The sequence below is a fragment of the Maledivibacter sp. genome (assembly GCA_025210375.1).
Taxonomy (GTDB): domain Bacteria; phylum Bacillota; class Clostridia; order Peptostreptococcales; family Caminicellaceae; genus JAOASB01.
In genome coordinates, this window is record JAOASB010000010.1 from 1 (window position 1) to 111,702 (window position 111,702).

General features: G+C 32.5%; 102 protein-coding genes, 1 pseudogene and 1 riboswitch. Of the genes and pseudogenes, 85 read left to right on the forward strand and 18 right to left on the reverse strand.

The window, feature by feature from the left end:
• The 38 genes and pseudogenes from N4A68_03200 to N4A68_03385 form a co-directional block, all read left to right on the forward strand.
• Window positions 1-438: group II intron reverse transcriptase/maturase (locus tag N4A68_03200; GenBank protein MCT4563322.1), on the forward strand; the 438-nt coding region annotated here is incomplete at its 5' end.
• 140 nt (window positions 439-578) lie between these two features.
• Window positions 579-1,961 (forward strand): hypothetical protein, encoded by a 1,383-nt coding sequence (locus N4A68_03205; GenBank protein MCT4563323.1) that lies wholly within the window; start codon window positions 579-581, stop codon window positions 1,959-1,961.
• Window positions 1,962-2,502: 541 nt separating this feature from the next.
• The gene (locus N4A68_03210) at window positions 2,503-3,108 is read left to right on the forward strand and encodes a hypothetical protein (protein MCT4563324.1); all 606 of its coding nucleotides are present in this window, start codon (window positions 2,503-2,505) and stop codon (window positions 3,106-3,108) included.
• 393 nt (window positions 3,109-3,501) lie between these two features.
• The gene (locus tag N4A68_03215; protein ID MCT4563325.1) at window positions 3,502-3,627 is read left to right on the forward strand and encodes a hypothetical protein; all 126 of its coding nucleotides are present in this window, start codon (window positions 3,502-3,504) and stop codon (window positions 3,625-3,627) included.
• A complete protein-coding gene (locus tag N4A68_03220) occupies window positions 3,599-4,375 on the forward strand; it encodes a hypothetical protein (GenBank protein MCT4563326.1) in 777 nt (258 codons plus the stop codon). The genes N4A68_03215 and N4A68_03220 overlap by 29 nt, the downstream gene beginning before the upstream one ends.
• A gap of 37 nt (window positions 4,376-4,412) precedes the next feature.
• Window positions 4,413-4,751 carry a hypothetical protein gene (locus tag N4A68_03225; protein MCT4563327.1) on the forward strand — a complete coding sequence of 113 codons (339 nt, stop codon included), beginning with the start codon at window positions 4,413-4,415 and terminating at the stop codon, window positions 4,749-4,751.
• A 395-nt stretch (window positions 4,752-5,146) separates the two neighbouring features.
• Entirely contained in the window at window positions 5,147-5,365 is a 219-nt protein-coding gene (locus N4A68_03230) for a DUF3791 domain-containing protein (GenBank protein MCT4563328.1), read from the forward strand.
• Complete coding sequence (locus N4A68_03235) at window positions 5,362-5,841, forward strand: DUF3990 domain-containing protein (protein ID MCT4563329.1); 480 nt, start codon at window positions 5,362-5,364, stop codon at window positions 5,839-5,841. Before N4A68_03230 ends, N4A68_03235 begins: the two co-directional genes overlap by 4 nt.
• 2 nt (window positions 5,842-5,843) lie before the next feature.
• Entirely contained in the window at window positions 5,844-6,086 is a 243-nt protein-coding gene (locus tag N4A68_03240; protein MCT4563330.1) for a hypothetical protein, read from the forward strand.
• Between the two features lie 982 nt (window positions 6,087-7,068).
• A complete protein-coding gene (locus N4A68_03245) occupies window positions 7,069-8,055 on the forward strand; it encodes a copper amine oxidase N-terminal domain-containing protein (protein MCT4563331.1) in 987 nt (328 codons plus the stop codon).
• Window positions 8,056-8,659: 604 nt separating this feature from the next.
• Window positions 8,660-9,757 (forward strand): ATP-binding protein, encoded by a 1,098-nt coding sequence (locus N4A68_03250; protein MCT4563332.1) that lies wholly within the window; start codon window positions 8,660-8,662, stop codon window positions 9,755-9,757.
• The gene (locus N4A68_03255) at window positions 9,750-10,484 is read left to right on the forward strand and encodes a hypothetical protein (protein MCT4563333.1); all 735 of its coding nucleotides are present in this window, start codon (window positions 9,750-9,752) and stop codon (window positions 10,482-10,484) included. Before N4A68_03250 ends, N4A68_03255 begins: the two co-directional genes overlap by 8 nt.
• 761 nt (window positions 10,485-11,245) lie before the next feature.
• A riboswitch (cobalamin riboswitch) is annotated at window positions 11,246-11,429 on the forward strand.
• A gap of 154 nt (window positions 11,430-11,583) precedes the next feature.
• A complete protein-coding gene (locus N4A68_03260; GenBank protein ID MCT4563334.1) occupies window positions 11,584-12,825 on the forward strand; it encodes a PocR ligand-binding domain-containing protein in 1,242 nt (413 codons plus the stop codon).
• 13 nt (window positions 12,826-12,838) lie between these two features.
• The gene (locus tag N4A68_03265; protein MCT4563335.1) at window positions 12,839-13,861 is read left to right on the forward strand and encodes a response regulator; all 1,023 of its coding nucleotides are present in this window, start codon (window positions 12,839-12,841) and stop codon (window positions 13,859-13,861) included.
• 300 nt (window positions 13,862-14,161) lie between these two features.
• Window positions 14,162-14,437: a BMC domain-containing protein gene (locus N4A68_03270; protein MCT4563336.1), complete on the forward strand. Its 276-nt coding sequence runs from the start codon at window positions 14,162-14,164 to the stop codon at window positions 14,435-14,437.
• 24 nt (window positions 14,438-14,461) lie between these two features.
• Window positions 14,462-15,292 carry a propanediol utilization microcompartment protein PduB gene (gene pduB, locus N4A68_03275; GenBank protein MCT4563337.1) on the forward strand — a complete coding sequence of 277 codons (831 nt, stop codon included), beginning with the start codon at window positions 14,462-14,464 and terminating at the stop codon, window positions 15,290-15,292.
• A gap of 50 nt (window positions 15,293-15,342) precedes the next feature.
• Complete coding sequence (locus N4A68_03280; protein ID MCT4563338.1) at window positions 15,343-17,880, forward strand: glycyl radical protein; 2,538 nt, start codon at window positions 15,343-15,345, stop codon at window positions 17,878-17,880.
• A 302-nt stretch (window positions 17,881-18,182) separates the two neighbouring features.
• Complete coding sequence (locus tag N4A68_03285) at window positions 18,183-19,067, forward strand: glycyl-radical enzyme activating protein (GenBank protein MCT4563339.1); 885 nt, start codon at window positions 18,183-18,185, stop codon at window positions 19,065-19,067.
• Window positions 19,068-19,139: 72 nt separating this feature from the next.
• Window positions 19,140-19,406: pseudogene (locus N4A68_03290) on the forward strand (BMC domain-containing protein).
• Window positions 19,407-19,847: 441 nt separating this feature from the next.
• A complete protein-coding gene (pduA, locus tag N4A68_03295) occupies window positions 19,848-20,129 on the forward strand; it encodes a propanediol utilization microcompartment protein PduA (GenBank protein MCT4563340.1) in 282 nt (93 codons plus the stop codon).
• Window positions 20,130-20,162: 33 nt separating this feature from the next.
• Entirely contained in the window at window positions 20,163-20,441 is a 279-nt protein-coding gene (gene pduA, locus N4A68_03300) for a propanediol utilization microcompartment protein PduA (protein MCT4563341.1), read from the forward strand.
• Window positions 20,442-20,456: 15 nt separating this feature from the next.
• Window positions 20,457-21,116 carry a phosphate propanoyltransferase gene (locus tag N4A68_03305; GenBank protein ID MCT4563342.1) on the forward strand — a complete coding sequence of 220 codons (660 nt, stop codon included), beginning with the start codon at window positions 20,457-20,459 and terminating at the stop codon, window positions 21,114-21,116.
• A gap of 89 nt (window positions 21,117-21,205) precedes the next feature.
• Window positions 21,206-21,979 carry a flavoprotein gene (locus N4A68_03310; protein ID MCT4563343.1) on the forward strand — a complete coding sequence of 258 codons (774 nt, stop codon included), beginning with the start codon at window positions 21,206-21,208 and terminating at the stop codon, window positions 21,977-21,979.
• A gap of 9 nt (window positions 21,980-21,988) precedes the next feature.
• Window positions 21,989-22,255, forward strand: a complete 267-nt coding sequence (locus tag N4A68_03315; protein ID MCT4563344.1) for a EutN/CcmL family microcompartment protein — start codon at window positions 21,989-21,991, stop codon at window positions 22,253-22,255.
• Window positions 22,256-22,288: 33 nt separating this feature from the next.
• The gene (locus tag N4A68_03320) at window positions 22,289-23,704 is read left to right on the forward strand and encodes an aldehyde dehydrogenase EutE (GenBank protein ID MCT4563345.1); all 1,416 of its coding nucleotides are present in this window, start codon (window positions 22,289-22,291) and stop codon (window positions 23,702-23,704) included.
• 16 nt (window positions 23,705-23,720) lie between these two features.
• Window positions 23,721-25,049: an SLBB domain-containing protein gene (locus tag N4A68_03325; protein ID MCT4563346.1), complete on the forward strand. Its 1,329-nt coding sequence runs from the start codon at window positions 23,721-23,723 to the stop codon at window positions 25,047-25,049.
• Window positions 25,050-25,131: 82 nt separating this feature from the next.
• Complete coding sequence (locus tag N4A68_03330; GenBank protein MCT4563347.1) at window positions 25,132-26,004, forward strand: hypothetical protein; 873 nt, start codon at window positions 25,132-25,134, stop codon at window positions 26,002-26,004.
• A 30-nt stretch (window positions 26,005-26,034) separates the two neighbouring features.
• Window positions 26,035-26,583, forward strand: a complete 549-nt coding sequence (locus tag N4A68_03335) for a BMC domain-containing protein (GenBank protein MCT4563348.1) — start codon at window positions 26,035-26,037, stop codon at window positions 26,581-26,583.
• Window positions 26,584-27,041: 458 nt separating this feature from the next.
• Window positions 27,042-28,073, forward strand: a complete 1,032-nt coding sequence (locus tag N4A68_03340; protein MCT4563349.1) for a PocR ligand-binding domain-containing protein — start codon at window positions 27,042-27,044, stop codon at window positions 28,071-28,073.
• 61 nt (window positions 28,074-28,134) lie between these two features.
• A complete protein-coding gene (locus tag N4A68_03345; GenBank protein MCT4563350.1) occupies window positions 28,135-28,698 on the forward strand; it encodes an iron-containing alcohol dehydrogenase in 564 nt (187 codons plus the stop codon).
• A gap of 121 nt (window positions 28,699-28,819) precedes the next feature.
• Window positions 28,820-29,395 (forward strand): GNAT family N-acetyltransferase, encoded by a 576-nt coding sequence (locus N4A68_03350; GenBank protein MCT4563351.1) that lies wholly within the window; start codon window positions 28,820-28,822, stop codon window positions 29,393-29,395.
• Window positions 29,396-29,634: 239 nt separating this feature from the next.
• Window positions 29,635-30,195: a TetR/AcrR family transcriptional regulator gene (locus N4A68_03355; protein ID MCT4563352.1), complete on the forward strand. Its 561-nt coding sequence runs from the start codon at window positions 29,635-29,637 to the stop codon at window positions 30,193-30,195.
• An 806-nt stretch (window positions 30,196-31,001) separates the two neighbouring features.
• Window positions 31,002-32,402: a glycine/sarcosine/betaine reductase component B subunit gene (locus tag N4A68_03360; GenBank protein MCT4563353.1), complete on the forward strand. Its 1,401-nt coding sequence runs from the start codon at window positions 31,002-31,004 to the stop codon at window positions 32,400-32,402.
• A 29-nt stretch (window positions 32,403-32,431) separates the two neighbouring features.
• Complete coding sequence (locus N4A68_03365; protein MCT4563354.1) at window positions 32,432-33,478, forward strand: glycine/betaine/sarcosine/D-proline family reductase selenoprotein B; 1,047 nt, start codon at window positions 32,432-32,434, stop codon at window positions 33,476-33,478.
• 24 nt (window positions 33,479-33,502) lie between these two features.
• Window positions 33,503-33,748, forward strand: coding sequence for a hypothetical protein (locus N4A68_03370; GenBank protein ID MCT4563355.1), 246 nt, complete (start codon window positions 33,503-33,505; stop codon window positions 33,746-33,748).
• Between the two features lie 219 nt (window positions 33,749-33,967).
• A complete protein-coding gene (locus tag N4A68_03375; protein MCT4563356.1) occupies window positions 33,968-34,117 on the forward strand; it encodes a hypothetical protein in 150 nt (49 codons plus the stop codon).
• A 289-nt stretch (window positions 34,118-34,406) separates the two neighbouring features.
• Window positions 34,407-34,529, forward strand: coding sequence for a hypothetical protein (locus N4A68_03380; protein MCT4563357.1), 123 nt, complete (start codon window positions 34,407-34,409; stop codon window positions 34,527-34,529).
• Between the two features lie 24 nt (window positions 34,530-34,553).
• On the forward strand, window positions 34,554-35,063 hold the full coding sequence (locus tag N4A68_03385) for a hypothetical protein (protein MCT4563358.1): 510 nt from the start codon (window positions 34,554-34,556) through the stop codon (window positions 35,061-35,063).
• Between the two features lie 394 nt (window positions 35,064-35,457).
• Here N4A68_03385 and N4A68_03390 read toward each other — a convergent pair whose 3' ends face one another.
• Window positions 35,458-36,165: a GntR family transcriptional regulator gene (locus N4A68_03390; protein MCT4563359.1), complete on the reverse strand. Its 708-nt coding sequence runs from the start codon at window positions 36,163-36,165 to the stop codon at window positions 35,458-35,460.
• 319 nt (window positions 36,166-36,484) lie between these two features.
• On the opposite strand from N4A68_03390, the gene N4A68_03395 reads away from it, so the two are divergent.
• From N4A68_03395 to N4A68_03425, 7 genes are all read left to right on the forward strand, one after another.
• Window positions 36,485-38,047: a BCCT family transporter gene (locus N4A68_03395; protein MCT4563360.1), complete on the forward strand. Its 1,563-nt coding sequence runs from the start codon at window positions 36,485-36,487 to the stop codon at window positions 38,045-38,047.
• Window positions 38,037-39,428 (forward strand): FAD-dependent oxidoreductase, encoded by a 1,392-nt coding sequence (locus N4A68_03400; protein ID MCT4563361.1) that lies wholly within the window; start codon window positions 38,037-38,039, stop codon window positions 39,426-39,428. The genes N4A68_03395 and N4A68_03400 overlap by 11 nt, the downstream gene beginning before the upstream one ends.
• A gap of 144 nt (window positions 39,429-39,572) precedes the next feature.
• Entirely contained in the window at window positions 39,573-40,730 is a 1,158-nt protein-coding gene (locus N4A68_03405; GenBank protein MCT4563362.1) for a mandelate racemase/muconate lactonizing enzyme family protein, read from the forward strand.
• Between the two features lie 247 nt (window positions 40,731-40,977).
• Window positions 40,978-41,412, forward strand: a complete 435-nt coding sequence (locus N4A68_03410) for an acyl-CoA thioesterase (protein MCT4563363.1) — start codon at window positions 40,978-40,980, stop codon at window positions 41,410-41,412.
• A 350-nt stretch (window positions 41,413-41,762) separates the two neighbouring features.
• Window positions 41,763-43,016: a hypothetical protein gene (locus tag N4A68_03415; protein ID MCT4563364.1), complete on the forward strand. Its 1,254-nt coding sequence runs from the start codon at window positions 41,763-41,765 to the stop codon at window positions 43,014-43,016.
• 142 nt (window positions 43,017-43,158) lie between these two features.
• Window positions 43,159-43,863: a response regulator transcription factor gene (locus N4A68_03420; protein ID MCT4563365.1), complete on the forward strand. Its 705-nt coding sequence runs from the start codon at window positions 43,159-43,161 to the stop codon at window positions 43,861-43,863.
• Window positions 43,853-45,307, forward strand: a complete 1,455-nt coding sequence (locus N4A68_03425; protein MCT4563366.1) for a HAMP domain-containing histidine kinase — start codon at window positions 43,853-43,855, stop codon at window positions 45,305-45,307. Before N4A68_03420 ends, N4A68_03425 begins: the two co-directional genes overlap by 11 nt.
• A 332-nt stretch (window positions 45,308-45,639) precedes the next feature.
• On the opposite strand, the gene N4A68_03430 is transcribed toward N4A68_03425, so the two are convergent.
• Complete coding sequence (locus tag N4A68_03430) at window positions 45,640-46,656, reverse strand: DUF4179 domain-containing protein (protein MCT4563367.1); 1,017 nt, start codon at window positions 46,654-46,656, stop codon at window positions 45,640-45,642.
• A gap of 3 nt (window positions 46,657-46,659) precedes the next feature.
• Entirely contained in the window at window positions 46,660-47,211 is a 552-nt protein-coding gene (locus N4A68_03435; GenBank protein ID MCT4563368.1) for a sigma-70 family RNA polymerase sigma factor, read from the reverse strand.
• Between the two features lie 345 nt (window positions 47,212-47,556).
• On the opposite strand from N4A68_03435, the gene N4A68_03440 reads away from it, so the two are divergent.
• From N4A68_03440 to N4A68_03450, 3 genes are all read left to right on the forward strand, one after another.
• On the forward strand, window positions 47,557-48,561 hold the full coding sequence (locus N4A68_03440; GenBank protein MCT4563369.1) for an AraC family transcriptional regulator: 1,005 nt from the start codon (window positions 47,557-47,559) through the stop codon (window positions 48,559-48,561).
• A gap of 174 nt (window positions 48,562-48,735) precedes the next feature.
• Window positions 48,736-49,617: an EFR1 family ferrodoxin gene (locus N4A68_03445; protein MCT4563370.1), complete on the forward strand. Its 882-nt coding sequence runs from the start codon at window positions 48,736-48,738 to the stop codon at window positions 49,615-49,617.
• A gap of 58 nt (window positions 49,618-49,675) precedes the next feature.
• Window positions 49,676-50,413 carry an MBL fold metallo-hydrolase gene (locus tag N4A68_03450; protein ID MCT4563371.1) on the forward strand — a complete coding sequence of 246 codons (738 nt, stop codon included), beginning with the start codon at window positions 49,676-49,678 and terminating at the stop codon, window positions 50,411-50,413.
• Between the two features lie 397 nt (window positions 50,414-50,810).
• On the opposite strand, the gene N4A68_03455 is transcribed toward N4A68_03450, so the two are convergent.
• Window positions 50,811-52,592, reverse strand: coding sequence for an FAD-dependent oxidoreductase (locus N4A68_03455; protein ID MCT4563372.1), 1,782 nt, complete (start codon window positions 52,590-52,592; stop codon window positions 50,811-50,813).
• 166 nt (window positions 52,593-52,758) lie between these two features.
• Window positions 52,759-53,856, reverse strand: coding sequence for a GNAT family N-acetyltransferase (locus N4A68_03460; GenBank protein MCT4563373.1), 1,098 nt, complete (start codon window positions 53,854-53,856; stop codon window positions 52,759-52,761).
• Between the two features lie 364 nt (window positions 53,857-54,220).
• Between N4A68_03460 and N4A68_03465 the strand changes: the two genes are divergently transcribed.
• From N4A68_03465 to N4A68_03485, 5 genes are all read left to right on the forward strand, one after another.
• A complete protein-coding gene (locus N4A68_03465; GenBank protein MCT4563374.1) occupies window positions 54,221-55,534 on the forward strand; it encodes an extracellular solute-binding protein in 1,314 nt (437 codons plus the stop codon).
• 67 nt (window positions 55,535-55,601) lie between these two features.
• Window positions 55,602-56,486: a sugar ABC transporter permease gene (locus tag N4A68_03470; GenBank protein ID MCT4563375.1), complete on the forward strand. Its 885-nt coding sequence runs from the start codon at window positions 55,602-55,604 to the stop codon at window positions 56,484-56,486.
• Window positions 56,483-57,349, forward strand: a complete 867-nt coding sequence (locus N4A68_03475) for a carbohydrate ABC transporter permease (GenBank protein ID MCT4563376.1) — start codon at window positions 56,483-56,485, stop codon at window positions 57,347-57,349. The genes N4A68_03470 and N4A68_03475 overlap by 4 nt, the downstream gene beginning before the upstream one ends.
• An 80-nt stretch (window positions 57,350-57,429) precedes the next feature.
• Window positions 57,430-58,680 carry a Gfo/Idh/MocA family oxidoreductase gene (locus N4A68_03480; protein ID MCT4563377.1) on the forward strand — a complete coding sequence of 417 codons (1,251 nt, stop codon included), beginning with the start codon at window positions 57,430-57,432 and terminating at the stop codon, window positions 58,678-58,680.
• Between the two features lie 183 nt (window positions 58,681-58,863).
• A complete protein-coding gene (locus N4A68_03485; GenBank protein ID MCT4563378.1) occupies window positions 58,864-59,406 on the forward strand; it encodes a hypothetical protein in 543 nt (180 codons plus the stop codon).
• A gap of 89 nt (window positions 59,407-59,495) precedes the next feature.
• Here N4A68_03485 and N4A68_03490 read toward each other — a convergent pair whose 3' ends face one another.
• The 3 genes from N4A68_03490 to N4A68_03500 all read right to left on the reverse strand — a co-directional run bounded on the left by N4A68_03490 (window position 59,496) and on the right by N4A68_03500 (window position 63,916).
• Window positions 59,496-60,887, reverse strand: a complete 1,392-nt coding sequence (locus N4A68_03490; GenBank protein ID MCT4563379.1) for a nicotinate phosphoribosyltransferase — start codon at window positions 60,885-60,887, stop codon at window positions 59,496-59,498.
• Window positions 60,888-60,996: 109 nt separating this feature from the next.
• Window positions 60,997-61,935, reverse strand: coding sequence for an NUDIX hydrolase (locus N4A68_03495; protein MCT4563380.1), 939 nt, complete (start codon window positions 61,933-61,935; stop codon window positions 60,997-60,999).
• Window positions 61,936-62,299: 364 nt separating this feature from the next.
• Window positions 62,300-63,916 carry a vanadium-dependent haloperoxidase gene (locus N4A68_03500; GenBank protein ID MCT4563381.1) on the reverse strand — a complete coding sequence of 539 codons (1,617 nt, stop codon included), beginning with the start codon at window positions 63,914-63,916 and terminating at the stop codon, window positions 62,300-62,302.
• Between the two features lie 284 nt (window positions 63,917-64,200).
• Here N4A68_03500 and N4A68_03505 point away from each other — a divergent pair, with 284 nt between their 5' ends.
• The 8 genes from N4A68_03505 to N4A68_03540 all read left to right on the forward strand — a co-directional run bounded on the left by N4A68_03505 (window position 64,201) and on the right by N4A68_03540 (window position 71,832).
• Window positions 64,201-64,890, forward strand: a complete 690-nt coding sequence (locus N4A68_03505) for a YjjG family noncanonical pyrimidine nucleotidase (protein MCT4563382.1) — start codon at window positions 64,201-64,203, stop codon at window positions 64,888-64,890.
• Window positions 64,891-64,913: 23 nt separating this feature from the next.
• Window positions 64,914-66,653, forward strand: a complete 1,740-nt coding sequence (locus N4A68_03510) for a S41 family peptidase (GenBank protein MCT4563383.1) — start codon at window positions 64,914-64,916, stop codon at window positions 66,651-66,653.
• Window positions 66,654-66,852: 199 nt separating this feature from the next.
• The gene (locus tag N4A68_03515; protein ID MCT4563384.1) at window positions 66,853-67,398 is read left to right on the forward strand and encodes a sigma-70 family RNA polymerase sigma factor; all 546 of its coding nucleotides are present in this window, start codon (window positions 66,853-66,855) and stop codon (window positions 67,396-67,398) included.
• Window positions 67,391-68,746, forward strand: a complete 1,356-nt coding sequence (locus N4A68_03520) for a hypothetical protein (protein ID MCT4563385.1) — start codon at window positions 67,391-67,393, stop codon at window positions 68,744-68,746. Before N4A68_03515 ends, N4A68_03520 begins: the two co-directional genes overlap by 8 nt.
• Window positions 68,747-69,083: 337 nt before the next feature.
• Window positions 69,084-69,425 carry a zinc ribbon domain-containing protein YjdM gene (locus N4A68_03525; protein ID MCT4563386.1) on the forward strand — a complete coding sequence of 114 codons (342 nt, stop codon included), beginning with the start codon at window positions 69,084-69,086 and terminating at the stop codon, window positions 69,423-69,425.
• Window positions 69,426-69,571: 146 nt separating this feature from the next.
• Window positions 69,572-69,727: a hypothetical protein gene (locus N4A68_03530; GenBank protein ID MCT4563387.1), complete on the forward strand. Its 156-nt coding sequence runs from the start codon at window positions 69,572-69,574 to the stop codon at window positions 69,725-69,727.
• Between the two features lie 78 nt (window positions 69,728-69,805).
• Window positions 69,806-70,009: a hypothetical protein gene (locus tag N4A68_03535; protein MCT4563388.1), complete on the forward strand. Its 204-nt coding sequence runs from the start codon at window positions 69,806-69,808 to the stop codon at window positions 70,007-70,009.
• A gap of 935 nt (window positions 70,010-70,944) precedes the next feature.
• The gene (locus tag N4A68_03540; GenBank protein MCT4563389.1) at window positions 70,945-71,832 is read left to right on the forward strand and encodes a DMT family transporter; all 888 of its coding nucleotides are present in this window, start codon (window positions 70,945-70,947) and stop codon (window positions 71,830-71,832) included.
• A gap of 229 nt (window positions 71,833-72,061) precedes the next feature.
• On the opposite strand, the gene N4A68_03545 is transcribed toward N4A68_03540, so the two are convergent.
• The 3 genes from N4A68_03545 to N4A68_03555 all read right to left on the reverse strand — a co-directional run bounded on the left by N4A68_03545 (window position 72,062) and on the right by N4A68_03555 (window position 74,681).
• Window positions 72,062-72,379, reverse strand: a complete 318-nt coding sequence (locus N4A68_03545; protein MCT4563390.1) for a hypothetical protein — start codon at window positions 72,377-72,379, stop codon at window positions 72,062-72,064.
• 480 nt (window positions 72,380-72,859) lie between these two features.
• A complete protein-coding gene (locus N4A68_03550) occupies window positions 72,860-73,822 on the reverse strand; it encodes a hypothetical protein (GenBank protein MCT4563391.1) in 963 nt (320 codons plus the stop codon).
• Between the two features lie 508 nt (window positions 73,823-74,330).
• Entirely contained in the window at window positions 74,331-74,681 is a 351-nt protein-coding gene (locus N4A68_03555) for a hypothetical protein (protein ID MCT4563392.1), read from the reverse strand.
• Between the two features lie 691 nt (window positions 74,682-75,372).
• Between N4A68_03555 and N4A68_03560 the strand changes: the two genes are divergently transcribed.
• From N4A68_03560 to sulP, 4 genes are all read left to right on the forward strand, one after another.
• Window positions 75,373-76,581 carry a class I SAM-dependent rRNA methyltransferase gene (locus N4A68_03560; GenBank protein MCT4563393.1) on the forward strand — a complete coding sequence of 403 codons (1,209 nt, stop codon included), beginning with the start codon at window positions 75,373-75,375 and terminating at the stop codon, window positions 76,579-76,581.
• Between the two features lie 201 nt (window positions 76,582-76,782).
• Entirely contained in the window at window positions 76,783-77,805 is a 1,023-nt protein-coding gene (namA, locus tag N4A68_03565; GenBank protein MCT4563394.1) for an NADPH dehydrogenase NamA, read from the forward strand.
• 100 nt (window positions 77,806-77,905) lie between these two features.
• Window positions 77,906-79,849 carry a TetM/TetW/TetO/TetS family tetracycline resistance ribosomal protection protein gene (locus tag N4A68_03570; GenBank protein ID MCT4563395.1) on the forward strand — a complete coding sequence of 648 codons (1,944 nt, stop codon included), beginning with the start codon at window positions 77,906-77,908 and terminating at the stop codon, window positions 79,847-79,849.
• Window positions 79,850-80,092: 243 nt separating this feature from the next.
• Window positions 80,093-81,736, forward strand: coding sequence for a sulfate permease (sulP, locus tag N4A68_03575; GenBank protein MCT4563396.1), 1,644 nt, complete (start codon window positions 80,093-80,095; stop codon window positions 81,734-81,736).
• Between the two features lie 72 nt (window positions 81,737-81,808).
• On the opposite strand, the gene N4A68_03580 is transcribed toward sulP, so the two are convergent.
• Both N4A68_03580 and N4A68_03585 read right to left on the reverse strand, forming a co-directional pair.
• Complete coding sequence (locus N4A68_03580; protein MCT4563397.1) at window positions 81,809-82,684, reverse strand: radical SAM protein; 876 nt, start codon at window positions 82,682-82,684, stop codon at window positions 81,809-81,811.
• Between the two features lie 297 nt (window positions 82,685-82,981).
• On the reverse strand, window positions 82,982-83,551 hold the full coding sequence (locus N4A68_03585) for an XRE family transcriptional regulator (protein MCT4563398.1): 570 nt from the start codon (window positions 83,549-83,551) through the stop codon (window positions 82,982-82,984).
• Window positions 83,552-84,041: 490 nt separating this feature from the next.
• Between N4A68_03585 and N4A68_03590 the strand changes: the two genes are divergently transcribed.
• Both N4A68_03590 and N4A68_03595 read left to right on the forward strand, forming a co-directional pair.
• A complete protein-coding gene (locus N4A68_03590) occupies window positions 84,042-84,656 on the forward strand; it encodes an acetate uptake transporter (GenBank protein MCT4563399.1) in 615 nt (204 codons plus the stop codon).
• 131 nt (window positions 84,657-84,787) lie between these two features.
• Window positions 84,788-85,483 carry an RluA family pseudouridine synthase gene (locus tag N4A68_03595; protein ID MCT4563400.1) on the forward strand — a complete coding sequence of 232 codons (696 nt, stop codon included), beginning with the start codon at window positions 84,788-84,790 and terminating at the stop codon, window positions 85,481-85,483.
• Between the two features lie 94 nt (window positions 85,484-85,577).
• On the opposite strand, the gene N4A68_03600 is transcribed toward N4A68_03595, so the two are convergent.
• Window positions 85,578-85,889 carry a hypothetical protein gene (locus N4A68_03600; GenBank protein MCT4563401.1) on the reverse strand — a complete coding sequence of 104 codons (312 nt, stop codon included), beginning with the start codon at window positions 85,887-85,889 and terminating at the stop codon, window positions 85,578-85,580.
• 411 nt (window positions 85,890-86,300) lie between these two features.
• Between N4A68_03600 and N4A68_03605 the strand changes: the two genes are divergently transcribed.
• The 8 genes from N4A68_03605 (at window position 86,301) to N4A68_03640 (ending at window position 99,438) form a co-directional block, all read left to right on the forward strand.
• A complete protein-coding gene (locus tag N4A68_03605) occupies window positions 86,301-88,019 on the forward strand; it encodes an EAL domain-containing protein (protein MCT4563402.1) in 1,719 nt (572 codons plus the stop codon).
• Window positions 88,020-88,252: 233 nt separating this feature from the next.
• On the forward strand, window positions 88,253-90,532 hold the full coding sequence (locus N4A68_03610) for an ATP-dependent Clp protease ATP-binding subunit (protein MCT4563403.1): 2,280 nt from the start codon (window positions 88,253-88,255) through the stop codon (window positions 90,530-90,532).
• A 145-nt stretch (window positions 90,533-90,677) separates the two neighbouring features.
• The gene (locus N4A68_03615; protein MCT4563404.1) at window positions 90,678-91,484 is read left to right on the forward strand and encodes a helix-turn-helix transcriptional regulator; all 807 of its coding nucleotides are present in this window, start codon (window positions 90,678-90,680) and stop codon (window positions 91,482-91,484) included.
• A 200-nt stretch (window positions 91,485-91,684) separates the two neighbouring features.
• A complete protein-coding gene (locus tag N4A68_03620; protein ID MCT4563405.1) occupies window positions 91,685-91,951 on the forward strand; it encodes a DUF3795 domain-containing protein in 267 nt (88 codons plus the stop codon).
• A gap of 37 nt (window positions 91,952-91,988) precedes the next feature.
• Window positions 91,989-92,477: a glyoxalase/bleomycin resistance/dioxygenase family protein gene (locus N4A68_03625; GenBank protein ID MCT4563406.1), complete on the forward strand. Its 489-nt coding sequence runs from the start codon at window positions 91,989-91,991 to the stop codon at window positions 92,475-92,477.
• Window positions 92,478-93,143: 666 nt separating this feature from the next.
• A complete protein-coding gene (locus N4A68_03630; protein ID MCT4563407.1) occupies window positions 93,144-95,429 on the forward strand; it encodes a glycoside hydrolase family 3 C-terminal domain-containing protein in 2,286 nt (761 codons plus the stop codon).
• Window positions 95,430-95,584: 155 nt separating this feature from the next.
• Window positions 95,585-97,030, forward strand: a complete 1,446-nt coding sequence (cls, locus tag N4A68_03635) for a cardiolipin synthase (protein ID MCT4563408.1) — start codon at window positions 95,585-95,587, stop codon at window positions 97,028-97,030.
• A 332-nt stretch (window positions 97,031-97,362) separates the two neighbouring features.
• A complete protein-coding gene (locus N4A68_03640) occupies window positions 97,363-99,438 on the forward strand; it encodes a methyl-accepting chemotaxis protein (GenBank protein MCT4563409.1) in 2,076 nt (691 codons plus the stop codon).
• Window positions 99,439-99,571: 133 nt separating this feature from the next.
• On the opposite strand, the gene N4A68_03645 is transcribed toward N4A68_03640, so the two are convergent.
• On the reverse strand, window positions 99,572-100,330 hold the full coding sequence (locus tag N4A68_03645; GenBank protein ID MCT4563410.1) for a DUF554 domain-containing protein: 759 nt from the start codon (window positions 100,328-100,330) through the stop codon (window positions 99,572-99,574).
• 250 nt (window positions 100,331-100,580) lie between these two features.
• Here N4A68_03645 and N4A68_03650 point away from each other — a divergent pair, with 250 nt between their 5' ends.
• The 4 genes from N4A68_03650 to N4A68_03665 all read left to right on the forward strand — a co-directional run bounded on the left by N4A68_03650 (window position 100,581) and on the right by N4A68_03665 (window position 104,216).
• A complete protein-coding gene (locus N4A68_03650; protein ID MCT4563411.1) occupies window positions 100,581-101,006 on the forward strand; it encodes a DMT family transporter in 426 nt (141 codons plus the stop codon).
• A 12-nt stretch (window positions 101,007-101,018) separates the two neighbouring features.
• Window positions 101,019-101,477, forward strand: coding sequence for a DMT family transporter (locus tag N4A68_03655; GenBank protein ID MCT4563412.1), 459 nt, complete (start codon window positions 101,019-101,021; stop codon window positions 101,475-101,477).
• Between the two features lie 283 nt (window positions 101,478-101,760).
• Window positions 101,761-103,149 carry an aldehyde dehydrogenase gene (locus tag N4A68_03660; protein ID MCT4563413.1) on the forward strand — a complete coding sequence of 463 codons (1,389 nt, stop codon included), beginning with the start codon at window positions 101,761-101,763 and terminating at the stop codon, window positions 103,147-103,149.
• Window positions 103,150-103,415: 266 nt separating this feature from the next.
• Window positions 103,416-104,216 carry a M55 family metallopeptidase gene (locus tag N4A68_03665; GenBank protein ID MCT4563414.1) on the forward strand — a complete coding sequence of 267 codons (801 nt, stop codon included), beginning with the start codon at window positions 103,416-103,418 and terminating at the stop codon, window positions 104,214-104,216.
• A gap of 118 nt (window positions 104,217-104,334) precedes the next feature.
• Here the strand turns inward: N4A68_03665 and N4A68_03670 are convergent, their stop codons facing one another.
• On the reverse strand, window positions 104,335-104,583 hold the full coding sequence (locus N4A68_03670) for a TIGR03905 family TSCPD domain-containing protein (protein MCT4563415.1): 249 nt from the start codon (window positions 104,581-104,583) through the stop codon (window positions 104,335-104,337).
• 98 nt (window positions 104,584-104,681) lie between these two features.
• Complete coding sequence (locus tag N4A68_03675; GenBank protein MCT4563416.1) at window positions 104,682-105,497, reverse strand: divergent polysaccharide deacetylase family protein; 816 nt, start codon at window positions 105,495-105,497, stop codon at window positions 104,682-104,684.
• A 236-nt stretch (window positions 105,498-105,733) separates the two neighbouring features.
• Here N4A68_03675 and N4A68_03680 point away from each other — a divergent pair, with 236 nt between their 5' ends.
• The 3 genes from N4A68_03680 (at window position 105,734) to N4A68_03690 (ending at window position 107,516) form a co-directional block, all read left to right on the forward strand.
• A complete protein-coding gene (locus tag N4A68_03680) occupies window positions 105,734-106,090 on the forward strand; it encodes a hypothetical protein (GenBank protein MCT4563417.1) in 357 nt (118 codons plus the stop codon).
• Window positions 106,091-106,238: 148 nt separating this feature from the next.
• A complete protein-coding gene (locus N4A68_03685; GenBank protein ID MCT4563418.1) occupies window positions 106,239-106,466 on the forward strand; it encodes a helix-turn-helix domain-containing protein in 228 nt (75 codons plus the stop codon).
• Window positions 106,467-106,790: 324 nt separating this feature from the next.
• A complete protein-coding gene (locus N4A68_03690) occupies window positions 106,791-107,516 on the forward strand; it encodes a 1-acyl-sn-glycerol-3-phosphate acyltransferase (GenBank protein MCT4563419.1) in 726 nt (241 codons plus the stop codon).
• Window positions 107,517-108,198: 682 nt separating this feature from the next.
• Here N4A68_03690 and N4A68_03695 read toward each other — a convergent pair.
• Window positions 108,199-108,873 (reverse strand): hypothetical protein, encoded by a 675-nt coding sequence (locus N4A68_03695; protein MCT4563420.1) that lies wholly within the window; start codon window positions 108,871-108,873, stop codon window positions 108,199-108,201.
• Between the two features lie 521 nt (window positions 108,874-109,394).
• On the opposite strand from N4A68_03695, the gene N4A68_03700 reads away from it, so the two are divergent.
• From N4A68_03700 to N4A68_03710, 3 genes are all read left to right on the forward strand, one after another.
• Entirely contained in the window at window positions 109,395-110,477 is a 1,083-nt protein-coding gene (locus tag N4A68_03700; GenBank protein MCT4563421.1) for an NADH:flavin oxidoreductase, read from the forward strand.
• Between the two features lie 233 nt (window positions 110,478-110,710).
• Window positions 110,711-111,268: a TetR/AcrR family transcriptional regulator gene (locus N4A68_03705; protein ID MCT4563422.1), complete on the forward strand. Its 558-nt coding sequence runs from the start codon at window positions 110,711-110,713 to the stop codon at window positions 111,266-111,268.
• Window positions 111,269-111,462: 194 nt separating this feature from the next.
• A partial coding sequence (locus N4A68_03710; protein ID MCT4563423.1) for a transposase occupies window positions 111,463-111,702 on the forward strand: 240 nt, incomplete at its 3' end.

Here is a 111,702-nt window from a genome sequence, read left to right on the forward strand (position 1 = left end):
ATAGATAAACAAACTGCAAAAGAATTTGAAGCGAATCTAGATAGTGAAATCAAGAAGCTAGGTTTTACCTATAGATGGGAGACATCAAGGAAGGGAAAAGATATAATAACCCATAAAACAAGCAGAAAGAAATTTATGAAGGCAGTGGAGAAAATAAAAGACTGGATAAAGGGACAAAGAAACTGTCGCCTAAGGAATATGATAAGTAATCTAAATGATAAATTAAGGGGCTACTATAATTACTATGGAGTCATAGGAAACTGGAAAAGAATAGAGCAGTTTCACAGCATAGTAATAAAGCTATTATATAAATGGCTTAATAGACGTAGTCAAAGAAGAAGTTTTAACTGGACACAATTCAGTGAAAAAATGAGATGGTACAATTTACAAAAACCATTCATTAAGAGAGAATATGAACAGTTAAGATTTAGTTGCTGAAATACGGAAGTAGAGATATACGAGCTGAAGAGCCCGGTGCGGGAAATCCGCACGCCGGGATCTGCGCCAGGGACGTTGGGTGACTGATGGCTCTATGGTGACTGCGTCATTATAATTCTAGATAAGAATGGAGGGATAGAATGAATATATTAGAAAACGGACTAGATTCATTTAAGAAAAGTGTGCTTTTAATGAAGAATTTGTCAGGAAGTAAAGGTAACAAAGAATATGAGTTTCTATTGAAAGATATTATTATTGGACTTCATCATTCAACTGAAACATTATTTAAATTTCTAGTAAGTAAAAAGGACGATAATTTAATATATAAAGACTTAAGAAGTCATTTTGAACACCGATTGAATTTGAAATTGTCATTTAAATCTAAATATAAGCCGAAAACAATTGATTTCATAGATGTAATAAACAGAGTGATAATTCTATATGACTTAGAAATCGAACCTAGTAATTATAGTAAACTAAAATTTTTAAATGAGATCAGAAATAGTATTACTCATTATGAATTTGAATTTGAGGAAGATATTACAGAGCATACAGTAGCAATGTTAATACCCACACTTTTCAGAATATACATAGACAAAATACCATCATTTAAAAATTATGCAGAAGAAAATAACCTTTACTCAGATATTCAAGAATCTGTTGTCGAAAATTTAATGTGGGATATTAAACAGTTACTTTATATCTCAACTAAAATTAATCGTGCAAAATCTGAAATTGAAAAGTTAGATGAAGAGCCTGATAGAAAGAAAGCAATACTTGAAAATAGGAATAAAAAAATTGAATACAAGAATTGTATTTATTGTGGAAAGAACAGCTTTAAGGTTGTTGGGAGTTTATTGATAGACACTGAAAATGCAGTTGAATTAGGGAAGTGTGATTATTGCAAGCTTGAAGTTGACAAGAAAATATCGCAATATCTTTATGTGAATTATGGAAGCTTATTTAATATTGAAACATGGATACGAATGGAGCTGAGTAAGGTTTTAAAGGAGTTCTTGAAGATTAAAGACATAGATATTACTTTTGGTAAAGACGTTATATCAATACAAAACCTATATAAAAAATATACTGACCTATTTGAAAAAAGAACAAAAATTATTGTGGGTTATTTTATTGAGGACATGATTAGTAGATTGTTGAAGAATAATTTTGAAAGTAGTTACTACTTCGAAAATGATACTATGGAGAATATTATTGAAAATGATGACTCCAAATTGTTGATTGATTTTAAAAGTTTACTTGAAGATAATAGTGATGATGAACGCTTGATAGAGGATAGTGAGTTATTAGGAATAATAGTTAAGAATTATAGCAAAATAACTGGAAATAGCGAAGAAGACTCATTTTATAAACTTGTTAGGGTTGAGTACGTTGAAGCATACGAAAATGGCATGTATATGTCTTGGAATGGGGTACAAATTGAATCAGAAATATCAATTAGAACTGATTTTAACGCCTATGAGTTGTGGTCATTACTGTATTGTGAAGATGATGAATTATAATAATACCTAACACAGTAGATTACTATATGATTTATTATCGGAAGTTGTAAAAATCATGCCGAAACTGAAAGAGCAAGAAGAGAGATAGTAGAGATGAGATTTAGGGATAGAAATGCTGTATATAGGACTTTTTTATTCAGCATAAATTGGATTATATAAAAAGAATGGTAGAACAATCAAAGAGACACCGATATTACGATGTCTCTTAAAAAGTTATCCCCTTAAATAACCAAGGTGAACCGTATCACAAATAGCAGAAATTTTCATTAAAACATGTAATTGTAATAGATATGGAAGTTTAGGATATAATGCGGTTGTTTACATAACTCATCTGTTTTCAATTGAAAAAATAGGTTCCTTGGTTTGATGTTATAGGTTTTCATAGTGAAAAATTATATATAATTATAATACCTTAATGTAGAGATATTATAATTATTATTTTTTATATTAAATCAAAAATAATATTCTCTTATTTAGTGTGATAAATATCTTTTTATTAGTATAGTGTATACAAATAGAAAATAAGGGGGTAAATCAAATTATGAAAATTAAACCAAGCATAGTTATTACTGATTTAGAGGAGCACTTAGAGTTGTATAATATTGTATTATCAGAAGAGGCAAGGCGAACTTTAATGGATGTAGAAGACTTTGCATATAGATGTGACAATCCAGTAAATTACAATCTATTCTTCAGTAAGGTAATAAGAAATTCAAAAATTGTGAAGGACATACTCGTTGATAAGGGTACTAATCCTAATTTAGTAGCATTAGTTTTAGAAAAGGACTATTATGATACAATAGATAAATTATCAAATTATGAGAAGGAAGCTTATAGTTATTCACAGGTATACATGAGAAGAAGTAATGGAAAAACAGCTATTATTGATAGAGCGCTAGAATATTGTGTTATCGAAAATAGAAGTTTGTTAGAAAATAGTGATATTCTTTTAGCTGCTATGGATGAATATGAAAGAATCTCAGATGAGGATAACGTACAATGGGTAGATAAAGAATTGAATAAATCCTATACAACTTTATCACATGTATGCGGTTACTATAATAAGAGTTTATGGATTAAATTTGATGACATAAGAGAGGTACTACTAAATGTTAATAAAATTTATAAGAATGCTAAAATTGCATAATATCAAAATACGAATGTTAGAGTCAAAAGATCAGTTCTTTTGACTCGTTTGTTTTATTTATATAAAAACTGGAGCTAGCGTCAAATGCTAAAATGTCCTATAAATAAGCATAAATAAAGTCAAAATATTCATGATATAATAGATGTATATTAGTAATGAGAAATAAAACCTTTATGAAAGAAGTTGTTGTTGTGATTAAAAAGATTCTTAAAATAATTAAGCATGGTGAAGTATTACAGATTGAATTTTGATAATTGCTGAACCCAAATTAGGAAACAAAGATGAGCGATTCAATTATTGCTAAAGGGCGTAGTAGAAATAGATACTATATATTAAAACCATTTAATTAGGACTAAATATTTGAATAGAGGCATGATATTGTGAGGTTTAATTATGAACTATAAAACATTACACAGTAAGTACATGAAAGCATTAGAGGAAAACAAGAAACTAAAAAAAGAAATTGCTGTTCTTAAAAATATTAAAGAATATGGAGATATGTCGATTTGTAGCAATTGACTTTGATAAATATGAATGGAAAGATGATATAAAAATTATAAGGAAAGTTTGTAATGAGTTTAATATTCCAGTTGCAATAGAACGATCAAGGTCTGGAAATGGTGCTTATGCAAGGATATTTTTCCAGGATGCAATAAGTGCTAGTTTAACTAGAAAATTAGGTACTGCAATTATTACCTATGGTATGTCCAAGAGACATGGAATTAAATTTAAGTCTTATGACCGTTTATCCCCTAATCAAGATACAATGCCCAAGGGTGGTTTTGGAAATCTAATAGCATTGCCACTTCAAAAAAAGGCTAAAAAGCACGGTAATATCGAATTTGTTGATGAGAATTTTCAATCATATCCTGATCAATGGGTTTATCTAAATAGCATAAGAAAAATGAATAAAGAAGAAGTAGAAAAAGCTATATTGAATTTATGTAATGGAAATGAATATGGTGATTTAAAAAGTGAAGAACTAGAGGAGAAACCATGGTTAAGAAATAAGAAAAGTGAGTATAAACTATCCAAAAAAGATTTCCCAAGGGAAGGTAGGATAGTATTAGCAAACATAATCTATATAAAAAAAGAAGGATTTTCTAATAAAGCATTAAACAGCATTAAACGACTCGCAGCATTTAAAAATCCAGATTTCTTTAAAACTCAAGCCATGAGGCTTCCAACCTTTAATAAACCTAGGATAATTGACTTATCTGAAGAAAACCACAATTATCTTTGCATTCCAAGTGCAAATAGAATATGACGATGAAAGATACAACTAAAGAGATGTAGTAAAAGCATTGTTAAATTATGATCAAGGCGAGTTATCTGCAACGACTGCATTTGGGAAAACAGCAATTGGGTATAAAACAAGGGGAGAAAAGACAGAAGACACTGTTAATGCTATTCATGATCAAAAAATATTCTTCTCAGTATTTAAACAAGATGTATGCAGTGCTACATCTGATGTACTGATTGTGAGTCCTTTTATAAGTAAAAGAAGGTTAACAACTATTCTAAAATTAATAACTGATGAAATAAATACTGGTGCCAATTTTGTAGTAGTAACTAGACCAAAATCAGATTTTAAGGAAAAAGATCAAACTTCTTTTACGAAAAATATTAATCTACTTATTTAATAATGGTGTAAAAGTTATCTTCAAGACAAATATTCATCAAAGATTTGCTATTATTGATCAAAAAATTGTCTGGTATGGAAGTATTAATTTATTGAGTTATGGTAAAGCAACAGAGGGTATTATGAGGTTATCTAGCTGAAATATTGCAAATCAATTATTAGCATCCATTCAACACATAAAAAATACAGATTGTATTGTAGAGTAATAGAGGTAAAAATGAAATAGTATAAAGGGTTTTGAGTAGAACAATAGAAATATATTTTGGGAATAAGAAATTTTATAAATACTTTCCAATAAGTCACACACTGCTTGACTAATTGAGTTAGATAGAAAAGTAATGGTATATTTCAATAGTAGAGTATAATATTAATAAGAATTCTATAGGAGGTGGTTTTATGGATGAAAATGTATTAGAATTTGCTATATTTTGCATTGAAAGTCTAGCAGAAGAATTAGAAATGAGTGCAAAAGATGTATATAAGCTAATTAGTATTGATACGAATATCTTAAAAAGTTACATTATTCCTTGTTATGAACCTTTGCATTCTCAAAGTAAACACTATATAGTAAAGGATTTAATAGAGGTACTTAAAGAGAGAGGTACATTAAAATGATAGTATATCATGGTTCATATTGTTTAGTTGATAATCCTCATGTATCTTTTTCAAGGGATGCTTTAGATTTTGGAAAAGGATTTTATGTAACAGCAATTGAAGAACAAGCAATTAATTGGACAAGTAAGTTTAAAAGAAGGGGTAAAAAAAGCTATTTAAATATATATTCATTACCAATAGAGAAAATTAAAGAGGGTTATAAAGTTAAAGAATTTTCAACTTATAATATTGAATGGTTAGATTTTATATTAAAGTGTAGAGTTGGAAGTAATATTTATTTAAAATATGATATGATTATAGGCGGTATAGCTGATGATAGAGTATATAATACAATAGAGCTTTATAAAGATAAGTTAATTAGTAAAGATGAAGCTCTTAGAAGATTACAGTATTATAAGCCTAATCATCAAATTTGTATTATCAATCAAGAAATTATAGATAAATATTTAAAATATGAAAAAAGTGAGGAAGTGTAAAAATGAAAGCAAATAAAATATTATTACAATCTTTATATAAAGATATAATACTTGAATTTTCAAAAGAAACTGGTAAGGGATTAGATGAAAGTATTGAGTATTTTTATACATCTGAAACTTATGAATTAATTAGCAAGGGAGTTGGGGACTTACATTGTAGAGGCTTTAAATATTTAGCACAGGAGCTAATGCTAGAGTACGGGATTATGAAGCATAAAAGTTATCCAAAGGATTTGGTGCATTAAATTATATAATTATTTATTAAACAATGGAGGTAAGAGAATGCAGAATGTTGGGGTTAGAGAATTAAGAAAATATTTAAACGAAAAGTAACTTATAGATGAGATAGTTCATATATTTAAAAACTTTAATAATGTAAAAGAATATTATAGTTCCATAATTAATCCAGAGTTTAATAAAATGCTGTTCATAACGGCTATTTCTAATTATGTTTGAAATAAAGCTTGATATCTACTACCTATTTCTTTATAAGCCCAATGAGTTTTTAATAAGCTTGCAGTTGTTTTTCCAAAAAAGAAATTGTTTTGTCTTGTCATAATGATCTTTAGTGTTTTTAAGGGCTTGATTATAAACAGACTTTGATAATATACACATTTTTTTTTATAATTCCTTTTCATCTTTACTAAGATATCTTAAATTAATTCTCCTAGTAGCATACAATATTGTTGCCTCCTCTCATTTGTTATGGATTATAAACTCAAATTAGCATGAGTTAATTTTTATAACTTAGTAAGCTTATTTCTTGATCTTCTCAATTTAAAAATAATATTTTCTGTATGTTTAATCATATGATCTTACGACTTTATGATAACTGAATGAGTGCTTTATGCTGTCTAAATATGCCTAACAAAAAGAGAAAACATAATAAGTTGATAAATACACAATTTGATGGTAGAATATGCTAAGTAATGTTTATTAAATAATTGTAAAAATACATATAAGACTTTGAAGAAGGGGGCAGGGGAAAGAGCTAGAATACATAAAAGCTGTAAATGGGATTGAGGAAAAATAAAAGAACAAAAGAAAAGAAGGCGATAAGCAATACTCTAACAAGTATTGCGACCATAGGATCGAAAGGTCGAGTTATTTTTAAAATTATATGTCCATATGATATAACAATACAAAATTTTAAACAGCATAAGAATTTTAACTGGTTGGACTGAGGATAAATTTTTTTAGGAGAATAATTTAAATAGGAGGAAAAAAATGAAAAAGAAAATAATTGGTTTTATAACATTATGTTTAATGTTAGTTGTATTTAGTGGTAATGCATTTGCGATGATCGAGAATAATATCGACATTTATATTGATAATTCAAAACTTTCAATTCCACAGGAGTATGGTAAGGCTTTTATTGATGATAAAAATAGAACGCAAATACCTTTAAGAATCGTTTCTGAATCTTTAGGTTACACAGTTGAATGGAATCAGGCTGATTGGTCTGCTACAATCAATGGTAATGTAGTTGTTAAGATTGGTGAAAAAGAAGTTCAAACTCCAAATGGAACAGTAGTTATGGATACTGAAGCAGTAACTATCAACGGTAGAACAATGGTCCCACTTCGTTTCGTAATGGAAGCATTAGGTTATGAGGGAGTATACAAGTATCAATCTGGAATTCATAGAATTGATATTTTATCTCCAGTAGTAGTTGATGGTGATGTTATCGTTATTGATATTTCTAACGCTAAAGTTGATCGTTATAAGGATAAAGAAGGTGGATTCAGATCTGATTTAGTAGGTTCTGTGGATAATTCTATGATGGGAACTTATAATGATTCTTCTTATGAAGATGATATTGCTTTATTTAACAAAGCATTAAAAGGAACTACTTGGAAATTATCTGAACAAGGAAGTCTTCAAGGGGAGGCCCAAAAGTATGACGATCCTAATGTTAATTTAAAAGTTAAAAGAGATAGTGATGGAAATCCTGTAATCAACCTTAGAAATTGGTCAATTAACCAAGGTGATGATTTACTTACGCCAATCATAATGACAAGAAATGTATTTATGGAGAGTTGTAAATATTACTCAGAAACTCCAAGTGACGGAGAAGCTATCTACTGTTATGTTGATCAGGCTTTAAAACAAAAAAAGAACATTGCAAGTGATAAAGTATTACAATTTGGTAAAACAAAAATTAAGATAAGTGATCCTGGCGTGTTCGGAATTGATGTTACTTTTGTAGATTAATAAAAGCAAATGCACCAAAAAAAGAGATTGATTATTAGTCTCAGGCCGTTGACAAAGTAATTTTTAGAGAGAATCCAAAAAAACAAAAAGGATTCTCTCTTTTTATGTAGAAATATATAATATAGGTATCAGTCGTTAAATCATCACTTAAGTTAGATCCCTATGAAAAGGCTCTATTTGTATTCTGTAATAGAAGTAGGAATCGACTTAAAATCCTTCACTATGATAATGGCTTTTGGCTTTACTATCACAGAAAAGATAATGGAAGATTCAAATGGCCAATGAACTATGATGAGTCTATGCTAATAGATAAAAATGAACTAGATTGGCTGTTAAAAGGCTTCGAAATCAGAAGAAATATACAAATCAAAGAACATGAAATAAAGAATTGTTTTTAGTCTAATAAAACCATGTACATATTGAAAAATACAGGGTTTTATGGTGTGATAAATATAGAAAACATTTGTTTATAATTATTCGTGTGTTTTAACTCATTTGAAATTAAAATCTGTATATTGAAACAATAAGTATATACCGTAAAAAAATTACGGCAACTGTTGTGAAAATATACTAAATTGGTTATAATGTATATGAGGTGGTATTTATGTTGAAGTTATTTGAGACAACTGGATTCAAGAATTTTGAAAAGACAGTAACTTTGGATTTTTCTGATGTACGTGATTATAAATTTAATAAGGAATGTGTAAGAAATAATTTATTAAATACAATTATTATTTATGGTAAGAACGCTATAGGTAAGTCTAACTTAGGACTTGCACTATTTGATATTGTAACGCATTTAACTAGTAAAAATATTACACCTGGGTTATATGATTATTATATAAATACTAATAATACAAGTAATTATGCAGAGTTTCGATATGTATTTCAATTTGGGATGGATGAAGTTGACTATAGATATAGAAAGAATGAAAATCAAATACTCACATATGAGTATTTAGCGTTGAACTCTAAAACATTATTGGAATATGATAACCTATCAAATTCCGGAAATGTTGAAGAACTGAAAGCATTTGCACCTACATTAAATTGGGTATTTCAAAGTGAAGACTCTATTTTAAAATATTTTTTGTATAATTCGGTTCTTGATGATAAGCACCCTCTTCGTCAAATGATGAAGTTTGTTTCAAACATGCTTTGGTTTAGAAGTTTAGATGAAAATAGATACATTGGATACAAATCAAAAAGTAATGATTATTACGATTTTATACTTGACTCTAATAATTTAGATGAGCTAAAAGATTTTTTTCATCGAGCTGGTATTGAAGAAAATCTTATCCTAAAAGAGGACAATGATGGTAAAACTAGGCTCTATTTCGATACAAAAACACCATTGCCATTTTTTAAGGTTGCATCAAGTGGAACGAAAGCATTATATACTTTTTTTTACTGGTATAAGACAGCTACAGATATTTCATTATTATATATTGATGAATTTGATTCATTTTATCACTATGAACTTTCTGAAAGTATAGTTATGATGTTGAAGAACATTAGTAGATTTCAAACAATTCTTACATCACATAATACAAATCTGCTTTCTAATAGAATTATGCGCCCGGATTGCTATTTAATTTTAACCCAAAATAAGCTTACTTCGCTAGCAAATGCAACTGACCGAGAACTACGCGAAGGGCATAATCTTGAAAAGTTATATATGAGTGGTGAATTTGATGAATAAGGATAAGAGAAAAATCCTTGTTCTTGTAGAAGGTGCAAAGACTGATGTGCGCTTAATTGGATATTTGATGAAGATTTATGAGATAGATGTAAAGTATGAGATTGTCTCTTATAATACAAATATTTATACTCTTTATAATGAAATGTTTCTAGAAGGAGACCCTGATGCAATGGATATCCTTCAAATTTTAAAAGAACGAGAGCAAAACCAAGAGATTAAGAAATTATTTGATGAAAAGTATACAGATATACTTCTAATTTTTGATTTTGATCCACATGATCCGCAATTTTCAGAAGAGAAGATTATTAGAATGATGGATTATTTTGTTGAGTCTTCAGATATGGGCAAACTTTATTTAAATTATCCTATGGTAGAGGCATTTTATCATATGAAGAGCATTCCTGACAAATCATTTAATAATTGCTGTGCAACGATATCAGAACTTAAAGCTGGTACATACAAGAAACGTGTTAATCATGAAAATCGTGATAAGGACTATAGAAAGTTTGCCAGAACTCGTGAAGAGTGCAATATTGTTATATTGCAAAACATTGCTAAAGCGTGGTCCATACTTAACAACATAAGTTACGTAGAAAATACTGTACCTAACTTTTCTGAAATATTAATGGCACAACTTGAAAAGCTTAATATTGATAAAGAAGTTTTTGTACTTTGTACATGTGTATTTTATATTATTGATTACAATCCTAAATTGGTAATAGATTAAATTTATATACAAAGGAATGGTTAAGATTGAATAGTACTATAAATTTTCTAGATACCTCGTATTGAATTAGTTTTTTAAGGATTTAATAGTTTCAGCTACAAATTAGTGGTGTATCTGAAGCCACGATGTTTAGCGTAAGCTAAACGAGTTCACTGGAGGCATTAGGGGACTGATTACTCTATGGTGATTAAGATATATGATATTGGATTAAGCATATTAAAATATATTGCAAAAAGTCATAGAAGTATAATCTATAATAAGAAGAGGAGATTGATAATTGAGTCAATCTCCTTAAAATATATTCTACATTAACCCAATTATCACAATGGGAGGATTGAAAATATTACCATATATTTCTATTGATGAGTGTAATCTTGAAACTACAGATGCACTTATTTTACCAGAAAGTAAACCTCAAGCGTGAAACTTCCGAAATTAGTAAAATATGTTATAATATTATTGACCCCTTTTTACAATTTTTCCACAAAAAAATAGTGACAATAGAAACTGCAATAAATCTTTTATATTTTAATTCCTTGAAAAGCCTTAAAGCTTTGGCTATTCAAAAAATCAAAATGTAAATTCATAGGTGCTTTCTATATAAGGTAATAGTTAATTGGAGAAATTGTATTATTCTAAAGTGACTAAGTTGCATAATCGATGGGGTATAGTTCTAGGGCATTTAGGACTATATGTAATAGTAAGTTTTTGAGGATTGTAATTATACAATTTGCTCAATTAATAAAAGTATTGCAAAAAATAAATAAAACACAAATTTAGGTTTTTCAAGATATCAATAGGGAAAGAGGTGCAGAGCCTCTGCAGCCCCCGCTACTGTAATGGCGGACGAAATCTAGTTTATACCACTGTGATTTATATCATGGGAAGGTTAGAGAGTAGGAAGAAGTCAGAGCCAGGAAACCTGCCTAAATTTAGTACAAGTAAGTCTTCGGTGGGAAGATATTGTTTAAACATTTGTGATTAAATTTATTACATTTGAAACAATAGACCTAGCTAAGATCAGCTGGGTTTTCTTATTGATAAAAATAATTTAAGTGTAAAGGGATATGGAGAAGTATTTTAAGAGGAGGTTATGAGGATGAGGGTTGATAGCAATTTCTACTTAGGCAATGTAATAGATGTACAAGTATTACAGGATGTACAGGATAAATTTGCAGAGCTTACAGGAATAGCATTTGTAACAGTGGATTTTAAAGGTAAACCCATAACAAAGCGTGCTAATTTTTGTGAATTTTGTAAAATGAGAAGGAAAATACCTCAATATAAAAAAATATGCTATCAATCAGATGCCTATGGTGGATTAGAAGCTGCTATTAGAGAAAGGCCATACATTATCTATAGATGTCCAACGGGACTAGTAGATTTTGCAATTCCCATTGTTGTGGAAGGACAGTATTTAGGAGCAGTTTTATGTGGACAGATTAGATCCAATATAAATGATTTACCAAATATCTCTAATTCGTTAAAAGATGATGAAGAATGGAAATTAGATAAACGTTTTATTGAAGCCTATAATAAGACTGTCTATTTAGATTTTGAAAAAATTGAAGTTATGGCGGAATTAGTTCATATAGTAGTGAACCAACTTGTGGAAAAATCAATGGTAAATTTAATACAAGAGGAGTTAAATACTAAGAGTATAAAATTGATGGAAGAACAAAAAGCACGTATTGAGTTAGAAAAGGAATTAAAAATTTCAGAATTAAAAGCACTTCAATCTCAGATCAACCCCCATTTCTTGTTCAATGTATTGAACTCAATAGGAAGATTAGCTTTAATTGAAGAAGCCCAAAGAACGGAAGAAATGGTTTATTCTTTAGCCGAATTATTGAGGCATGTATTAAAAAATACTAATGATAAAGTTACCATAAGAGAAGACATAAAGTACATAGAAAAATACCTGAAAATTCAATCCATGAGATTCGGCAATAGAGTAAATTATAAAATATGTATAGAAGAAGAAATAGAAGATATAAAGATACCTGTAATGATTTTACAACCCTTTATAGAGAATGCAATAAGCCACGGTCTAGAGCCAAGTCGAAAAAATGGAAAGATTAGTATAGAAGGATATTCACTAGAAAATGATATCATAATAAAAATTGTGGATAATGGTGTAGGTATTTCAAAAAATAAATTGGCACTTATACTAGAAGAAAATGATGGGGATAGCAATATAAGAAAAACGATGGGAATAGGTATACACAATACAAATAGACGACTTATAAATTATTTTGGAAAGGGCTATAAGATCAATATAAAAAGTAAAGAAAATATGGGAACCACAGTTAAAATAAAATTGCCTAAGGCCATTAAATAAAGGAGAATCACCTATGTATAAAATATTACTTGTTGATGATGAGGATCTAGAAAGAGAAGCCTTAAGGATTATTATAAGTAATAGAATAGACGAAGTGGAAATTGTCGGAGAAGCTAGTTTTGGAGAAGAGGCAATTGAAATGAGTGAGAGGTTTGATCCAGATATAATTTTAATGGATATTAAAATGCCCGGAATGGATGGTTTAAAGGCAACCGAAATAATTAAAAGTAAAGATGAAAATAAAGTAGTTATAATAATAAGTGCATATGATGATTTTAGATTTGCCCAAAAAGCTGTGAGGGTAAGGGCAGACGATTATTTATTAAAGCCTGTTAGACCAGATGATATAATAGGATTATTAAAGAAATATAAAAATAAGAAATATTCTATTGATAATAGCATACAAGAATTACTAACAAATATATATGAGTGTAATTATAAGAAATCAAAGGATATATTAAAGGAAATAATAGAGTATTTCCGTGAAATATATACCATTGATAACCTTGAATATATTAAAAAGCTTGGGAAAGATATAGCCAATAAAATGATAAATGTGCTAAAGCAAATGGGTTTAAATTACATGAATATATGTAAAAAATCAAATTATAATCAAAGGTTAAGCTATGCTATCAACATCTATGGCGTAGCAGAATGTCTACAGGATATTTTGGGTGAGGTTTTCGATGAGATAATTAAAAGTAAAACCTCGTATAAAAATAACGAGCTTAATTGTGCATTAAATTATATAGAAAAAAATTTAAAAGATAATATTACCTTACAGGATGTATCTAAATATGTGAATTTGAGTAACAGTTATCTAAGTAGATTGTTTAAAAAGGAATTAAATATTAATTTTGTAAGGTATATAGCCCTTAGAAGGATTGAAGAGTCAAAGTATATGTTGAAAAATACCAATATTTCAATAAATGATATTGCATTTGATATGGGATATAATGAGCCAAATTATTTTTGTAGAGTTTTTAAAAAGATAGAGGGATTAACACCTACCCAATATAGAGTAAATTCAAAGTGAAAATATGTATTTTAATGTGAACCCATGGGGTGTTTCAGAATGAATGAAGTTCTGAAGCACCCCATCATTTTTTTTTGCAAAATTATAGATATCAAAAAAGTATAGCTTTATGACAAAAAAGTATTGTTTGCATAAAAGAACACAACGGGGAATTGAGCAAATAATTATAGAAAAAGCATAAATTTGTATTAAAAATTTTGAATGGAAAACGATATCATAATCTTAAATAGAAAGGAATTTTAATTATTTTTTCTTACAATTTAGTATCTATACCAGAAAAATTCGAAGGGAGGTTTAAATATGACTAGAGATACCTTAGGAATGATAGAAACAAAGGGATTAGTCGGAGCTATTGAAGCTGCTGATGCCATGGTAAAGGCAGCAAATGTTCGTTTAGTAGGTTATGAGAAAATAGGCTCTGGACTTGTAACAGTAATGATCACAGGTGATGTAGGTGCAGTGAAAGCCGCCACAGATGCAGGAGCCGCTGCTGCTGAAAGAGTAGGCGAAATTGTATCCGTTCATGTAATACCAAGACCACATAGTGAAGTAGCATCAATATTACCTGTAGAATAATTGAATTTTATGGAGGTGTAAAATTTGGATAATCAATTAATGGAACAAATAATGGCCGAAGTGATGAAGAACATAGACAAACCTAGGGAAGCAGTGAAGGAAGTAGGGAACTGTGAAGCAATGGCAGAAACAAGTAAAGAAGCAAATAAGGTGTGTAACAAAAGCTATTGTAGTTTAACAGAATTCGTAGGTACAGCAATAGGGGATACAATAGGCTTTGTTATTGCCAATGTAGATTATGCATTACATGAAATGATGAAAATTGATAAAAAATATAGATCCATTGGTATTATCGGAGCCCGTACAGGGGCGGGCCCTCAAATTATGGCCGCCGATGAAGCAGTTAAGGCTACAAATACAGAGATTATTTCAGTTGAACTAGCTAGAGACACAAAGGGTGGAGCTGGTCATGGATCTTTGATTTTATTTGGAGCAGAGGATGTATCCGATGCAAGGAGAGCAGTAGAAGTGGCTTTAAAGGAATTAGACAGAACCTTTGGAGATGTTTATGGAAATGATGCTGGGCATTTAGAATTTCAATACACAGCTAGGGCGAGCTATGCTTGCAATAAAGCCTTTAATGCACCGGTAGGAAAAGCCTTTGGTTTAATTGTTGGGGCCCCTGCGGCAATAGGCGTTCTTATTGCAGATACCGCAGTCAAATCTGCGAATGTTGATATAATCGGATATGCTTCACCAGCAGATGGAACAAGCTACAGCAATGAGGTAATCGTAATGGTTAGCGGTGACTCTGGTGCAGTTAGGCAAGCAATTATTGCGGCGAGGGAAGTAGGAATACAAGCATTACAGGCCTTAGGAGATAAACCGACATCAACTACTACACCATATATCTAAACATAATGTTGAGTATAAGAAGGTAATAAAAGGAGGGTTTTAAAGTGAATATTTTGTCAAAGGGCTTTGAAGTTCCAACTCAAAGAATAGAGATATTAAAGGAACAAATATTGTCAGCAGTACCTTGTATCGAAGTTGAAAGGGCACTTTTAATCACAGAATCATTCAAAGAAACAGAGGGCAGTCCTGCTATTATACGTAGAGCAAAGGCTTTAGAAAAAATACTAACGGACATTCCTATAACTATTAGAAAATCAGAACTTATTGTAGGAAGTTTAACTAAACATCCCAGATCATCACAGGTGTTCCCAGAGTTTTCAAATAAATGGCTGAAGGATGAGTTTGACAGAATAGGAAAGAGAAATGGTGATTCTTTCCAAATAACAGAAGAGGACAAAAAACAACTAGAAGTAGTTTTCCAATATTGGGATGGAAAAACAACAAGTGAATTAGCTACATCATACATGTGTCAAGAGACTCTAGATGCCATGAATGCCAATATGTTCACCGTTGGTAACTATTATATGAATGGTGTAGGACATATTTGTGTAGATTATGGAAAGATATTGGCAAAGGGTTATAATGGAATAATTGCTGAAGTCGAGGAAGTAATGGCTAAAGCAGATAAGAGGGATCCAGGGTACATAAAGAAAAAGCAATTCTGGACATCTATAATTATTTCCTGTAAAGCTGCGATTGCTTATGCAAATAGATATGCAGAACTAGCAAGGGAGTTAGCAAATAAATCCTCAAATTCAAGCAGACGAGAAGAATTATTACAAATCGCTAAAAATTGTGAAAACGTACCGGCTAATGGAGCGACTTCGTTCTATGAAGCTTGCCAGTCCTTCTGGTTTGTACATGCAATTATAAATATTGAGTCTAATGGCCACTCTATATCGCCAACGCGTTTTGACCAATACATGTATCCCTATTTAAAAAAGGATTCAAATATCACAAAAGAGCAAGCTCAAGAACTTGTAGATTGTGTTTGGATTAAACTAAATGATATAAACAAAGTACGTGATGAGGTTTCCACAAAGGCCTTCGGTGGATACCCAATGTTTCAAAACCTAATTGTTGGTGGACAGACACCTGAAGGAAAGGATGCCACAAACCAATTATCATATATGGCTATGACAGCCACTGCACATGTTAAATTATCACAACCGTCTCTTTCTATAAGGGTATGGGATAAAACTCCTGATGAATTTTTATTAAGGGCCTGTGAGCTAAGCCGTTTAGGTTTAGGTATCCCTGCCTATTATAACGATGAAGTAATAATTCCTGCCCTAGTAAATAGAGGATTAACGTTACAAGATGCCAGGGACTATGGAATAATTGGATGCGTTGAGCCACAAAAGCCGGGAAAAACTGAAGGATGGCATGATTCGGCATTCTTTAATCTAGCAAGGGTATTAGAATTAATGGTTAACAACGGTATGGATAAAGGAAAACAGCTTGGACCTAAAACAGGAGATTTTACTAAATTTACTTGCTTTGACCAAGTTATAGGAGCCTACGCAAAGCAAATGGAGTACTTCGTACAGCATTTAGCTGCTGCCGATAACTGTGTGGATATAGCCCATGCTGAAAGGGCACCATTACCATTTTTATCCTGCATGGTAGAAGATTGTATAGGTAGAGGTAAATCCCTTCAAGAGGGTGGAGCGCATTATAACTTTACAGGACCACAAGGTGTTGGGGTTGCCAATGTAGGGGATTCCCTAGCTGCAATCAAAAAACTTGTATTTGATGAAAATAAAATATCATTAAGCCAGTTAAAACAAGCCCTTGACACCAATTTTGGTTCAATGGATGAAGTATGTTGCACGGATGGTTCAGAGGATGTAACATACAAGCTTGTTATGGCGGCGGTTAAGAGAGTACTATATGAAAACAATAAGATATCTGAAGATGAATTAAAGGAAGCATTAAATATTAATCTTAATGGCATTGGAAAATCATCCTGTGGTAATCTTGATATGGATAATATTAGACAAATGCTTATAAACAGGGCACCAAAGTTTGGTAATGATATAGAGGAAGTTGATGAATTAGCTCGTCAAGGTGCGCTGATTTACTGTAAAGAAGTTGAAAAATATACAAATCCCCGTGGAGGTAAATTCCAAGCGGGTCTATACCCAGCTTCTATCAATGTTCTATTTGGAACACTTGTTGGAGCTACGCCTGATGGAAGAAAAGCATATGAGCCCTTAGCAGATGGTGTATCACCAGTAAGGGGATCGGATTGTAGTGGACCAACTGCTGCAGCTAATTCTGTTGCAAAATTAGATCATTTTATTGCATCTAATGGTACTTTATTCAATCAAAAATTCCATCCGGCTGCTTTACAGGGAGACAGCGGATTAAGAAACCTAGCATCATTAGTACGTAGTTACTTTGATAATAAAGGTATGCATGTACAGTTCAATGTAATTGACAAGGAAACCCTTGTTAAGGCACAAAACAATCCTGACGAATACAGGGATTTAGTTGTTCGTGTTGCAGGTTACAGTGCGCAGTTTATATCCCTGGATAAAGCAATTCAAGACGACATAATCATGAGAACAGAGCATGATTTCTAAATAATAATATACTCACATTAAATATCAAGACTTAAAATTAAAATAAGTCTTGATATTTGAGGAAATTGCATAACTCTGACTTAGCTAAGCCTAATATGGGAATATCATCCTTAATTCAATTACTTAAGATATAAGCATATTTGATGGTATAGCTTTGTGGCTTTCAAAACCACATATAGTAGATGATTTCTGTAGAAAGTAATTATGCAATTTGCTCATTTAATAGTGCATATTCCTAAAGAGGAGTGAAAAACTTGCTAAACCCAGAAATAAACTATCAAGAGGCAGGAATTGTTTTTAATATGCAACGTTTTTCCATCCATGATGGACCAGGTATAAGAACTATAGCATTCTTGAAAGGTTGTCCACTAACCTGCCATTGGTGTAGTAATCCTGAATCCCATAAAAAAGAACCACAGGTCATGTTCAATATAAATAATTGTGTAGGATGTAGAAAATGTGAGAAGATTTGCTCATTAGGGGCCATTGACTTTAACCTTCCAAATAGAATTAATCAAAGCATATGCACAGGCTGTGGAAAATGTGTGGATGCCTGTTTACCAGGAGCATTAGTTATGTCGGGCTGCAAAAGAACCGTAGAGGATGTAGTTAACGAATTAAAAAAAGATGTTGCTCAATATAGAAGATCCGGGGGTGGTATTACACTTTCAGGTGGAGAACCTTTGTCCCAGCCCGATTATGCCTCAGAATTACTTAAAGCATGTAAATCATTAGGATGGCATACAGCAATGGAAACCACAGCATTTGCAAGTGAAGATGCTATAGAAAAGGTAATTCCTTGGGTTGATTTAGTTTTACTAGATATTAAAAGCATGGATACGGATAAGCATAAAAGATTTACAGGGGTAAATAACGAAATAATTTTAAAAAATGCTAAAAAAATTGCTCAATTAGGTACTGAGGTAGTTGTTAGGGTTCCTGTTATTCCATTATTTAATGCCGATGAAACCAGCATTAAGGATATTGCTGTTTTTGTAAAGAGTTTAATGTCGGTAAAGGAATTGCACTTACTACCTTACCATAAACTTGGGGTAAATAAATATGAATGTTTAGGTAAGCATTATCCAATAAACAAGGATATAACAACGCCTAACGAAGATATTATGATGAGACTTAAAAATGTCGTAGAAGCATATGGATTAAAATGTAATATTGGTGGACAGTGAAGAAACCATACACTGTGATGTAAAGAAAACCTTTAGTCCTTTTAGTTTAGAGGTGTTAAGGAGGTGAAGGGTTTGTCAAAATTTTCATTGGGGATGATAGAGACAATAGGTCTTGCAGCAGCAATAGAAGCTGCAGATACTGCGGTAAAAGCAGCAAATGTAAAGCTTTTGGGGTATGAACTTTCAAAGGGTAATGGGATGGTTACTATAAAGATTGAAGGGGATGTAGGAGCCGTCAATGCCGCCGTTAAAGCTGCATGTGTAGCTGCTGAGAAGGTGAATAAAGTTTGGAGCAAGACCATTATTCCTAGGCCTCATAGTGAAATCAATAAACTAATAGTAACTAAGGAAACCATAGGTAATACAGATGCAGGGGATGAAGATTTAAAAGAACAGAAATTAAATAGCATGAAGTATGAAGAAAAATATACTAATGATGTTCCAGATATAGCTTCTATAGAGAAAAAGAAGCAAGAAATAATTAAAGAAGAAAAACACAAAGAAGAACTACCTAAAGTAGAAGAGTTGACAATAATAGAAGCAACATCAATATTAGAAGAAATACCCGTTACAGAAGGAACAGGGCAGTCGGAAGTAGTAAAAATTGAAGAAGCTATAGAGTCAAAAAAACAAGATACATGCAAAAAAGAAAAAACAAATAAAAAAGCAAAAAAAACTTGCAATCTGTGTGGAGATCCAGAATGTAGCAGGAAAAAGGGAGAGGCTAGATCCTTGTGCATTCATTATGAAGAAATAAAAAAGTAAAGGGAGGAATATAGTATGCATAATGCATTAGGAATGATAGAAACAAAGGGATTAGTAGGAGCAATAGAGGCCGCGGATGCAATGGTAAAGAGTGCAAACGTAACTTTACTAGGATATGAAAAGATAGGATCAGGGTTAGTAACGGTTATGGTAAGAGGAGATGTAGGAGCAGTAAAGGCTGCCACAGATGCAGGAGCAGCAGCAGCGGATAAAGTAGGGGAATTAGTATCAATACATGTAATTCCAAGACCACATATGGATACAGAAAAGATTTTACCATCGGTAAAGGGTGAATAGCATTGTATCAATCATCAAAGGGAGGAATATAGTATGTACGGTGCATTAGGAATGATAGAAACAAAGGGATTGGTAGGAGCAATAGAGGCAGCAGATGCAATGGTAAAGAGTGCAAACGTAACTTTACTAGGATATGAAAAGATAGGATCAGGATTAGTAACGGTTATGGTAAGAGGAGATGTAGGAGCAGTAAAGGCTGCTACAGATGCCGGAGCGGCAGCGGCGGATAAAGTGGGAGAATTAGTATCAATACATGTAATTCCAAGACCACATATGGATACAGAAAAGATTTTACCATCGGTAAAAGAATAGAAAGGAGTATTATGTATGGCCCGAGTAGATTTAGAAATAATGATAAAAAACATTGTTGAAGAAGTTATGGATAAATTAAATGACAATATTAATGGGAGTCTTATACCTATAGGAGTTTCAAATAGACATATTCATATTAGCCGAAGAGATCTAGATATTCTATTTGGTAAAGAATATGAACTCACAAAGTTAAAGGATTTAAGACAACCAGGACAATATGCAGCTAAGGAAACGGTCACTGTAATCGGACCAAAAGGGTCCTTTGAAAAAGTAAGGATACTTGGGCCTGTAAGAAAAAATACTCAGATAGAGATATCCATGACAGATGGATTTGCATTGGGAATTAAGGCGCCCATAAGAGAATCTGGAAAGATTGAAGATACACCAGGAGTTATAATTAAAGGGCCTGATGGTTCTTTAAAGATTAATGAAGGGGTTATAGTAGCCTTAAGACATATTCATTTACCAGAGGATTATGCTGGTAGGCATGGATATAAGGATGGAGATATGGTTTCGGTGATGAGTAGTGGTCTTAGAAAAACAACATACCATAATGTTCTTCTCAGAGTTTCAGATAGGTATGAGCCAGAGATGCATATTGATATCGATGAAGCAAATGCATCGGGTATGAAAAATGGAGACAAGGTCGAAATTATAAAAAGCATAGATGATTAAAATATAAATTTATAATAATTGAATCTACAAGGCACCTTCAGTCACAATATTAGAGATTGTGCTTAATTGTACTAAATGAGGTGGTATATTTGGATTTTGATAAGATGATTCAACTAATTGCGCAAGAAGTATTAAAGAAACTCCAAAACATTCCTAAAAAAGGAATTGTTTTATTTACTGGAGGAAATATCGGATTTAAAGAAAGTATTTCTCAGATAGTAAAGCTCAAAGAAAGTGGATGGAACTTAAGGGCAGTGTTATCCAAGGAAGCGGTAAAATCCTTGGACGTTGAAAGTATTAAAGAAAATTTTGATGAAGATGATATCTTTATTGATGGTAAAAATTCCGATACAAAGGGACTATATTCAGAAATTGATGCACTGATTATAGCAAGCCTAACCATAAACTCCGCCGCTAAGATATCCACTGGTGTAGCAGATACATTACCCACACAACTTGCAGCACACTGTATCATGAATGGAACACGGATTATAGCGGCTAAAGATGCTTGTGATTTGAGAAATCCTTCAAGGCATCAATTGGGATATGATAAATTTCCTAATTCATATTTTCAAATGGTAAAAGGTCATCTTGATAAACTGGAATCATATGGTATTAAATTAATTAATGCACAAAATTTATATGACTATCTCTTGAATAGTAAAGATGTATTTTATAAAGAAAATGAAATAGAAGAACAAGTAATGGATATGGAATTTAAATTAGACAAAAGGATAATCTCAAGAGAGGATATTGTCAGTAATAGCATGAAAAAGAAAATAGTTGTTCCAATTAATGCCATGATAACTTCCCTTGCACAGGATATAGCTAGGGAAATAGGGGTTGAAATAATTAAAAGGTAGGTTTTAAGGATGTATATAGCTAAGATTGTCGGGGTGGTGGTTGCCACAACGAAAAAAGAAGGCCTAGTTGGAAAGAAGATGTTAATAGTTCAGCCCTTAGATACAGAAAATAGACCAATAGGAAATAGAGAGGTTGCTATAGATTCGGTGGGAGCAGGGGCTGGAGAGATTGTATTGGTTTCAATGGGAAGCTCAGCACGTCAGGCCTTTGAAGATCACGATAGTCCTATAGACAGGGCTATTGTAGCAATAGTAGACAGTATACAGGTGGATTGATATAGGAATAGTGTGAAAGGAGATAGTAATTAGATGTTAGAAACTTTAAATATAGATAAAGTTGTAGAAATTGTTATGAAAGAAATAAAAATGAATTCTATGATAAATGAAGATATAATATCTTCGAACTTTAAAAATAATTTAGGTGTATTTGAAGATATGAATATGGCCATTGATGCGGCATGGACAGCTCAAAAGGAATATGCTAAATGTAGTCTGGCTAGAAGGAATGAAATAATAGAGTCCATAAGAGCAGAATTAAGTAAAAGTGTTGAAATATTTGCTCAAATGGGAGTAGAAGAAACGGGAATGGGTAGATACGAAGATAAGGTTCTAAAGCATAAGCTTGCCATAGAAAAAAGCCCTGGAGTTGAAGATTTGAAATCCGATGCTAAAACAGGTGATGGAGGACTTACTTTGTACGAAATGTCTCCATTTGGAGTAATTGGTTCAATAGCACCTTCCACAAATCCTACTGAAACAATCATATGCAATTCCATAGGAATGTTAGCAGCAGGGAATTCCATTGTATTTGCTCCCCATCCCAGTGCGAAAAATGTTTCAATTTTAGCTATAGAAGTTATAAATAAAGCAATTGAGAAGGTAAATGGACCTAAAAACCTTGTTGTCACAATAAAGGAGCCCACAATTGATAGCACCAATGTAATGATCAAGCATGAAAAAGTTAATATGATATGTGCTACAGGTGGGCCCGGTATTGTAAAAATCGCATTATCCTGTGGAAAAAAAGCAATTGGTGCAGGGTCAGGAAATCCACCGGCGGTTGTTGATGAAACAGCAGATATTAGAAAAGCTGCCAAGGATATTATTGATGGATGTAGCTTCGATAATAATCTACCTTGTATAGCTGAAAAGGAAGTAATTGTGGTGGATAGTGTAGCTGATGAATTAATAGATTGTATGAGAAAATATGATACCCTTGAAATAAAGGATCAAGAAACTTTAGATAAATTGCAAAGACTCATTTTAACAGATAAAGGTACAATTAATAAAGAGTTTGTAGGAAAAAATGCAGACTACATTGCAAAGCAAATAGGGATTACTATTGACCCTAGTATAAAAGTTATTTTTGCCCAGGTAGATAGAAGCCATCCCTTCGTAGTAGAAGAACTAATGATGCCAGTACTTCCAATAGTAAGGGTAAAGGATATTGATGAAGCCATAGAACTTGCCGTTGAGGTAGAGCATGGAAATAGACATACCGCAATCATGCATTCAAAGAATATAGATAACCTAACTAGGATGGCTAGGGCAATCCAGACAACTATATTTGTTAAAAATGGGCCATCCTATGGGGGAATAGGATATGGGACAGAGGGACATACAACCTTTACAATAGCAGGCCCTACCGGTGAAGGTTTAACATCTGCAAGTACATTTACCAGAAAGAGAAGATGTGTTTTAGTTGAAGGATTCTCAATTAAATAGGGTTGAGGGTGACAATATGGAGAATAAATTACTAGAAGCTGTGAAAAGTGCAGGAATAGTTGGGGCTGGAGGAGCTGGATTTCCAACCCATGTAAAGCTGAATGCAAGGGCAGAGTATATTGTTGTAAATGGTGCAGAATGTGAGCCCCTGCTTAGGGTTGACCAACAGCTCATGGCCCTTAAAACAAAGGAAATATTAGAAGCATTAAATAGAATAGTTAAGGAGACAGGGGCTAAAAAGGGGATAATGGCCCTTAAGGGAAAATATAAGAGGGCCTTAGAAAGCCTAGATAAACATATTTCTGAGTATGGGAACCTGGAGATATTCAAGCTAGGGAATTTTTATCCTGCAGGAGATGAACAGGTTACAGTCTATGAAGTATTAAAGAGAATAGTACCCGAGGGGGGAATCCCCCTTGGTGTAGATGTAATCGTCATAAATGTTGAAACTCTATTAAATGTATATAATGCATTAAATGGTGGTGCAGTTACAGAGAAGTACCTAACTATAACTGGAGCAGTTAAGAATCCTATAACCGTAAAGGTCCCTATAGGAATAACCATAGCCCAGGCCATAGAATTAGCTGGTGGACCTTTGGTAAAAGAGTTTAAGGTCATCGACGGAGGCCCTATGATGGGTAAGATTATTGATGATATAGAGGGGCCGGTTACAAAAACAACTAAGGGATTAATACTTCTACCTAGTGATCATCCACTTCTTAGATCAAAGGATAAGAGCATAGAGAGTATGTTAAAGGAGGCAAGGACTGCCTGTTGTCATTGTTCATTGTGTACAGAGGTTTGTCCAAGGAATCTGTTAGGACATAATCTGTATCCCCATAAAATAATGAGGACAGCGGGTTATGGAAGCACCTGTGATATAAATACTTCTATAACAGAAGCCTTTCTATGCTGTGAATGTAGACTTTGTGAGCAAGCATGTATTATGGGTCTACAGCCTTGGAAACTGAATAGTCTTCTTAAAAGTCAGATGGGTCAAAGGGGTATTAAGAACGATAATAATAGAAAACCCATTGAAGCTAATCCCTTCAGGGAATACAGGAAGTTTCCAGTGAAAAAGTTAGTGGCCCGCTTAGGCCTTGAGAAGTATGATGTTGAGGCTCCACTTAAAGAAGAAATCACAAGGGAATTTAAAACTATTAAATTGAATAGAAGACAACATATAGGAGCAAGTTCTGAGCCGATTGTAAAGGTAGGAGATAGGGTTACCAAGGGGCAGATAATTTTAGAGGCTCCAGAAAATAAATTAGGAGCAAATATACATTCAAGTGTCGATGGTCGGATTGAAGAAATCCACGATGATTATATCTTGATTAGTAGTTAAAGATAAACAACCTCAAGGTTTAATATATTTTAAGTCTTAATGCTGTTTATCTATAGTATAATAAAACAGGGGGGATAGTGTAATGTTAACTATAGAGGCTTTATTAGCTGCATTTGGTGGTGGCGTATTTGGTGCCGCATTTGGAGCGTTACCCGCATTCATATTTACTGGTTTCGTAGGATTAGTTGGGGTTGCAATAATCGGTAGTGGAGGATCAGTAGATATATTAGGGCAAGTTGCATTTGGAACCTTGCTAGGGCCACATATAGCCTTTGCAGGGGGTGTGGCTGCAGCGGCCTATGCAGGAAATAAGAAAAAATCCCTAGGAGCAGGAACCGATATACTTTCACCACTAATGAAGACGAATGATGCTACGGTTTTAATCGTAGGTGGAGTATTCGGTACCCTAGGCTATGTAATCAACCACCTTTATTCAGGAGTATTAGCATTACAAACCGATACAGTTGCTATGACAGTTTTTACATCTGGACTTATAGCGAGACTTGTATTTGGATCAACGGGAATATTTGGGAAATATGAGGAAGATAAAACAGCAGGCGGGGCTGCAGGTGGATCGGTAGCAGCTAAGAGAAGATTTGTTCCCGACACTAAGTCCTTATCTACTACAATAGTATTATCATTGGGCCTTGGCCTTGCAATTTCCTATGTAGTGAATATAACACAAATAGGTACATTGGGTTTTTGTATTAGTGCAGCATCATTGATTTTTGCCCAAACAGGATTTGCCATTCCCACAACCCATCACATCACATTAATAGCTGGAATTGCTACAATGGCAACGGGTAATATTTTTATAGGAGCAATCTTTGCAGTAGTTTCCGGAGTATTACATGAAATCATTGGACTTACATTTAACAGTTATAATGATACCCATATCGATCCACCGGCAACATCAATATTTATAGTGGCCTTTATAATATTTATGTTTGCATAAACATGTCTTTTATGAAAAGAGGCGATAAAAATGAAGAATGCTATTGGACTAGTAGAATTTAAAAGTATAGCGAAGGGAATAGAGACAACGGATGCCATGATAAAATCAGCAAATGTAGAGCTAATAATTTCAACGCCTTTATGTCCTGGAAAATATATAACATTAATATGTGGAGATGTTGGAGCAGTAAAGAATGCGGTTAAGGTTGGAAAGAATGTAGGTGGCATATTTACAATTGATGACTATGTAATACCGAATGTACACAGGGATGTGTTTCCAGCACTGACGGCAACCACAGACATTGACAAAGTAACATCCCTAGGAGTTGTAGAAACGATGTCGGCGATAACGGCAGTTGTAGTAGGAGATATAGCAGTTAAAGCGGCCAATGTTCAATTACTGGAAATAAGGGTAGCACGGGGCTTAGGAGGAAAGGGTTTTGTGCTTGTTACAGGGGAGATTTCATCGGTTAAATCGGCGTTAAAGACCTGTTTAAATAGGTTACAGGATACAGGGGAGATTGTATGTACCTCCGTTATAGCTTCCCCTAGTAAAGAATTGATATCAAAAATTATTTAAATATAGAGAGTTCCAAGTAAATCTTAATTTATACATGTCAAAACATCCTATGTTTCTGGGAATTTCTGATATGTATAAATTAAAGTTTTGACTGGAATCTCTATAAAAAAAGCTTTTAATGTTTAGCTTTATCAAATGAGCAAATTGCATAATTACTTTCTATAAAATCCCTATACTACATGTAGTTTAAAAATCTTCAAAGCTATACCACCAAATATGCTATATCTTAAATATTCAAATTAAGGATGATATTCGCATATTAGGCTTAGCCAAGTAAGAGTTATGCAATTTCCTCAAATATTATGATTTATTGGTCTAGAGGGGCTGTCTCATAAAAAAATTTTATGAGACAGCCTTAGGGTGTTTTAGAATGAATGAGATTTCAAATAACTTAGAAGTTTATCATTTTAAGACATATATCACTGATAGGTTATATCAAAATTTTAAGGAGTATGGATATGGATAATGAAATACTAGATGTTAATTTTCACGATATAGAATTATCACAAGTTATAGATTTAGATTTTCTTCAAAGGCTTCAGGATAACTTTGCAGATGCCATAGGGGTGGCAAGTATTACCGTTGATATGGAGGGAAATCCTGTTACTAAGCCTAGTAATTTCACAAGGTTTTGTATGGACTTAACCAGAACTACGGATGAGGGATTGAAAAGGTGCATGAAATGTGACGCACAGGGTGGAAAGATGGCCTCTGAAAGTGGAAAGCCTACGCTATACGAATGTCATGCCGGTCTTGTGGATTTTGCAGCACCTATTATGCTTGAGGGAAGGCAGATAGGTTCTATTATTGGTGGACAGGTTCTAACAGAGGAGCCCAATGAAGAAAAATTTAGAAGTATAGCAAGAGAAATAGGTATAGACGAATATGAGTATTTAGATGCAATAAAGGAAATAGAACCAGTATCAAGGAAAAGAATTGAAAAAGCGGCGGATTTACTTTATATGGTAGCAAAAAATATTTCTGAGATGGGATACAGGAGATATAAAATAAATAGGGTTGTAGAAGTACTTAATGACAATCTAGATCAAATTGCATCTACCATGGAAGAATTAGCGGCTTCAGCCATAGAGGTTAGTGAAACACAGAATTTATTAACAAAGGAAATAGACAATGTAAATAATTTATCTGCAAGAATTAATCATTTCATAGGATTTATAAAAAATATAGCAGATGATACGGGACTTCTTGGATTAAATGCCTCAATAGAAGCCGCAAAGGCTAAGGAGGCAGGAAGAGGATTTAGTGTGGTTGCAAAACAAATAAGGAAGCTATCCGAGGACTCTAAGGAGACGGTACTGAAAATCAATAAGTTTACTACAAGTATTGAAGAGAGTGTTAAAAAAACAGTAGAAATTAGTGAGAATACCCTTACAACTAGTGAACAACAGGCTGATGCCGTTCAAGAGGTAGCTGCAAGTGTACAAGCACTAAGCGATGTGGCCCATCAGCTTTCAGATTTAGCAAAATAATCTTGGATAGTTCGTAATAAAAGAAGATATATAGTTTAAATGAAATGTTAAAATACCTTGGTTGTTTATATACATCAGAAAAAAAGCAATAAAAAATACATTTAATTATTTACTAAGGGCATACAAAGAAGGTTCAGATAAGGAAGCACGGAGAAAAATGCATGATGCCTCATGTATGGCAGGAATTGCCTTCACAAACTCATCATTAGGTATAAATCATAGCTTAGCCCATGCTGTGGGAGCAAAATTTAAGCTATCCCATGGAAAAAGCAATGCAATACTTCTTCCCTATGTTATAGGATATAATTCTGGACTTAGAAGTAATAGTATCGAAAAAGTAGAGGTTGCTGAGAGATATACACAGATTTCAAAGAGCTTAGGATTACCGTCATCAAATGTAATGGAAGGTGTAATAAGTCTAATGGAAGCCATAAAGGTTTTAAATAGGGAGATGAATATTCCAATTACAATTGAAAAGGCAGGCATTAGCAAGATTGAATTTGAAGACAGCTTAATAGATATGGTAGATGGTAGCCTTAAGGATATATGCACAGCTGGAAATCCTATAAAAACAAATAAAGATGATTTAATTAATTTGTTAAGATTGGCTTATAGGGGAGAATAATTATAATAAATTCCAAGGTTTGAATTAAGCCTTGGAATTTATTATAATTATTAAGAAGAGAAGTACAGTAAATAGATGAGATAGTTCATATATCTTAAAGCTTAATAGGAGGAATATATGAATGGATGGAATTCAAACATTTCATAGGACGGTAGAAATACCATATAAAAATGATTATATTATAGAACTGGGTACAATGAATAATATAGATGAATTAGAAAAGTTATATAATGATTTAAATGATTTTTTAGAATCAGGGACGAATTATGCAGGTTGGAAAAAAGGAGTATACCCTATTAGAGAAACTGCTGTTAGTGGTATTGAAAATAATAACTTGTTTGTATTAAAAGTAAATAATGAAATAGCAGGTTCAATTATATTAAATCATAAACAAGAATCTGCATACTCTCAAGTGAATTGGGGAATTGAAGCGGATCCGAAGGAAATTATTGTAATACATACCCTTGTTGTGAATCCAAAGTATATAAAAAATGGTATTGGGAAAAAATTAATGGATTTTGCAAAAAAATATGGTATTGAGCGAGGGATAAAAACAATTCGTTTAGATGTTTCCATCCATAATACGCCTGCAATCTCATTGTATGAAAAGTGTGGATATAAATATGTGGGAACTGTTGATTTAGGATTAAATATTCCAGAACTAGTTTGGTTTAGACTATATGAATTAGTTTTATAGGCAGAAAATATTTTAAACATATGGATTGTACAAGTGAGCAAATTGCATAATTACTTTCTATAAAATCCCTATAATATAGATTTCCCCATATTATGCCTAGCCAAGTAAGAGTTATGCAATTTTTGGTGATTAAATCAACCTATTAGAAATACTAGGTTTCAGTCGTTTGATTTTTCTATTTTATGTAAGTAGTTGCTTTATTTCTTGTAAAGTAGTGTAAACTAAATAAGGTGGTTTAAATGAGGAACGAAAATGATCCCAGAGTAATTAGGACAAAAAGAAATATAGCTGAGGTTTTATTGACTCATTTGAGACAAAAACCCTTTGAACAAATTAGTGTCAAATCCATATGTGCTAATGCAATGGTAAGGCGCTCTACCTTTTATGAGCATTTTAATGATAAGTATGATTTGTTATCTTATACTGCTAAACATGTATGTGAAAAATTTCCATCTCATATGTTTGTGGAAAATCTAGGTGAGAAAGAGCGATATAAAAGGTTGATGGTTGAGTTTTTAGATTTCTTTGAGGAAAACGAAGCTATAATAAAAAATCTTCGAAATAGTAAGGAGGAGACCCTTATAGAGGATATTTTTTTTGAAAGAATATCTCGGGATCTTTTGTTTACAATGAAAAGATATTTGGAAAAGAATGGTAAATCAGATATTCATCCTGAATTATATGTTAACTACATTAATAATGCAGTTTTTGGTGGTTATATATGGTGGCTGAAAGAAAGAAAGCCTATTTCAAAAGAAGATTTGATAGAACAGTTGTTTAAATTGGTCATGATAGATTAAAGTATCGCAAAAAGTAAAATATCTATATAGCCATGTTAGTATTAATTTAAGAAACCGAGGTTATTGTACATAGAAATTATCTTATATAAGTCTCTTACGGGATTATTCTTTTAATTTTTATTTGTTTTATTAAAGCTAAAATAAACCGATATTTATTGTATAAACTTCAATTATATTATCTATAAAAATGGACATATCATTCCTTTTTGTTTTTCTATATGAACAAATTGGAGAAGAGTGTCCTTTTTTTTTGACATCTATTTTAATATAATTAGCTTGAATACAAATTTGTATGTTCCAAGTTCTTAAGAAATTTCTTAAATATAGCAATTGTTGAAAAATATTTAGTTGCAGTATAGATTGTATTATTTGAGATAATCCTATTTCGCTTAGTAGCAACAGAGTTTTGATCTTATTGCCAACTAAGTATCTAATTTCTTAGTAAGCAAATCTGGTTGGTTTTGTCTGTTAACATTGAAGTCAATTGATATTTTTTTTTAGCTTGTATAAAGATTTATAGAAAATTAAGCTTGTTGGAGATGAAGGACGGAACTGAATTATAGAAATATTTCTGATTGTGAAGTCATTCATGGGCTGAAGGTTATAACCCTAGGTAAACTATCTTATTGAATTAATATTCTGTATAGGGTTTTCATAGTATAACTTAATTTATACATGTATAAATACCTAGTGTTTCTGGGCGTTTTAAGTATGCATAAATTAAAGTCTTTACTTAAATCCCTATAACCGGGAAGTTTGTATAAAATAAATTATCAACAAAAATATTGTAAAAGGAGATATTCTAAATGAAACTTACAATGGAAAATTTAGAAGTAAAGGATATTCAATTTGCTGACAATACATATTTCAAAGATGGAATATTGTATGTATGCAAAAAGGAATTGCTTAATCATGTAAAAGATGAACCGTTATTGAAGGAGATAGAATTTAATATCGTTAGACCAGGAGACAGTGCTAGGGTTATTGAGATTCTAGATGCAATAGAACCACGATGCAAAGTGGGAGATGATTATAATAATTGGCCTGGGCATCTAAATGAAAGTTTTAAGACTGCTGGTCAAGGAACAACTAGAGCTTTAAAAGGTATGTCCGTTCTTACTTGTAATTTTGTTCCAAGCCGTATTATGCGTCATGGAATTTCCCTAGATATGTCAGGAGAATATGCTGCATACTCACCATATAGTAAACTTGTCAATTTGGTTACGGAAATTAAACTTACGGATGATGATACTCTTAAGGCTGCCATAAAGACTGCTGCCCAAGCTAATTATGAACCAGGAGAGGAAATAGTAGGCTTCTTTGCAAAAACTGAAAGTATACCAGTAGAAGAAAGATTTGAAGCAATAAAAAGAATAAAACTTAAAATCAGCACATATATTGCTCAGAAAACTTTAGATGTACAAGCTGATAGCATAGAGGTTTTTGATAATGAAACTAGATATCCTAATCTACCTAGAGTCGGTTATGCACTGCAACTCGTAACAGAACAGTATAATTGTGATGGATATAGCGAATCAATGTTCTATGGTTATCCTATTCAAGATAATTTACCTTGGGTTGTAGAACCTACAGAGGTTTTAGATGGTGCTATTGCTCAATGTAGTTATGGTCGTTATATGCTAACTTATGAAATCCAAAATGCTGCTGTTATAAAGGATTTATTCCGTGAGCATGGAAAAACTTTTGATTTTGTAGGAATGGTATTGACATCAGTGAGTTCTGAAGCAAAAAGAAGAAATCTAACTTCGCAAATGGTTGGTAACATTATGAAGGAAACATTAAAAGTAGATGGTGCTATATTTACTAAGTGTATGGGCGGGGCACCTACTATTTGCATGGGATTAGCAGCCTCAGCATGTGAAGATAGAGGTATTCACACTGTAGAAATTCAAGATGCCTTTAATCCAATTAATAATATGAATTCAGAAATGATTTTTAATGATATTAGAGTAGGTAAGATTAATCATTCAGTATCTTTTGGTAACGCGGCTGTAGGGAATAGAATGGTTATGGATAAAATTTATGGGGGTATTCCTGAGACTCCAGTATGGGGTGTAGGTAGTGGTAGCTTTTATACTTATGACAAAGAGCAAGTCAATACATTTGAGTCACAAAGTTCAATTGGACACATATTAGGAGCTATTGCATATTTAGGTGGCTTCAATATGCGTGCAGTTGAATATTAGAAATTTGATTTAGAAAAGGAGTATATTATATGGAGACTAAAAAAGCAAGAATAGTGTGTTATATTAATCAGTTCTTTGCTCAAATTGGTGGAGAAGATAAGGCCAATGTCGGAGTAAGTGTTAAAAATGAACCTGTAGGACCAACGCTTTTATTTGACAAAATGCTTAAGGATATAGGTGATGTAGTTGGTACTGTCATATGTGGGGATAATTACTTTGTAGAAAATCAGGATCAAGCAATAGATGAGGCTATGAAAATAATCGAAGAGCTTAAACCCGATATATTCTTTGTGGGACCTTCATTTACCGCAGGTCGCTATGGTATGAACTGTGGGGCCATTGCCATGGCAGTAAGTAAGAAATTAGGAATACCATGTATTGCAGGAATGAATGAAGAAGCTCCTGCTGTTCCGATATATCAACAAAGTATGTTCATTTTAAAGACAGCACAAAGTGCAAGAAGACTAAAAGATGCTGTAAAGTCCATGGTAGGGGTAGGTAGAAAAATTCTTACAGGAGAAAGAGTTGGAAGTGCAGCCTTAGAAGGTTATTTTATTAGAAATAGATTGATTAATGAATTAGTTGAAAAAACAGCTTCACAAAGAGCCATCGAAATGCTTAAAAATAAGCTTACTGGTGATGAGTGGGTGTCAGAAATTGAAGCTCCAAAATATAAGAAAATAGAGCCACCTAAACCATTAGCTGATATAAAAAATGCAAAAATAGCTATAGTTTCAGATGGGGGTTATATACCTACTGACAACCCAGATCAAATTAAGTCTGCTGCGGCGTCAACCTTTGGAAGATATGACTTAGATCATCTCGTAAAAGAAGATGGTATGGTAATACATGCAGGATATGATAAGGTATATGTAGATGAGGACCCAAATAGACTTCTTCCTAGAGATGCTATGAAGGAACTAGAAGAGCATGGTGAAATTGGTTCTTTGTCACCATATACTTATATGACCACCGGTAATGTAATGGCAGTAAAAATTGCTGAAAATATTGGGGATGAAATTGTAAAAGGATTGTTAACTGATAAAGTAGATGCAGCTATACTAACTTCAACGTGAGGTACTAGTACACGCTGCGGTGCAGTGATAGCTAGCAAAATAGAGGAAGCCGGCATACCTGTTGTTCAAATAACAGCTGTTGTAGATGTTCCTAAGACTGTAGGTGTTTCAAGAATCTTAAGAGGCGACACCATTTCAAGTCCTCTTGGCAATCCAAATCTTCCGAAAGAAGAAGAAGATAACGGTAGAATGTCCCTTGTGATCAAGGCAATGGACATGCTGACTAAGCCAGGACAAGTTGGCGTAGTTGAGACCGTTGAATTAGGATAGTAGTTTCATGACAATGTAAGATAGTAGAATAAGTTTTAAAGAATCTTTAAACCAATGGTATAGACAGATTTTGGAATAATATCTGTACTCAAAATAATAGATAACTCTTATGATCGTATTGAAATTAAATTCAATTCAATGCGGTCTTTTCTTATGTTGATTTTGATGTAATGTTTCTTGACGATTGTTCTACCTCGAGAGGTGGTACCGACCTCCATTTTGACAGAAAACCCAGGAATAACTAAAAATAAAGTGTTAGTGTCAATTTTAGAGTATCATAAACAACAAGTTGGTTTTTCAAATGAACTAGTTGAAGAAACTGTAATAACAATAACTAAACCTTATGATAGACAGTGGATTCATATTTAGAATAACAAAACTGACTTAGCAGGGATTATAGAATTTGCCAATAATCACAATATTCCCATTGCTTCATTGCGATGAATTTGATAAAATTAAACATCCTGTATTCTCCTATTTCCTTGAGCCGACATAATTAATAATGGATGAACAGCTCCAAAATATCACATGCTTTTGCAAAGTTTTTATATTGCCAGGCTGTTAAAAATATTAGGTGTAGAGAATAATTTAATAGAGAATCCTAAAGGTTTTTTATTTTTCTTGATTATGTAGATAAAATAAGGGAGGTTGTTGTAAAGTGATTAATATGATATCAACATGCATTGTTGGTGGGATATTTTTGTTTATAACAATTGCCACTGTAGTAAAAATAGGGGTAAAAGAGGGTATAATAGAATTAAAGAAACAAGATTTTACTTAGTTTAAATAGGAGGAATATTAATTTATGAAAGATAAGAATAGGAATCTATTTATAGTAAGCATAGGGATAATTTTTTGGATACTTTATCTTTGTGACTCTGAAATGTCTAGATATGGGATTTATACAATTTTCAGTTATAACACCCACGAAGTTCTGTCTATAATACCATTTCTATCTATTACTGTTACTGTATTTTGGCTATTGGGATTAATAATAAAATTTATTAGAGATAAAAGCATTAAAGCAAATAAGTTTTTATGTATTTTACTGATTATTTTATTTATTGTTCAAGGGATGTATATATTAGATGAAAGTCAGATAGTAACTACATCGTTTGTTACAGATATAGATAGAATCAATAGGGATAAGATGGAAATTGTTATTTATACAGATGAATATGATTTAACATTGGATTGTCCAATGATAGTATTAGACTTATTGAAAACTGATGGCACAGAATACGGTATTACCTATGAGTGGAATAAAAAAAATCCAAAGTATGGTAAACTATGTATTGTACAGTCTATAAATTAAGATTTATCCTAAACTCTATATCCGAAATTAATGAAGTATTATATTTGAGGAGGTCTGATATGAATATTAATTCACTCAATTTATATCAAGGGCAGGCTTCAAATTATTCTAGTAAGCCAAGTAATCAAACTAGTAAATTTATTGAGATATTGAAAAGTTGAATTAAAGTACCATTAGTTTTTTCAAAGGAAAGTACTATACTATTATCTGAAATATCCATTATTATTTATCTACAAAGCCATGGAAATTTTCCTTAAGAGGTATAGTTTAGTTTCTCACTCCTAAAATCCCCTCTTACTGTTTTTCTAATAAATATGATCATAAATAAAATCTCCTTGGTTAATATTTCAGTTTTTACCAAGAAGATTTTATTTACATAAAAATTTTAAGATATTTATATGGAGTCTAATAATTCTTTGTCAAGTACCATTGAGTTGAAAGATTTTACCACAAGATCTTTCAAATAATCGAATAGCTTATCTAAATATTTTGTAACCTCGTCAGTTGAGCCACTTGCAATTGCGCGCATCAATCCTATATGACCATAATTAATATTCTTAGTCATTTCTTCGTCTACATAGTAACGCTGAAAATAAATTCTACGAGATGAGGGTTGCAATGGTTTGAGGGCCCCAGCTGCATATACATTGCGAGCACAATCTGCAATAAAGAAATTAAATTCATCATCAATTCTTATTGCTTCAACTGCATCTTTATTTTTTGTAGCTATTTCGTAACGGCCGGCTAGTTCTAATAGGTGTTCTCTTTCTTTTGCAGTTGCGAATTTAGTTGCTCGTAACATGATGAGCTTTTCTAGTAATCTTCTAACCTCCATCTGGAGTAAGGCTTCTTCTAATCTTATTGGTAATATAGTAATTCCACTTCTTGGAATAATTTCTACGAGTCTAGTTTGTTCTAACTTTTTTATAGCTTCTCTAACGGGGGTTCTACCAATATTGATAAAACTACTTAGTTCTTTTTCAGAATAAGATTGACCGGGCTTTAGTTCTAAAGTAACAATTGCTTCTTCAAGGATATAATATGCTTTTTCCGTCAGATTTACAAAAGTCATATTTTCAAAGTACTCAAGTCTTTTGTACATTTATGGTGCCTCCTTTAAGTCCTTCTATAGAGAGTTTAGGGTAAATCTCAATTTATCCATATCAAAATAGCCCATACTGTTGGGAGTTTTGATGTGGATAAATTAAAGTTTTGACTGAAATCTCTATACATTTAACATTTTAATACAAATACTTATGGAATACAATGTATGATAATTTATACATAAAGGTAATAGAATAATCCTATGCCCAAAACCTAGGAAAATCCAATTAATATTAGGCAAACGCTTGCAAGATAATATATTTGTGATATAATACTAATATATTTATAATATATTACAAAAAGGAAGGAGAATTTCTATGAATCAAAAGAAATCAAGATTCGAAAATGTAGACCACAAATTAATGTGGCCATCAATTATTTTTGTCCTTGCAGTTATGATTTTAGCTGCGCTTTTTCCAGAAAAGCTTAATGCATTAACGGCGAAGGGGGCAGGATTTATTACACATCAACTTGGATTTATTATACAAATAGTTGCTTTAGGGTGTGTTGGTGTATTGGCGTGGTTAGCATTTGGTAAATACAGCACAGTACGTTTTGGTGGTAAAGATGCAAAACCAGAGTTTTCTTTTGTAAGCTTTGCATTCATGATGTTTACAGCCGGTGTAGGGGCTGGCTTGGTATATTGGGCTATAGGAGAGCCTATATATTATATGCAATGGCCGCCATATGGATATGAGCCAATGAGTGCTGAAGCAAGTACTTGGTCAATTGCTTATTCAATCTATCATTGGAATATTATTGGATGGAGTATTTTCTTACTTCCTGCAATTCCATATGCTTATTACTTGCATAATAGAAGAAAAACGAATTTAAGACTTAGTGCCCTATGTACTGAAGTAATAGGGGAAAAACATGAAAGTTCGTGGTTAGGATATTTGATTAATATATTTGCAATTTTTGGGACATTAGGAGCATTTTCAACCTCGATGGGGGTTTCAGCCGATCTATTGAGTGCTGGGCTAAATAAATTATTTCATATTCAACCTACTGTTGGAGTGAAAGTAGCTATTGTTGCGTCCTTCATAATTTTCTATGCAATAATTATGTTATTAGGACTTAAAAAAGGTATTAGTAAATTAGCTAACATCTGTGTTTATATTTCCGTGGGTATGATTACATTTATTCTAATGGCTGGGCCTACTTCATTTATTATAAATTATACTTCCGATAGCGTTGGGATGGTATTAAATAACTTTTTTAGAATGTCATTTTATACAGATCCAGTAATGAAATCCGGGTTTCCACAGGATTGGACAATTTTTTACTGGGCATGGTATTTTGCATATTTAGTAATGATGGGATTATTTATAGCAAAGGTATCCTATGGTAGAAAAATAAAGGAAGTAGTATTGACATGTGTGATAGGATCATCCCTTGGATGTATGCTATTCTTAGGAATTCTAGGGGGATATACCGTAAATGGTATATTAACGAATACATTGCCAATTATAGAATGGTTTACTAATCTAGGATTGGCAGGAGCCATCATTGAAGTTATTGCTTCCGTTCCACTTGGATCTATAGTTTTAGTAATATTTTTAATTGCTGCATATTTCTTAATAACAACTACTATGACTTCCGCAACCTATGCTGTATCTATGATGACAACTAAGAATTTAAAACCAAATGAAGATCCGGATTTAGCAGTTAGATTAATTTGGTGCGTAGCGGTTGGGGCGATCTCTATGGTTGCTTTATTAATGGGTGGCGCTATCAATACTATTAAATCAATGGCTATTATTTCAGCACCTCCAATGATTGTTCTCTACATCATTATGTTTATTTGTTTACTAAAATGGCTCAAAAAAGATTATAGAATAAAGGAAAGACTGGAGGAACTTTCTAGTGATGACAATTAATAAAACTTCAGTAAAGCAAGATGAAAACACAGTTTATCGAAAGGAACAAGTAACTTTTGACAATATAGAGCTGATTGGGGAGTATGATGTGGTAGTGGTGGGTGGAGGTCCAGCCGGTGTAGCCGCAGCTGAAACCACTGCTAGACAAGGTTTGAAGACATTGTTAGTTGAAAAAAATGGTTTTCTAGGAGGACAAGCCGTTGGTGGTTTATCTGGAACTATTTGTGGTCTATACTTAACCAATGAAGAATGGACTTGTAAAAATGGGCCGAAGCAAATTGTCTTTGGTTTTGCAGAAAAGTTAAGGCAAAGATTACTAAGAAATGGAGGATTATCTGAACCTCAGCTTTATGGCAATACCTATGTAGATGCTCACGATCCATTTGTTTGGAAGTATTCAGCAGAAGAATTAGTAATTGAAGCGGGTGCCGAAATTCTATACCATACAGTAGTAACCGATGTAAGGGTAGAAGATAGAAAGATAAAGGAAGTTGTTGTAAATACAGCCGATGGCTATGGATTAATCAAAGCCGATTATTTTATCGATACTTCGGGAGATGCAGTGCTTGTTGCGGCTGCTGGTGGTGAATTTAGGATGGGGCACAATGGCGTTGTCCAAAATCCATCACTAATTTTTATGATCAATGGCGTTGATGATGAAAAATTCTGGAATTATTTTGGAGAAAACACAATTTGCAACGATGATTTTTCTGAAAAAATTCGTGAAGCGGAAAGAAAATTTGGTGTAAGCTTACCAAGAAAGAAAATATGGATTTTTAAATGTCCAAATAAGGGACAGCTATATATTAACGCTACAAGTATATCTAAAAATGATGGGAATTGTTTAAACTGTATTAAGGCTGAAGAGCGGACTTATGCCGAAATAGCTGCTAGAAAACAGGCATTAGCTTATTTTAGATTATTGAAGGAATATATTCCTGGTTGTAAAAACAGCTATATTACAGTCACTGGGAGTGAGGTAGGAGTTAGGCAAACAAGGTCTATTGTTGGGAAAAGGACTTTATTGAATACAGATGTAGAGAATTGTGTCAAGTTTGAGGATGGTATTGCTAAAAGTTCTTGGCCCATTGAACTACATCGTGGCGAAAGACCCAAATTATTTTGGCTGCAAAATGATTATTATGAGATTCCATTTGGAACAATGGTTCCTGCTAGTTTAGATAATGTTTTGGTAGCGGGTAGATGTATTGATGCAGAGCATGAAGCCTTAGCATCATCAAGAGTAACTGCACAGTGTTTTTCACAGGGATACGCGGCGGGAATAGCTATGATGTTATCCAAAAAAACTAGAACTAAGGTCTATGACATAGATGGGAAAGATGTAAGAAAAGCGTTGAAAGAAGATGGCGCTAGATTATAAATGAGAAAATTCCATAATACATTTAAAGAATTTTTCAATACAAAATGTATTAGAGAGAGTCAAGAAAGTAATCTATATATTGTATTTCAAAATTGATAATGTCAATTATGCAAGTTTCTCAAATAATATAATGGAGGAAAAATTATGAAAGAAAATCTAATTAAATCAATTGAATTTTTACCGGTGAATATTTCAGCTTCAAACTGGAGTCAAAACACTTGTATTGTTAAAGTAACTGATAATGCAGGTAGATATGGAATAGGGGAAGCAGATGGTTCTCCAAGTGTAATTGCAGCATTTGCAAATTGTGAGACGGAACATAAATGGTTAACTAATCTTACAGAAGTATTAGTAGGTAGAGATCCTATTGAATTTGATGCTAACTGGGATTTAATGTATGAAACCACACGCTGGATTGGAATGCGTGGATTTGGGATGTTTGCAATCTCAGGTATTGACATGGCTTTATATGATTTAGCTGGAAAACAGCATAATTTACCGGCTTATAAATTACTAGGTGGACAATTTAGAGATAAAGTTACGCCCTATTTCACCCTATATCCCGATTGTCCATCGGATTCTGAACCGGAAATTGCATTAAAAGCTTATGAGCCCTTATTGAAAAAAGCTAAAGAGAAAAAAGTCAAGGCCGTTAAAATATGTATTATGCAGGATGCAAAGATGACTAAACAACAAGTAGTGGATTACTTAAAAGCATGTCGTAAAATGCTGGGGCATGATATCGACATGATGTGTGATTTCCTATATCGTTTCACGGATTGGGAAGAATGCAGATGGATTTTAGATAGAATTAAAGATGTAGATTTATATTTCGCTGAAGCCATGTTACCCCATGACGACCTAGAAGGACATAGAAAATTATCAGAGACAGTGTCCACGAGGATTTGTGGTGCTGAAATGGCTACCACTAGATTTGAATGTGAACAGTGGCTAAAATATTCTAAGGTTTCAGTTATTCAACCGGATTATAATAGGGCCGGAGGGTTAACTGAATTACGTCGAATCATGCATATGGCGGAGCAGTACAATGTTCAGGTTTCTCCTCATCAATGGAAAACAGGTATCACAGCTGCAGCTTGTAGACATTTGCACATTGCTAACAAATATACCACTTATGTAGAATATTTACATCCGGATTTTTATGGTGGATCATTGAGAAAAAACCTTACTACAAATGAAGCTCCTATTATTGATGGGTACTTAGAAAAATCAGAAGTTCCAGGTCTAGGCATTGATATTAATAAAGAATTTTATAAAGAGATAACGGGAAAAGAATTTTAGTTTAAATAGCTAATGTAAGGGTGTAAATGCAAAGAAGATGTTTCTATTAAAGAAAAGAAACATCTTTTTTTGTACTAATCTTATTTATTTAAATGGGGAAATTGAAAAAATAAACAAAACGATCAATCTAATTGACAGTATCAATAATGTGGGAGATAATGAAAATATCATTTATGTACCAAGGAAAATCAAGCTTTATCAAGTAAGGATATCTCACTAAAGAACTATCAACAAAAGGAGGAGAAAAATGAAGAGTTTTGAGACATCAAAGTTGGTCAAGGGTGAAGATATGAATCATCACGATACTTTATTTGCAGGAAGGATGGCTGAGTGGTTTGCTGAGGCATCTTTTTTAGGAGCATCTAACCTATATGGCAAATATGGTGAGGCAGATCATCTAGTGGCTGTTGAGATTCATTCCATGAAATATTTAGGCCCTTCCTTTAATGGTGATATGATTAGATTTGTATCAACGGGTATACAAGCAGGTAAAACTAGTCTAACGGTCTATACTAAGGTACTTAGAAACAATACAGATATTAAGGTGGCAGAAGGTTTTGTAACCTTCGTTTGCATTGATGGTAACAAAAAGAAAATACCACATAATATTGTGATTGATGAACCAAAAACAAATGAAGAAATAGATATACTTGAAAGATTTAACAAAATAAGGGCTAAATGATATAATGAAATTGGTAATGACTAGTAGAGTTAAGTTAGAACCTAAGTAACTTTTTATATAAAAATGAGACTATACCAAATAGGACGTTTTAAGACTAATATTCAGTAGACAAGTAAGAAAAGACTAATCGTAAAGTCCCTACTTATAATTCCTATAAGGGGACTTTTATTTTATACATTTAGGATTTACAGTTAATTTAAATGCTTAGGAAAATAGCTTCGTTAACCATTATTCACCATTAAAATAGATGATTACTTGGCATAAAAGTTTACAAAATAGAAACATATTTTTATTCTTTAGAAATCAAAGCCTATTATAATATATGTATAAAAAATAAAGGAGTAGGTATAATGGTGAACAAAAATAATTTTAAGAAGAAAATAAGTATTTTTTTAGCCACAAGCATAATATTTGGATGCACAATACCATGTAGTGCTGAAGCTATGAAGAATGAAAAAGGGAAAATACATGTTTTAGAAAACCAGCAAAAAGAGATTGATGATGTATTAATTATTAGGGCGATTGATAAAATTGAAAAATTTGCTGCCTATGCTTGGTTAAATAATGATGAAATTATAGGTAAAAATAGAAACAACCAAGTAGAAAATATATGTATATATAATTGCAAAAAAAATGAAATGATATCGGTGACCAATAATAATGATAAGAATATCGAATTCAGTATTAGTGGATTAAGCGACATTACGAAACAATTAAATAATGATTTCATCATGATAGAAGAGTACAATAGACTGAAAAGAAAAACTAGTAGAACTTGGTATTCATTCAACTTAAAAGACCATTCATTTAATAAAATAGAAGGGATAATGGGTTATGCAAGTTTAATAAATAATAATAAATTAATTACAACTGAAGGCTATAAAATATATGAATATAATTTAGTTACTGGTGAGAAGAATCAGATTATACTTCCAGATGAAGTAAATAAAAAAATAAAGAAAGTACCTAGCTTTAATGAGTATATAGATGCGGTAGGTCTGTCACCTGAAGAGAGAGGTGATGAACATGTTATAAATAAATATAAGGGATTTTATGAGTACAATAAAGAAGATGCAGGAATTAATGCAAATAAAAATCGAAATAAGTTGACGTTATCAACACATTACTTCAAAAGCTATGTTTATGATTTAGATACAAAAACACTTGTGGAAGATGATAATGCCTTCCAAACAATTTATGCATCTGAATTAGATGCAATAAATATCAAGGGCAATGGGGTTATAGAAATAGAGGAAACAGAAGGTAACAGTAAAATATGGCAGCTAAATAGCAATGGAGAAAGGTATAAACTAATAGATGAAGGAAATATTTTGCATTATGAAGAATCTTTAGACCATAGTAAATTGGTGTATTCTATGATAGAAGATATTGAAGGCCAAAAATTTGCTAATGAAGTTAAAACATATATTTGCGATCTTAATTCTGGGAAGAAAACAGTATTACAGGAATTTAAAGACATTGATATTGGTATTTTTTGGAACCAATCTTCGAATAGGCTCTATTTCTTAGAAAGTGTATCCAATAGAACATCTAGAACATCATTTGAAACTAAGTGTATAACTAATATAATTACATTTAATTGAGCAAATTACATAATTACCTTTTACAAAAATTATGTATTATATATAGTTTAAGAACCTCCAAAACAATGCCATATACATTATGCAATTTCCTCAATTAATTATATTTAAGTTCTGAGATAGCTCTAATAAAGAAGGTGGACAAATGGGAATAAAAGTTTTGGTTGCTGATGATGAAAAAAACATATCAGATTCTATTGCCTATGCATTAAAGCGTGAAAATTATGAAGTATATACAGCATATGATGGTGAGGAAGCATTAGAAATCATAGAAATACAAAACCCTCAAATTTTAATTTTAGATGTGATGATGCCAAAATACAATGGTTATGATATATGCAAAAAAGTAGCATACAATATGGCCTTTGGAATTATTATGTTGACCGCCAAGAGTGAATTGATTGATAAAGTATTAGGATTAGAATTAGGAGCGGATGATTATATAACGAAACCCTTTGATATGCAAGAGCTAATTGCCCGTGTGAGATCTCTTAGTAGAAGAATAGGAAAAAGTAAAATTACAGGTGACATGTTGAAGGAAGAGGATTGTTTTTCATATGATACTTTCAAGATTAAATTTAAAGATAGAATTGTTTATTTAGATGGCGAAGTATTGTATTTTAAACCAAGGGAGTTTGATTTATTAGCATTCCTAATAAGTAATAAAAGGGTTACTTTTACTAGAGAAGTCATTTTAGATAGAGTATGGGGGCAAGAATATCTTGGAGGAACACGTACAATTGATATCCATATACAGCGCATTAGAAAGAAACTAGGGAAATATGGCAACCTTATCAGAACAGTACCTAAAATTGGATATAAGGCTGTAGGGAATATGGATGAAAATTAGTATAAGACAAAAATTCACAGTTTTTATGATTTTACTATTGATATTCAACCTTTTTATTATTAGCACTTTAATTTTAAGAGGAATAAAGGATAATCAAAGATTATCCTATGAATCTTTTTTAAAAGACAACAGTAAGACAGCCAATCTTCTTATACGAGAGAAATTTTATTTAAGTAAATATACAAATTTTGAATATTTTTATAAAGATAAAGCTAAAGAATTAAGTATTGAGCTAGTACGCGTATTGGATCTAGATACAATTCTATATGATAAAGAGGGTAATCTAATAGGTAGTGGGAGGATATCTAACGATAAAGAAGATTATACAGAGATGATTACAAAGGCATTGGATAACAATATTGTTTATCAACGGATAGGCGACATAATTGTTTATGTGGCACCAGTATATGATTTTAACCATCAGATTGGTGTTTTAAAGATAGAATATAGTATAAAAAAAGAGAGAAAGTTTTATGAAGATATAGTAAAACTTTTTATCCAAGTTGGTATAGTGTCTGTAATCATAGCTTTTTTAGTAGCTTCTTTCTATTTTTGGTTCTTTGTAAAAAAAATTGTTCAGCTGAAAGAGTCAGTTAAGTCCGTTGCAAATGGTGACTATCATGCGGTTTCAATCATTAATACAAAGGATGAACTTGGAGAGTTGAGTAAGGGTATTTTTGTAATGTCAAATAAAATTGAAGACAATATTGAAGAGATTAGTGTGGAAAAATCAAAACTACAAGATGCTCTTAAAAAGCTTCAAAAGCTAGAAAAAAAACAAAAAGAATTTATAGGTAATATAACCCATGAATTCAGAACCCCTATTACTGTTATCAAAGCTCAATTAGATTTAATTACCTTATATGACGATGATGAGGAAATGGTTGACAGATCAAAAAAAGTTGCTGAAAAAGAGTTGAAGAGACTAGATAATATGATTGGAAACATATTATATTTATCAAGTATAGAAAAATACGACTTTGAACTTAAAAAAGAAAAGATTGATTCCAAAGTGTTTCTAAGAGAAATCATAGAGCGTATGAGTGGCAAGGCATCAAAATTTGGAATTGAGATCATACATGACATGACCTCTGCTGAGATTTATATAGACAAAGACAGTTTTATTCAAATATCCATCAACCTAATTGACAATGCAATCAAATATAATAAAAATAATGGAAAGATATTTATAAGAAGTTATATTAAAGATGAGAAAAATGTCATTGAAATAGAAGATACAGGAATTGGAATACCCGATGAACATAAGAGTAGAATTTTTGACCCCTTCTACACAGTAGACAAGAATAGAGCTAAAAATTTCTCTGGAACAGGGTTGGGGCTTTCATTAGTATATAAGCTTTTGAAAAAACAAAACTCAAATATAAAAGTGACGGATTCAAATGGGGGAACTATCTTTCAAATATCTATTCCTTTATATAAATGAAGAAATTCTATAACTCTTATTTGGTAGAATAGTATAATATATATGGTGTGGCTTTTAGGAGAAAGAATCATAAACAATTAATCAAAATAATAAAAGTTCCACCACTTTTCTTTAGAGGTTGTAAATTAGCTTGTACCCAGATTTGGGAATGCACGTATAACTTCGAACTGGATAAATCTCCAAGTTTTATAGACTGGTTGGTTAATAGGTCGTGTGAAATTATGGGTAATCCTTTGAACATAGATTTAAATACACTTGCCATAAGAGTTACCTGTATCTTTCTATAAATATGAAACAACCAAGGCAATATTATATCGCCTTGGTTTTCTTAATTACTTCAATAGATTTATTGTAAACTCCTCCCCAACCTTCTTAAAGTCATTACTCAGCCTACCACTTTGCTCAGGGAATTTAACAGCATAGGGAGTAAGGGATAGTTTTTTTGCATTTTCATTGAGATTTCCATTGATAGTACTTAACTTGAACAATCCAGTATTGACAGTTCCTCTAGATAGGTAAAATTCAATGTCATTACCTAAATCATCATACCCCCTTAACACCATATCATAATCAGTGCCCTTAGGGGATTTTGAGCAGTAAATCTTTGGACCCAAATTGTTACTAGTGTATTTTTCTAAGGTTATTTTTTGGCCATTTTCAAGTTCAAAAGTATGATTAAGTGAAATCTTATCGGTATTCAATGCTAACTCATCGCCATTTGTTTTAAATTCGAATACCCAAGGGCCTTTTTTTGTTTTTCCATTTATCAATACATCTGAGAATAGAAGTTTTATATTTAATTCCCCATCTAAAACTTCATCTAATGTATAGATTGTTACTTCTTCTACTGTATAGGCATCTATTTTTTTTGCTCCACCACCGCCTCCAAAGGATATATTTTCACCATTAACATAAACACTACCTATCGGAGATATGAAGCCTTCTTCTAATTTTTCATCAGACTTTGAAGTGGTGGAAACTACTAGCTGGTCATTATCCAAGATAACTTCATTTAATTGAATGGTTATGCCGTTTTTACTTATTGATTGATCCACAACTGTTTTATATTCGTCTAAGTTCCTTTCAATTCCTAAGAAGCTTGCTATATCATAGGTAATCGTATTTGCATATGCCAAAACATGATTACCTATATTAGTTGTGAATAATCCTATCATCAATAGGGCTATTGAGGCCACAATGTATTTTCTATATACAAAACGATTCTTTTTTATAGATTTTTTAAAGCTATTCTTAATCTTTCTTTTTTCTATATCCGTAAAGTATTCTTGATCATATTCATCTAAATCTATTTCGGCTTCATTCAAAAGATCATACATATTCTTTTCCATATGTTATCCCCTTTCTATAACATGAAACATATTTTTAAGTTTTTTTCTTGCCCTAGATATTCTGTTATAAATCACATCTTTTTTTAACCCTGTTTCCCTACTGATATGGGCAACTTCCTGTTCCTCAACGTATAGTTTAAGAAATAAATTTTTATCCTCATCCTTTAAACAATTTAGTAACCCATCTAAATCTTTGTCAATATCCTGTTTTGTAACCTCTTTAAAGACATCATCTTCTGCGATTATTTTCATATCATCGATATTTGTATTTTTTAGATCCCTTAAATATTTTCTTCTATAATCTATTGTTTTATATTTTGCAATGGCTGCTACCCAACTTTTAAAAGTGCCTTTATCCTCATTAAAACGATGGACATTGTTCCAAATACCTAAAAATATATCGTTTATACATTCTTCTTGATGGCTTTCCAAATTATATAAATGTTTTTTGACAATGGATTTAATAATCCAGCCATAAATATCTATAACATATTCTAAAGCCTTTTCATCCCTATTCTTTAGATGAAGAATAAAATTTTGTTCCGTAATTTTCATTTATTCACTTCCTTACGCTAAGCTTAGTGTTTAATTTGTTCGAACACTTAATACTTCGTACCTTATAGTATACTATCTATCAATAAATTATAAAAATTTTTATAAATATAGAGAGTTCCAAGTAAATCTTAATTTGTACATAGGAAAATATCCGATGATTCTGGGGATTTTTGATATGTACAAATTAAAGTTTTGACTGGAATCTCTATAGAGAGTTCCAAGTAAATCTTAATTTGTACATAGCAAAACACTCAATTATTATACTTTTATGTAATTTTTATCCAAAACTTTTGGAAATTTTTCTATTAAAATGATATAATTTATAACAACAGGAGGGTAAGGGGTATGGAGAGAGCAGGAGTAGTAAATGAATTTAGTAGTCTCAATGGTGAGTATTATTGTGCTAGTGAGATTTTTAATCACAAAAAGCTAGAAGTGGGTGAAACAAGATTCAAAATTCCCAGAGCCTGGGGAACCGGTGAGTCTAGATGTATCATGCTTAATTCCTCTACGGGAATAGGATTTAATGAGATAAGCCTTGCCCACAGGACTCAGTTAGTGGCAAAAAGTAAAGGCCCAGTATACAGAATGATGCTTTGCCTTGGAGACAATATGAAATGGGAGGAAGTCTATAGCCGTTCCACCATTCAGCTTACTGCTGGGGAAGGAGTATTGTGCCAGATAGAGGAGACCACAGAAATCTGCCCCCATGGACCCGAGTTTAATTATCAATGGGTTCACATTTTGATACCCCCTGAAAAACTTGAAAACCTTCTTTCTTCTTTACCCGTCGACAAAAATATTTTTCAATATGCATATAGAAATATTAAAATAAGCTATTTCAAACTGCCCCAAGAAAGCAAGGTGATTATTGAGCAGGCGGCACGCTGCCCCTATAAGGGAGCAATCAAAAGAATGTATATAGAAAGCAAGCTGACAGAGCTTCTGGCAGTTTGTTTATATTCACTTATAGAAAAAAATCCTAGTGATGCAAACACCATAAAGCTCTCACGGAGTGATTTAAACAGTATTCATAGGGCAAAGGAAATATTGGATAAAAGCATTTCTTCCGGTATATCCTTAGCAGCCCTTGCACGATTTGTATGTCTGAATGAATCTAAGCTAAAAAGTGGTTTTAAACAAGTTTTCGGGATACCTGTATATACTTATCTTGTTAATAGAAGGATGGAAAGGGCACGTATATTACTTGAATTTGATAACATGAGAGTTAAAGAGGTTGCCCATATGGTAGGATATGCCAACGGAAATAGCTTTTCTAAAGCTTTTCGCAAAAAGTATGGATTCAATCCTAGTGATTGTCTAAATAGTGAAAAAAATGGATTTTTTTAAAGCCGATTGGAAAGATAAAAAACCTTTTTGAACGTTAAGATATTATTTTAAATATATTATAATAGTGATATTGATAATGAAATTCGTTATCGACACCGCTATTTTTTTATGGCTATTTAAATAAGGAAGCTTTTATTAATATAAAAAATAATCTTGAAGGAGAGGAATGTTAGTATGAAAGTGGCAATTATTGTATTCAGCCCATCGGGTCATACACTCAAAGTATCTCAGCTGTTCAAAAAGGGATTTGAAGATAAAAATATAGAAGTGCAGTTTATTAATATTACGAAAAATGAAAAATATTTAAACAATAATGATGGGAGCAAGTATTTAGAGGCAGAACTTCATGAGCATGATGTTATCCTCATAGGGGGCCCCGTATATGCTGGGCATGTTGAGAAAAATGTATTGAGATTAATTGAGCAGCTTCCCGAGGTGGGAGGCAAGTATGGAGGTCTTGCAGTTCCCTTTGTGACCTATGGAGGGGTACACAGCAGCATAGCTTTAGAAGAAATGGGAAGATATATAAAAAGAAAGAATAGAAAATCGATTTTAGGTGTAAAAATAGCTACAAAGCATACATTGACAGAGACTTTGTCCAATGTAATAAATGGAGAGAAACCAGGTGAGGTAGAGGAAAAAATCATAGATGAGGCCGTCCAGAAAATTATAAAACTAACAGAAGGTGATCACAAAAAAATAAAGGATGTGAGTAGGTCCTTTAAGTATTCAAAATTACCTGAAAGAATACTATTCAATCTTTTTAGTCAAGAGGCTTTTCATAAAAAATTCAAAGGGGTATCGATTGATAGTGAAAAGTGTATAGGCTGTAAAAAATGTGTATCAAATTGTCCTATTAATATGTTTGATTGCTCCAATGGTGTAATTAAAATGATACGGGATAAACAAGAATGTATTCTTTGCGGGGAATGTTACCATAATTGTCCTGTGGGGGCAATAGATTATCCCTATATTGAAATGGCAAAGAAACGATTAAATGATGGAAATATTAAATTAGAAGAAAAGCAATCGGCGATTTATCCCATGAGTATATGACTGAGTAGCCTATATAAATTCTTAATCTGAATAGTTAGAAAGAGAGAGGAGAGAAATAATGGAAATAATCAACCTTAAATTAAGTGCCACAATGTGCTATCTTATTCCTGTTCAAAATAAGTACCTACTCGTGGATACGGGCTATGAAAAGGACAAAGAATTGTTTTATAAAAGATTGTCTGAGTTGGGTATTACAATTAAGGATATAGACTATGTTTTATTAACCCATTACCATGATGATCATTCGGGTTTAGTTAAGGAAATCAAATCCATGAATCCCTCCTGCAAAATTATTATGCATACTAAGGCCATACCTTTTCTTGAAAAGGGAAAAAATGATGTTACCAATTGCAAATACATCAATTGGAAGGTCGCTAGAATAGTAGAAATGTTTAGAAAGCTTAATAAAGAATGGGACTTTACTTTTCCACCCTATAAACCCCATAGTAATGATATCATTATTAAGGAAGAGACAGTACTAAATAAAATAGGGATAAATATTCCTGGCAAGATCATTTATACTCCAGGGCATACTGATGATTCAATAACCTTGTTACTTGATAATGGCCTTTGCTTTGTGGGGGATGCCGCTGCCAATATGATGCAGCTTATGGGAGCAAAATACTGTGTTATACTTATTAGAGATTTAAAGCAATATTATAAGAGTTGGGAAAGTATTATTGAGAAAAATGCAAAAATGATATATCCTGGACACGGAAAATCATTCAGTGTAGAGAAACTGAAAAAAAATCTTTATAAAAATAAGTCAGAACAAATGGTATTGTCAAAAAGCTAACAATAAACAAATGAAGGAATTGATCCATGGATTCACACAAAAATTAGAAACTGCACAGGGGCGAAGGGTTATGTATGGTGATTTTTGATATGCATAAATTAAAGTTTTGACTGGAACCTCTATACAAATTTTCATATAAAAAAGATCACTAGCCTTAGTGATCTCAGATTGTTGACAAGGTCAACAAGATGGCAGGCTGCCTAAAAACCTGAAGTTCGAGGTGTGCTGAAAGCGAGAGGCCGCAGCGTATATAGACATACGTAAGGGTTCTTGCTTGAAGCAACAACGAAGAAATTCGGGTTTTTAGGTAGCCTTAGCTCACTAGTCTTAGTGATCTTTTTAGCCTGTGAATCCTAATTCAGTAGTAAGAATATATAATTCAAATATTTATTATGCTTTATTTAGCAGGGTTACTTTTATTCCCATTTGGATTTTTGATAAAATCAATTGCGATTTGATTAGCTGCCTTCATACCTGTATTTAGTGCGCCTTGCATCCAACCATGACTAGGGGAAATATGTTCTCCTGCAAAGACTAGTTTTCCATTATATTCTGGGAGAGACATCACATAGGCAAAAAGTTTTCTTTGTTCGGGACTAAAATAGCAGAAAGCTCCTTTAAAGGCCTCTTCCTTATACCACTCAATACTTTTAAAGTCATCAACAATAGAATCTATATATTTGCTGTTTAGACCATGTACTGCTGATACTTGGTCCTTTATTTCTCTAAACCTTCTCGTATTATTTATATTACCTAAACGAATAGCATCTTGAGTAAAATTATAGGAAGCCAAAAGAACTCCAGGCTCATTAGGAGAAGCTCCAGGTATGAGACCCCAATTATCTATGGGAGATTCACAACAATATGGTTTCGTATTATTAGAATTACAAATTGCCATTGCATGATCTGATGGATACCAAATAGACGAAATAGGAAGGTCTGTATATGAACCTCCCCCCACTATACCTTGCTTTTCCCAAAAACGATTTTTACATAGAAATAAAGCCTTTTGAGCATTAGAATAGGTGGCTTCCTTGATGGCTTGCATTTTCATCGTACTAAACAAAGGATTTACATTTACATTTCTAAGGGTGGAGTAGGGAATTGCACATACAACGTAATCAAATTCTTCAAACCCATTATGATTACAATACTTATCACTATATTGTAAAGTTACTTTGTCCCTATCAAGGGAGTAATTTATACTATTAATCCATGTACCGCTTTTCCACTCCACTTTGCCTAATGCTTCCTTTGGTATATGATCATAATCTTTGGGATCTATAGACATTAGGGATTGATAGAAGCCTAGGGGAAGATTAAATGTACCATTAACAATCTCGTAGGGTGAAGAAAAAGAAACTGGATATTCTTCCTGTAATATTTCTATATAGCTGTTGTAATAAAAGGAACCGGCTAAAGGTGCGATGGAACTTATCAGATTTATTGCTTCTTGACTTAGTCCCATAACCTCCATGACTTGACGAATATTTAGTCCCGTCCAGTAGAGAAGACTTTTACTATAGCGGGGTAAAATTTGTAGGATTTCCTTTCTCACCATAGGGCTTAGCATATACAATGGTGTAAGTAGCCCATATAGAATTAGCTCTTGCCAAGAAGCGTTTCTTTCCCAAGGGGTTAGGTTGAACTGGGGATAAATTTTTTCCTTTACATTTTTACCCTCAGAGTAATTTCTCACTCTTATATTACGGACATAGATAAAAGCATTTTCATTAACTTGTACAAAGGGTCTGGTATTAAGATGGAACTTATTAATATAGTGCCATGTAGTTTCATGGCTAACGGGAATACGCATGGGGCCAAGTTCCCCATAGAGGTTTCTTTTCTTATCAAAAAAATATGTATAAACCCTGCCACCGACTCTATCCTTTAGGGCATCATATACTGTTATATCACATCCTAGTTTTCTAAGCTCGTAGGCGGATGCTAAACCGGCAAGCCCCCCACCAATAATACCGATGTTCATTCCCTTAAGTGAACCGGGAGCTAGAATGGTAGTGATTTCTGCAGGTGGACTTAGGGTCTCTATGATATTATTATAATCCTCCAACCTATTAGCCGTAGCTAAAGCCACCTTCAACAAAAAATGTCTTTGATTATCCGTTGGATTTACTGGAGGAATGGTTGGACAGAGATATTTAGAATAATAGTTATACATATGCAATCTCCCTTTGTTTAAAATGAATTATATTTAACAGAACATCTTAATTCAAATATATTATAAAGTTTAGCTAATATTCTAAAAAAATGGGGTAAGGGTTGAAAAGTTGAATTAGCATGGTGTGCAATTCAACTTTTCAACCCTTACCCCTTGTTTTCCCTGTTTATTGGAAGTTCAGATTTGCAGGCCATATAAAGTTAAGTGGAAATAGTGCATCTAAAATTTCATTTTCTTTATTTGCATGTTCAAATAATAATCTGTTAAGGTCATCTAAACTATGGATATTTAATTCATTTTCTTTGTAGTTTATTTTGTAAATGCCATCTTCTTCTACACATATTAGTTCATGAGGTATATTACCATCTATATATTGAGATATGTATTTATGCAGTTTCTTCATCATTTGTTCAAAATTTATTACCTTTACGGTTCCACGAAGATAATCCAATTTTCTTTCATCATATTCTTCTAATTGGTTTATATGATCCTTTACATGGACATAGTATCTGATATATTTTAGGGAGTATTCCTTAGCCATATGACTTAGTAAATCATAAACATATTTATTTGGCATGGATAATTCTATTATTTGGCCCCAGCTTTCCTCTTCATCTATAATTCTTAGAACTATATAACCAATGAATTCACCATTCTTTTTCACGATCAATTTCTTATAACTATAATTTCCCCAAGGAATTGTGGCCGATTCCAATAATATTTCAAAATTTTCTTTAGTCCTATAAAATCTAGTACTATTCTGATTGTATCTTTTTAACATTTCATATAAGTATTTGTCATTGTAATCATTTATAGATAGCTGTAAACCAATATCCTTAGGTATAATATCATATCTATAGAAACATTTTACTTCCGTAGCCATTCTTCTTGTATAAAGGGTCCTATTACCGGAAATTAGGAGGATATCAACACCCTTAGCATATAATTGCTTTTCAACATGATCCAATATCTTAGATGAATAACCTTTTCTTTCATAATCTGGGTCAGTACAAACAGCACCTATAGATGCAGATTTTAAAACTACGCCTTCAACAAGTATTTCTTGAATTAGAAAATTTACAGCAGATACTATTTTTCCTTCTTCCTTTATCACAATTATATTATCAATATTTTCACGGCTTAATAGAAGAGGAAATTCTTGCTGCATAGTTGGAGCATGTCCCCGTTTTATCCTAAACACGTTATTAATATGATCTATAACATCATCAAATTCTGATAACTTTGCAGCTCTAGGTTCTGACATTATTTCACTCCTTTAAAAAGTTAAATATAATATTTATTAACAACTTAACAAATTGCATAATTATTTTCTATAAAAACCATCTACTACATGTAGTTTTAGAATCCTTGAAGCTATACCATCAAATATGCTTATATTTTAATTAATCAAATCAAAGTTTTGACTGGAATCTCTATAAGATTCTACCATAAAACATTATAAAAGATATAATCAATTGTGGCATTATAAGAAAAATTAATAGGTTGCTAGAGTAGTATAGATAAAATTTATTTGATTAGAAAATATTACGATATTATAATTAGTATGCTGAACTAAAGCAAAGAAAATAATTCCAAAACTAAATGAACTATTGAAAGGAGAATATCAAATGAAAAAAGGGACTTTAGCAAAATTGATATCGGTTTGTATTATATTATCAATGTTATTTGTTACTGCGTGTTCTGAACAAAAGAAACAAGAAGCACAGGGGACGGATATTTCTAATACAGACGGAGGAAAGAAAATAACGGTTTTATTACCGGCACCATACCAATCCATTGTTGGATTTATTGAAAAAGAAACAAGAGAATTTGAAAAAGAAACCGGTATTGAAGTTGAACTAATTAACATGGCATGGGATAAAGTAGCAGATCGTGCAATCAATGAATTAACCACTGGGGGAAGTACCTATGATGTAATCGAATTTGATAATGCGTGGGTTGCAAGATTCATCGCAAATGATTGGGTTGAATGTTTAGATGAGTATGTTTCTGACGAGGTTCGTGAAGAGTTAATCCCTGGACTAAGAGAAAAATTCTCTGGAAGTGGAAAACTATATGGTATTCCTTGGCACAATGATACTAGATTCTTCATGTACAATAAGAAAATGCTTGATGAAGCGGGGATATCTGAGTCTCCTAAAACATGGGCGGAATTGGAAGAACAGTCTAAACTTTTAAAGGAAAAAGGATTAGCTCAATATGGATATATTGATTCCTATATGCAAGCACAATCGGGGTCAAATCAAATTATTTTCCTTACATATTCCTTTGGGGGTAAATTCTTTGATGATAAAGGTAATCCAATTATGGCAACAGATCCAGGAGTGAAAAAGGCATTTGAATTCATGGTAAGAGGGATAAATGATAGTAAAATTATTGATCCTGCTTCTTTAACATCGGATTATGAGTCTATATCTAATGTATTTAATATGGGTAACACTGCCTTTTATCTACAGGCACATCCAAACTCATATAAATTAGGAAATGATCCAGAGAACTCAAAGGTTGTTGGAGATATTGCTATTGCCGATTATTCACCTTCAATAGAAGGAGGGGCTCAAGTATGCTTAACTTTACCGGAAGCCATGGCAATTCCTAAAACAAGTAAAAATAAAGAAGAAGCGTGGAAGTATATAGAATATATGACTAGTAAGGCACTAGATAAGCAAAGGGCAAAGGAAATAGGAACTCTTCCTATTTATACAGAATTATTTGATGATCAAGAATTACTTGAGCTTTATCCTCATTGGAAGAGCTTTGGAAAACAAATCATTTCATCAAGAGGGCTACCTGATTTACTTTGGTATGATGAATTTTCAAATATTCTATCAACGGAAACTCAAAGAATATTAACAAATCAAGTATCTATTGAAGAGGGTCTTAAGCAAATACAAGATAAATGTATTGAAGCAATGAAATAATATTAAAATCTAAATGTTTTTAAGCTTTAATGCTTTCTATTTATGATGGAGTGGGAGGGAGACCGATATGAAGAGTAAAAACCAGTTTGCACGCCTTTTAATAACCCCTAGTGTACTGATAATATTTGGAGTATTGGTTTTCCCAATACTCTATTCTATTTTTATAAGCTTACACGAAATTAAATTTGCCCCAAAAAGTTACGATTTTGTAGGACTAAAAAACTATATAAATATGTTTTCAGATAGTTATTTTAAAAGTGCAGGCATGTTAACCGTGCTTTTTGCTATTATTACCGTAGGAATTCAGATCGTTTTAGGAATTATAACTGCCCTTGTTTTAAACCAAGATTTTAAAGGAAGAAGAATTGTCCGTGGTATTATAATACTTCCTTGGGCATTACCAACAGTTGTAAATGCAGTTATGTGGAAGTGGATCTTTAATGCAGACTATGGAATATTAAATGCATTAATGGTAAAATTCAATTTAATAGAAGAATATCAGGTATGGTTAGGCAAACCATTTTCTGCTTTTATATGTATTGCCATAGCTAATATATGGAAAGAAACGCCCTATGTTGTGATATTGACCATTGCTGCACTATCAAATATTCCTAGGCAGTTGTATGAAGCAGCGGAGATTGATGGGGCATCATCGTGTAAATCCTTTTGGAATGTTACTTTTCCCCTAATTAAACCTGTTGTTTTAATCATAGCTATCACACAGACAATTTGGGCTTTGAAATCCTTTGACCTGAGCTATATTATGACTTCTGGAGGTCCAGCGGGGAGTACAGAATTTTTATCATTGTACATTCATAAAAATAGCTTCAAGTTTCAAAAATTCGGATATGGTTCCGCAATGGCTTACATGCTATCTATGATTTCCTTTGGACTTACTTATGCATATGTCAAAATATTTATGGGCAAAAAAGAAAGTGTGATGGATTCATGAATATAAAAATTGAGAAAAGACTTAAAAGAATATTTTTGTATTTGATGGTTACTTTGATAGTGGCTGTGGTTGTATTACCATATTTATGGTTAATAATATCAAGTATTTCTAAAAAAGTAGATTTGTTAGAAGTGCCCTTAAAATTATCTTCTAATGAGCCGACCTTTGAAAATTATAAAAATATTATTTTCGGCACATCCAATAGGACCAGTGATGCTGCATCACAATTTATGACTGCATTTAAAAATAGCACAATTGTTTCAGTATTGGTTACTGTAATTTCAATGATCATAGGTGTACCAGCGGCCTATGCCTTCTGTAGGGTCAATTTTAAAAGAAAATCATTCCTTTTCAATTCAATTATGTTTTTACAGATGATTCCATCCATAGCCCTTATTATTCCCATGTATATGATTATGATAAAGTTCAAATTATTAGATAAAAAATTAACCTTGGTGGTTGTGTATTTATCTTTTATCTTACCTTATATGATTTGGATCATGAAGGGATATTTTGAGGGAATACCAGTTGAGGTAGAAGAAGCGGCTTTAGTAGATGGGTGCAATAGATTTAAAGCTTTTTATAGGATTGTTCTTCCAATATCCTCCTCTGGGCTTGCGGCTACAACAATATTTGTCTTCATTATGTCTTGGAATGAGTTTTTTTATGCCCTCAATTTTACTTATACAACTTCTTCTAAAACATTACCAGTATTGATAACGGAATTTAGCAGTAAATTTGGAACGGATTATATACTTACCAGTACAGCTGGGGTAATAGCAAGTATACCACCGGTTTTTTTGTCTTTAATATTTCAAAAATATATAATTTCTGGATTGTCTTCTGGAGCGGTGAAGAAATAAATCAAAATGACGAGTAAGATGACTAGTTTATTTTTTGAATGTGACTTAAGTAGAGTTAATAAAAAGGAAGGTGGGATAATATGTCAAAGGTAAGGGCAATATTAATTGGAGCAGGACAACGGGGAAAGGATGCCTATGGGAGCTATGCCCTCAAATATTCCAATAGTATTGAATTTGTAGCTGTTGCAGAACCAAATGAATTGAGGAGAAAAGAGTTTTCAAAACAGCATAATATATTAGGGGAATATCAATTTGAAGCTTGGGAAGAATTATTAGAAAAAGAAAAATTTTGCGATGCTGTAGTTATTGCCACCCCTGATAGGACCCATTTTGAGCCAGCAAAGCTTGCATTAAAAAAGGGTTATCATATTTTATTAGAAAAACCCATGTCCTATAGTCCAGAGGAATGTATAGAATTAGGTAAATTAACAGAAGAAAAAAATAATATATTCATGATATGTCATGTGCTTAGATATACTCCCTTCTATTCTACTTTAAAATCAATTATAGAAAAGGGAGAGATAGGAGAGCTTGTATCCATCCAACATAACGAAAATATTGGGTATTTTCATTTTGCCCATAGTTTTGTAAGGGGGAATTGGAGGAATTCAGATTTATCAAGCCCCTTGATGTTACAGAAAAGCTGTCATGATATGGATATATTATTATGGTTAGTGGGAAAAAACTGTACGAATATTGCCTCCTTCGGGAAATTAGCCTATTTCAAGAAGGAGAATAAGCCTCAAAATGCAGGAGATAGATGCATCAGTTGTGCTGTGGAGAAAGAATGTCCGTATTCAGCATTAAAATTATATTATAATAATGTTGGACAATGGCCATCAACTGTAATATGTGAGATCCAGACCATGGAAAAGGTACAAAAAGCAGTTGAACAAGGGCCCTATGGCAGATGTGTATACAATTGTGATAATAATGTAGTAGATCATCAAAGTACCATATTGGAATTTGAAGATGGCATTACAGCAACCTTTAATTTATGTGCATTTACAAATAAAATAAATAGGACACTTAAGATAATGGGCACCAAAGGTGAGATACGTGCAGTAGATAGTAAAAATGAAATAGAAGTTCAATTATTCGATACAAATGAAAGAAGAATCATCAATCCCGAGGAAGTATCGGGTGGTCACGGTGGTGGAGATACAAGAATAATGGAAGATTTTGTTTCACTGATATTATCGGATAGAAGAAATGCTTTAACTTCAGCCACCATATCTGTCCAAAGTCATATGATGGCCTTTGCCGCAGAGGAATCTAGATTGAATAATAGGGTTATCACTATGAAGGATTACTATAATAAATTTTATTAAATCTTAGGAAGAGATGAAAAGAAACGTTCCCTAATGGGGTAAGGGTTGAAGAGTTGAATTAGCCTAGTGCAATTCAACTTTTCAATCCTCACCCCATATTTATTTTCATACCATTATTTATTAGGAACAAATTTGTTAATTCAATCGTCTAATATGATAAAAATAAAGTAGGAGGTAACTGATATGAAAAAAATAGCTTTAATATTAGCATTAATGATGGCACTAATTGTAAGTGGCTGTAGTGTTGAGAAGCATGAAGAAATAGAAAAAAATAATAATGGAGAAAAGGAAGTAAAGACTGTACAGGAGATCAGTTCAGAAGAAATGAAAAAGATTGACTTGTATGTTACAGTTATGAAAGCAGCTTTTAAAGAGGAAAATGGAGGTAGCAGCTTTTTAGCCGTAGAAATGGATACCCTAGAGGGCTTAAGTGATAAAGGAAAACAAGAGGTATTAAATAAACTTAAGGATATATCTGAGAATGTATATCCCTTTAAAGATGTTAAGGATGAAGATACTAAATTTAAACAAGATAAAAATGGGAGTTTGGTAGGGAGTATAGATGGAACATTGCTAAGTGTAAAAATAAAAGAAATGAGTGATAATAAGGCGATAATTGTAGCAACTTCTTGGTTTGGAAACCTAGGAGCAGTTTTTCCAGAATATAAGGCCACATATGAAAATGGTAAGTGGAATTTAGAATTGTTATCAATGGGTATTTCATAACATCAAGGTAATATAACTAACTGTAATACATTGTGGGGGTGTCTCAGAATGACGAATTTCATTCATTCTGAAGCACCTCCATTTTTAAATTAGATCAGATCATTTAAATCTATTTTTTCTAATCGAGGATTATTGCAAGGTCTTCTACCTTCCTTATGAAGATCATACCATTTATTATTGATTTTTACTCTAACGCCATCGGCGGTATAATCGTTATTTGAATTTTTACAGTTCTCCAATAGGCTTGAACCTACTCCATATATATCCACGGGAGCTTGTACTTCTTCAAAACTAGTTATTTTCTTGACATTAAATCCACCGGTTACTACTATTTTTACATCCTCACAATACTGTTTTGCAATATCCTTGATTTCATCGGGTATATTTTCATAATTAGCATCCTTAATCCATTTATGCCATCTTCCATCGATTGCACTACGCATATTATGAACAAGCCTAGGAGTTACACCACAATCCATTTTTTTATCGTATAAAGGCTCAATAGATTTATCTCCCATGTTTCCACTCGTATCCGGTCTTACACCGTATAATTTATATTTCTTAGCTTCTTCATAGTTACCTTCCCTATAAAGCTCCAAATACTTTTCCCACATTTTATCCATTACCTTTAGGGATTCTCCTACACAATCGTTATGAAAATCAACCAATGCAATTCTAGGAGTTTCCGAAGACATGGTTCTTGCAAATTCCATCATCAGCTTTGCAGTATTCCCTAAGAAGGTTAATATGTTTATATGGGCTACTGTACCACTGGCTTTTCCTCCCCACCAATCACCTTGCTCCATAGTAGATATAAAGGCCTTTGAGTCCTTGCCATAAGCAAATTTATATCTTTGAGTGGCTATCCAATAAGCATATCCATGAATTCCTTGCATTTTATAGTGGGCAAATCTAGCCGGGAAGAAAAGGACGGGTTTTTCACCTGCTGCAACTAGGGTATTATAGACATTCGTTGCCACCCTTGTAGGTTCGCTTAATACACCTAGTATTGGGGTTTCAAGATGTCCAAAATCCCTATATCTACCTTTGATTTTTATGACTGGCTCAACACTTAAAGGGTCTCCATCATATCTAACGAGTTCACCGTCATACACTGCTTCAACTTCAAGCTTTTCATAGGTGTTAATAAAATTCCCCTTTTCATCGTAGTAACCTGTACATTCCTTTAGTATGGCAAGAGCTTCATCTACGCCTACTACGACACTAAAGGGTTTTCTTCTAGTGAATATTTGCATTTCTACTTCTAGGTCTCCGATACTCACTTTGGATACATCTACAATACCTTCTAAATCATTTTCATCTTCACCAAATTCATATTCCTCATCTGCTAATTGGTTTAATATCCTTATGTTGTTATTGAAGTATTCATCACTATACCAGCCTTTACGAAGATGTTCCTTAATCTCCTCCGACATTTTGAAAGTATCTATAGGTAATCTCTTTTTATTAAATATGCTCATAATATGCTCCTCCTTAAATTAAGCTTTCTTCTCTAGTATTTGGATTCCATTTAGGTTATTTTTAGTAAAAAATCTGATTAAAAGTGAAGGGGCTCGATGCTCTAACCTTCTATTGCTCATTATCGTCCCAATGAATATTTAATTTATACAGCTTAGCTGGTCTTTGACTATACCTTCTAGTGGTTTTATCCGTTTCAATAATCATGTTTTTTACATTTTTGAATTTCTTTCTAAAATTTTGTATAGTATCATTTCTATTTGTTGTTATCTGATATACCCTATAGGCCTCGGCTATGGTGAAATGTTCAGGTAGGAGGTTGAACATGATATCCGTATACTCCACCTTATTCTTTATTCTTTCAAGGGCCAGATTTATGATGATTGCATGATCAAAGGCTAAATCACCTCTATCTACTAGCTCAACCTTCATTCTTTTGGCTCTATTTTTAACGGTTATGGTTTCTTTTATTTTACTGATAATTTCGGTACCCTCTTTGAAGAGTCTAATGTCAATATATTTTTCCCTTATAAATCCATCATTTGTAATTATTTTATTGACTTGAGTTATTTTTCTTTTCACCTCGAACCATTTGGCATCCTTTGCATCACTACCAGCTTTCATGGCTATTTCTGGTTTATCCAATAAAGCCATATAGGATACACTCATAATGTGGTCTCTTACGTCTCTTCCCATATTATCAAGGGTATATACCTGTTCTAAATATACCCCGGAGTCTGAGATGGCTGTTTCTTCATCCAGCTCTCTTTTAGCTGCCTGAAGGGTGGTTTCTTTACCCTTATTCACAAATCCCCCAGGTAGTGCCCATTTGTTTATATGGGGATGATCTGCTCTTTGTATCAAAGCGATTTTAAGTCTTTTATCTTCCAAATCATTTGACTCTTCTTTTCCATCCGCATTCTGAATAGTAAATATAAGCGAATCAGAAGTTACTGAAAATTTGGAATCATTATACTGGTCAGAATTATATGCTTTTAAAAATTCTTTCTCCGTTTGACCTAAAGCATTTTTTGTTTCTGTGGACATCATTTATCACCTCATAAATATGTATATAAAGATTCCAGTGAAAACTTCAATCTATACATATCAAAACCCCCCAGAACCATGGTATATCTCCCTATGTATAAATTAAGATTTATCCTAAACTCCCTATAACATTTTTCAATATCCTTAATTGTTAAATTAATAACCATCAGTTAATAACTAAAAGTTATTAACTGATGGTTATCAGTAGTATATAGGTAAAAATATCCTTTGTCAACCTCTTTTATAATTAAGGAGCTTGTATAATATATATGGTATAGCCTTTGGAATTTTAAAACTACATGGGGCAGAAGAACTTGTCCTACATTTATATCCCCCTAGAAAATTTAATTTTTCCAGGGGGATTATATCATATTATTATAGTTGTTCCATTAAATTTAGTTAAAGTAAATCCATTAAAGTTTTCATTATAAGTATTTTTGTAGTCCTGAAGAATTTGGATGGCTACTGCTTCACCGAGATTCAATCCTTCACTAGAATCTGAACGCCAGTGTACACCTGCTAGGTCTCGCCCAATGGAGATATTAGAAGCAAGTTTATTTAATTCTCCTCCTATTGTCAAGTCTGCACCTAAATAAGGAATTAAGCAAAGGCCATCTGCATTGGCAACAACGGGGTCAGGTATTATAAATGACTCGTTGAAAAAGGCCTTAAGTATAGTAGCACAAGCCCCAACAATACAAGCATGACCCGCCGGATAGGCCGGATGGGTAGGTGATCCCTCTGGATAGGCCATAGGTAATAAGTAAGTACCATATCTATTAAATACCATAGGAATAGCGGCTGAGTTTAATAATTCTTCATTAATAGGATAGTTGGTTACTCCCGTCAAATTGTTCTGAACACATCCACCAAAGGCTTCGGGGCGAAGTACACGATGGACTAAAAATTTCTGGAACCAAGCGGCTTCTAAGGCTACTCTTGCCGCCTTAGTTACGAAATCTAAAATTTGGGCTGCACCAAAGGTGATAAAGCCAATCTGGGTTCTAGAATTTAGATAGGGGTTTTGTGGGTCTAGTGCTTCCTGTCCAAGGCTTAATAGAATTAGGCAAGCATTTAACATACTTTGATAAGTAAAATCTATATGAACCCATTGCCCTAAATCGCGACCATTCCGAATATAACGTGGTAGGGAATCAAAGGTTATTGAATCCTTTGGCGAGCCTCCGTTTTGAATGTTTAGCCATTCATCATAGGAAACCATAAAATCGTCTCCAACTAGGGGACTTTCATATCGTTGATCTATGGTTTTATTACCAAAGGGAACATCCTTATAGAAAAATTGTGAAATATAGGGGCCCACCAAATCGCCTAATAAATTTCCCCTAAATAATGTGCGTGTAGTAACAACTCCATCCTCTTTAGGCCCTTGAAAATCTGAAAACTTTGATAAATCTAAAGCAGCATTTATGGTAAGGGGATCAGTATCATAATCCATGAAGTCCACATCTCGGGTCAAGGCACTCCAGTAGTTTTCAGCCATTTCGCTGGCACGCCAAGCACTATTAAAGGTTGGGGCTATATTCATGGTCAAGTGATGACAATCCGGGCCCACCAAATCATATGCATAGGAAGCTTGGGGATTTGCAAGCTTTGTGATACCTCCCAATGGTATGGACTCAAACATATCGGGATTGCCAGTGGTTAAAGCCTTGATAAAGCTTTTATATGCATTGATATCTACTTCACCTAGTTCATTATGTGGCAGGGTCTTAGAAAAGTTAGCAATTTTATTTGGATATAAATCCTCATCTCCGTTACATGGATGACTTGGAAGAGGAAGCCTCCTTTGAAATTGAGCCGCATTTTCACGGATTTCATAGGCCTCTTGTCGACGTTGTATTGGAGTCAGTGGCCCAACATCGCAGCAGTTTCCCAAGTTTGAGTCCATATTTGTATTTTTTTTCTCATTGACCTTATTCTTGGGAATCTTCTTATTTTTCTTTTCATTGTTTTTTTCTATCATATTATCATTCACCTCATTTAATGCTTCTATTTTATATTTGATTAGAAAATTTTCTCATGCTTTTCCACTATCTATATATGTATGTATTCTAAAAAAGTTACAAATTCATGTAATATTTTTATGACTATTTATCTGATTTACTATATTTCATGGTTGTGATACTATTAAGTTGCATTGGTATAATATTTTTTGAAGCATTTTATATAAGGTAGTGGAACTTTAGAAATATTGAAGGGGATAATGTAAAGGATTTATTAGGATTTTTATATGTGGGGGGTATTATTATGAAGTATGAGATCATAATATTTGATGCAGATGAGACTTTATTTGATTTCAAGAAAGCCGAAAGAGGTGCTTTCAAAAACACTATGCTTGAATTTGAGATAGAGTATGATGAAAATCATCATTTTGAAATATATAAGGAGATAAACAGGGCTATATGGAAAGAGCTTGAGGAAGGAATTATCACTCAAAAAAAACTAAAGGTAGAAAGATTTAAAAGGCTGTCGGATAGATTAGATGCTGGGTTTGATGAAGGTGAATTTGCTAAATCATACATGAAGCATTTATCCTATGCATCGTTTTTATATGATGATAGCATGAACCTCGTGGAAAGTTTGCATAAAGATTATAGGCTTACCATAATCACTAATGGTCTTAAGGATGTTCAGGATAATAGAATAAGAAAATCCATTATAGCACAATACTTTGAGGATATAGTAGTATCTGAGGAAGTTCAAGTGTCAAAACCAGATCCAAAAATATTTGAGTATGCACTAAACAATATAAAGCATACTGATAAAAGCAGGGTATTGATAGTAGGAGATAGTTTGACCTCTGATATACAAGGTGGTATAAATTTTGGTATAGATACCTGTTGGTATAATCCCAATAAGATTATAAATGAAACGCAAATAAGGCCTACTTATGAGATTTCTAATCTTATGGAGCTTAGGGATATACTTGAAAAATAGCTAGTTTGACGGGGGGAGACGGGATGAAAAAGTATATTATTACAATTTTATTAGTGGCTTTTTCCATTCAAATTGGTATATGCCAAGATAAAAGTACAATGACTAATGAAGGGAATATATATAAGGAAGATTATATACAAGCCTGTAAACTTATCTCAAAAAATTATATATATCTAGAAAAAAAGCTAAATAAAACTAGAGAAGAATTCTTAGAGGAATCCATGAATCATGCACAAACCGTTGATTGGAGTAAAGGGAAGTCACAGTTTATTAATCAGATAAGAAAGCTTAGAGCAAAATTTAACGATGGACACTTTTCCTGGTCTTTGGGTGATGATTTATGTACCAATGAATATCCAAAGTTTCTTGGCTTCGTTTTAACTATTGGAGCTGATGAAAGGGTATATGTAGAAAAAGTATATCCAAACTTTACCGATAAAATATCCGAGGGATATGAAATAGTTAAATGGAATGGAAAAGATATAGGGGAAGAAATAGAGAGAATAGGTAAGGTAAATCCTCAATCAACAAAATATGCCACCGATGAAATAGCTGCTAGAAGATTGATATTTGAATTGTCAAATCAACCCTTAATTGAGGATATGAAGCCCGTTACTATTACTTATAAAGATGAAAAGGGCATAATATGCGATGTTACCCTTAATTGGAAGGATTGTAAAGCTACAGTTAGTAAGGAAAAATATAATAAGCTGAAGGACAAGTATGAGGATATTATTTTACTCACTAGATCCCTAATGCCTTCCTTAGAAGAAATACCTGAAGATGTTAAGTATATACATCCCTCATTATTATATTATTCACGGGAAATGAATTCAAAGAAATATACAATATTACATCCTAGAGATTTTTTTTATTGGAAAATGGAAGATTTAGACAATACCTTCAAGGAGATTGTAAATGAAAAACCAGATGTTCTTGTAGTTGACCTAAAGGATTCAGCGGGAGGAGCATTTAACCAAGTATTATTCCTGTCTAATATTTTAAATGTACAAAAAGAATTTAAATTCTTCTACGATAAGATCCATGAAGAGACAGGGCTAAGACTTACAGGGAATGACAACTTCAATTTTATAACTGATAAAATCAATCTAAACAATGTGTGGAAAGGTGATGTGATTTTTAGAATCAATCCTCTCACATGTAGTGGTGGAGATTTCTTTGCAAGATGGATGCAATTATCAAATAGGGGAATTATTATAGGACGCCCATCGGCAGGGGCTGGAGGTGGAACAGATGGCTTTACTTTAGATAATACTAAAACAACCATACAGTTTCCACTAAGGGAAAGAATAATAATTGGAGATGATAAGTCAATAGAAGGAAATTCAGTAATTCCTAATACCATATATTATGGAGATTTGATTGATTTCTTGAAGGAACACGGAAAAGAGATATCTGATAATGATACAGGTAATATAAGTAATGAAGGCCATACCATTGATCAACTGTGTGATGGAGTGCTATCAAATAATATTGAACTAGTAAATAAAATAATTGCCAGCAGTTCAGTGGATATTAATCAAAAGGATTCCAAGGGATTTTATCCCATTGGAATGGTACTTCCCATGAATAATTGTGAAATGGCAATAATATTATTGGATGCTGGAGTAAATCCCCATGTTGTACCTAGGATTTCAGATACAAAGGGAAAAACGGTATATGATTATGTAATGAGCGAAGAGAGTGATTGCAGTAAATATTTCAAAAACATATTTAAAGAACATAGTAAATATAAAAAGTAAGTTTTGCATGGGAAGGGTAAGGAGTTGTTGATAATTATACTATAATGTTGTCAACAATTCTTTTTCTATAGATTTCCCAAAGTTAAAGTCTATACTAAAATCCCTATAGCACAAATTTTAACAACAAAATTTATATAAAATTTATGGGAGAAAAAAGATATTTAGGACGTAGTAATATATGAAAGGGGGATTGAGGATTTTGGAATACTCACAAAGTGCACTTGTGGAAGGAATACGGAATAAGGATATGCTTGCTTATGAATATATGATAAGTAAATATACAAAAACAATTTATTGCCTGGCATATAATATTTTATGTAAATCACTTAATAGGGAAGATATCGAAGAATGTGTATCCGATGTTTTTCTAGATGCATGGCTTAAAATCGATGAATTTGACCAAGAAAAAGGGAATTTTAGAACTTGGCTACTGATTTTAACAAAATACAAAGCCCTTACATATAAACGCAAGAAAAAACCAAGAAATGTTATTAGTATTGAGAAATTTGAAATACAAGATAGTTATAATCTAGAGAAACAATTGATTTTAAGACAAGATCAAGAAAAGGTTATAGAAACAATCAATTCCTTTAATAAAGTAGATAAAGAAATATTTTTTAGGAGATACTTCTTTGAAGAAAAGATAAGTGATTTGGCAAAGGCCTTTAATTTATCTAGATCTGCTATAGATAATAGACTTTTAAGGGGCAGGAAAGTCATAAAGGAGGTATTGAATTATGAATGAAGATAAATTAATTGAGCTATTAAATAATATGGATGATGATTTAATTGAAGAAGAAATTGACAAATTAATGAATGGAGTTGAAATAGATATGGATTCTATAAAGAAGAAAGCTCATCAAAAACTTAACAACAATAATAAAAAGGGTAGAGGTAAGAAAAAACTTCCATACGTGGCGGCTGCTTGCCTGTGCCTGTTAACCATAACTACTGTTTATGCCGATGATATTTCAGAAGCGATTAAATCCTTTTTTAATAAGACACCCGTATATTCAACTATTGTCGACGGAGATGCTTATTACCTAAAGGAAAGTCACACTTTAAATAATGATATTAAAATAGAAAGTGTAATGGTTTCCGAGGGGAAATTGGAAATGGAATTGACCTCAGATTTAAGTTTAAGTGAACTAGGAGATATAAATATTATACCTAAAAATAATCCTGATATTATCTACTTTCCAGGAGGCTACTCCGGGGGAGACGGTGAGGAAAAAAATGAATATTTCCTTAGCTTCATGAACAAAACAGAAAACAACTATAATATAAAACCCTTTAAAGATTTTCAGTTCACAATTGCTGGGAATTCATATGATGTTTCATTGGAAGAAGCTAAAAGCTTAGATTCAAAGGATGAGATTCATATTTCCAATAATCCAGTAAATAATGTGGAGGGTGTAAATATTGGAGCTAAAGTTATAAAGGAAAATGAAAAACTGAATATACAATTAGTTTCGTCATTTAAGGATAAAAACTTAAAATTAGTAAATTTCGGTAAGCCTACTGAAGAAACAGTTGCAGCTACATTTGAAGACTTAGGGGAGAACGGTGTTGTTACAACTTCTACAGGTAATCAAATAGACAGTGTTTATGTATTTGATGAAATTGATAATAAATATATTCTAGAAATTCCACAGGATTCAAAGGGTTATCCTGTAAGCATATTTGAAACAGATGCACCAAAGGATAAGGGCTTGACACTAAAATTGCCGTCAATAATTGCTTCTTACGATGGAGAAATAGATTCATTATCATTTAGTATTCCAGATGAAGGTGAAGCCACTTTGAATAAAGAAATTGATTTCAAAATTCAAAAGGCTATTGTCAAGAATATTAAAAGAGTATCACCAACGTCTGCTGAGATAGAGTTTGAACTCAATACCAATGGTGATGAAAATATTAACATAAGATCCTTTAATTTTTACAGTACCAACATAAAAAAAATATCCACTGAATTTAGCGGTAATAAAGCTATAATGAATTTAGAACTTGATGAAAAGCTTGACACTGCCAATATTGAAATATCATATCCTGACTTTGTAATGAATGGCGATTGGGTAATTGACTTGAAATAAATATATAAAGATAAACAACTTCAAGGTTTAATATATTTCAAAGAAAAAATGTAGAAGCATTCATTATTTTCTTTGAAATATATTTTAAATCTTAATGTTGTTTATCTATAATAAAACCTAAATTTATAGAGAACCTAAAGAAGAATCCTTTAAACCATAGGGATTCTTTTTTTGAGGTCCTTTATCAAAGCTAATTGTAATTTTCAAAACCCATACAGGGTTGTAAATATTATAAGACTGTGTTAGTATATAAACCTATGTTAGTATATGAACCCATGGGGAGCTTCCTATAGATTTTACAATATAATTGCTAATAACGAATGGAGGAAATGAAATCATGAATGCTTTACCAAATTGCCCAAAATGCAATTCTCAGTACACCTACGAAGATGGAAATCTTCTTGTTTGTCCAGAATGTGCCCATGAGTGGACTCTACAATCACAAGCCGAAGATAGTGAAGATGAAAGAGTCATAAAAGATGCAAATGGGAATATTTTAAATGATGGAGATTCTGTAACAGTAATCAAGGACCTTAAGGTAAAGGGGACTTCATCGGTTATAAAAATAGGGACAAAAGTAAAAAATATACGTTTGATTGAGGGAGATCATGATATCGATTGTAAAATAGATGGTTTTGGAGCTATGAAATTAAAATCCCAATTTGTTAAAAAGGCATAGCCAATAGGTATGAAATCGATATGAGAGTTCTTTTAAGGGCTCTTTTTTTTTATTTAAGGCTCTGTTAGATTTGAGTGTTGTTATTTGACTTGTGCGAAATAATGTTCTATAATGAATAAGAACATATATTCGTAAAAGAGCCATTTATGCCATCAATACATGTAATTTTCAAAGATATCAAGACCTTGACTGATAGTGAGATTGAAGAACTGTTTAACAATATCGGTGAAATCATATCTTCTAGAGCCATGACAAATTCATTATATAATGTTAGCCTTGAGCAATGGATTGACTATTGGTGATGGGATTATCCATCCGTAAATCGGCTACAATCTGCCAAGTTTCTGTTAAAACTTCATTCTATATGAGACACAGACTTCTTGATGCTGTGCGTAATTTTCAAGGTGAGCGTGGTAAACAAGTTAAGAAGCGTGGCATCAGTAACGAGCAAGCTTGTATGGCTACAAACATTTATTGATGAAAAAGAAATCGTCAAAGCAAAGCAACTACTTATAAACGGTTCAACTAAGTTGACTGATACAAACCTTCAACAATATCGTACAAGAGGACATCTATATGTATAGATAGAATATTATTTGATTGATTTGAATATAATTGATTACTCTATTAATAGTGCTACTTATAACTGGTACTAAAAATGATGAACATGAACAAAAGTATCTTTTGTGTTATCATTAATTTAGAAATACCATTATTTAGAAAAATGAGGGAAGAACATGAAAAAACATACAATCTTAATGGCGAGTATATATATTGTTTCATTAAGTATTAATCTCATTCCATCGCTAAAACACCCAGACTCAAACCTTACCTTGATAAATTTATTAACATCTCTGATGCTGATGATTGCAATTATTTTGTGGGTCAAATCTGTTGCCACTTCAAAAAAAACCAGATTTTTAAAAATTATATCGGCAATCGGGATGATTAGTGGTATTTTTGTATTCAGCATATCTCAAGTACAACACATTACCTATGAGATTTTGATTTTGGATATTGTTTCAGGAATACAATATCCTTTGTATCTATTATTTATTACACCCTTATTTGGGATAAATTATATTCTGAATACTAATTATGGAGTATTTTCTGTAATAATATCTTTGTTTTATCTGGCTACTTTTTTACTTTGTTCATTTTATCAAAAGAAACAGAAATAGTGAATTGCTATATTAGGTGATTGCAAATATGCAATCATCTTTTTTATGACTCTAAACAAGACTAAAATCTAACAGAGCTTTATTTAAAGTTATGCTTATTGACAAAAATATTAGGGATAATAAAATAAGAAGTGAGATCATAAAAATTTGAGTAGAAGTCCACTACAGTTAAATATAAAGATGTGGCTGATGTTCTAGAGAAAAACGGACTTTCAGTTCTAGATAAGCCTCCATATAACGATTATATACATCGTGTAGATCAATCCATAAATCGTAATTTGATAGCAGCAGTAAAGCCTTGATAAAGGTCATAAGCATTAGAAAAAGGAGGAGCTTTCATGAAAAAGGGAAAAGCAGAAATCATTATGGTAGTAATTGTAGCCATGTGGGGGCTATCTTTCAGTTTGACTAAACCAATATTAAGGGATATTGAAATATTTAATTTTATGGCTCTTAGATTTTTGATTGGTGGCTTCATATTGTCTAGCATATTATTTTTATCTGGAAGGCTTAGGTTTACACGGGAGCAATTAATCGGAGGTGGGATCACAGGAGGGGTTCTATTCCTTGGATTTGTATTTCATACCATTGGTTTAAAATATACAACCGTTGCTAAAAACGCATTTATTGTTGGAAGTAGTGTAGTTTTTGTACCCTTTATGTCTACATACATAGGAAAACAGAAGCAATCCCTAATTATTTGGGTGGGGACTTGCATGGCCATACTTGGTTTGGCACTGGTGACATTAGAAGGACACCAAGGAGGCATTAATTTTGGAGATTTAATGACATTAATAGGATCAGTTATTTTAGCATATTACATTATTTTGGTTGAAGAATACGTTAAAAAGTATGATGCAATACTGATTGCAGTTACTCAAATTAATGTTGTGGGTCTTCTGAGCCTTATTGCATCTTTTATAGTAGAAAAACCAACAGTAAATTTATCCTTGGAGGCCTGGAAAAGCATGTTGTTTTTAGGGATTGTATGTACTGCTTTAGCATATTTATTAGCAAATGTATGTCAAAAGCATATTCCCGCCACTAATATGGCGTTGATATATACTCTTGAGCCAGTTTTTGCAGCTTTATTTGGATGGATATTCTTATCTGAAAGTATAGGAATTCAAGCTGTAATTGGAGCTATTGTCATTGTAATCAGTGCGGGCTTGCCAAATATAGATTTGTTTATTAAAAAAATGGGCAGGCGTATCCAGATAGAGTAAAAATAATATTCATAACGTAATGCTAAAAGCCTCAGCAGTTTGCTGAGGCTCAGATTATTTACTTTGTCAACAATCTGGTAGGCTACCTAAAAACCTGAAGTTCGAGGCGTGCTGAAACCGAGAGGCTGCAGCGTATATAGACATACGTAAGGGTTCTTGGTTGAAGCAACAACAAAGAAATTCGGGTTTTTAGGTAGCCTAAAGCCTCAGCAATTTGCTGAGGCTTAATTTAATCCTTCAAAAATTTTTTGATGGAATTATATTTTTTTTCTTCCCTAGAAAGAAAATCAAGGGAGCCTACTATTTTTTTTAGATCTTCACTTTTTTTGCAAGTAAACTTCTTGCTTCTAAGGGGGATTTTCATTTTAGGTAGAAAAACTTCAGAAGATTTTTCTTCGTCTTTAGGGGTAATTAGTAGTACTACTTCTTCAACATTACCTTTATGTAATTTAGAGTTATCCTTACTCTCAGTGTCATATTTAGATTCAATCAAATTAATGACTTTTTCAATGTCTGGGGCTTTACCTTGTATTGTGATCTTTGACATATATATCACTCCCTCTGAAGTATACTCTAAAAATAGGAGTTCTAAACCTGTATTTTGTACTATATTTATACCCCTATAAAATATACTCAACCATTTGAAAAGTATTCTTACTTTAAACTATGAATAACCATGAAATTGGTGCAAAAAAAAAACAGGTATTTCTATCTACCTGTTTTCTAGATAATAATTAAAAATTAGTGCTAGTTTTTTATTAGAATCCTGGATTTTCTTTAAATCCTCACTAATGGGAGTGTCCATTTTTTTATTTCTTAAAGGTAATTTGAAATTTGGCATTTTCACCTCGGAGATTGAAACATTAGTAGCTTTAGTTTGTGGGATATCCAACAGAGATGACTCAAAAATATCTTGATTTTTTGCGATAACTTCCATTGTGTATAGTTGACTTTAACCTACAGTCAACATCCTCCTTTCTAAGCTTTAAGCATACCGAATCTAGCAATTAATTTCATTATACCATATTTATGCATTATTACTACTAGTATTATTGTTTTCACTCAACACTTCATAGGCATACCTTAGATAATCGAGGGTGGCAATAATGCCGATAACAGATGATATATCTAGTCCCAAATCGATATCGTCTTCATGGTAAACACAAATAAGTAGCTCGATCTCATTATCTATGGTATCTAAATGATATGTTTTTAATACCCCCTTGCCACCATTAGCGGAAAGTTCATGGTCCTTGCTGTAGGCGGTATCAAAATTTATATCATTTATTGAATATAATCTTTGTAACTCCTGTTTTATTTCTATTTTATTTCTATCGTGCTTTATATAGGCTTTTATATTAAGACATTTTTCTGAATGTTCCTGTTGACAAACGTATTCTTGCAAGCATTGATTAATGGCATCAACAAAGATTCTTGAATTATTAAATATAATAGGTAAATCATGGGAAATTATATTTGCTTGGCTATTCAGCTTAGAAACAAGTCTATTTATTGTTTCGCTACTTTTTGCTGAGTTGTAAACTGCTCTTCCATAGTTTTCATTTTCGTAGGCGAAGCTACCAAACTTAAAGGAGGTTTTTTTGCTCTTCACAAATAAGATATGATATAAAAATCCCTGTATTACTATAAATATTCCTAAAATCACAAGATATTCCGATACAAAGTTATTTTTTGCTATGAGCTTTACTGTTTCTCCTGTTAATATGCCAATTGACAGCATATCAAAAAGTCCGCAAAAGCCTATAAAAAGCTGTTTATGAAAGTTGAGCTTATGTATTTCATAAAATTCCTTAAGGCGCCTTCTATACTTATAATCTTTAAACTTTATAATTAATATATCATTATAGATGGCTTTAGGAAGCCAATTTAAAATAATAAAAATAAAATAAAGGAATGTAGCAATGCTGCACAATGTAAAAATTTGTTCCTTAGGGGTCATTACGTAGTTACCTAATAATATATCAAACATACAAACATCACCTTTCCTTACAATATATTACATTCAACAAAACTTTTGATTATCCTTCTTTTATTTGAGTAGTGGAATTATAAACATAAGAAAATAGGGTCTTCAAAGTTATGATATAGAATACAGCTATTGTATTTTGAAGGAGTATACCGTATATAAAAACAATAAAACTGGCACTAAAAATGGAAGTATACTTCTATTTTTAGTGCCAGTCTAATCTACTGGGCAAATTGCATAATTACTTATTACAAAAACTATCTACTATATATAGTTTTAAAATCTCTAGACCTATACCACCAAATATGCTATATCTTAAATATTCAAATTAAGAATGATATTCCCATATGCAATTCTGCCAATTGAGAGTTATGCAATTTCCTCTACTATTAAGTTTTAAGGTAGATTGGAAAAATAAAATAGTTTTTTTACTCGTGTTTTTGATTTTTTTCATATGTGTATTTATATGGATAGAATATTAGAGGCCTTATATCTAAGACTATTTGCTGACTTAATAACAAACAAAGGATGCAATATTATCTAAATCAATTCCAAAATAATTCCATCTACGGCGTTTTGCGTTCCATTTGCATCCAGATATTGACCTTCGCCCAACATAGGTTGGATACATCCAAAATTCTTCTCCATTTTCCAGCCATATATATGTGAATCTATTAATACATGGCTTTAAAGCTCTTCTATCGATTGCAAAGGTCGTTGGTTGTAAATCTGGGCTATATCGAGGAGGTGGAGGGAGCATCGAGCAGGATGGCTCCGGAGAAGGTGGAGGAATTGGTGGCCCAGGAGGACAAAATGGATATCCTAGAATGTATAACAGCATTCTTCTTATAATAAAATTCATTAATAATCACTCCTAAAGAAATATATATTATTATAATATGAAGGATATAAGGATAGTGTGTTCACAAATTAAGAATATCTTTTATATAAAATATAGTTGAGAAAATTGCATAACTCTGACTTGACTAAGCCCAATATGGGAATATCATCATTGATTTAATTACTTAAGATATAAGTATATTTGATGGTATAGCTTTGTGACTTTTAAAACCATATATAGTAGACGATTTCTGTAGAAAGTAATTATGAAATTTACTCAGTTAATTGGGAAACAAAAAATATAATAATATCTGGTTATGCTGGATGGATTAAAACCTTCAATGTGATAGATATTAACCCACAGGATATGAAATATACAGAAAAAGTATCAAAACAGATTGCAGGCTCGAGTCATATAGGGTATTCTAAAATAGCGGATAGTGAACTTTAAGATTGTTAAAAGCAATTCATACTGGGCTTAATGCTAAAGTAAATGCCTATGCAAGAATATATGATTTTGCTAAGGAGAATAATTATAAAGTAATTGAGAAATATAAGATAAATTCAGAAAAATTTATGAAAGAGTAATAATATAGAGATTCCAGTCAAAACTTTAATTTATACATATCAAAAATCCCCATAGGCATGGGATATTTTAATATGTATAAATTAAGATTTACTTGGAACTCTCTATAATAGATGGGATGGGACAGATGAAAAAAATAAAAAAAGAAATTATTATAAAGGTCAAATCTAGATTCGCTAATAAATTCAAAAGTGGGTATCCATTGATCTTTAAGGAAGCTATAATCAACATTGAAGATATTGATAGGGAAGGGTCTATAGTTAAGCTAGTAGATGAAAAAAACAGATTTATTGCAAGGGGATATTATGGAAAGCAAAATAAAGGATATGGATGGATTCTTAGTAGAAAAGAAAATATAAAAATAGATGTAAACTTTTTCCAAAACAAGCTAATGGCAGCTTTAAACAAAAGAGCAGCCCTTTATAATGATACTGAGACAAATGCCTTTAGGATTTTTAATGGAGAAGGTGATGGAATAGGGGGTTTAACCATTGACAATTTCGATGGATATTACTTAATAAACTGGTACAGTAAAGGCATCTATAAGTTCAGAGATGATATAGTAAATTCATTAAAAAGATTGGTTGAATTTAAGGCTATATATCATAAAAAGAGATTTGATACAAAGGGTAAATACATTGAAGAGGATGGATTTATCCTCGGTGAGAGGGGTCAGTTTCCTATCATAGTTAAAGAAAATGGGGTTAATTTTGCTGTATATTTAGATGAAGGTGCTATGGTGGGGGTATTTTTAGATCAGCGAGATGTGAGAAGAACTATTAGAGACAAGTATGCAAAGGGAAAATCAGTTTTAAATACGTTCTCTTATACAGGTGCATTTTCAGTATACGCGGCATTAGGAGGAGCAAAAAAAACGACCAGTGTTGATCTAGCAAATAGAAGCTTGTCAAAGACAATCGAGCAGTTTAGTGTAAATGGGATAGATTATGAAGCCCATGATATAGTTGTGGAGGATGTATTTAATTATTTTAAATATGCAGTAAAGAAAGCCTTAAAATTTGATATGGTTATACTTGATCCCCCCAGCTTTGCTAAATCAAAGAAATTTAAGTTTAGTGCCGCAAGTGATTATAAAAATTTACTAAAAGAGGCCATTGCCATAACCGAGGATAATGGGATTATAGTAGCGTCCACAAACTGTAGCACCTTCGGTATGGAGAAATTCAAAGGATTTATAGATACAGCATTCAATGAAACCCAGGGCAAATATAAACTGCTAGAAGAATTTTCCCTTCCATCGGATTTTAGAGTCATTAAGGAATTTGAAGAAGGTAACTATCTAAAGGTTGTGTTTATTAAGAAAATTAAAGGATAGCTTTATAGATATTCCAGTTAAACAGTTAATTTATACACATCAAAACTCCCTAGAAACATCGCATATTTTGATATGTATAAATTAAGATTCACCCTAAACTCTCTATAATAAAATATATTTTTTTACAATATACTGAATGTTTTAATATATATGGGGTAAACATTATAAAAGCTAATAGATTTTTTCAGGAGGTTTTTAATGATGTCAAAGTTATTTTCAAGTTATAGTCTAAAAGAAATTGATTTGAAAAATAGGATAATAATGGCCCCAATGTGTATGTATAGTGCAGATGATAAAGGAAATGCTATGCCATGGCATTATATTCACTATGTGAGTAGAGCCCTAGGGGGAACGGGGCTTATAGTATTTGAAGCAACGGCGGTGGAAGGTAGAGGTAGAATAACTGACCGGGATTTAGGCATATGGGATGATTCCCATATGGAAGGCTTAAAAAATATAGTAGAGGAATGTAAAAAATATGGAGCCAAGGTAGGAGTGCAGCTTGCCCATGCGGGAAGAAAATGTGAAATTACTTCCGAGGACATCATAGCACCTAGTCCAATAGCCTTTAGTGAAAAATATAAAGTACCTAGAGAAATGAATAAAGAAGATATGAGTGAAGTTATTGATGCTTTTAAAGAAGCAGCTAAAAGAGCCAAAAAAATTGGTTTTGATGCGGTTCAAATCCATGGAGCCCACGGGTATTTGATAAATGAATTTATGTCGCCTATCACAAATAAAAGAAGTGATGAATATGGTGGGAAGCTTGAAAACAGAGCAAGATTTCTAAAAGAAGTCATAAAGGCAGTTAGGGAAGAGTGGCCCCAAGAAAATCCATTAATATTAAGGGTTTCAGCGGAAGAGTACCTTGATGAAGGTAATCATCCTAAGGATGTAGCAGAAATCATTAATTTAGTTAAAGATGAAGGTGTTGACATGGTTAATGTAAGCTCCGGAGGAGTGGCAAGGGCGAAGATCAATACTTATTCAGGTTATCAAATTAAATATGCTGAAGAAATAAAAAGTATGACGGAACTACCAGTTGTTGCCGGGGGACTTATTACTTCTGCCCCTATGGCTGAAGAGATAATACAAAATAATAGAGGGGATTTTGTTTATTTAGGACGAGAGCTTTTAAGAAACCCCTATTGGCCATTAAATGCAGCAAAAGAATTAGGGGTAGATACTGATTGGCCAGTTCAGTATTCAATGGCAAATAAATAAGGGAAAGTTCAGTCTGTCACTAAAGCTAGAATTATACAATGGTGATAGACTGATTTTTTTTGATATAATTAACTTATAAAATGTAAGTTGAGGTGTAAATATGAATAAAACCATTGGCATACTGGCCCATGTGGATGCAGGGAAAACTACATTTTCCGAGGGTCTTCTATATCATACAAATGCTATTAAGGAAAGAGGAAGGGTAGATCATAAAAATTCATATCTAGATAATCACGAAATAGAAAGGGAAAGAGGAATAACGATATTTTCAGACCAAGCAGTTATGGAATATAAGGGTGATACTTACTATATAATAGATACTCCTGGCCATGTTGATTTTTCACCAGAGATGGAAAGGACCATAATGGTTATGGATTATGCCATCATAATAATAAGTGCAGTAGAAGGAGTGCAAGGACATACTGAGACTGTGTGGCAGCTGCTTAAAAAGTATAAAACACCGGTTTTTTTCTTTATAAATAAAATGGATAGAGTTGGAGCAGATGTAAATAGAGTATTAAAAGAAATAAGAGCAAATTTAACCGACGATGTATGTCATATTTCTAATTCTTTAGAAGAGTTAAATGAAGAAATAATAGAATTCATGGCAGAGAGAAATGAAGAGCTTCTTGAGCTATATATGGAAGGTAAATACGAGAAAAATACATGGCTAAGCTATATGAAGAAAATGATTAAGGATAATAATATTTATATATGTGCAAGTGGTTCTGCCCTACAGGATAAAGGGGTACTAGAATTTTTAGATAATCTTCATGAACTTACAGAAGCTAACTATAATGATGAAGGCTTTGAAGCCAGAATATACAAAATAGGACACGAAAAAAACGGAACTAAAATAACCTATATGAAAATATTAAGAGGCAGTATAAAGGTAAGGGATGAGATTGCCTATAAATGTAGACAAGATGAAATAAGGGAAAAGATAACTCAAATAAGAATATATAATGGAGCAAAGTATAGGACCATAGATAGTGCCAGTGCAGGACAGCTAATTGGAGTTATGGGCTTATCTAAGACCTGTGCTGGACAGGGTTTGGGTCATGACCTTGAGGAGTTGGTCTACAATATGATTCCAGCTTTAAAATCTAAAGTCATATTTGATACCTCATTAAATGTAAAGGAAGTAGTTAGAGCCTTTAACATATTAAATGAAGAAGATCCTTCCTTAAAGGTTACATGGGAAGAAGAACTAGGGGAGATTCATATACATGTAATGGGGCCTATACAATTAGAAATATTGGAAAGAATAGTAAAGGATAGATTTGGACTTTCCCTAGGCTTTGGAAAGCCCAGTATTCTATATAAAGAAAGTATCCAGGGGGAAGTGATTGGCTATGGTCATTTTGAACCCCTTGGACACTATTCAGAAGTCCATCTAAAAATAGAGTCAGGAAAAAGAAATAGCGGCATAGAGTTTAAAAACCTATGTCATACAGATCACTTAACTAAGGGAAATCAAAATCTTATAAAATATCATATATATGAAAGGGAGCATAGAGGGGTGCTTACGGGTAGTCCATTAACTGATATAAAAATCACCTTGCTTACGGGAAGGGCACATAATAAGCATACCAGTGGAGGGGATTTTAGACAAGCTACCTATAGGGCATTAAGACAAGGCCTTGAAAAGGCTGATAATGTACTCCTTGAACCATATTATGACTTTAAAATAAAAGTAGATTTAAATCATATGGGTAGAGTTCTATCGGATATTCAAAAGGCAAGTGGTAGCTTCGAGCCTCCACAGAATAAAGGGGATAAAGCTATTATACGGGGAAGAGTCCCTGTATCGACCTTCATGAATTATCCTAACCAGTTAGTGGCCTTTACTGGAGGAAAGGGAATGATAAATCTTGTTTTTGGAGGATATGACATATGTCATAATAAGGATGAGGTAATAGAAAGCATGGCATATGATAAAAATGCTGATATGGAATATAGCTCATCCTCCATATTTTGTTCAAAGGGACAAGCCTATGTGGTATCTTGGCAAGATGTAGAGGAAGAAATGCACTGCTTGTAAGCCTTTTAGTTGAAAAACTAAAGGGTTTTTTTATATAAAAATTTTAATAACAATAAAAAAATCGATACTTTCAACATGGATGCTTTAGTGATAAAATGTTTATGTTTGCGTAAAAAATCTATCACTATAGAATAGCAATAAGTCCTTTACATATTGATTCTTAGGTATCTTAGAGACCTTGTCTATTGAAAAATCAAGATGTAGATTTATTAGTGTTTTCTATATAAAAGGAGCAGTAGTAGCATGAAAAAATTACAGCCTAAAATTTTCAAGTGTCTTAAAACCTATAACTTCAAACAGTTCTTAAATGACATGACTGCGGGGTTAATAGTAGCGATCATAGCTTTACCATTATCCATTGCATTAGCAATTGCTTCTGGGGTATCGCCGGAAAAGGGACTGCACACAGCCATCATAGCCGGTTTTTTCATATCATTTCTAGGAGGTAGCCGGGTACAAATAGGGGGGCCCACGGGGGCTTTCATGGTCATAGTTTACGGTATACTCACTAAGTATGGCATGGAAGGATTAATAATATCAACCATAATGGCAGGGATATTTCTAATCTTAATGGGGGTATTCAGATTGGGTAATATGATAAAATTTATACCTTACCCTATAACCACAGGATTTACTAGTGGAATTGCTTTAGTAATATTTTCGACCCAGATAAAGGATTTCTTTGGACTCTCCATCACTAATGTACCGGGAGAGTTTATAGAAAAGTGGAGGGTTTATTTTGAGTATATACATACAATAAACTGGACAACCATGATACTTGCACTTTTTTCATTGGCAATTATTATTTTGTGGCCTAAAATTAATAAAAAAATACCTGGATCACTGGTCGCCCTTGTATTAGCAACCCTTATAGCATACTTTTTCAAGCTTGATGTAGCCACCATAGGGAGTAAGTATGGGGAGCTATCATCTGCTTTTCCAAAACCAAGTATTCCTTCATTAAGCCTGAATAAAGTAGAGAATCTTATGGCACCTGCACTCACCATTGCTTTACTAGGAGCCATCGAGTCCCTTTTGTCAGCCGTTGTAGCGGATGGTATGATAGGAGGAAAACATAGATCAAATATGGAACTTATTGCCCAAGGAGTTGGTAATATGATGTCGGGAATATTTGGTGGGATACCGGCTACCGGGGCCATAGCAAGAACAGCAGCAAATATAAAAAATGGGGGGCGTACTCCCGTTTCAGGAATAGTTCATTCAATAGTATTACTGTTGATTATGTTAATATTTATGCCCTATGCCAAACTAATACCCCTATGCACACTTTCTGCTATATTGATGATGGTGGCCTATAATATGAGCGAGTGGAGAGAATTCAAAGCTTTATTCAAAGCTCCCAAAAGTGATGTATTTGTACTTATTACTACATTTATATTAACCGTAATGATAGACCTTGTAGTTGCTATTGAGATAGGTATGGTCTTAGCATGTCTATTATTTATGAAACGTATGTCTGATGTGGCAAATGTGAACGATTTAGTTAGGGATAGAGCTGAGGAAGAATACGGCGATGATGAAGAACTCATAATGGATGTACCAGAGGATATACTGATATATGAAATTAATGGTCCATTTTTCTTCGGTGCCGCGGATAAATTTATGGAAGTAATAGATAGAGTTCAAAGGCCTTCTAGGCTCATGATATTAAGAATGAGAAATGTGCCTGCCATGGATGCAACAGCACTTCATGCCTTGGAGAGATTATTTAATATCTGTAAAAAGCATAGAACTAAATTGGTAATATCTAATATACAAAAGCAGCCATATTCTATGCTTAAGAAAGCTGGATTTATAGAAAAAATTGGTGAAGATAATTTATATAAAAATCTAGAAGAAGCCCTTCAAAATGTAAATAGTAAATAAAAAACTTCAATGTAATAGGGACAAAGAATTTTACCATTTCTTTGTCCCTATTACATTTAAGGTATTTTATTTTTAAAGACTACCAGTTTCTGGACTTCTAAAATTTGATATATCCATGTTTAAAGCATAATCTATTTCTTCTAGCATACTTTTCTTATCCTTTGGAAGTTTACCGCTGATATCCCAATGGTTAGAACTATGATCACTGACGAAATTACTATCAATTCCCTCCAGGTTTTCCACCAATAGCTTCGTTTCCCTTAATGCTTTATGTCCATTGAGGAGCTTGAATTTACCTTCTTTATACATATCATACATAGGAGTATTTTCAAAAGGTATAAAGGTTCTTAGCCTAATAAAATCAGGGTTGATTTCATTAAAAACTTTAGCACTGTTTATTGCATGCTGTCTTGATAATTTATGTCCGCCAACACCAACTATATAGTATAAGCTCAATTCTATATTTGCACCTTTAATTAGCTTTCCAGCCCTTATTATTTCATCGGAAGTGTTTCCCTTATTTATAAGACTTAAAACTTCATCATCTCCGGATTCCATTCCAGAATGCAATCTTGTTAATCCAGCTTTATTAAGCTCTTTGAGTTCATCTAAGGATTTTAAATTAATATACTGAGATGACCCGTACATTGTAATTCTTTTTAAGCTTGGAAATAGCTCATGGGCATAATTTAACATCTCTAGCAAATCCTTTGTCTTCATCAATATTGTATTTCCGTCGCTAAAAAATATCTTCTCAACAGTATCACCATAATGCATTTTGGCTAGAACTAAGTCTTCCTTGATTTCCTTTAAGGGCCTTATTATAAATCTACGGTCTTTATACATATTGCAGAAGTTACACTTATTATGGGGACATCCAATAGTAGCTTGAATAATCAAGCTGTCAAATTCACTTGGGGGTCGATAAACTAGACCTTGATATCTAATATTAATCACTCCATTTCTTAGAAATTCGACTTAAACAAAAGTTTTTTTATTGCCCATTTATGATTAATTGAGCAAATTGTATAATTACTTTTTATAGAAACCATCTACTACATGTAGTTTAAAAATCCTCAAAGCTATGGCATATATTTATAAAGCCTAGCTAAGTGGGAACTATACAGCTTCCTCAATTATTATTTATTATAATATACTACCTTTAAAATTAAAACCAGCATATTATATAAGCTGGTCAAAAAATTTATTCCGCAGGAAATCTTTGGTTTTCTATTCTATACCTACTTACCTATCATGGATTTCAAAGAGTTTGGGTGTATTAACAGTCAAGAATTTAACAGTCTTGTTTGTAGAATTACCCCAATTATGGGGAGTTTTTGACTGTATATGCATGCTGTCCCCTGGATATAAAAGATGTTTTTTATTATCTATTAGGACAGTCAATATTCCTTCTAAAACGTATAAAAATTCTTCACCTTCATGGGAAAACGAGGTGATATCTTCATCGGACTCACTTGGTAGGATAGTTACAAGCATAGGTGAAAGATTTTTTCCCTCAACATCATTTGACAAGCTGTGGAATATGGATTTAGAGTTTTGTACTTGAAAAATTTTCTGCTCAAAACTTCTAATTATTCTTGTATTATTTTCCTTGGGTAGTGCAAAAAAGTATGACAAATGTATTCCTAATACTTGGGCAATGCTCTGCAAAGAACTGATGGCTGGAGAGGTTAAGCCTCTTTCTAATTGTGATAAGTATCCTATTGATAATTCTGTTTGCTCACTTAAATCCTTCAGGGTCAAATCCTTTGAGATTCTTAACTCTTTGATTTTCTTACCTATTTCCTTTTCCATATGTTAATCGAACTCCTTTTTGTCTTTAATAATCCTAGGAATTATCAAATATTTATAAATGAGTAAATTGCATAATTACTTCCCATGAAAACCATATATAGATATTCCCATATTAGGCTTGGTAAGCTCAGAGTTATACAATTTCCTCAAAATAATAGTTCTACATTGGAAGTAGATATCCTTCTCGTATTTTCATTGATTAAAAATAATTTCACAAATATGAAAAACATGCTTATATCCTAATCAATTAAATCAAAGATTATATTTCCATATTAGGCTTGGCCAAGTAAGAGGTATGCAATTTCCTCATAGTATTATTTATCAATTTCAGTGATAATAAATAATGAAAATCCGGTTGCAATAATTTCATTAGATAACAATTTAATCCTAATGCAAAAAAGCATCAATAACAGCTTTTAAAATGTCGAAAAATGTGATATTATGTCGTAGTGCTTATATTTTTAATACTATTATTTTAGAGGAGGATATTATGGGCAATAATCAAACACAAAATGTAAAAATCACAAATGCCGATCCATCAGCATTAGGTTTATTTGGGCTTGCTATAGTGACTCTTGTGGCATCATCTCAAAAGCTTGGACTTACTGAAGGAGTGTCATTTGTAATTCCTTGGGCTATATTCTTGGGAGCTTTTGCACAATTATTTGCTTGTATTAATGATTCTAAAAAAGGCAATACCTTCGGGACCACAGCCTTTGGAGGATATGCATTTTTCTGGTTTGGGGTTGCAGCTTCTTGGCTTATCAAATTAGGGGTATTTGGTGAGAAGATGGCAGAAACAGCGGATGTTAGACAACTTGGGTTTGCATTTATAGGGTATTTGATTTTTTCTATTTATATGACAATTGGAGCTATGGAGACACATAAAGTACTATTTACCATTTTTGTTTTGATTGATTTATTATTTATAGGTTTATCTCTTAGTACATTTGGCATAATCCATGATGCAGCACATACACTAGCAGCATTTTCAGAACTGCTTATATCTTTAGTTGCATTTTATGGTTCGGCTGCGGCTGTATTAAATACACATTTTGGCAAAGAATTTTTACCAGTGGGAAAACCCTTTGGAATATTTAAATAAGGGTAATAAAAAATTATTGGCCCCTTAAAGTGGAGAAATAAAAATCTACTTTAAGGGGATTTTGTTTTGATTGAGATTTCTATAGTATAATAAAATTTCACACAATAATACTATAAAGTAAGGTGATTTATATGGATGCAAAAATAATATTTGAAGACAAACACATTATAGTTGCTGAGAAGCCTCCTAAGGTACCTTCTCAAAGCGATAAAACAGAGGATCTCGATATGCTTAGCATGTTAAAAGCTCATTTAAAGCGTAACTATCCTGGGGCTAGGAATCCTTATATTGGGCTTATTCATAGATTGGATAGACCCGTTGGAGGATTAATGGTGTTTGCAAAAACTAAAGAAGCAAATGCAAGATTATCAGAGGAAATTAGAACAAAAAGATTTAAGAAGGAATATTATGCAGTGGTATGTGGTAAACCTGAAAAATCCAAAGAGGAGCTTAAAGATTATTTATTAAAGCGTCAAAAAATCAATATGTCAAAGGTAGTTTCGCCGGGCACTAAAAATGCAAAGGAAGCAATATTGGAATATCAGACTATAGGAAGTGTTGGTACCGATGAGTATGGGACACTCAGTCTTGTAAAAATAATATTAAAAACCGGAAGACATCATCAAATACGTGTTCAACTTTCAAATGCAGGTTTGCCATTATGGGGGGATAATAAGTATAATAAAACCTTTGTGAAAATGAGGAAATGGACACAAATTGCTCTTTGGGCCGCTTCTATATCCTTTGATCATCCAAAGGACAAGAAGCTATGTACATTTAAATCAAAGCCAAATGAAGAATATCCTTTTACATTATTTAGTATATAAAGGATATATGATGTATCTCAGCATTATAAGCCTAATTTGTGAAATACCTTGAACAATCCTAAGGGGGACCGTCTTTTAAGGCAGTCCCTTGTTCTTATCCTAAAAACTCGGGAGTTGTTACATGATCCCCTCGAATTGCTTTTCTTAAAATAGTAAAATCAATATTATTGTTGCCAAGATTAAAAGAGCAAGGATATTTTGCACCACAGTTCTGGCATTCTATATATTGTCTTGAAGAGGATTGATCACGACTGTCAAACAAAAATGGAAGATTTTGAGATTCGCTAATTGAAGATTCAGCAGTAGGGGTATTTATTTTATATGTGTATACATATGTCGCTTCATATTTGGCTAAAAAGCTTTTTCCTTTACAGGAGGGACAAGATATTGATTTAGATATATCCAAGGTTAGTCTCCTTTCTATTATAGATATTCCAGTTAAACAGTTAATTTATACACATCAAAAATCCCTAGAAACATCGGATATTTTGAGATGTATAAATTAAGTTTAACTTTGGCAAATCTATATAGATATTCCAGTCAAAACTTAATTTATATATGCATAAATACTCAATATTTTTTAGAGTTTTGGGTATGTATAAATTAAAGTCTTTACTTAGATCCCTATATAAACCTGATAATAGTATTTCTTTATAAGGCTCTTTTATATACGTACTAAATGTAAAAAATAAAAGCAGACACGGAATGGAATATTATGTGACTAAATTTCAAGAAGGAAAAAGTCAAAAAATGTCGAATTAAATCATAATAAAATATAAGAGTAAATGTATAAATATAGTGTAGGAGAGACGACTTTATGAGAAATAAATCAGGTGAGGCAATAACGTTAAATCGCAAAAAGATAAACCTCAGACATACAACAGATTTTGTTCCTGGCTATATGAAACTACATAAAAAGTTTATTATTATTTTTGGTATAATTACAATTGCAACAATCGGTGTGGGATACATAGTTACTAATACTATGGGGCAAGACAATCTTAAGGACATAGACCATCTAAGCATTAAATACTTTATGATTTTAATTTTGCTTATAGGATGTATTTATTTTACAGCCGCTTGGTTCTTTATGAATAAATATATTTTTAACCGACTAGAGTCCCTTATGATTAGTGTGAATGAAATCAGTAGAAACAAGGATTTGTCAACCCGTATTTGTACAACACCCAAGGATGAAATATCCACATTAGAGAGTGAATTTAATATAATGCTCGATGCTTTACAAGAATCACAAAATAAGCTCATGCATCAATCCCAGCATGATGATTTAACAAATTTACCAAATAGGACCTATTTTTATCAGCAGGCAAAGAGACTATTAAATAGGGCAAAATATGAAGGCCATTTGGCGGCAGTATTATTTTTTGATATTGATAAATTTAAGGGAATTAACGATTCGTTGGGCCATGAGATAGGTGATTATGTACTTAGGATTGTTACTAAAAGACTAAAGGAGAATATATCTTCAAATAATATAATTTCCCGTATAGGTGGAGACGAATTTATTATATTTCTTTCCAATATAAAAATAATAAAAGAGATAGAAGAGATAATTCAAAAAATTATCGACACTATCAAGGTACCTATTTTTAGTAATGATAAGCAGATATTTATTACATCAAGTATTGGTATTAGCCTTTATCCATGTCATGGTGATGATATTGAAGCATTGATCAATAATGCGGATATTGCTATGAATCGTGTAAAAAAGGAAGGAAAAAATGGATTTAAATTCTATACAAGGGATATGAGAAATAGAATATCTGTAGATATGCTTCGTAGTACATTACAAAATGGTGAATTGGAATTGTACTATCAATCTAAGGTGAATGCAGATATAGGTCAAATTGAAGGAATGGAGGCATTACTCCGTTGGAAAAACCCTAAATATGGCATGATTTCTCCCATGGAATTTATTCCACTGGCAGAGGAAACTGGGTTGATTATACCCATTGGAGAGTGGGTTTTAAAAAGAGCTTGTATGCAAAACAAAAAATGGCAGGATACGGGATATAGACCTATGAGAGTTGCTGTGAATATATCTAGTATTCAGTTTATGCAGTCGGATTTTATACCTATGGTTAAGGATGTATTAAAGGAAACAAAATTGGAGGGGAGTTATTTAGAGCTGGAAATAACTGAGAGTGTAGCTTTGAATAAGGAAGAAGAAGTAATAGATAAATTGCTTATACTAAGGGATATAGGAATACATATTTCCATTGATGATTTTGGCACAGGGTATAGTTCCCTAAGTTATTTGGAAAGACTACCTGTAGATAGCCTAAAAATAGATAGAGAATTTATTAAAAATATTGGCAATGATTCAACCGTTGTCAAAATGATTATTGGTATGGCTAAAAGCTTAGAGCTTTCTGTAGTGGCAGAAGGTGTTGAAACCAATGAACAATCAAACTATTTGATGCAATTTGGGTGCAAATCTATGCAAGGTTATTTATTTAGCAAACCACTCCCCACTGAGAAATTTGAAAAGCTACTGTTAGAAGAAAATAGATGATTAAATGGAAAATCTGTTTCACCTTCAGCTCATTTAAAATATGATGAAGGTGAGGAGGTTTGGGAATTTATAATTATATTTTATAAGTAATGTGGGAATATGGAGATTTATACAATTTAAATTTGTAAAAAATATGCTATACTGTAATAAATATAATTTTATAATTAAGATATAGAGATTCCATTTAAAACGTTACTTGGAATCCTCTATAGAAAAATATGGAGATGATTTTCATGAAGCTGTGTTCTGTTTGTAAAAAAAATGTAGCAATCATATTCACAACAAAAATGGAAAATGGGAAAACTGAAATGAATGGTTTATGTATAGATTGTGCGAAGAAGATGGGTATACCTGTTATAGATCAATTAATGCAGCAAACTGGGATGAGTAAAGAGGACGTTAATAACTTAACTGACCAAATGAATAATATGTTTGAAGATATGGATATAGATGAGTTGGATGGCGATAATATGTTTATGAATTTTTTAAACGGATCTTTTTCATCTATGGACAATGGGCAAAGCAAAGAGGATGAGTCTCAAAATAAAGAAGAATCTTCAGATATAAAGGATGAAATAAGTGATCGGAAAAAAAGCAAAAAAGCTAAAAAGAAAAGAAAACATCTGGAGCTGTACGGTATAAACTTAACTGAGAGAGCTAAAAATAATGGTGTAGATAAGATTGTTGGTAGACATAGAGAAATAGATAGGGTAGTACAAATACTAAATAGGCGAAGTAAAAACAATCCTATATTGATCGGCGAGCCTGGTGTAGGTAAAACAGCCATCGCAGAGGGTTTAGCCGTTAGGATAGTAGAAAAATTAGTTCCAGCAAAATTATTTAATGCAGAAATCTATCTTTTGGATTTGACGGCTATAGTAGCAGGAACTCAATTTAGAGGACAATTTGAAGGACGTATGAAAGCCATCTTAAAGGAAGCAAAAGAGTGCGGCAATATTATTTTAGTAATTGATGAAGTTCATAACATCATGGGTGCTGGTGAGGTTCACGGAGGAGTAATGAATGCAGCCAACATCTTAAAACCAGCCCTTGCTAGGGGAGAAATACAGGTTATAGGAGCCACAACCCTTGAGGAATATAGAAAGCATATTGAAAAGGATTCTGCCCTAGAGAGAAGATTTCAGCCTGTGCTAGTTGAAGAACCAACCACTGAAGAAACCATAGAGATTTTAAAGGGCATAAAAAATTATTACGAAGAATATCATAAAGTAAAAATAGGGGATAAAGTTCTTGAAGCAGCTGCGAAGCTATCAGAAAGATATATTACCGATAGATATCTACCGGACAAAGCAATAGATGTAATCGACGAAGCTGGTTCTAGAGCTAATCTAAAAAATCAAGGTTTGGTAGAATTGGAAGCATTAAAGGAAGAGTTAAATAAGGTACAAGAGGAAAAAGAGGATGCGGCTATTAAAAATGACTATGAAAAGGCTGCAGAATGTAAGATGAAGGAATGCAAGTTGCAGGAAAATATAAAGGAGATAGAAGAAAACTCCAGTAAGGTACAGATAACCGTAGAGGATATTGCATTCGTAATTGAGTCATGGACAAAGATTCCTGTACAAAAGATAACAGAAGAAGAGGCTGAGAAGCTTCTCAACTTAGAAAATAGACTGCATAGAAGAATTGTAGGACAGCAGCAGGCTATTGATAGTTTAGCTAGAACGATCAGACGTAATCGTTCAGGATTCAGAAAAAAGAAGAAACCTGCATCATTTATTTTTGTTGGCCCCACAGGTGTGGGAAAAACTGAGGTAGTTAAGGCCTTAGCTGAAGAGCTTTTTGGCAGCGAAGATGCTATGATTCGTATAGATATGTCTGAGTATATGGAAAAACATACTGTTTCTAAATTGATTGGAGCCCCTCCAGGATATGTGGGCTTTGATCAAGGAGGACAATTAACTGAGAAAGTAAGAAGAAAACCCTATTCGGTTATTCTTTTAGATGAGATCGAAAAGGCTCATCCCGATGTATTTAATATGCTTCTTCAAATTCTTGAGGATGGAAGGCTTACTGATAGCCAAGGTAGAACGGTTTTCTTTGAAAATACAGTAATCGTTATGACCTCTAATGCAGGAAGTCACCTCAAATCATCTGGAATGGGCTTTGCTAAGGATGATTATACGGCTTTAGAAGCACGCGTAAAAAATTCTCTACGAGAAATTTTCAGACCAGAATTTTTAAATAGAGTAGATGAAACCATAGTATTTACTAAACTTTCAAAGGAGCAGCTTCGTAAAATTGTCGATCTTATGATCAAGGAAGTGGCTGATGAGGTTAAGGAAAAATCAATGACCATAGAGGTTTCAGATGATGTAAGAGAATTTATATTAAAAGAAGGTTATGATGAAAAGTATGGTGCTAGGCCACTAAGAAGGACTATTCAAAGACATATTGAAGATGAAATTGCAGAAATGTATCTTCAGAAAAAGTTTAAGGAAGGGTCTAATATAAAAGTAGATTTATGTGAAGAAAAGGTTGTTTTAAATTAAATGAGAAACTTGCATAATGATTCAAATTTATCTATAAGGTCAAGGGATGATAAAATCCCTTGGCTTTTTTGAATTATTAACAAGATAAAAGAATTGTGATATAAATAGTATAAAGATTTTAAAATAATCAAAGGGGTCAATGCCTATGGAAACTACCTATAATTTTTATAATCCAATCCAAAAGGAATCAGTAATTATCGATAGTGGTTATAAAGAATATTTGCCTTCAAAGGAATTAAGATCATATATAGCATGTTATTGGGAGAGCAATCGTGAAAGGAACTATAGCACTATTAATGGTGATGCAAAAAGAGTAGTTCCCGATGGTTGTGTAGATATTATCTTTGATGCCAAGGGATCAAATGCCCCATTTAAAGGTGAAGTTGTTGGCACCATGGATAGGGTTCTTATGCTCAATGAATATGGCTATGTGAGGAATTTTGGAGTAAGATTTTTCCCAGGATGTGCCCATCTGTTTATCAAAATACCTTTGATTGAAATAAAAAACAGCTCTATAAGTCTCGCATCTATTTGGAATAAAGAAGCTAGAATATTAGAAGAGTTGATATCTGATTCAAAGTCAATCTTTGAGAGAATTAATATTATGGACAGGTATTTAAAAAAGATATTATACCATAATGGTCTAGTAGATTTTAATCTATTAAATATATTAACAAAAATCTATGAAAGTAAAGGCAATATAGGACTTAAGGATATAACAGCTAGGGAGATAATAAGTCAAAGACAAATACATAGAAGCTTTGTTAACTGGATAGGATTAAACCCTAAATCATTCATCAAGGTTATTAGACTTCAGAATATTTATAATAATGCCCTTAGAAATACCAATACGAATATTTTTCATATTGCGTTAAGTAACGGATACTATGACCAATCCCATTTTATCAAGGACTTTAAAAAGTTCTATGGTGATACTCCTTCTAAAATATGAGGATTCCAGTCAAAGTTTTAATTTAACATATTAAAAATCCCCACAAACATCGGATATTTTGATATATATAAATTAAGATTTACCCTAAGCTCCCTATATTTAGACATAAATAGTTTGGGAGATTATTTGTGTCCATTTTTTACAATAAATTATTTATAATATCTGATAATATAAATAAAAATAGTAAAAGGAGATTACATATGGGTGAATGGTATGAAGCAAAATGCGGGATTGAATGTAATAAGTGTGAGTATAGAGAAAAGTTTGATTGTAAGGGATGTATTGCATCAAAGGGCAAAATGTTTTGGGGAGAGTGTAAAATTTCAAAATGCTGCACCGATAAAGATTTAGTGCATTGTGGGAATTGTGATGAGTTTATATGTAAAGATCTTTACGCTTTTGCTTATGATGAAGAGCAGGGGGATAATGGCTTAAGGATCGAAAATCTGAAGAAAAGAATGAAATAAAGGATAAAGAGAGAAAACATTAAGGGGAGGATATATAATGACCATAAAGTATCGCGGATCAGTTATATTAGTTAGAGACCTAAAGGCTACGAGAAAATTTTATGAGGATATACTTAATCAAAAAGTTAGATTAGATCATGGTGAATGTATTGAATTCATTGGAGGTTTTTCCATTTGGCAGATAGATCATGCAAATAATATAATGCTTGGACACTCAGTTGATAAAATTGAAATAGGAAATCATGGGAATAATTTTGAATTATATTTTGAGTGTGAAGATATAGAAGATATCTATAAAAAGCTTTTAGATTTAAAAGCAGGATTTGTTCACACCCTATTTGAGCAGCCATGGGGTCAACGTGTATTCCGCATCTATGATCCTGAGATGAATATAGTTGAAATAGGAGAGCCAATGGAATGCGTAATAAAAAGATTTCTTGGATTAGGGTTAAGTTTAGAAGAGGTTTCAAAACGAGCTTCAATGCCAATGGAGATTGTACAGAGGGTTGCAGATAAGAAAAATTGATACAGATTTATAATACTTTGTTTAAGTTGAAAAATTTAAGTGAGCATTCATTAGATTGTAATGGTCACTTAAACCTATTTTAATAGCTTGGAAGAATCTGTGATAAAATGTTAGTCTTTAAATATGGTAAAATGCAAAGACCAGAATATGGGTTTGAAGAATATTTAAGTAGATTTCATAATAAAGATAGTATAAGGGAAGATGTCATTAAAGATAAAGGAAATTGCATAACTCTTACTTGGCTAAGCCTAATATGGGGATATCATCCTTAATTTAATTACTTAAGATACAAGCATATTTGCTGGTATAGCTTTGAGGATTTTAAAACTACATGTAGTGGATGGTTTTTATAGAAAGAGAATTGAACGGAAAATCAAGAACTAAGACAACAAGAGGAAGCCTTTAATGATAAGGAGGCCTCTTGTTATTTTATTATTAGTAGCAATATATTACAAACAAAGTTTTTAGAAAAGACACTATATTTACTTTTGAGGCATAAAATATTCTATATATGAAAAATTAGGCTTGTTATATATAGAGAAATGGCAATAAATTTTTTGCATTTTGGTTCCTTGAAAAGTATTGAAGCTTTAACTATTCAAAAAATCAAAATGTAGATTTATAAGTGCCTTCTATATAGTTCATAATTTTTTGGAGGTGAATGAAATGAATATAAATGAATTAATTAGCCGAATGAATATTAAAGAAAAGGCTGCACTTTGTATAGGGGCTAGTGCTTGGTGTACTGCTTCAATCAGGAGGCTAGGCATTCCGCAAATAGTCATGGCCGATGGGCCTCATGGAGTAAGACGTGTAGAGAATGTCGATGAAGTACAAAATGTTTTTTCACACATAAAAAGTTTACCTTCAACCTGTTATCCCACTGCTTCCGCAGTGGCATGTACATGGGATACAGAGCTTGTTAGAGATATGGGTGAAGCCATTGGACGGGAATGTATCGCTCAAGAAGTAGATATACTTTTAGGCCCAGGTAATAATATGAAGCGTACGCCACTTTGTGGTAGAAACTTCGAGTACTTTTCTGAAGATCCATATTTAAGCGGAGATTTAGCAGCTGCATTTATTAATGGAGTACAAAGTAAAGGTGTCGGAACAGCTTTAAAGCATTTCGTAGCCAATAATCAAGAATACAAAAGACATACTACTAGCTCGGAAGTAGATGAAAGAACTTTAAGGGAAATATATCTTGCAGCATTTGAGAGAGCAATAAAGAAATCAAATCCATGGTCTGTGATGTGTGCTTATAATAAATTAAATGGGACTCACTGTTCTGAAAACTATGGGCTTCTAACCAAAATACTTAGAGAAGAATGGGAATTTGATGGGGTTATTATGTCTGATTGGGGAGCAGTTTATAATAGGGTAGAGGCATTAAAGGCAGGGGTCGATCTAGAAATGCCAGGGCCTCAGAAAAAATCCTTTAAAGCCTTAATTAAAGCCATCAATAGTGGAGAAATTGAAGAAGATATATTAGATGATGCAGTTCGAAATATATTAAATATAGTAGTTAAATGTAGTGAAGTAGAGAAGGGTAATGAAAGCTTTGATATGAATTCTAATAATGAATTAGCCAGAAAAATAGCAAGTGAAGCTATGGTTTTATTAAAGAATGACCAATCTATACTTCCTATTACAGATATAAAGCATATTGCTATTATAGGTAAAGCAGCAAAAAATCCTCGTATCCAAGGTGGTGGGAGTTCAGAGGTTGATCCGACAAATATGTGCATCCCATATGACGAGATAAAAAGCTTCGCCAAGGAGGCAAAGATATTTTATCAAGAGGGTTATGGAGATGAGGAAGAGATAGATCAGAATATGATAGACGATGCAATAGATATAGCTAAGGATGCCGAGATAGCACTGATATTCATGGCTTCACCGGCACATAAGGAATTCGAAAGCTATGATAGGGAAGATATAAAGCTCACAAAGCATCAGATACAATTAATAAAGGCGGTGGCCTCAGTACAGCCTAAAACCGTAGTAATTTTAAATAATGGTTCTCCAGTTTCAATGAAGGAATGGATTGATCATGTACCTTGTGTATTACAGACATGGCTCATGGGGCAAAGCGGTGGTGGAGCCGTGGCGGATATCCTTTTTGGAAAAACAAATCCATCGGGTAAGCTAGCCGAGACATTTCCCATCAAATTGAGTGACAATCCAGCATATATTAACTACCCAGGAGAAAATGACAAGGTAATATATGGCGAGGGCATATTCATTGGATATAGGTACTATGATAAAAGGGATATAGAGGTGCAATTTCCATTTGGATATGGACTATCCTATACAACCTTTGAATATTCAAATCTCCGATCTTCTTCAGATCAATTCAAGGACATAGATGGCTTAACCATAACCGTTGATGTGAAAAATACTGGGAAAATAACTGGAAAGGAAGTTGTTCAACTATATGTAGGTGATAAAGAATCGAGGCTAGTCAGACCTAAAAAGGAGTTAAAGGGTTTTAAAAAGATAGAGCTACAGCCTGGGGAAACTAAAACCCTTTCATTTCAACTTGAGATGAGGGATTTTGCTTATTATCATCCCAGATATGAACAGTGGATAACTGAAGATGGAGAATTTGACATCATGATAGGCAAATCCTCAAGGGATATTCCTTTGACTAAAAGGGTTAGTCTTATTTCTACCACAGAGCTTCCTTGTACTTTAGATTATAATAGTACTGTGAGGGAATGGCTTGAGGATAAGAGGGGTAAAAAAATCATTGAATCGCTTAGTCAGGATATCATGAATAGAAAAGATTTTATGCAATTAGCAGGGGAATCCAATGTGGATATATGGAAAGCGGCACAGGATACTCAATTGATATTTTTATTAAAACAAATATCTTGGGCACTGCCCCTAGTACCTAATATCATTATGTCAAGGCTATTGTCCCAAGTCCATGGTAGAAGAAGATAGAAACAAAAAACCAATCTAATTCCGATTGGTTTTTTTATTTGTAAAGAGTTCAAGGTGAATATTAATGTTAATGTATATATTTTAAATGATTGCCTTTAAAATATATTATAATTATGTATAATGGAAATAATTCTACTTAATAGGGGAGGTATTTGATGAATACTTTTTTTGCATCACTTTCTATTTTATTTGCACTCAATATAGTTTTAGCTATAGCAATTATTTTTCTGGAAAGGAAAAAACCCACTGTTACATGGGCATGGATTATAGTACTGTTAGTTCTTCCAGATATTGGATTTATTCTGTATTTATTATTTTCACAGAATTTGAGTAATAAGAAAATATTTAAACTAAAGGAGGAGGAAACAAGGCTTATCGATCTACTTAAGAACGAAGAAATATATCTTTTAAAAAACAATCAAATAAATTTTAAAGATAAATCAATGGCAAGATATCAAGACATGATTTATATGAATCTAATAAATGACAATGCTTTTTTCACACAGGATAATGATATAGAAATTTTTACTGATGGCAAAGCAAAATTTGATGAACTCCTTGGGTCTATTAAAAAAGCCAAGCATCATATTCATATGTTATATTTCATAATAAAAAATGATTCCATTAGCAAGCAAATACTAAATGCTTTAATAGAAAAAGCAAAGGAGGGAGTAGAAGTTAGGCTCCTTTACGATGCCATGGGCAGCCAAGTCATTCCAAGAAAAATACTAAGGGAATTAGAAGCTGCCGGTGGAAAATATGCTGCTTTTTTCCCATCTAAGATTCCCTATATAAATTTCAAATTGAACTATAGAAATCATCGTAAGATAGTTGTTATTGATGGTAAATATGGATTTATAGGTGGATTTAATGTTGGAGATGAGTACCTTGGGTTAAACAAAAAAATGGGATACTGGAGGGATACCCACTTAAAGGTTAAAGGGAGTGCTGTTCTTAATATTCAAACTAGGTTCATGCTAGATTGGAGGTACGCATCTAGGGAGAATATAAAGAATTTAACTGAGTATTATTCTGCTGTGGCCTCAACTGGAAATGCAGGTATTCAAATTGTATCCAGTGGACCGGATTCCAAAGAGGAACAGATTAAGTATGGATATATTAAAATGATTAATTCTGCTAAAGAGAGCGTATATGTTCAAACTCCATACTTTATACCAGACGATACCATACTGGAAGCTTTAAAGATTGCCGCTTTATCAGGAGTGGATGTACGGATTATGATTCCAAATAAACCTGATCATATATTTGTTTATTGGGCTACATATTCATATATAGGAGAATTATTAAAGGCTGGGACCCGGGCGTATATCTATGATAAAGGCTTTCTACACGCTAAAACCGTTGTTGTAGATGGGAAGATTGCATCGGTTGGTACAGCAAATGTTGACATTAGGAGTTTTAAGCTTAATTTTGAAGTAAATGCCTTTATATATGATACGGATATTGCTGGTGAGCTAAAAACTATTTTTGAAAAAGATATAAATGATTGTAAAGAAATTACTAATAAAATCTATTCTAAGCGTTCCAATATTATTAAGATAAAGGAATCCATTTCAAGGTTATTGTCTCCTATATTGTAGGGTGATAGTTCTATTTAATTTTTGATAGCTTCTATTTGAATTTTCATCATATAGGGATTTTAGTATGAACTTTAATTTATACTATGAAAACCCTATATAGATATTCCATTTAAACAGTTAATTTATACACATCAAAAATCCCTAGAAACATCGGATATTTTGAGATATATAAATTAAGTTTAACTTTGGGAAATCTATATAAAATATCCTTTTTGAGAGTTTGGCAAAACATTAACAAAATGTAATAAAAAAATCGACAAAAAAACAAGGAAATCGACATAAAACGTCAAAGTTAGTTATTAAGTACATAGGACTTATGAGGAGGATAATATATGTTGAAAAATTTGAAGTTACGTAAAAAAATTATTTTACTATTTATTGTAACAGGTCTTATTCCAGTCATAATCATGGGTTTTGTATCAATGAATGCATCAAAGAATAACATACGAAAGGAAATTTTTAAGGGAAATAATCTCTTTCTCAAGTCAACAGCTTCACAGCTTAATGCTTATTTTGACGAAAGAACAGGTGATGGAAGGGTACTAGCTTCATCAAAAAATATTTACAATATAATTAATACATATTCAGAGTCTGGAAAGGAATCAGAAGTCTGGAAGGAATCATATAATGATTTGCACACATTTTTAGCAACGGTAAAGGAATCATACAATTATGAGACTATATTTTTAACAAATGAAAATGGGAAGATTATCTTTTCCACTGATAAGTCCAATGAAGGAATTGATCTTTCAGAGAGAGATTATATTCAAGAAACATTGAATAATAAGCAGAATTGGTCACAACTATTTTATTCCGAAAACATCAAAACAAATGTTATTGTATTGTCTACTCCAGTATTTAAAAATGGGTCATCAGGAAAGCTTATAGGAACATTGAACTTCGTAATTACACAGCATATCATAGATGACATAGTTCATGATGGAGTTGAAATATTAGCAAAGATTGGAGATGCTTATCTAGTTAAAAGTGATGGTACTTTACTTACAAATACAAAGCTTGGAGATTTTACTGAAGATGCGGCTCTTAGGCAAAAAATAGAAACAAAAAGTGTATCTATGCTTTCTAAAGCCATTGAGGATAGAGATTTTCAATATTCTAATACCGATGAGTACAAGAATTATTTGAACAACAAAGTATTAGGTTCTGTTGGGGTAATCCAATTCGGAAGGGATGCAGTAGGACTGGTTATAGAAGTGGATAGTGCCGAAGTATTTGAGGATGCAAATTTTCTTCAAAAATCTTTAATTATTAGTATATTAGTTATTATTCTACTAGGTATACTACTGGTAGTATATCTCTCAGATTTAATTACAAAGCCTTTGATTAAAACCAATGATATGTTAAAGGATATAGCAAAGGGTGAAGGTGATCTAACTAAAGCCCTAGCGGTTAACTCTAATGATGAATTAGGAATACTTGCAAAGTGGTTTAATTTATTTATATCCAAAATAAGGGATGTAGTAATCCAGGTTATAAGTAATGCAGATGTATTGGCTGAGTCCTCTGAACAATTGGCCCTGGCAATGGAACAGTCAAACAAGGGTATGGAGGAAATTGCTAGAGAAATAACTGTTATATCAGATGGATTACAAAATAGTGCCAGTGTTATAGAAGAAGCAACGGCTAGTACTCAAGAGATTGCCAGCGGTTCTATGATAATCTCAGAGGAAGCAGAGAATGTTTTTGAAAAAAGTGAAGAGACTCTAAAGGCTGCAGAATTTGGTGGAGATAAATTAAGTGAGGTTGTTTCGGCAATAGATAGGGTTAAGCAATCCTCTGACAATATGTATTCTGTTATTAAAAATCTGAATGATTCATCTGTTCAAATAGGTGACATAGTAGCAATGATTACTAATATTTCAGAGCAAATAAACCTATTGGCCTTAAATGCGGCTATTGAGGCAGCAAGGGCGGGAGAACACGGAAGAGGCTTTGCCGTTGTTGCAGATGAAGTAAGAAAGCTAGCAGAAGAAAGTAAGGACTCAGCGCATAAGATCACTCAATTGATTAATGATATTAAAAGTCAGGCGGAAACTGCTGACAAATCAGTAAAAGAAGAGTATGAGATAGTAGAAATGAGCGTGAAAAAAGCAAAGGATACAAACCTACAATTTAAGAGGATTTTAGAATTGATGGAACAAATAACATCCAGAATAAAAAATATATCGGATTCATCGAGAAAGCAATCAGAAATTACTAAGGATATGACTAAAGCTATGGAGGAAATTTCTGTTACAACTCAAAATAATGCAAATGCTTCCCAGCAGATTAGTGCAGGTATAGAAGAACAAGTAAGTACCTTTGAGGAAATAGGTGCCAGTGCTGAAGAACTCAATAATATGGCAAATAACTTAAAAGAAGAGACAGATAAATTCAAAACAAAATAAATAAGCGAACCATATTGTATCAATACTTCTTTCCTTTAGTGTATATCATTTCTGGAGGGAAAATCTAATCAAAATCTCAAGGGTGTTATGCCCTTGAGATTTCCATTTGAAAAGCTAATATGAAGTGAGAAAATTATAAACCAAGATACATTGATTTTAATATATAAAACAATAGTGGAATGAAGATTGCGGGCAGCATATTTCCTACCTTTATTTTTTTTATTTCCAGCATGTTAAGTCCAAGTCCAAATATTAATAATCCACCAACTGCTGACATTTCCGTTATCACAAAATCCACTAAGAAGGGTTTCATAAATGACGCCGTAATAGTTATAAATCCTTGATATAAAAACACCGGTATAGCAGAAAATAATACCCCTATTCCTAGTGAAGATGTAAAAGCTATAGAAGAAATTCCATCTAATATGGATTTTGCAAAAAGGGTCTGGTGATTATTAGTAAGTCCGCTTTCTAAAGCACCTATAATGGCCATAGAACCTACACAATAGATTAAACTGGCATTAACAAATCCTTTAGATATACTATCACTAGTATTGGAAAATAATCTTCCAAAGGGTTTTTCTAAAAATTTCAATTTAACTTTGGCAAAAACCTCTATTTTTTCGATTTTATGCTCGATTATTTTTCCAAGGCCTTCAAGTCTATCCTCTATTCTTAAAAATTCTCCCAGTATACTGCCTATTGCAAGACTAAAAATTAAAAGCAGCATATTTTCAGTTTTTAAAGCATTCATTATACCTATTAGAATAACAGCTAGACTTATTGATTGCAGCACTGTTTTATTATATTTCTCAGGAATACCCCCTCTAAATATAAGCCCTACTGTACTTCCCATTATTATTGCAAAAACATTGACTATAGTACCTAGCACTGCTCTTCCTCCTCGATATTTGTTATAGCTTGGTCTTTCATAATTATAAATTTGCTATTTACCAATTATACTTTATAATAATATAAATAGATAGGGAATTAAAGAGAAATATTAAATTCTATGTATATAAATCACCTGCTAATCTATATTTACATTTTTATATTAATATAGGACATATGTCCTTTAAAGGAGTTCATTATAATGATAATCTATAGGTATAGAGCCAGAGGGTTATTAGATGGAGGATATTATGATGTATAAATCGTTTGCAGTTTTATCAGGAATATTAGTGGCTTTAATGGTAACTTGTAATGGTACTTTATCAAGTTACTTAGGGGACTATCCAGCGTTAACATTTATTCATGCACTGGGGTTTATAACAGTTATAGTTGTTTTAATCCTAAGAAAAGAAAGGGTTCCCGATCTAAAGGGCATACCTATTTACTTATTTACTGGGGGTGCTATAGGAGTATTTATGATATTCTCAAATAATGTTTGTTTTACTTATCTGGGAGTATCACTTACGGTAGCATTAGGTCTTTTGGGTCAATTAATCGCTTCTTGCTTTATAGATCATTTTGGCTTATTTGGCATGAAAATCAGTAAATTTCATAAAGAAAAAATAATTGGATTTATAGTAATATTAGTCGGTATAGTTTTTATGATTATATATTAGGGGGTGGAAACTTTGACCTATATAATATTGGCATTTTTAACAGGCTGTGCAGTAATCCTATCCTTGGTAATAAATTCAAAGCTGGCTGAAAAGATAGGTATATTTCAAGGATCATTAGTTAATTATACTGTGGGACTTCTATTTAGTACTTTAGTTTTAATATTTAATTATAGGCATATAAACATGGCAATTGAACTTTTTATAGATATACCTTTTTGGGTCTATTTAGGTGGATTTATTGGTGTGATAGTTTTATCAATTAATAATATAGTAATACCTAAAATCCCTACTATATATTCAACCCTACTTCTTTTTATTGGTCAGCTTTCAATGGGAATGTTAATTGACTTTGTCATAGGCAATACTATCTCAATGGGTAAAATAGCTGGTGGACTACTCATATTAAGTGGTATGCTATATAATTTCTATGTTGATAAGAAAGCCTCTGATAATATAATTATTGATGAATAGGACAAATTAATAAGGAAAACAATCAGAAACAAAGAGATAGGAGCTGCCAAAGCATGTTGGTAGCTCTTTACTTATATAAATTCTTGTCGGATTGAACGTTCTTTTTATTAATTTTCAAAATCCTACATCTATATATATAAAATATTTTAAATTTTATATGTATAAGTTGATATGGGGTTTAAATAGAATAATAATGTAAAGAATTAAAAAACGGTAGTAGTTATGGATTAAAAGAACCATAATAGGGTAAATGAAATATAAAATAATTAAAGGGGAGTTAAAAATGGAGCCTTCTATTAATGAAAGAGTCAGTGAAATGTTAAGGGAGCATAGGGATTTTTTTAGAACGGAGAAAACCAAGGATATAAACTTTAGACTAAAACAGCTTGAGATTTTAAGAGATTCAATCAAGGAAAATGAACGACAGTTGATTGAAGCTCTTCATAGTGATTTAAATAAATCAGAATATGAGGCATATTCATCGGAAATTGGTTTTTGTCTCGATAGCATTCGTTATATTATAAAACATTTAAGGTCTTGGGCAAGGACAAAAAAAGTAAGAACCCCCTATTTTCATGTAGGGACAAAGAGTTATATATATTCTGAGCCCTATGGAACTGTATTGATAATAGGGCCATTTAATTATCCATTCCAATTACTTATAGAGCCCCTCATAGGAGCTATGGCAGCAGGGAATTGTGTGGTTTTAAAGCCCTCTCAATATACTCCTCAGGTATCTGGATTAATAACTAAAATGATCAAGGAAAATTTTTCCCAGAACTATATAAGAATCGTGGAAGGTGGAAGGGAGATTACTTCGGCTTTAATCAATAAGCCCTTTGACTACATCTTCTTTACCGGTAGTGTTAATGTTGGTAAGATAGTAATGGAAGCAGCTGGTAAGAATCTAGTGCCAGTAACCCTTGAATTAGGGGGGAAAAGTCCCACTATAGTTGATAGGGAAGCAAATCTAAAGGCCGCCGCACAAAGAATTGCTTGGGGTAAGTTTTTAAATGCAGGGCAAACCTGTGTGGCGCCAGATTACATACTCGCCCACAGGGATATAAAGGAAAAGCTAATTAGTGAATTTAAAAGTATATTAAAGAATTTTTATGGGGATGATCCACTTCACAGTAATGATTACGGAAGAATAGTGAATAAAAAACAATTTCAAAGATTAGTACAGCTCATAGATGGAAAGAAGGTAGCAGTAGGAGGTAGATATGATGAAGAAAAGCTATATATTGAGCCTACTATTTTAGATAAGGTACAGTGGGATGACATTATTATGGAGGATGAGATCTTTGGACCGATTTTACCAATAATAGAATATGAAAGCCTAGATGATATAATAAAAACTATAAATGATCGTCCAAAGCCATTAGCCCTATATGTATTTTCTGAAAATAGTGATGTGGCTAAAAGGGTTATTGATGAGGTTTCCTTTGGTGGAGGATGTATAAATGATACCATATCCCATTTAGCATCTCCATATTTGCCCTTTGGTGGGGTAGGAACATCAGGCATAGGCAGCTATCATGGCAAAGGTAGCTTTGAAACATTTTCCCATAAAAAAAGTATCATGAAAAAGACCACGAAATTTAGTCTCGCCATGCTATACCCTCCCTATGATAAAAGAAAGGTCAATCTTTTGAGAAAGATATTTAAATAGAAAAGGGCTTTATGCCCTTTTCAGATTGTTGACAAAGTCAACAAGATGTCAGGCTGTTGAGAAATCCGAAGTTCGAGGCGTGCTGAAACCGAGAGGCCGTAGCGTATACAGACATACGTAAGGGTTCTTGGTTGAAGCAGCAACGAAGAAATTCGGGTTTGTCAACAGCCTGAAAAGGGCTTTATGCCCTTTTTGTGTTTATATATATTTCAAAAAGGTGTACAATGGGATTAAATAAAAAAACATAGATTGTGGGGGGAATGGATATGAAGGTATATATCAGTGCTGATATAGAGGGCATAACAGGGGTTACTACCTGGAGTGAAACGGAAAAGGGTAATGGTGATTACAATCCTTTTGTGAAGCAGATGGAGAAGGAAGTTTGCGCCGCATGTAGGGGTGCAGTGAATGCTGGTGCAGAGGAAATCTGGGTCAAGGATGCCCATGATAGCGGGAGAAACATTGATCCAGCTATTCTTCCAAGGAACGTAAAATTAATTAGGGGTTGGAGTGGTCATCCATTTTCCATGGTACAGGAGCTAGATGAATCCTTTGATGCCCTTATTTTTGTTGGCTATCATTCCTGTGGAGGTTCTAAACACAATCCATTATCCCATACAATGAACTGTGAAAATGTTAATTACATAAAGATAAACGATAGATACGCCAGCGAATTTTTACTTCACGCCTATGCGGCTGCAACGGTTAATGTTCCTGTAGTATTTGTAAGCGGAGATGAAGGCCTTTGTGATGAAATAAGTGAAGTAAATGAAAAGATAAGTACCCTTGCAGTTAAAAAGGGTATAGGTAACTCTACCATTAGTATCAATACCGACTTAGCTAATGAACTTACGGAGAAGAAAGTAAAAGAGGCATTAATGGGGAAGTTAGATTTATGTAATATAAAGCTTCCAGATAGCTTCAAGGTTGAGATTTCATACGCAAACCATATTAGGGCATATAAAGCTTCCTTTTATCCTGGAATGAAGCAGATATCACCTACAAATGTGTTATTTGAGACAAATGACTATTTTGAAGTTTTACGAATGATATCATTTGTGGTTTAAGCTTGATTTTGTGTCAACTTCATTGATTTGGATGGGAAAAGTTAATACAATAATTGAAAAGGATAAAAAATCTGTAGTTGAGTACAATAGCTACAGATTTTTTTGTTCTCAATATTTTTTATTTATTACTAATATACTCATCCAATGCCTTAGACAACTGATCAGGGCAAGATGTAGACTTAAACCCACACGTTATACCACGAAGTTTTTTGATTACTTCATGGATATTCATTCCTTCAATTAACTGACCGATTCCCTTAAGATTTCCTGGGCATCCCGAATAAAATACTACATTCTTTACTAAATCATTTTCAACGGTAAAAGTAATTTTTTTTGAACAAACTCCTTGTGGAATGTATGAATTCATTTTTATCCCCTTTTCTAGTATAGATATTTTGTAAATCCCAATATTATATAGTTTAGTATTATATTAATGACTAAAGAAAAGCTTGTCAAGTTAGATTATTATTTATTTAATATTGCTATTAGCTGTTTTACAGTAATAAAACCTATACCTTTCTCCGATAGTAATGGGTAAGCTGACTTGATGGCCTGGGCAGTGGCTTTTCCACCTTCAACTCCCACATGGCCAATTCCTATGGCATATCCTCTTTTTAAAGCTATATCACCTAGCTTTAGTATCTGTTTTCTAATATGGGCAGTATCCTTAGTGCCATCTAAGAACACATCTCTGGTAAGGCATGGAACCTCTAGGATCTCAGCTGTTTCGGAGATCACTGACTTAGGTGAAGTTTTGCTATCCACAAAAAATAAATTTTTATCCTTTGCTACTTCTAATATAGCTTTCATTATTCTTTTATCTTGTGTGGCCTTAGAACCCATATGATTATTTATACCCGTTGCATATTTTATTTCCTTTAGCCCATCATATACGATGGATTTTACTTCTTCATTAGATAGATCACAGGTAATTCCCCTTGGTCCCAGCCATTCTTTTTTTCCAACATTGGGTTCCATGGCAAGATGCATGATGACTTCTAGATTGGCATTATATGCAGCCTCGGCATCCGATGAGCTATAGGGCATAAATGGCATTACCGCCGCGGTAATAGGAATATTTAAATCCATCATTTCATCTGTGCCGTCTCCATGATTGCCAAAATCATCGATTATTAATACTATATAGCCTTTAGAATTTAAATCGGTTTTGATGCTTGAGGCCTTATTAAAGAATATTTGAAACATAATTAGTAAAAAAAAGATGGACAATATTATTAATAAAAGTTTAAACAATTTCTTCCTAGTAATAATTATCCACATAATATACACTTCCCTCACATTAGTTATTTAATATATAAGTATATAATTCTCCATATATTATGCTTAATTTAATATAAGATTGTAGAAAGCCTTTAGTTGGTGTATTATGTTATAGTCATGCTACACTAAAATTTATTAATGTTTAAAGTAGCACTGCTATAGGGATTCTAGTCAAAACTTTAATTTAGAACTCTCTATATAAGGAAAATATCTCTATGAAAAGGTGGTATTAATTTATGACACTTAACAAAGGAAACCTGTGTATACATAGTGATTTTGAAATAAGAGTAGTAAGAGAGGATGGGAATGATATTGACTTATTTATCCCCATTGGAGATAGAACCTTAAATTTGTATCTAGGGGAGGATATAGAAGCTATAAATTCTAGATTGCAATTTTCTATAGTTAAGAACTTGATATTTAGGTTTAGTATGGATAAGGACAATAATACATCAACTATTCATATGCTTAGGAGCATAGATTTGTATTCATCAATTGTAAATTTTGAAATAGACTATAGTAAGCGTATGATTGAGATAAAGGATAAGGAGTACTTTGTGGAAATGAGGATAAAGGATAAGCAAAACTGTTGATAAACTTATAAATATTACAGGTTTATCAACAGTTTGTTTCATTCATGTTAAAAATTCTAAAATTTAAACTATTTATAATGAAAAAATCATATAATTATAATAACATAAATAATAACATAAATTTTATTTTGACTTGAGGGGGTATTTTATGTTAAATGGTAAGAAAATCAGAGAAATTAGAAGAACCTTAGGGTATACTGCTCGGGATGTAGAGATTCTTACAAAGGACACCAAATATGGAGCCTCAATTTCAAAATCATATCTAGAGGAGTTAGAAAGAGGTGACAAGAAAAATCCAAGCTTTCAAAAGATAGAAGTCTTAGCAAATGTATTATGCTGTAAACTAGATGATTTAGTGTTAAGGGCGGAAGCTTAATAGATAACGATATAGTAAATACAGAACGGTTCTATGCCGTTCTTTTTTAGTTCCTACTATATAGAAATAGGAAAAAAATAGATAAATATGTTGAATTATATAGTATTTATAAGGTAAAATAATTATTAGAGCAAATTGCATAATTACTTTCTATAAAAACCATCTACTATATGTAGTTTTAAAATCCTTAAAGCTATACCATCAAATATGCTTATATCTTAAGTAATCAAATTAAGGATGATATTCGCATATGCAATTGTGCCAAGTAAGAGTTATACAATTTTCTAATTAAATAACAATCAAATAACAAATAAGAGGTGTCATATGGTTAGAACGATTATGTGGATTATCTATTTTATTTATCGAATACTGGTTATAACGCCATATTTGATAACTCTCAAGTCCCTTGATAAACAAGATAGAATAGATGAGAGGGATGAGCTTGCTTATGATATATCTAGAAAGTGGGGCTATAATTTAATTAAAGCAAGTGGCTCTAAAATAAAAGTTATAGGACAAGAAAACATACCAAAGGATCAAGCAGTACTTTTTGTTAGTAATCATCAAAGCTATTTGGATATACCTGTATTACTTGGATATATTGATAAGCCAAAATCATTTATAGCTAAGGCAGAACTAAGCAAATATCCTTTATTTAGTACATGGATGAAGGCTATGAGATGCATCTTTATTGATAGAAGCGATGTTAGACAATCATTGAGGGCCATAAAAGAGGGTATAAAGCTTTTGAAGAACGGATATTCCTTAGTAATTTTTCCAGAGGGAACTAGAAGTAAGGATGGTAACCTAATGGAATTTAAGCAAGGCAGTTTGAAATTAGCAACTAAATCTGGAGTTCCCATAATGCCAGTTACCATTAATGGAACTAAGGACATAATGACAAGGGGAACACTATTCATTAAACCTACTGATGTTGAAATCATAATTTCAAAGCCAATATTTATGGATGAAGAAACAGCCAAGGATTCCAAGGCTTTAAATGAAAGGGTAAGAAATATTATAAGTGAAAATTTGAACACTACTCCATAATGGAATAGTGTTTTTTAAATGGACAAAGGGACTTTTTTCCCTTTTACCTAATTACATTGATGCCGAGGATACACCTTAATCGAAGAAAAGACGATAGTTCCATAGTAGAACTATCGTTTCGGATTGTAAACTCCTGGATAAGTAGGAGTTTTTATAATATGTTAAATTAGTCTTTAGGATACTTGTATTGTGGATCAAGCCAACATATCCTACAAAAACCACGCTTAGTAATCAGATTAGAGAATGTCCTGTATTTCTACCACTTTAAGATATATTATATTAGCATTGTCTAAAATACGGTAGTTTGTTAAACAATAGTAATAGTCTCGTTGCCTAATAAAAAATGAAAGTGCAATCATTAAATCCACGATGATGCAAAATATATGTTGTACTTTTTATTTTATTTATCTATTTTTTTTTCTAATTCTATATCTTGTTCCCAGTTTTCATTTCCGCCAGTATCCAATATAAACTTGCTCCACAACTTTCCTGTTTTAGTATCTAATATTACCTGATTATATGTATTAGCTTTATAATATTGATATCTACCAATAGTATTTTTTTCATTATTAGATGATATATATATTATATTTTTTATTAAATATATAATATATATATTAGTTATTATTATACAAATAATTAAAATAAAATTAATATATTGAATATATCTTTTCATAAAATTCTAATTAACATTCTTATCTATAGAATACTCTATGCATTTAGGGCTTTTTACATTATCAACATATTCATTTCCACCATATACAGTTGTAGTTTTACCTGTATCTATATTACCATTATATATTCTATATACGTCCCATTTCTTAACTTCGATATTATATAAATCATAATTAACACAACCATAAAAATACCTTGTATTACACGATGAACTTTCACTTGGTCCACTAAAAGTTTCACCTCTATTCCATGTTTTGCTAACTGTTCCAGATACAGAGCCTGTTAATGATAGTTTTATAACACTTTTGATCTCAGTGGAACCACTTACACTAACTGTCCCAGATACTGATTTTGAAGATGATAGAGTTTTAGTAGATCCTCTAGCAACACTTATCAAAAACTTCTTGTTTTGATAAGTATCACAATCCACTTCACGCAGATCTTTTTCTCCAACAGTATAATAAGAATGGTCATATACTTCTGTAATTACTCCTCTTGTTTTTACAGATGAATTTTTTAAAGATTCATCTATAAATTTAATTTTTGCGTTAGGATTGTATTGTGCTTTAAATTCTTTGTAGGTGCTTACATTAAAATTTTTTTCTCCAGCAAAACAAGTTGCTGTCATAGATAAGATTAACAACATGACAGTAATTAATGATAAAAATTTTCTTTTAAACATAAATATTCACTCCTTATTTTATTTTTATATTTTACTTATTAAGTATAACAAAACAAATATAGAAAATAAAGTAATTTTTAAAATATTTTTACATTTTTATATAAATTTAATAACTATCAAAAAAATGCTAAAATATAAATTCATATCCTATGGAATAATAATGCTCTCTTTAATTAAATTCTTAAAAGTTTCTTTTGATACTAGGGGATATACATAGCAATCTAAAAAATACTATGCTAAGACTGTAAAATTGAATACACTAATATTATGTTAAATATTTTTAGAAGTTGTCTTAGGATAAGAAATTCTTAATAATTTCATTTACAATATCCTAAGCCTTTGCATAATCATTCTCCAATAATTTTTTATTTATATTGCGTGAAATGTTTTTTTAATCGTACCATCCACCATTTTGTATAATTACACATGGTTCTAAGTGTGGAAATATACAAAATAAATATTTACAACCTACCTACTAGTATGATATAATTCTGATACAATAAAAAAAGGAGACTAAGAGAATGGGAAAAAAAGTTTTTGAGAAAATAAATTTAGGTGGTATAGAAGTTAATAACAGAATAGTTAGATCAGCCACAGGAGAGCTTATGGCAGATTCTAATGGTTATGTTACGGACAGACTAATCAAAATGTATACGGATTTATGTGATGGAGATATAGGTTTGCTTATCACAGGGTTAACGGAAGTAGTTGAGGGAACCTTGACATATACATTAATGAAAATAAGTGATGATTCATATATAGAAGGTTTAAAAAGACTTACAGATGCCGTACATGAAAAAAATGGCAAAATAGTTGCACAATTAGTACATCATGGGGCACAAGTAAAAGGTAATCCAGATTACACGCCATATAGTCCTTCAGGTGTTGGTGATGAAGAATCGTCTTTTAAGCCAAAGGAAATAACTAAGGAAGAAATCAAGAAAGTAGTTGAAGATTTTGGTGATGGGGCACTAAGAGCTAAAAAAGCCGGATTTGATGGTGTTCAAATCCATGGAGCCCATGGATATTTCTTTAGCAGATTTTTAACTCCTTATTATAATAGAAGAAATGATGAATATGGAGGAAGCATTGAGAATAGAGTAAGAATAATATTAGAAGCATATGAAAATGTTAGAAGCAAGTGTGGAGAAGATTTTCCTGTATTTATTAAAATGAATATATCCGATTTCCTAGAAAAGGGTGGTCTTACCTTTGAAGATAGTAGAAAAGCAGCAAAGCTGTTCGCCCAGGCAGGTTTTGATTCCATAGAGATAAGTGGAGGCATTAGGAGGGGAGATCACCTTCCTATGAGACCCAAAATAAAAACGGTAGAAGATGAAGCGTACCATAGGGATTATGGGGAAATCATAGCTAAGGATTTAGATATACCAATTATTTTAGTAGGCGGATTCAAAAGTTTAGAAGTAATAGAGGATGTAATATCAAACACAGATATAGAAGCTGTTTCCATGTGTAGACCATTTATAAGAGAACCTCGATTATTGAATAGATGGTTAGATGGACAAACTGAGAAATCAAAATGCATCTCGTGTAATCAATGTTTCAGTCCAACTGGAACGACTTGTATATTTAACAGAAAGTAACAATCTTTTCTGTGCAAAATATTGTTGAGAAGCTGTTTGTTTCATAGAATATGAAATATGAGATAATTGAGGAAATTGCATAACTCTTACTTGGCTGAGCTGCATATGTTTATATCATCCTTTATTTGATTACTGACGGTATAGCCTTGAGTATTTTAAGGTTACATGGGTTATATGGCTTCTATAGAAAGTAATTATACAATTTGCTTAATTAATAGAAAAGGACTTGGGAAATGGAAAATAGAAAAGAACAGATTATAAGTTTTTCAATTGACTTTATTAAAAAATATGGGTTTGATAGTTTTAGTTATAAAGACTTATCAGAAGCTGTGGGGATAACAAAGGCCACCCTACATCATCATTTCCCCAAAAAAGAAGATTTAGGGCTTGCTGTTTGTAAAGCTTTGAAAGAGAATGGTCAAAAATTAAGAATGAAGACGGATGGGTTGAATACCGCAAAGGAAAAGCTTAGATATATATTTGATGATGCCATTGATTATGTCAAAAGAATGGAGATTTGTCCACTGTGTTCATTACAGGCTGAGTATAATGTAATACCAGATTCCATGAAGAAGATGGTTATCGATTTAAGCGAGAGGGAGATTGATTTTATAGCTCAGATTCTTCAAGAGGGAATAGATGAGGGTAGTTTTGAATTTAAGGGTAATCCTAGAAGTATGGCTCTTATGATATTGACTTCATATAAAGGTTCTATATTATATTCGAGGACAATTAATGGGGATATTATTACCCTTGTGCTGCAGCAGATTTATGATCAAATTATAAAATAGATAAAAATTGATTTTTGCAGGATTTCATACCATTGTAAAAAATATCATAGGTAAGGATTTAAAGGGTTGTCTCAAAATTTAGGCTATTGTCTTTGAGACAGCCCTTTTTTTATTGAAATGAGCAAATTGTGTCAAGGGGACGGAGTTATTGACAACAGTAGAAATCTGATATACTATGGTCTAGGGGTGTATTTATGCCAAGAAAAGCTAGAAGAAAAAGTGAAAGCGGTATATATATAATGATGAGAGGAATAAATTGTCAAAGTATATTTGAAGATGAGGAAGATTGTATGAAATTTATACAAACCATAAAAAAGTACAAAGAGAAAAGTGGATACCAAGTTTATGCTTATTGTCTAATGGGAAATCATGTACATGTATTATTAAAAATAGGTAAAGAACCATTAGAACAAGTAATGCGTAGGATATGTGGA

Coding starts and splice junctions, on each gene's coding strand:
- N4A68_03205 (MCT4563323.1), top strand. CDS start 579: ATGAATATATTAGAAAACGGACTAGATTCATTTAAGAAAAGTGTGCTT.
- N4A68_03210 (MCT4563324.1), top strand. CDS start 2,503: ATGAAAATTAAACCAAGCATAGTTATTACTGATTTAGAGGAGCACTTA.
- N4A68_03215 (MCT4563325.1), top strand. CDS start 3,502: ATGAACTATAAAACATTACACAGTAAGTACATGAAAGCATTAGAGGAA.
- N4A68_03220 (MCT4563326.1), top strand. CDS start 3,599: ATGGAGATATGTCGATTTGTAGCAATTGACTTTGATAAATATGAATGG.
- N4A68_03230 (MCT4563328.1), top strand. CDS start 5,147: ATGGATGAAAATGTATTAGAATTTGCTATATTTTGCATTGAAAGTCTA.
- N4A68_03235 (MCT4563329.1), top strand. CDS start 5,362: ATGATAGTATATCATGGTTCATATTGTTTAGTTGATAATCCTCATGTA.
- N4A68_03240 (MCT4563330.1), top strand. CDS start 5,844: ATGAAAGCAAATAAAATATTATTACAATCTTTATATAAAGATATAATA.
- N4A68_03245 (MCT4563331.1), top strand. CDS start 7,069: ATGAAAAAGAAAATAATTGGTTTTATAACATTATGTTTAATGTTAGTT.
- N4A68_03250 (MCT4563332.1), top strand. CDS start 8,660: ATGTTGAAGTTATTTGAGACAACTGGATTCAAGAATTTTGAAAAGACA.
- N4A68_03255 (MCT4563333.1), top strand. CDS start 9,750: ATGAATAAGGATAAGAGAAAAATCCTTGTTCTTGTAGAAGGTGCAAAG.
- N4A68_03260 (MCT4563334.1), top strand. CDS start 11,584: ATGAGGGTTGATAGCAATTTCTACTTAGGCAATGTAATAGATGTACAA.
- N4A68_03265 (MCT4563335.1), top strand. CDS start 12,839: ATGTATAAAATATTACTTGTTGATGATGAGGATCTAGAAAGAGAAGCC.
- N4A68_03270 (MCT4563336.1), top strand. CDS start 14,162: ATGACTAGAGATACCTTAGGAATGATAGAAACAAAGGGATTAGTCGGA.
- N4A68_03285 (MCT4563339.1), top strand. CDS start 18,183: ATGCAACGTTTTTCCATCCATGATGGACCAGGTATAAGAACTATAGCA.
- pduA (MCT4563340.1), top strand. CDS start 19,848: ATGCATAATGCATTAGGAATGATAGAAACAAAGGGATTAGTAGGAGCA.
- pduA (MCT4563341.1), top strand. CDS start 20,163: ATGTACGGTGCATTAGGAATGATAGAAACAAAGGGATTGGTAGGAGCA.
- N4A68_03305 (MCT4563342.1), top strand. CDS start 20,457: ATGGCCCGAGTAGATTTAGAAATAATGATAAAAAACATTGTTGAAGAA.
- N4A68_03315 (MCT4563344.1), top strand. CDS start 21,989: ATGTATATAGCTAAGATTGTCGGGGTGGTGGTTGCCACAACGAAAAAA.
- N4A68_03320 (MCT4563345.1), top strand. CDS start 22,289: ATGTTAGAAACTTTAAATATAGATAAAGTTGTAGAAATTGTTATGAAA.
- N4A68_03325 (MCT4563346.1), top strand. CDS start 23,721: ATGGAGAATAAATTACTAGAAGCTGTGAAAAGTGCAGGAATAGTTGGG.
- N4A68_03330 (MCT4563347.1), top strand. CDS start 25,132: ATGTTAACTATAGAGGCTTTATTAGCTGCATTTGGTGGTGGCGTATTT.
- N4A68_03335 (MCT4563348.1), top strand. CDS start 26,035: ATGAAGAATGCTATTGGACTAGTAGAATTTAAAAGTATAGCGAAGGGA.
- N4A68_03340 (MCT4563349.1), top strand. CDS start 27,042: ATGGATAATGAAATACTAGATGTTAATTTTCACGATATAGAATTATCA.
- N4A68_03350 (MCT4563351.1), top strand. CDS start 28,820: ATGGATGGAATTCAAACATTTCATAGGACGGTAGAAATACCATATAAA.
- N4A68_03355 (MCT4563352.1), top strand. CDS start 29,635: ATGAGGAACGAAAATGATCCCAGAGTAATTAGGACAAAAAGAAATATA.
- N4A68_03360 (MCT4563353.1), top strand. CDS start 31,002: ATGAAACTTACAATGGAAAATTTAGAAGTAAAGGATATTCAATTTGCT.
- N4A68_03365 (MCT4563354.1), top strand. CDS start 32,432: ATGGAGACTAAAAAAGCAAGAATAGTGTGTTATATTAATCAGTTCTTT.
- N4A68_03385 (MCT4563358.1), top strand. CDS start 34,554: ATGAAAGATAAGAATAGGAATCTATTTATAGTAAGCATAGGGATAATT.
- N4A68_03390 (MCT4563359.1), bottom strand. CDS start 36,165: ATGTACAAAAGACTTGAGTACTTTGAAAATATGACTTTTGTAAATCTG.
- N4A68_03395 (MCT4563360.1), top strand. CDS start 36,485: ATGAATCAAAAGAAATCAAGATTCGAAAATGTAGACCACAAATTAATG.
- N4A68_03400 (MCT4563361.1), top strand. CDS start 38,037: ATGACAATTAATAAAACTTCAGTAAAGCAAGATGAAAACACAGTTTAT.
- N4A68_03405 (MCT4563362.1), top strand. CDS start 39,573: ATGAAAGAAAATCTAATTAAATCAATTGAATTTTTACCGGTGAATATT.
- N4A68_03410 (MCT4563363.1), top strand. CDS start 40,978: ATGAAGAGTTTTGAGACATCAAAGTTGGTCAAGGGTGAAGATATGAAT.
- N4A68_03415 (MCT4563364.1), top strand. CDS start 41,763: ATGGTGAACAAAAATAATTTTAAGAAGAAAATAAGTATTTTTTTAGCC.
- N4A68_03420 (MCT4563365.1), top strand. CDS start 43,159: ATGGGAATAAAAGTTTTGGTTGCTGATGATGAAAAAAACATATCAGAT.
- N4A68_03425 (MCT4563366.1), top strand. CDS start 43,853: ATGAAAATTAGTATAAGACAAAAATTCACAGTTTTTATGATTTTACTA.
- N4A68_03430 (MCT4563367.1), bottom strand. CDS start 46,656: ATGGAAAAGAATATGTATGATCTTTTGAATGAAGCCGAAATAGATTTA.
- N4A68_03435 (MCT4563368.1), bottom strand. CDS start 47,211: ATGAAAATTACGGAACAAAATTTTATTCTTCATCTAAAGAATAGGGAT.
- N4A68_03440 (MCT4563369.1), top strand. CDS start 47,557: ATGGAGAGAGCAGGAGTAGTAAATGAATTTAGTAGTCTCAATGGTGAG.
- N4A68_03445 (MCT4563370.1), top strand. CDS start 48,736: ATGAAAGTGGCAATTATTGTATTCAGCCCATCGGGTCATACACTCAAA.
- N4A68_03450 (MCT4563371.1), top strand. CDS start 49,676: ATGGAAATAATCAACCTTAAATTAAGTGCCACAATGTGCTATCTTATT.
- N4A68_03455 (MCT4563372.1), bottom strand. CDS start 52,592: ATGTATAACTATTATTCTAAATATCTCTGTCCAACCATTCCTCCAGTA.
- N4A68_03460 (MCT4563373.1), bottom strand. CDS start 53,856: ATGTCAGAACCTAGAGCTGCAAAGTTATCAGAATTTGATGATGTTATA.
- N4A68_03465 (MCT4563374.1), top strand. CDS start 54,221: ATGAAAAAAGGGACTTTAGCAAAATTGATATCGGTTTGTATTATATTA.
- N4A68_03470 (MCT4563375.1), top strand. CDS start 55,602: ATGAAGAGTAAAAACCAGTTTGCACGCCTTTTAATAACCCCTAGTGTA.
- N4A68_03475 (MCT4563376.1), top strand. CDS start 56,483: ATGAATATAAAAATTGAGAAAAGACTTAAAAGAATATTTTTGTATTTG.
- N4A68_03480 (MCT4563377.1), top strand. CDS start 57,430: ATGTCAAAGGTAAGGGCAATATTAATTGGAGCAGGACAACGGGGAAAG.
- N4A68_03485 (MCT4563378.1), top strand. CDS start 58,864: ATGAAAAAAATAGCTTTAATATTAGCATTAATGATGGCACTAATTGTA.
- N4A68_03490 (MCT4563379.1), bottom strand. CDS start 60,887: ATGAGCATATTTAATAAAAAGAGATTACCTATAGATACTTTCAAAATG.
- N4A68_03495 (MCT4563380.1), bottom strand. CDS start 61,935: ATGATGTCCACAGAAACAAAAAATGCTTTAGGTCAAACGGAGAAAGAA.
- N4A68_03500 (MCT4563381.1), bottom strand. CDS start 63,916: ATGATAGAAAAAAACAATGAAAAGAAAAATAAGAAGATTCCCAAGAAT.
- N4A68_03505 (MCT4563382.1), top strand. CDS start 64,201: ATGAAGTATGAGATCATAATATTTGATGCAGATGAGACTTTATTTGAT.
- N4A68_03510 (MCT4563383.1), top strand. CDS start 64,914: ATGAAAAAGTATATTATTACAATTTTATTAGTGGCTTTTTCCATTCAA.
- N4A68_03520 (MCT4563385.1), top strand. CDS start 67,391: ATGAATGAAGATAAATTAATTGAGCTATTAAATAATATGGATGATGAT.
- N4A68_03525 (MCT4563386.1), top strand. CDS start 69,084: ATGAATGCTTTACCAAATTGCCCAAAATGCAATTCTCAGTACACCTAC.
- N4A68_03530 (MCT4563387.1), top strand. CDS start 69,572: ATGCCATCAATACATGTAATTTTCAAAGATATCAAGACCTTGACTGAT.
- N4A68_03540 (MCT4563389.1), top strand. CDS start 70,945: ATGAAAAAGGGAAAAGCAGAAATCATTATGGTAGTAATTGTAGCCATG.
- N4A68_03545 (MCT4563390.1), bottom strand. CDS start 72,379: ATGTCAAAGATCACAATACAAGGTAAAGCCCCAGACATTGAAAAAGTC.
- N4A68_03550 (MCT4563391.1), bottom strand. CDS start 73,822: ATGTTTGATATATTATTAGGTAACTACGTAATGACCCCTAAGGAACAA.
- N4A68_03555 (MCT4563392.1), bottom strand. CDS start 74,681: ATGAATTTTATTATAAGAAGAATGCTGTTATACATTCTAGGATATCCA.
- N4A68_03560 (MCT4563393.1), top strand. CDS start 75,373: ATGAAAAAAATAAAAAAAGAAATTATTATAAAGGTCAAATCTAGATTC.
- namA (MCT4563394.1), top strand. CDS start 76,783: ATGTCAAAGTTATTTTCAAGTTATAGTCTAAAAGAAATTGATTTGAAA.
- N4A68_03570 (MCT4563395.1), top strand. CDS start 77,906: ATGAATAAAACCATTGGCATACTGGCCCATGTGGATGCAGGGAAAACT.
- sulP (MCT4563396.1), top strand. CDS start 80,093: ATGAAAAAATTACAGCCTAAAATTTTCAAGTGTCTTAAAACCTATAAC.
- N4A68_03585 (MCT4563398.1), bottom strand. CDS start 83,551: ATGGAAAAGGAAATAGGTAAGAAAATCAAAGAGTTAAGAATCTCAAAG.
- N4A68_03590 (MCT4563399.1), top strand. CDS start 84,042: ATGGGCAATAATCAAACACAAAATGTAAAAATCACAAATGCCGATCCA.
- N4A68_03595 (MCT4563400.1), top strand. CDS start 84,788: ATGGATGCAAAAATAATATTTGAAGACAAACACATTATAGTTGCTGAG.
- N4A68_03605 (MCT4563402.1), top strand. CDS start 86,301: ATGAGAAATAAATCAGGTGAGGCAATAACGTTAAATCGCAAAAAGATA.
- N4A68_03610 (MCT4563403.1), top strand. CDS start 88,253: ATGAAGCTGTGTTCTGTTTGTAAAAAAAATGTAGCAATCATATTCACA.
- N4A68_03615 (MCT4563404.1), top strand. CDS start 90,678: ATGGAAACTACCTATAATTTTTATAATCCAATCCAAAAGGAATCAGTA.
- N4A68_03620 (MCT4563405.1), top strand. CDS start 91,685: ATGGGTGAATGGTATGAAGCAAAATGCGGGATTGAATGTAATAAGTGT.
- N4A68_03625 (MCT4563406.1), top strand. CDS start 91,989: ATGACCATAAAGTATCGCGGATCAGTTATATTAGTTAGAGACCTAAAG.
- N4A68_03630 (MCT4563407.1), top strand. CDS start 93,144: ATGAATATAAATGAATTAATTAGCCGAATGAATATTAAAGAAAAGGCT.
- cls (MCT4563408.1), top strand. CDS start 95,585: ATGAATACTTTTTTTGCATCACTTTCTATTTTATTTGCACTCAATATA.
- N4A68_03640 (MCT4563409.1), top strand. CDS start 97,363: ATGTTGAAAAATTTGAAGTTACGTAAAAAAATTATTTTACTATTTATT.
- N4A68_03650 (MCT4563411.1), top strand. CDS start 100,581: ATGATGTATAAATCGTTTGCAGTTTTATCAGGAATATTAGTGGCTTTA.
- N4A68_03660 (MCT4563413.1), top strand. CDS start 101,761: ATGGAGCCTTCTATTAATGAAAGAGTCAGTGAAATGTTAAGGGAGCAT.
- N4A68_03665 (MCT4563414.1), top strand. CDS start 103,416: ATGAAGGTATATATCAGTGCTGATATAGAGGGCATAACAGGGGTTACT.
- N4A68_03670 (MCT4563415.1), bottom strand. CDS start 104,583: ATGAATTCATACATTCCACAAGGAGTTTGTTCAAAAAAAATTACTTTT.
- N4A68_03675 (MCT4563416.1), bottom strand. CDS start 105,497: ATGTGGATAATTATTACTAGGAAGAAATTGTTTAAACTTTTATTAATA.
- N4A68_03680 (MCT4563417.1), top strand. CDS start 105,734: ATGACACTTAACAAAGGAAACCTGTGTATACATAGTGATTTTGAAATA.
- N4A68_03685 (MCT4563418.1), top strand. CDS start 106,239: ATGTTAAATGGTAAGAAAATCAGAGAAATTAGAAGAACCTTAGGGTAT.
- N4A68_03690 (MCT4563419.1), top strand. CDS start 106,791: ATGGTTAGAACGATTATGTGGATTATCTATTTTATTTATCGAATACTG.
- N4A68_03695 (MCT4563420.1), bottom strand. CDS start 108,873: ATGTTTAAAAGAAAATTTTTATCATTAATTACTGTCATGTTGTTAATC.
- N4A68_03700 (MCT4563421.1), top strand. CDS start 109,395: ATGGGAAAAAAAGTTTTTGAGAAAATAAATTTAGGTGGTATAGAAGTT.
- N4A68_03705 (MCT4563422.1), top strand. CDS start 110,711: ATGGAAAATAGAAAAGAACAGATTATAAGTTTTTCAATTGACTTTATT.